This is a genomic window from Leptolyngbya sp. AN02str (genome assembly GCF_050565595.1).
Classification (GTDB): domain Bacteria; phylum Cyanobacteriota; class Cyanobacteriia; order Elainellales; family Elainellaceae; genus Kaiparowitsia.
In genome coordinates this window covers 1-96,952 of record NZ_JBNXVR010000024.1, presented here as the reverse complement: position 1 = coordinate 96,952, position 96,952 = coordinate 1, and the positions used below count along the sequence as shown (strand labels likewise).

Here is a 96,952-nt window from a genome sequence, read left to right as displayed (position 1 = left end):
CCGCAGTCCGGTCAATTGCTTCGCCAACATCCTGTGTGGGCTGATTGCCTATTGCCACCAGCCGAAGAAGCCTGCTCTGAGATTAGATTGGGCTTTGTCTCCTGCGGCTTAACCATAACTGAGGTTAAATTAACGTCAGTTTCGGTTAAGGGTTTTTCTGAAGTTTGCGCGCCGCGCAAACTTCAGAAAAACCCATTTTTGCGTGCGCAACGCGCACGCAAAAATGGGCACTTCAGCTTATCCAAAACTCAGGTTAAATTAAGGCGAAGGGTGCCATCAATCTAATTGGCACTCTTCGCCTTAGTTCAACCTGTTTCCTCTCAACAGCGTGAGGCGGCCTTGGATTAGATACAATCCCGTTCGCCGGTCCCGTAGGTATTGATGGCACCCAGGATACTGTCAATTGCAACACATCGCTTCGCTTCTCCATCAGCAGGAGAGGAAACAATGAAGGTCAGCGGGAGGTTGATATTGGGATTAACCGTACCATCGGGCATGAACTGTACTTGGTTGACTCCCGGTGGGTTTGAAGTGATACCAACCATACCTGGTTGCAATCCATTACTACCTGAATTACCGAGATCACCTTGGTCTACCTGTACCGTTGGAATTCCATTGGGGCTAATCACAATTTGCATCGTAGAGGGTGTGCGATCGCGGATTGCTTTTTCTTGAGCCGATCGCAACCCTTGCAACACTTCATCTCGTACGGCATTGGCTCGGCGAGAGTTGATGAATGTGACAAAACCAGGTCCGATGATGGCAAACAGCACCACCAACAGCATGATGACCGCAATTACCTCTGTCAACGAAAAGCCATCGGTACTTGAAGAGCGTCTTCTTCCTTGGGAGTATTGATAGAGGAAATAGTTGGTAAACAAGGGCTTCATACAAATCACCTAAGTAAAGCACAATTAATTGCGATCAATGCGGTCTAGTACTCCACGGGTTAAGACACGGGTCTCCAAGGTTGTCAAAAAGCTAGAGTCGAAGCCTGCGCCTTCAAATATAGATGGCCGACCGAACGCATCTCCTCGCAAAAATAGCGTTACATCTTGATAAAAACCAGCCCGATAAGGGCGTACACAGGCATAAAAGCCCATCTCGTTTGGTAGGGTTCCGGTCGCGGGTGGAGAAACACTGTACTGGGTCGGCGGTGTGGTTGCCGAGTCAGGTGGACATAGAGCATTTCGGTTGGCTGGGAAATTGATTCCGGCAGCTTGAGCCCCTTCACCGGAGTCTACAAAATCGACCAACACAGCAGTCGTTCCACCTTGGAGACGGCCCGGATCGGCAGGTTGCCACACACTAAAGGGATCGGCGAGACCCGCTCCACCACCTGGAGCCGCAACCGTTGCATCGGCTGGGTTCCGGTAGCCAGGGGTTCTTACCCAGGTTGCGCCATTTTCAGTAAACTCTGGCAACGCATAGCGCACAATGCGCGATCGCCCTTGCCAAATGTCCGTAGGGTTGTCTGTAGTTACGGAGTAAACGACTAAAGCATAGGAGCTGCCCGTAATGCAGCCCACCGCCCGTCCTCCAATGGTTAATCCAGGAGTCGTGCCGCACGCAGCTCTCAAGCCAGCGGGATAACGTTGATGCTTCCAAAATGCCAGCACCGGAACGGCTGTTGGGCCAGAAACCTCTGCTGGCAAGCGCGCTGCTATACCAGGGCACCCTGCCCCACCGTTGAGGCAATCTCCCGTATAGACATATACAGCTTCCCGTAGCTCGGTTGCCATGTAATCCATGGCGTTTTGCATTTCGCGCTGAGTTTCGTTGCGGGCCGATTCTCGCAAATCGACTTGCAGCAACTCAACAACCAAATACAACAACCCCGAAATCACCAGACCCGCTACGATCGCCGCAATCAAAATCTCGGTTAGCGTGAAACCAGCTTGGCTGCTTTTGCGATCGCGCAGAAATCGTTTCAGTACCCTTTTCCGCAGTGATTGGTTCATAGCTCCCCTAGATTAGTTCCCGCTCGAAGCGCCAATTTGGTTGTTTAAGTCTTCTGCACTAAAGTCGCGATCGCTCCAAGATATCCGTGAATTGATCACAGCTAGGGGACGAGTGAACTGTTGCCCTGCGCCCCCAGTTAACTGAATCGACGCTGGATCAACGGGTCTTGGGATCGCTGCCCAGTTCCCGTTGACTAAGCGTGTCCAAACGCGGACTCCCAACCGAAACGTGGAAGGCCGCCGCCGAGTTGGGTCCGTGACCGTATTGATTTCCTGAGCAGGAATCACCCCCGCATCCCGAAACACCTGCATGTAAAAGTCGGCTTGGCAATCTCCGTCAATATCAATCGCCAACGCATTATTCCTCAAACTAGGTGTATGCGTATTGGGATTGTAGGTATTACAGGATGGCGTTACCGATTTCAGCACGTTGGCTAAAGGGCCAGTGGGCGGAATCACATTGCGAGAAAAATTTGCAGCTGCAACGGTTGCAGGCAGATACCGCTGCTCGTGTAACCCGTTCGCAACCTGAACTCGAATGCGATCGATTTCGCCTTGGGCAATTTGTAAGGCCTGCTCAGCGCGGCGATTTTGGGAACGAGTCCCCGTTGAGACAAACAGAGGCGGCAGAATCAACGTAGCCACAATACCGATGACGGCGATCGCCACCAGCGATTCCAACAAACTTACCCCAGCCTCCGAATGAGTTGGTGAGGTTGTCGAGGCACGGCCTGCCTTAAGCCATGCCTGCAACAGAGGAAAGAGCCGTCGAGAAGAACAGAAGAAAGTCATAGTCGGCAAGTCCTCAAGTATTGGGAGTGGGGCAAGTACGACCACCGTAGCCTTGGGCAGGCGGGTCATTAATGATCGCCTCACACAAATTCACAATATAAGGATCGTTTGCAGGAGGCTCATTGTAGAACTCACTGCGGATCCGACGACGAGTAACAAATCGCTGGGCGATCGGACCAGCCGGAGCATACTGTAGGCCCACATCGTAACCCCAACGCCGTAGCGGTGGTGTGTAGTAGGCTTGCTGCTCACCGCTTTGAGGGTTGGCACCCGCTTCCCACGCATCATGTTCAAATGGGCCGGTTGCCTGTTGGCTAAAGCTGAGTTGCAGCAACGAGCCAGAAATATACAACGGCACGTTGGCAGCAGCATCAGGCTGTCCCGCCTTCCACCGTTCCAAAAATCGAGGGAAGTTGTGCAATCCACCATAGGTTTGGTTGGCGCGCGATGGCACAATCCCACTAATGATGATGGAGTTAACCCGCGTATTGGCTCGTCCCAGGTTGAGGTTTCGAGCCGTTGTCAACGTCGCGTATCCCTGGTTGTAGAGATACAGTGACGACGGGCTGGCGACTAGAGGTCTAGGCGTAGTGAACTGCCGTGGAGTAAAGATCCGAGCCCGAATGGGGTTGCCATTGGGTGAGATCAAAATGGGCGAGTCGCCTAGGTCGAAGGGTTGGGCGCTGCCTTCGGCATAGAGCACACTATCAGCAAGATTGGCCCGTGCCCATCGATCCACAGCGGTACCGGCTATCGAGGCCGGAGCAACTGTGGAAGTTTCCGTATTCATCGCCAAATAAGACGTTACCAGGGCATCGTTTCCAGAGGCCGTTGTGTTGCAACCGTATAGGTTCCAGGTGGGTTGAGGAACAAGATTGCTCCGCAAGTTGGTGTTATACACGGTGAGACCATCTTCAATGCTGCCATCGCAGAAGTTTGCCGAGATGATGTGGACACCATCTGCCAACACCTCCGAAGGCCGCCATCTATCCGTTGTAGGACGGGCAAAGTTGGTATTCAAATTCGCCCGCGCCCGCGTATAGAAGTTGCCCCAGTCATCCTGTAGTGCTGTGGTGAACTCCTCTAATAAGTTGCCACCTGCATTCTCGTGGATGTTGAAGTCGCCCTGAATATAGGCTGGGTTGTCGGTAATGAACGATAGACCACGGCCATTGTCTCCGTTGCGACCGAGGAATCGGCCTTGCCGTAGCCGGAAGCCGTTGGGACGACGGTCGGGGTCGGCATAGTAGTCAACGGGCTTGGGCGAAATCCTGTTCGCTGAGTTGAGTGGTGGGTCAACGGAGGCAAAGGCAGATACCGCTCCCGTTTGCATCGAACAGGCTGCGTTTGTTCGCAAATCCTCTTCGTTGCCACAGTTTGCCCACGTATCGCCGCTAGGCCGCACAATGCTCAGTTCCGACAGGGCGTCTTCTCGGAAGGCGTAGATAATGCCACTCCGGGGTAGCCAATAATCTCCGCCGCCACCTGCAACCAAATTGTTTCGCAGCATGCGGAGGTCAATATCGAGCGATCGCACACTCATGGCTTCGCGCCCGTTGTAGAAGGCAGCATCCTTGAAGGCGAGCCGAGCCATTTGCCCCGTCCCTCCTGATGCCGTGCCGTTGCTATCACGAGAACACAGCGTCTGCAAGCAGATCTTGATTAAGTTCTCCTGATTGCTAATTGGCAAGGCAGTAATTGGTGCCGCTGCGTTCACCGAAGCTCTGGGAGTCACGAAGCTGGCTAAATTTTGCCGAGGAGTCAGCAAAATGGTTCCTGGAGGTACGGTTTGATAGGTGATTCCTGCATTGCTTGCCGAAAGATAGACATCTGCCGCGTCAATATCATCTCGCGATAGGCCATTGGCAAGCGGAGTCGCAGTACTGATCGCCGGTGGGGCTGCAGAGTAGAAGGTTTCCCCATGGTTTGCATAGGGGAAGAGATTATACAACACCGGATAGCGAGGCCGTGCCGAACACAGAGCATACAGCGGATTGTTTGCAGCCCGCCAACGAGGACAGTCAAAAGCTGTACTCACGTTGTTCGACATGATGGCTACTGCATCGCTGGCTGTTTCTCCAGCACCCCGGAAACCATACAGGCGATCGCGTGCCACTTGCTGCTTGGTGATGATCATTTGAGCCAGCACAATCAGCTTGTTCAAATCATCCACCGAAACGTTTGCCCCGTTGATTTGGGGGTTTGGCTGGTCGCGTAGGCGCTGCAACAGCCGTACATAAATCTCTGGCTGGCTAGGACTAAACGTTCCTGAATCGTAGGCACCAATTGGGCTTGAGAAGTAGTCCGTGTCAATGGTGGCAGAGGTCGTGTTCGCTCCGTTGGGAAATGCCCGACGGCGACGGTTTTGAGGTTGCTGCCCTAATTCATTTTCGATATCTGGGAAAAAGATCGCGCCTAGCGAAGTATTGTCGCTGCGCAATGCCCGAATGGCTGTCTGCAGGTTAGTCCGCAGAGTTGCATCAACCCCAGGAATCGAGAAGTTGTTCAGGTAGGTGAGGTTGTAGGCCAGCATGCCCAACATACACGACGAAGTATGAAGGGTTGTGCGATCGGCAGGGCTCAGCTGGGCATAGGTGGTACCGCTGCCCAAAAGCTGTAACACCCGACGCAGCATGGAAAAGTCGCCATACATCGCCATGCTGGGATAGGGATGCACTTGGCTATTTGCTGCCTGTACAGGAGGGAAAGACGGTGCTCCACCTTGAGGATCACCTGCTAAATTAGCGAGGTTTGCCAACGCTCTCCGAATGTTCGATGTAGAGCTGTTGTAATCCCCATTGGTGGCCCAAGGCCCAAAAGCAAACTCCCACCCATTGGTTCCCCGACCTCTAAAGAAGTCGAAAAGTACAGGTCGGGTCGCTGTGCCAAAGTTAGACCCAGCAGTAAACGCAGTAGGGCCAAAGCCATAGGCTAAGTTTTGGAACGTAGCACTACGCTCCAGAGTGCCTGGGGTACCGGGGTGCACGGTCGTTGCTAAGCAAGCCGTTGGCAAATCGATTCCAGTAGCCGAGTGATAGACTGCTGTTGCTTGCACTGCCGCCAAATTATCCAGCAGGGTTCGCCGCTGCCGCATTTGGTTGCATCGTGTGTTGTTATTTGTGTTGAGCGTCACTGCCCCATAGGTTTCTGTGCAGGAGTTCCAAGGACGCAGTGGCTCTCGCAGCAATCCGTCATCATCGGTTGCGGCAATGGGGCCACCCCAACCAGCCGGGTCTCCCATTTCCAGCCGCTGACCCACAATCAGTCTCAAACCTTCAATGCGAGCGCGGCGTTCCCAGTACCCATCCAAACCAACACTGCTGGTGTCTCCACCCGTTGGGGGCGCCAAGTCCACCAGTTGAGCGTTGGCGGCTGGAATAGGCGTACCAATACCCGCAGCAGGCACCACGTTATCGGCATTGTATTGAGGCTTTGGCCCCCAACGGTTGTCTGCTCGATACGAGTCATCCACGTATGGAATATCTTCCTGCTGAGTTCGCAGACGACCTTGGGTAACTAAGACACGAGCCTCCCAGTTAGGATCGCGAGCAGCCTGAGCAGCTGCGTCAGTTGCTGGATTAAACCCGCGAGAAATCGAAATTCCTTGAGTTTGTAGAGCGACCGGATCGAGGGCATAGGTGGTGGGAGTGTTTCCACCGGCAGGAGCGATCGAGTCATTGGTTTGGTTGAACTGAGTATCGCCGTTGGCTCCCGTGATCGGGTTGGCACCCGGAACATGGAACACCGACTGCTCATTTCTAAAGGTATCGGTATTCATGGCACCGCCAATGAACTGACCGATAAAAGGAGGGTTGGGAATCGACGTGACACTAATTTCTGATTCGGTGCCCTCATCGGTATAAAGGCAGGAACCGGGAGAGCTGATGAGATAGCTAACGAAGCTACCGTTGCCACCACCACTGATGAGGTTTCCTTCGGTATGCATGGCCCCGTTCCAGTTGAACAGAGGACCAGGGAAGATTTCTAGGTCGTAGCGGAACCAGGCTCCCCACTTGTTGCCTCGGTCAACTCGGCGGTCTTGCTGAAACTCAATTGTGGTAATCGGGCGGTTTGCTGTATATGGCATTACATATACATCGACCTGAAAGTTCTTTCGCAAAATGGCGGTGTTTGCACCGTCGGGAATCCATCCCTCTTGAGGAGATGCAGCACCACCGCCTGATACGGTACAGGCGGGGTCTGTTTGGTTGGCATTGCTAAGCGGGCCATTCCGGACTTTGAGTTCTCCAGCACGGGCAGCTGTTCGTGCGTTGGATGTGTCAGACAGATTGGCCGTGTCGGTTCGTATTGCTAGGGAATAGACGACTGTTGCATCGTTGGTGCCATCCCCATCAGTATCCGCTTCATAGCGCCAAGCGTTGTCCAAGCCGGTGTCACCTGGGAAGGATGGGCCAACATTCACCCGGGTCTCGCCCGAAAAGGTGTAGGGGTCGGTGTTGGTGGCAACGTTGCCTAAAGGATGAGGAGGCACCTGAAGAATGCCACCGCCATCTAGCCCAACGGGTGTGCCTGTTGCGGTGCGGTTGAGCAACATACCCATCAGGTAGTTTTCGCCTGGGACACCCCCTGGCAGTCGAGGATCTTTGGTTTCGTCAAACAGAAACTCAAGCTTGGCCTTGGCCCGGTCAATGGCTGGAGTTGCTGCGTTGTAGACAACCCGCTGCTGGCGCTCGCTAATGGCCTGAGTGGTGCGGGTGTAGGTGCGGTACGCGATGGAGCCCACCGTGAGAAGTACCACCAACACCAGCAGCACTGTTGTGGGCAAGACAAAGCCTGCCCTTGAGAGCGATCGCTGCCGACCAAGAGCCAACAAAGCACGAAGCAACCCAGACACGAAACGCTTTGTTGCGCGCTGGGCTTTTGCAGGTAAACGATTTAAAGAACGAAGTGTGGCTCTGCTTGATTTTCGGGTTGACATAGCTGCCTTCCTGATTGGGATTTGAGTCCTGGGAGACGAAAACCAAAAAATTGAATTAGCAACCAAACGCATTACTGGAAATGCGCCAGGAATGCAGGTCAGTCTAACTCAGAATGTTGCGGTTTTTACCAGGGTTAGCTGGTTGTGTAAACAAAAGACGAAGCTGCCTTCTGTCTTAACAAGTCCAGCACTAGTCAACAACAGGGATTTTATGGAAACACCAAATCTAATAGCGTTCGAGAAAACGTATGATGCATCCACGCTGCCGACTGACGGCACAAACGTGACATCGCATCTCATATTCAGCAAGGCTCCATAGCTTGAGCTTTCGTCGTACGAAAGATATCAGCTAATGAGATTATGGCAAACAAAAAACAAAAGAGCCGGAAAAGGTTTTAGAACTAATCGTGTAAATTGGCACATTCATTTGACGAGATATCTCCGTATGATTGTGGCCACTATTTACCGTAGCTCTCACCTAGCGACACTTTCGCATAGATATCTTACCCAAGTTCTTTTTAGAATCGATCACGTCTACCTAATCATTTTTTTACAATTTCTAGGCTTAGCCCGGGCTGGCTTCATCAAACCTCTATAATGCTGAACCGTGAACAGTAGGATAGGGGTGAAAAGAACACTCTGGCTGGCAAGGCGATCTGCCTCAGCTATAGAGTGCATACCATAGGGCCAGTGTGTCGTCTTTAGCTATATAGGGGAGCGTCTATATATAGAAATGTAGCGATCGCCCCCTGCCGCAACCCGATCTCTGTTGACAAGCGGCTCTAGATCCCCCTAACTCAACTAAATTCTCCTAAATCAATCGGGGATCACCCTCATTTAAACCTTTGGGCGATCGCCCCCTAGATATAACCTAGATACAACAAAGAGCCAACGTGTAAGCACACATTGACCCTCTCTTGAAATATTTAGAGTTAAAGCACGATGGGGATGATGTCAGCAATGCTTCAAGGAGAAACATTATGGCGATCGCCCACAACACGCAAACCAAAATAAATTGCAGGTATTACCGGACAGTATTACCAAATATAGGTCTCGAACTCTTACAGGTTCGAGACCTAGCTAGTAACAACCATGCAGCGGTTTAGTACTTGTTCAGATTGATTCCAGCTTCTTTTGCCATAGCCGACAGGCCACGCTTTTGAAGGGTTTTGATTGCTTTAGCCGACAGCTTCAACGTAACCCAACGCTTGCCTTCGGGCCACCAAACCCGCTTATCCTGAAGATTTGCCTGCTGCAACTTCTTTGTGCGGCGATGCGAGTGAGAAATCGCAAAAGCGTTGTTTGCTTTCTTACCAGTCAGGTCACAAACGCGGGACATAACAGCTCTTTCAATGGATGGACACGAACTATCATCATAGCCAACTTTTGGCCAAAGTGAGTATTAAATCACTCAAAAATGGGTGAAAGATCACTCAACTCACTAAAATGCATCGAAAAACGGAAGCGATCGCCCCCACTAAACCCACTGTTGGGTGGTTCAGCGAGGGCGATCGCATTGGGGAAATTTGCAGCTTAGCCGTGCCGCGTAAGGCGCGTGAGTACCTGATTCGACCGCTCTACAAATGACTTCATGCCATCTGCATCAAAGCCTTTTTGAGCCATTAGGGCCAAATCGTAAATGTGCTGGCACAGCAGGGTTGATAGCTCACCTGATGGCGATTGTCCAGCCTCGGTCACCACGCTGCCTTGGTTCAGACTGACCAAGTTTTGCACCAGGGGATGGGCCGTGTTGACCACTAAGATGTGCTCCTCAGGGAAGGTTGCCGCCTGCTGCTGTAACAGCGCTGTCATTTCGCTGAGACGACGCAAATTTTCGGGCAATAGCACCATCGCCGGGGGCGCAGACTCCGCATGTTCGGCTTTCAGGGCTTCGGTACGAATCGTGACCTTGGGCTTATTCAACGCGCCCTCAAACAGTTCTTTAATTTGTTCGCTACGAGTTTTGTTCGTTGTGGGATCAACAATCTCGTCGGAACTGCTCTTGTCGAGTAGGGTATCGTCGAGTTCCGCATCCACGCGCGAAAACTTCACATCGGAATACTCACGCTCTAAAAAGCTAATGAAGTGGCTGTCGATAAAGGAATCCATAAACAGCACTTCAATGCCTTGGCTCTTGTGCAGCTCAATATAGGTTGCTTGGCTTGCTTCATCGGTGGCGTAGAACACCCGGTTTTCGTGGCGCTCTTTGTTGCGCTCCAGGTACTCCTTGAGTGTGGTGTAGCCCTGGCCGTCTAGCTCATTGGTTTGGGCGGTGCTGGTATCTTGCCACACGTCGCCTTCTGCCGTTTGCACTTCTACCTTGGGCTGATCGGCTTGCAGCTTGGCGCTGGTGCGGAAGATAAGAATGTCTTCCACCTGCTTTTTGAACTTGTCATCGTTCATGGAACCAAACTTGACGAAGGTTCCCAGGTCTTGCCAGCTGGAAATGTAGGCAGCGCGATCGTCGCGGTATAGCTCTTTCAGGCGATCGCCCACTTTTTTGGCAATGTAGTCTGCAATTTTGCGAACCGTGCGATCGTTCTGCAAAAAGCTGCGCGATACATTCAGCGGAATATCGGTACTGTCGATCACGCCTCGTAGCGGCATCAAAAAGCGAGGGATTACTTCTTCGCAGTTATCGCTCACAAAGACCTGATTGCAGAACAGCTTGATTTGCCCCTTGGTCACATCCACATCGGGCTTGAGCTTGGGGAAATAGAGGATACCGTTGACCACAAAAGGATAATCGGTATTGAGATGCACCCACAGCAATGGTTCATCCTGAAACGGATACAGGTAGCGGTAAAACTCCAAGTAGTCCTCTTTGCTGAGACTACTGGGTGTTTCTTTCCAGGGAGCCTTTTGCCGATTGACCTGTTCTCCATCTAAATGGATGGGCACTGGCATGAAGTCGCAATATTTTGTGATCAGCGACTTGATGCGATAAGCCTCCAAATATTCCAGCTCTTCCTCCATCAGGTGGAGGGTGATAGTGGTGCCGCGAGTGGTACGCTCCGAGTCGCTCAGCTCAAATTGGGTAGAGCCGTCACACGACCAGTGAACTGGCTGCGCGCCATCGCGGTAAGACAGGGTATCGATCTCCACCCGAGATGACACCATAAATGAGGAATAAAAGCCGAGACCAAAGTGACCAATAATTTGCTGATCGGTGCTGTTCTTGTACTTTTCAACGAACTCTTCGGCACTTGAAAAGGCAACTTGGTTGATGTATTTCTTCACCTCATCTGCGGTCATGCCAATGCCGTTGTCGGACACAGAGAGGGTTTTGTTGTCTTTATCGATGGCAATTTCGATTAGCGGTTCACCAATCTCTCCAGAAAATTCGCCCGAAAACGACACCATTCGCAGCTTTTGAATGGCATCAACTGCGTTGGAAATTAGCTCGCGTAGAAAGATCTCATGGTCGGAGTACAACCATTTTTTAATGATGGGGAAAATATTCTCGGTGTGGATTGAGATATTGCCCTGTTCAAGAATCGTTGCCATAGTGCTGCTCGGATTGCTTGCAGTAGTGAGGTTGTATGGATAACTTGACTTCGCTCAGAGAATTTGAGCGATCGCTTTCCATTAAATAAATTTCTACTCCATTCTGAAAGATGCGGATAACCCTACCAAGACCCAGAACCTGGAGTTAGAGCAAACCGTCAGGCGATCGCCGCCGTCGTCTGCCAGATTGGACCTTGTCGTGAACGGGCTGGCAGAACAAAAGCACAACAAGACGTTTGCCATGAATAGCGAGCCTTTACAAGCTGATTTTTACACGCAGACAAAGAACCTAGACAAAGAACGCAAGCAAGAAACGTGATTTGGGGTGTCGTTACTAGAATTGCCTGACAAATCGTTGATTTGTTTCCTAAATTTGACCTAATTCCAGGGTGTTGGAGATAGGCTCGAACCAGCAAAATGCCTTCACCAAAGAATTCTTCTTCCTTTGGGAACATCCCCCTTATGAAGGAGTTCCAACTCGGGACTGATTCAGATGAATAAGCAAAGGTCGTATAAAAATAGAGTGACTTTTAAGACATCTAAAACGAAAGCACCAAAACGTGAAACCTCGGGAATTTATATTGAATGAACGGTGATGATTTAGACTCGCATCTACCGTAATCACCGAACTATGATTCCTTTTGATTTTATTTCCTTAGGTTAAGCGCAACGTTCAGTAAACGTTCAATTTGTTAGAGGAGATGAACCAATGATTCGCGGATTTAAAGCACTCATCAAGCATGTTCGTGTGCTAGTTTTGACCGCATTGTGTGCATTGATGGTGTTCTCCAACATGGCTCCAGCTATGGCTTATGGTAGCGATCGCAGCGCTTTGGATGAGGGAGAAGCTCCTATCAATGACATTTATCGCAAGTCGGAAGAAGCTTTGAGGAAAGAGCCCCGTTCGATGAAAGAGCTGCAAAATGAAGCTCAAAAAGGCATCAACGAAGTCCAGGGTGATGCAGATGTGAATCAAATGCAGAGAGACGATAACTCTAAGCAGGCCACGACTGTAAAAGACCGGGTTGAAGATGCTCTCGATAACATTTTTCAGCGTGACTAATCTTGGGCATGGCTTAGCTTCGTGATATACGAGTGAAACATTATCCGTTCGAAGAGCCGTAAAGCTGTCCATAGACTGCCTGTGACTGGAAATGCGGACTAGATTGGAAACCTAACCTTTGGGATTGCATTCTATGCACCAACTTAGTTCGCGTAAGTTTCTCGGCATGGGCAAACCGCTCTCTGGCAATTGGTAATCGTCAGGTTGGCGATCGCAGTCTTAGGCATCTGTCTTTACAAGTGATCGAATTGAAAACAATCGAACGATCGAACGATCGAACGGGTATGGTTTCTTGTTTGTGTGTGATTGAAGGAGAGGTTCCTGAGTTGTTTGCGGCATCGTCGCAACTCAGGAATTTTATTTTGCAAGTTCACAGCAAAATTGCAACGTTAGAGTTGCCGACTTGCCAAGCTTAATGCCCGAAAATATTGAGCTTGTTGTTCGATACGGGTTGCAAGGCGATCGCACACCAGTGTGCACAGTTCAAAAATGAGTTCATCTTCAACGCTGTAATACGCAGAAGTCCCCTTGGTGCGGCGAGTCAAAATGCCAGCTTGGAGCATGACCTTGAGGTGTTTGGACACATTTGCCTGACTAGTTTCGGTTGCTTCTACCAGTTCTTGAACGCATCTTTCTCCACCCCGTAGCACATTCAAGATCCGGAGCCGAGTGGGTTCGCTGAGGACACTGAAATATTCGGCAACCTGTTGAACCACCTCTAAAGGCACAGACTCAGCTGTGTTCATATTCAATCCTGATACGTTGATCCCGGTGTTGATTGACTGAAGATTGTATCAGTAATCTGATACATGGCAGTAAAGTAATAGATTGTTTCTGCATGCTCAAAACATGCAGCTTAAACTTTATCATCCCATTACACGAATCGGTTTGTAAGGCCGGAGTCGTAAATGATTGATTGGCAAGGCTGAACTTAGTCGTACTGACGTGAATGTGCGATCGCCAACGACCCACGATACTGTTGAAAAAACAAACCGCACCCAGCCGAATTGATGCTGCATCGAGATATAGAAATTAAGCAATAAAAAAGCGACCCCTGAGGGATCGCCTATGTCACTTGTAGTTCAAGCACTCATCGAAACAGACTAGTCCTAACGTGTTTTGAAAGGGTGCGTCAATGCAACGATACATGACTTAAGTAAAGAAACATTTCGGTTGGCAATGATTCCAGAAGAATGCCTTGCTATTCGGCGGTTTTACCTCCTTGGTTGTGATGGAGTTATTGTCGAGCAGATTTATATTTGTTTACACAGTTTGTCGCGATCGATGGCCTTCTTTTATGTCATTTGCTACACCTGATAGGCTTAGGGCAACGGCTGAGGATAGGAAACAATGCAGGTAGCACAACGCATAGTATGGCTGCGGCAATCTACCGAACTGGGTGGCTTATCGGATGATGCGCTAACGGCGATCGCCACTGAGCTGATTGAGACGACCGTTCCAGAAAACCGTCGCCTAGTGCTGGAGGAAACGGTGCCTGATGCGGTCTACATTTTGAAATCGGGGCGGATGGAGACCTACCGCACCAGCCCTAATAGCCTGGCAAATGTGCTGAGCCTATTGCCAGGGGCTGTGCTGTATGTACAGGAGCTGCTGCTAGACCAACCTGCAGAACGCACAACGGTTACCCTGAGTGAATGTGAGGTGTGGAAGCTAGAGCGCGATCGCGTCCTTGCTTTGGCAGATCAATACCCCGACATTGGTCGTGCTTTTTCGCGCCAATTGGCAGAAAAGTTAAATGAGGTAACTGCTCAGCTTGCCTTTGAGCAGGAGCGGCAAACGGCGCTGCGTCCCTATCAAGTGCCTCGTGTGAAACGGGGGATTGTGGGCTCAAGTCGCTATGCCATTCGGCTTCGGCAAGAAATTCGCAAAGCCAGCCAAGACCGCAAACCTGTGCTGATTTTTGGGGAGCCGGGCTTGGGCAAAGACAACGCCGCGATGCTGGTTCACTTTGGCAGCGATCGCCGCAAACAGCCCATGATCAAGCTCAACTGCGATATCTTGCAACCCAATGGCGGAGACTTGTTTGGGCGAGTGGGCGGCAAACCAGGGTTGCTAGAGTGGCTTGGCGAAGGCACCCTCCTACTCAACAACATTCAAGATGTGCCCGAAACACTCAAGCCAAAGCTGGTGCATTTGCTAAAAACGGGAGAGTATTTCCCTGTTGCGCGGGAGGGCGAACCGGACCCAACCCCGCGCCAAAGCCAGGCTCGCATCATTCTTGTATCGGAGCGGGTGATGCCCGCGTTTGAGAAAAAGGAGCTGGTAGGTCACGTAATTAAGGTGCCGCCGCTGCGGGTGCGCAAAGGTGACATTGAAACTCAGGTGAATTACTACATCAACCTGTACTGCACAGGCAAGGAGATGCAGCGGCCCCGCATGACGCCAGAAGCTCTGCGCCGATTGCAAAGCTACGATTTTCCTGGCAACTTGACTGAGTTAGAAAATTTGGTGGGCCGTGCCATCATTCAGGCAAATGGCTCCCCCGATCTCACTGAAGAGGTGTTTTGGTCGACGGGTGCCAAAGCAAAGCGGTTTCGCTTCAATTTGCTCAATGGCTATCCCAAGGTGCGGCAGTTTTTGCGGAGTCCCTGGTGGCCCGATCGCATCAATTATGGCTTTACCCTGGTGGCGTTTGCAGTGGTGGTGGGAGTTTTGCTATTTGGCCCCCAAAGCCGCGATCGCAACATTGCGCTCAACCTGTTTTGGGCTTGGTGGTGGCCCATTGTGTTGGGAATTTATCTATTTTTGGGACGCATTTGGTGTGCCGTGTGTCCATTTATGATTTATGGCGAACTCGCGCAAAACATTTCGCTGAAGCTGTTTCCGCGCAAATTGCGATCGTGGTCGCGGCCTGAAGCAGAGCGCGTGGGGGGATGGTTTTTGTTTGGGCTGTTTACCCTCATTTTGCTGTGGGAAGAACTGTGGAATTTGGAAAACACGGCCTATCTTTCTGGCTGCTTGCTGCTGTTGATTACCGCAGGTGCGGTCATTTTTTCGGTGCTGTTTGAGCGACGATTTTGGTGTCGGTATTTATGCCCTATCGGCGGCATGAATGGCCTGTTTGCCAAGCTGTCAATGATTGAGCTGCGGGCTCAGCAGGGCATTTGCTCAGCAACCTGCACCACCTACCAGTGCTACAAAGGCGGCCCCCAAAAAGGCGAAGGCCAGGAAACGAACGGTTGCCCCATCTACTCTCATCCGGCGCAACTGCAAGACAATCGCGACTGTGTGCTGTGTATGACCTGCCTCAAAGCCTGTCCGCACCGCTCGGTTGAGCTGAATCTGCGGCCTCCTGGCATTGAGCTATGGACAACGCACAAAGCCACAGCCTACGAAGTTTGTCTACTTTTCCTGCTGTTTGGAGCGGTGTTTCTGCATCGTTTGCCTGAGGCGTGGGCCTGGTTTGCGGCTCGGTTTCCTGTGGCTTATGGTCAGCTTCCGACTCCGTTTACCAATGATGGGCTTCACTTGGCAGCTTCTGTGGTTGCCTTGTCAATTCCTGGTGCGATCGCCCTGGTGGCCTATGGAGCCATGCGGGGACTGGTGGGGACATCCAAGCCGCGATCGTTTGTGGAGTTGGCCTATGGGTATTTGCCCTTGGTGCTGGCAGGCAATATCGCTCACTATTTACGCCTAGCCTTAACTGAAATGGGGCGAGTGGTGCCAGTTACACTAGCAACCTTTGGTATGAGCGGTGGCGAAACCCTGGTGGCCGTGGCGCATCCGGCGGTAATTGCATTCTTGCAAGCAACGGCGCTCATTGCGGGCTTTTGGCTGAGTGTGGTGCTCACGCAAAAAATCGCGCGCCAATCGCTGTGGAGCTTGCTGCCGCAGCACATGGCGGCGTTTGGCATTGGGGCCATGATGTGGTGCGTGATCGTAGGTAGCTAGAGTTTGGCCAGCGAAGGTTTTGCACGGTCTCGGAAAATCCACGACAAGTTGCAGTGTGGAATACCAAGATGCCCCAATGCACTGCTGCATACTCAAGCGGATAGGGCTGATGCAGTTGGATGATATTGTCTGAGCCAAGCTGACGAAACATCATCTGCAACCTTTTGCATTTTGGATAACGTGCGTAAGTCCTGGCTAAATTGACGTGACGATGGGGCGCGATCGCCATGATGAAAATTTTGGTTATGAATGCAGGCTCAAGTAGCCAAAAAAGTAGCCTGTATGAGCTGCCAATTGACCGTTTACCTAACGAGCCTCTTCGTCCTTTATGGGAAGCTTCGATTGATTGGTCGAAGCAGGATGGCATGGCCGCACTCACGGTGGAGACCGCTTACGGTGCATTGTTTGAAGAGGTCGTGGCTTCTCAGTCGCGATCGCAGGATATGACCCGCCTGCTGGAAACCCTATGGCAGGGCAAGACGACAGTAGTGCGCGATCGCCACGAGATTGCGGTGGTGGGGCATCGGGTTGTGCATGGTGGTGCAACCTATCGCGAGAGCACTTGGGTAACAGATGAGGTGAAGGAGGCGATCGCCCAACTGTCGGCTTTTGCTCCGGTGCACAATCCGGCGAACCTGGCGGGAATTAAGGCGATCGATGCGGTACTGGAGACGGTTCCTCAAGTGGCGGTGTTTGATACGGCTTTTCATGCCACGTTGCCTGCCGCTGCGACGGTGTACCCCATTCCCTACGAGTGGACGGAAAAAGGCATACGGCGGTATGGGTTTCACGGCATTAGTCATTGCTATTGCGCCCACAAAGCAGCGCAGATATTAGGTCAAGATTTGGCTTCGCTGCGGCTGATGATCTGCCATTTGGGCAATGGAGCGTCGCTGTCTGCAGTGCGCGATGGGCAGTGTGTGGATACCACAATGGGCTTTACGCCGTTGGAAGGATTGATGATGGGAACCCGTTCAGGATCGATCGATCCGGGCATTTCTATTCACCTCATGCGGCAACATGGCATATCGGCAGAGGAGCTAGATCAATTGTTGAATAAGCGGTCGGGGTTGTTGGGCGTATCGGGAATATCGGGGGATATGCGGCAAATTGATGCGGCGATCGCCCAGGGGAATGAGCGGGCTCAGCTGGCGTTGGAGGTTTATATTCACAGTTTGCGGCGGCATATGGGGGCGATGCTGCCGAGTTTGGGTGGAGTGGATGCGGTTGTGTTTACGGCGGGAGTTGGCGAACATTCGGCTAACGTTCGTGCAAAAGCCTGTGAGGCGTTCGAGTTTTTGGGCATGGCGATCGATCCAGATAAAAATGCGCGATCGCCACGGGATACCGATATCGCGACTCAGGATTCTCGGGTGCGGGTGTTGGTCATTCACACGCAGGAAGATTGGGCGATCGCGCAGGAATGTTGGCTCCTAATGCAGCAGGGACAGGCCCAGAAACAGGCGTAGTAAACCGATCACAGGCACGGTACGCAGATCCTGGCACCAACGGCCGTTTCCTTAAGCCTTTTTTCCCGATTGCTCTCGTCACTGGCTAGAATTGCAGAGTAAATTAACGTAAAGCACCTTATGGCTGGAAGTCTGGTTCACAGCATGGCATCCACTCCGGCGCAAGACGTTCTTGCTTTGCGGCGTGTGTTTGAGGCGATCGCCCCAGATAGTTGCCCCCACCGCTACAACTTTCATATGCACACCACCTGCTCCGATGGGCGCATGCACCCCGAGCAGCTCGCGGAACAAGCGGTGGGTATTGGCTTAAGCGGGCTGGCGATCACAGACCACCATTCCACTCAGGGGTTTCGTCGCGCTCAGCTGTGGCTCAGTGAATATCGACACAAGCATCGCGCTCAAACGGTGCCGCACCTGTGGGTTGGTATCGAAATTAATGCCAACTTGCTGGGCGAAGAGGTTCACATTCTTGGCTATGCATTCGATCCGGACCATGCCGCCATGCAGCCTTATACTCAACGCCAAACCACAACGGGCGAGCATTACCAGGCCCAAACGGTGATTGCATCCATTCATACAGCCGGTGGCGTGGCGATACTGGCCCACCCGGCGCGCTATCGGCAATCGCCTGCGCTGCTGATTCCGGCTGCCGCCGAGTGCGGCATCAACGGTGTGGAAACCTACTATGCCTACAACAATCCTTCGCCGTGGATGCCAAGCCCTCGCCAAACCCAGGAGGTGTGGCAACTGGGAGAGGCCCATGGGTTGCTGCACACCTGCGGCACCGATACCCACGGCCTGAGCCTGCTGCAACGGCTGTAAAGAGCGTGAATAGAGCTTACTGCGCCCTTTATGCCGCACCTGAAGAGCCCTCAGTAGGTTGGGTTTCGTGACCTCAACCCAACACCTCAACCTATACCTAACTCATTTGCATTGCCCATACTGATGCTATCTACAAACACAAACGCGTAAATCTAGTTCGTTTTATTTGACGCTAACAAAGCGCTCCTGAGCGATCGCCCTCAACCGTTGCACCTCTTCGCGCCGTGAAACCGAGAGCGGCACAGTGGATTTGATGCTGTGGAGCAGGAGTTCCGTGTCGAGCGATCGCCCCTCGTACAGCGCACAGTAGAGAGCGCTAATCACCGCTTGCTCAATTTCCGCTCCGCTAAAGCCGTCGGTGGCGGCAACCAGTGTGGGAAAGTCGAATTGTTGAGGAATTTGGTTGCGCTGTAGCAGGTGGGTTTGTAGGATCACGCCTCGTTCTAGGTGATCGGGAAGGTCAACGAAGAATACTTCGTCGAAGCGACCTTTGCGAAACAGCTCGGGTGGCACCTGAGAGATATCGTTAGCGGTGGCAACCACAAACACATTCTCGGATTTTTCTTGCATCCAGGTGAGAAAGAAACCAAACATGCGCTTGCTGAGTCCGCCGTCGGAGTCGCCGCTGTTGGAGCTAAAGCTTTTCTCGATTTCGTCAATCCACAAAACGGCGGGTGCCATGGATTCTGCAAGGGCAACGGCCTGCCGAAAGTTTTTTTCTGATTCCCCAATGTATTTGTCGTATAGGCGTCCGGCATCTAGCTTGAGCAGGGGCAGCCGCCAACTCTGGGCAATGGTTTTGGCGGCAAGAGATTTACCACAGCCCTGAATCCCCAAAATCAAAATTCCTTTGGGAGGACGCAGGTTATAGGCTTGCGCCTGGGAAGAAAACCCCATACGCGCTTTGTCGAGCCATTGCTTGAGTCCTGCAAAGCCGCTGAGTTTCAATGGCACTTCGCTCGCGGGAAAATAATCTAAAATGCCACTCTCGCGGATAATCTGCGATTTGCGCTTGAGGATGCCGGGCACATCATCGACGGTGAGCTGCGCATCGACAATTGCGGAGTACGCAATGACCTGTCGCGCTTGTTTGAGGGTCATGCCGGCTAGCGCTTGCACGAGGGTATCAATTTCTAGCTCGGATGGCTCGTTTTTGAGGCGGTTGCGGCTGCGAAAGGTGCGAATGACTTCCTGTACCACCTGCCGCAATTCATCTTTGCCGGGTAGTTTTAGGTCGTACACAACGGCATCGTGAGCAATGTCGGGAGGCAGGAGTACAGTGCTACCCGTTAGCACGAGGGCAGACTGGGTTTGGGAAAAGAGTTGCACGACTTCCCGAAATTTGCGGGCAACAGTGGCGTCTTCTAAATGCTGAGCAAAGTCTTTGAGCCAAAAAACGCCTTTGAGATTGGTTTCTTGCAAGTGGTTGAGCAAGGCCAATGGGTCTTCGGTTTTGTCGATAGTTTGTCCTTTTGTGGTGCTTGCAGGGGCTGCTTCGTTGACCCATGGTGCCTGGTTAGACCGCAGCGATCGCACCAATCCCTGAGTAATGCTCCACTCAAACAGCCAGCGCTGCATATCTTGCGTCATCGATTGCAGCAAGGCTTGAACTCGCTCTTCTTCCACGGTTTCCATCACAATCAACGGATGGAAAGACAACACGAGAACTTGCAGCTCACGAATGTGATCAGCCAGAGATGTCGTAGACCAATGCATAAGTTTTGAGAATGAATGGGGGCTTTAGACAAAACTACAGCCGCTTTCATAACATTCCCCAAAAATTACAGACAGGACTTACGCAGTTGAATGATGTTTGGAGCGCTCAGCACTCCAAACATCATTCAATCCCTCGGTTTTTCGGATGACGTGTGTAAGCCCTAACAGATTTGTCCTGTGGATTGACGTGTGTGCAATGCGCATCCAACTCTTATGAGGCGATGGATTGCCGAATCAGCGTGGCAAGCTGTTGGGCACTGTCGGCGATCGCCAATTTGGCAGTCGCCGTTCGCAGTTGGGCCAGTTCTTCTGGGCTGTTTAGCAGGCGCACCACTTCGGCATTGAGTCGCTCGGGGGTGAGGTCGGTCTGTTGGTGCAGGTAGGCGGCTCCAGCATCGGCAAAGACCTGCGCGTTGTAGGTTTGGTGATCTTCTGCCGCAAAGGGATAGGGAATGAGAATGGAAGGAAGCTGGGCGATCGCCAGTTCGGTCAAGGTTCCAGCCCCCGATCGGCTAATGGCCAGAGTTGCCCGCCACAGCAGTGCCGCCATATTGTCAAAAAAAGGCAGCGCCAAGTAGTGGGGATGGGTAAATGACTTGACATCGGGATCGTTGTCGCCAGTCAAATGCACAATCCATGCGCCAGCCTCAATCCAGGTAGGCGCGCACTGCCGCACCAATCGGTTTACGGCCACGGCACCCTGACTGCCCCCCACCACCACAATCACCGGAACATCCTCGGGAATGGGCAAGTTCAACGGCGGCAGGGCTTCAGGATTCGCCAGGAAGGGCGATCTCACTGGAGTTCCCACACAAACCGTTTTAGCCTTTGGCAAATACTTCGCCGCCGCATCAAACCCGAGCGCTACTGTACTGCACCACGGGCTCAACAGCCGAGTTACTTTTCCTGGCAAGGCATTAGATTCGTGCAAGATGGCAGGTAACCCTAGCGATCGCGCCGCAATAATTGCAGGAGCCGCAATGTAGCCCCCGGTGGTAAACACCCCCTGAAACTTTTCCTGTTGCAACAGCCGTCTCACTTGCCAGATAGAGCGGACCAATCGGCTCAAAATTCGCAGCGTTCCCAGACCCAATTTTTGCTGAAAGCCCTCCACTGGGATCGTATGAAGTGGGTATTGACTGGGAACGAGTCGCGTTTCCAACCGATCGGGCACTCCCAACCACTCAATCGCCACATCGCTGAGCGCATCGGCTGTGGCGATCGCCGGAAACAGATGTCCCCCCGTACCGCTAGCTGCAATGAGGAGTTTGGTGTTTGGGGCAATGTCCCGATTCTTTGATTCCGTCACGTTTCACCCTTTCCAGGCTATAGAGACACAACCTTTGGAAACCCGTTGGCACAGCAGCCTGCCGCCACCGTTTCCCAAAAAAGTTGCAACTTTCCTAGAACATTCGCCTCGATCCGTTACCCTAGTAGGGGCTGTGCTCCGTCGTGGTTCACGTTCTTTCAACCTCTTATCCTATGCGTAAAATGCTCCGCCGTATCACCTCAATCTCCCAAAGCCAAGCCAACACACCGACCGTGCGCCGCCGTGCATCGCATCGAATGCTGGCATCTTCGGTATTGGCTGGGCTGATACTGAGCATTGCACCCAGTGTAGTGGCCCAAACTCGCTCCACGCCCACTGCGCCTAGTGTTGCTCCTGCTACCGATGCCCCTGCGGAACTGGTGCGTCTGGTGAATGAACTGGATACCCTGGCCAGCCGCGAAGATAGCCGCAGTCTCATGCGCTTGGTGAGCCGCAATTTCACCCACTCCGATGGGCTAACCTATGACACCCTATCCGAAGCGCTGCAACTCTTTTGGGAGCGCTACGACCAGCTCAACTATCGCACCACCATTACCGCCTGGCAGCAAGAGGGGGACACCTGGACTGCCGAAACGGCGACGCGGGTTACAGGTGTACAAAAAACACGACAGCGCGAATTTCGCCTTAGCTCTACCGTAACCTCGCGCCAAACCTATCAAAACGGGCAACTGCTGAGCCAAGAAATTTTGACCGAAGAAAACCAGGTAACCAGCGGCACCAATGCGCCCAATGTGGCGGTGCAGGCTCCCAGCCAAATTCGCACGGCTGCACCGTATGGGTTTGACGTGATTGTGGATGAGCCTCTGGGCGATCGCCAACTGTTGGGCACTGCGATTGAAGAAGGGGCCGATGTGAATGGCTACCTCAACAACTCCGCAATTATGCTCGATTTGCTCAATGCTGGCGGCTTGTTCAAAACTGGACGCGCCCCAGCTCTACCGAGCGATCGCTGGCTATCGGGCATTATCGTTCGTGAAGACGGAATTACCATGGTGACACGCCGCCTGCGCGCAACCCAATAAGTCCCCCGTTACCGGATGAAGCGTTCACGCACGAAACCGAGTGGAGCGATCGCTCCACTCGGTTTCGTATGGCGTGTGCGGTTTTGTATGGCGATCGCGCTTCTATCTTCCTCTCTCAGTGAAGCCCAAACATCAGGCCAAATACTGGTACACCAGGTCAGCGATCCGTTCTGAGGCATGGCCGTCGCCAAAGGGGTTAATGGCATTGGCCATTGCTCCATAGGCTGCTGGGTCAGCCAGCAGTTGGCTGGCCGCATTTACCACCGTTTCTGGAGCGGTGCCCACCAACTTGGCTGTACCCGCCGTCACCGCTTCAGGACGTTCGGTTGTTTCGCGCAACACCAGCACTGGCTTACCCAGGCTTGGCGCTTCTTCTTGCAAACCACCCGAATCGGTGAGCAACAGGTAACTGCGCTGCATGGCTCCCACCAACTCCGCATAGTCCAACGGCTCTGTTAAAAAGACCCGAGGATGCTGACCCAGGCGATCGCGCAGGGGATCGCGCACTGTTGGGTTGCGGTGCAACGGCAACAGCAGCGCTGTATCGGGAAACTTGTCCAAAATTTGCAAAAAGCTGGTAGCAATGTCTTGTAGTGGCTCGCCCCAGTTTTCGCGACGGTGTACCGTGGCCAACAGTACCCGATACTGGTTCCAGTCCAACCCGGCAATTGGGCAGTCGGGCTGCTTGGCCGCTACCGACAGCAGCGCATCAATCACCGTATTCCCCGTGAGGTGAGTAGCACCCACAACATTGGATGCCTTGAGGTGCGCCATGGCCTGCTCGGTTGGCGCAAAGTTGAGCTGCGCGACTTGAGAGATCAACCGACGGTTTGCCTCTTCGGGATAGGGATTGAAGAGATCATCGGTGCGCAATCCCGCCTCGACGTGCCCAACCGGAATTTGATGGTAGAAGGCGGCGATCGCGGCTGCAAAGGCTGTCGTTGTATCCCCCTGTACCAACACCATTTGCGGCTGTAGCTGCTGGAATAACCCATCCAATCCCTGCAAACTCCGGCAGGTAATATCCGTGAGCGTTTGCTTTGCCTGCATGATGTCCAAGTCATGGTCTGCCGTAATGCCAAACAGATCCATCACCTGCGTCACCATTTCGCGATGCTGCCCAGTCAACACCACCTGCGTTTCAAATCGCGAATCCTGCCGAAATCGCTGAATGACTGGAGCAAGTTTAATGGCCTCGGGACGAGTTCCCAAAATAATGCAAACGCGGAAGGACGACTGAACCATGAATGTTTTGCGTAATCACTCAAAAGGAAAGCGGCTATGCAGCCGCTCATTCATCCTACTGTAGTGCCACACCAGAAACCGCAGCTGTGCCCAAACAGATTGGGCGATCGCCAACTGAGCCCCAACGCGTTCCGCCTCAACCCGTAAACACCTCTGGCATCTAGGAACCCCGGTGGGTTACCCATTGGGGTACTTTGCCGGAAATTTTTCCAGATTTTTGCATAACGCCTCCTCTTACACCCGATAGCTCTTTAGAGGGACACAGGCAAGCAAACCACTCCGGTGACCCCTCCCACGAAACAACCCCCTATTTCTGGAAGTAACAAACCATGGCTATTCTCTCTGGTAACGCCTTCAACAACCTGCTCGACGCCATCAGCTACGGCAACAGCAACGACACCCTCTACGGATATGGCGGCAACGACACCCTCTACGGCTGGAACGGCAACGACAAAATCTACGCTGGCACCGGCAATGACTATGCCTATGGTGAAGCGGGCAACGACTACATCGATGGCTGGTATGGCAACGACTACATCTCAGGTGGTTCTGGCAACGATACCCTGTTGGGCTACTACGGCAACGACACCATCTACGGTGGCAGCGGCACCGACAAAATCTTTGGAGAAGCGGGTAACGATGTGATGCATGGCGGCGGCTATGGCAACAACTCCTACGAGTACGACGAGATGACGGGTGGAGCCGGAGCCGACACGTTTGTGGTGGGCGATGCCTATGGCAACTTCTACAAGGGAGCCGGGTATGCGATTATCAAAGACTTCAACTATGCCGAAGGCGACAAGGTGAAGCTGAACCTGAGCCAGTACGAGGTGAAGGACGTGTCTTACTATGGTGTGGGCAGCAGCGCTTTGGATACGGTGATCTACCACAAGGGCACAACCGATGTGGTGGCGGTCATCCAAGACAAGGCAGGTGCAGCGGTCATTCCCTCCCTCGACTTCGTCTCCGCCTAATGGTTTAGAAGCACCGTGAGTCACTTGAATTGATTGGATAAAGAGGACGGGGTAACCCCGTCCTCTTTCTTGTGGGATGTCAGCTGTGGGGCTTCTGGTGATATAAGCTGCTGAGTTTTAGGCGTAAGTCTTAAGCGTTCTGATGCCTTTAGGAGCGCTGACGTAGAATGAATTCGGCGATCGCCATATCAATCGGCGTCGTCACCTTCAGGTTCGTTTCCTCTCCAGGCACAATCGTGACCGGAAGTTCGCACTGTTCAAACAACATGGCATCATCCGTGACTTCCCAGCCCTGGCGTACCCCCTCGGCATGGCAAACCAGCAGCTTTTGCACATCAAAGCCCTGGGGCGTTTGGGCTGCCCATAGTTGACTGCGATCCGGCGTAGAAGCTACCACATCCGAATGGGGGGCTACCACCTTGATCGTGTCCTTGACGGGAATCGCCGCCACCAGGCCAGGGCAAGTTTGCAGTGCCGCCGTACAGCGATCGAACAGCTCTGGCGTGGCGAGGCACCGCGCGCCATCGTGAATGAGCACCTGTCCGGCTTCGGGTGGCAACCCTTTCAAGCCGTTGTAGACCGACTCTTGCCGGGTTGTTCCACCCGCAATCCAGTGCACGGGCTTTTGCAAATTGAGTCCAGATGCGATCGCCTTGAGATCTGGCCAATCGCTCGGCTGGGCAATGATCCCAATCCACTCAATGGTGGTAGCAGCATCGGCGGCTTTCAGTGTCCAGGCAATGACCGACTGGCCGAGTAATGGCAGCAATAGCTTGTTGCGATCGCTCCCCATTCGCTTACCTGAACCAGCCGCCGGAATCAACAAATGCACAACGTTACCTCGTTCTTGCGCTCAAATGAGATGCGCACCGAGCCGCCTCTCAATGTCCTACCAAACGTCTTATCTGCAATGACCTGTGACGGTCCCCTCCTCCAGCTCAAGGGTATCGCGCACATGCTCTCCATCATGGTAAGCCGCCAGCAGCACCTCACTCGTTTTGCCCCAGGCAATCATCCCTGTGCGGTCAATGCCAATTGCGCCAAAGTCCCGGCGATTGGTCTCCGCCTCGATAAAGGAACGCTCAAAGGCCAAGGGCAGCGACAGGCCATCCGTTACGCGAATCACAATGCGCGGAGCCAAACACTCTTCCAAAATATCTTCGCCAATGCCCGTGCAGCTAATGCCCGCATGGTGGGTGGCGTAGTTTCCGGCAGGAGTGGCGGAATCGCTCACCCGGCCAATTCGCTCAAATCCCTTGCCCCCGGTCGAGGTGCCTGCGGCAATGCGGCCTTCTCCATCCAGAGCCACCACGCCAACGGTGCCACGACCCGCTTCGGTGAGCAATTCTTTTTCGGCTACCACACCCGCCATTTCGCGATGAAAGTTGCCGTGGCGTTCTTGAATCCACTCTTGCAGTCGAATTTCAGTTAACGGATCATGGGGCGGAATCTTGAGTTCGCGCACTAGCTCCGCCGCGCCATAGTCGGACAGGATGCGATCGGGGGAGTCTTGCAGAAACAGGGCGAGGTCGATTGGGTTTTTGATGCGGCCAACATTGATGACCCCGCTGAACTTTTGGTTGGGGCCACTCATCAGCGAGGCACTCATGCGAATTTGCCCATCCGACTGAAGTACTGAACCGGTGCCTGCATTGAACCGGGGATCGTCTTCCAACAGTTGGCAACCGCGCACAACGGCGGTTTCGGCACTGGCCCCAGCCATGAGCAATCCATAGACTTCTTCAATGACGCGGTAGAGCGATCGCCGCACAGCCTCTTCGCCCCCTTTGCCCTTAAGCGAGCTTCCGGCTCCACCATGAATAATCAGCTTTGGCTGAATCTGACCCGGTAGCATAATGTCTGGCTCCTGAAATGTGGAATAAAAGATGGATTCGATGCGCGGTTGCTGCTGACTCGGCCTAGCTTGCAGATAGGCCACCCTGTAACCGCGACAAAAGGCGTGATTCGGTGCGGTTACCCAATCGTGAATGTGGGCTGTGCTGCTGTGTTCTCCAGTAAACACAGCTTCCCATTATCCGATGAAAAGGTAGAGATGAATGAGTGGGCGTGGGTACAAAGCGCACCATGAGCGCCCAAACTCTGGCTTTAGGTATCGGGAGAGCTGGAGCGATCTTGAGCCTGCGATCGCCGTCTTCGACAGCGTTCCGAGCAGTATTTCACTTCGTCCCAACAGTCTGCCCATTTTTTGCGCCAGGTAAACGGGCGATCGCACACTGGGCATTGCTTGGTTGGCAAGTCAGATTTAGAAACATTCCGTGGCATGCGGCGCAAACGATACAGATTAGATCTAGCGGTAGAGACCGCAATCCTCTATTCTGCACTGGCGGATTGGATTTGTGGAGAGGCATGGACGGGGTAAGGCAAATTCGGGTGGTGCTGGTGGAGCCTGCGGGACCGCTGAATGTGGGCTCTGTGGCACGGGTGATGAAAAATATGGGTTTGCAACAGCTGGTGCTGGTGAATCCCCAATGCGATCCGCTAGGGGAGGACGCGCGGCGCATGGCCGTGCATGGACATGATGTGCTGGAAGCAGCCCAAATTGTTCCCTCGCTGGCGATCGCCCTGGCCGATTGCCGTCGGGTGGTGGCGACTACGGGGCGCGATCGCTCCAGCCTGAATCTGCCCCTTGATTCACCTCGAACCGGATTGCCCTGGCTGCTGGCACCGGGCGCTACCACCGGGGCGATTGTCTTTGGTCGCGAGGACAGCGGCCTCACCAACGAAGAGCTAAATTTGGCGCAGCGTTGGGTGCAAATTCCCGTTAGCGATGTCTATCCCTCCATGAATTTGGCCCAGGCGGTTGGCGTGTGCTGCTACGAGCTGCGGTTGGCGTGCATTCCCGTTGCTCCATCCACCTGTGCAACGGTGAGCCCCGTTGACAGTTTGCCAGATTGGAGCCAAGCTGCCGATTTGGCCCCCCGCGAACAGCTTGAAGGCTTCTATTTAGATTTGCAAGATTTGCTGCTGAGTATTGGATACCTATATCCCCACACGGCCAGCCAGCGCATGGAAAAGATTCGCCAACTCTACAACCGGGCTTACCCGACCGAAAATGATGTGGCACTGCTGCGGGGCATGGTGCGGCAAATGCGCTGGGCGGCAAATCAAGCTGAACCTTCGGCCGATCGCCTTCCTGGGGATCGCAACACATAGCAGAGCGATCGCCCTGTCGCATTCCAATAACGCTAGATTTAGTGATCAATCCTTGCAGAATGACATATAACGTTATGAAGCAAATTTCTCTAGATAGACTAGAGTTCTAAGGAATGAACGTTGACCGTGGGTGGATTGAGCTGATTTGGAATACGGACACATCGTGTCGATTCGTGGTATTTGAACAGCATTCGATGAACAGCTTGATGATTCATCCGTTAAATGCGAGGTTGCAGAGCATGGCTCGGCGGGTAGAGAGGTTTGGTGCATTCTTTGTGCAGTGTTGGAGGTGGAGTTAATGTTTGGTTCGGGTAAGCCTTCACGTTCGTCGCGTCGTCGTCGCTCTAGCCGTGCGCGGACGGTTGTGCCGCGCCGCCCAGATGCCACCAGTTCCGCTGAGGCCACTCGCGGTGGCCTGGTTCGCTGGGAGCCGCCCACTGGCAATCCTGATCGCTCCAGCACAGGTCGCCCCAACTTGCCTGCCAATGCCTCTGCTAAGTTGGTGCGTCGTAGCGATCGCACAGTGCGTGACCCCTATGCGCCCAATGCCCGCCTCAATCTGCGCCGAATGGTGAACGATCGCACCAAAGAAGGTAAGTCGCGAGAGGGTGGGTTTCAGGAGCGATCGCGCGAGACAGGTTGGGGAACTCCGCTACGGCGTGAGCCAAGGATGCCCGCTGTTGGCCGGGGGGAATCTCTTCGCCGTCGCCTAAGTTCCGATGCTCCTGGCTCCCTAAGTCGGCCTCGCCCCATTCAAACCATTCCCGTGCAGGCACGACCTGTACGCTCATCGCACCCGCTGGCGCTAGCGTCTGAGTCTACCTCCAACTCGCACTCGCACAAGTCCACCAAGGCCCGCCGTACACGCCGCAAACCCCAGGCTCCTCCCTCACCGCTGTTATACATTACCCGGCTCATTATTTTGGGTGTGGGTGTGGGGGCGATCGCCGGCACGACTCTTTCCATCCTCAATCCCAAAAGCGTGAGCCACTCTGCCGCAGAAGCCTCGGTTGCAGACGCCAGCACCGAACAGTCGTTGATGGGGCAGGGCGGTGGAGCCGACGCCTTAAGCCGTTTGGCCACCGCCAGCATGACCTTGCGCCCTGGCCAACCGCTCTCGGCCATTACGCCCTCGCTCCAATCGCTTGTGGCCCAGGCGACGGGGCTCAATGCGGGTGTCTTTTTAATGGATATCGACGACAACAGCTATGTCGATATCAATGGCTCTGCCGTTTTAGCCGCAGCCAGCACCATCAAAGTCCCCGTTTTGGTGGCCTTTTTGCAAGATGTGGATGCGGGCAAAGTGCGGCTGGATGAAATGCTGACGATGAAGGAAAGCGACCTGGCCGAAGGCTCGGGCGAGTTCCAGTATCTCGCCATGGGTTCGCAGTTTACTGCGCTAGAGGTGGCCACCAAAATGATCACCATTAGCGACAACACCGCCACCAACATGATCATTGATCGGCTGGGTGGCGCAGAGGCGCTTAATCAGCGCTTTCGGGGCTGGGGCTTAATCAACACTGTGATCAAAAATCCCCTGGCGGATTTAGCAGGCACCAACACCACCAGCGCCAAAGATTTGTCGATGCTGCTGGCGTCGGTGAGCCAGGGTGAGCTGCTGTCGCTCAAATCGCGCGATCGCCTACTGGAGATTATGCGCGGCACCGTCACCAACAGCATGATTCCGGCTGGAGTGGGCGAAGAAGCGACGGTTGCCCATAAAACAGGCACCATTAGTGAAATGGTGGGCGATACGGGCGTTGTGGACTTGCCCAATGGCAAGCGCTACGTCATTACTGTGTTGGTGCAGCGGCCTGCTGGCGATGATCGGGGCCAAGAGCTGGTACGGCAAGTCTCGCGTATGGTGTATGGCTTCTTTAGCCAGCCGCAAAGCCTAAACGCACCGGGTTCAGCGTTAACCGCCCCACCCATCGACGCAACTCAGCCCGATAACACTGAGGAAATCCGCTGAACGTCGCGAAGGCTTTGGGCTTCCATCCCAAGGGCCAAAGCCTTCCCAGGAATGGGTGTTAAACCAGCGATTCCAAATCCAGAGCTTGGGCAGCCTCGGCTTCGGCGCGATCGAGCTCATCCAAAATGCCCCATAGATGTTGCAGCATGGGTTCCATGCCAATTTGAGCAACCGCAGACACTTTGAAGATGGGATCGGGGGTGAGTTGGCGAAGCTGTTGAACGATCGCCTCGACTGCATCGGGATCAGAGGTGAGGGCATCGATCTTGTTCAGGCCAATAATTTGGGGGCGATCGCTCAACCCACGCCCATAGGCCGACAGCTCTGCCTGAATCGTTTGAAAAGCGGCAATCGGATCTTCCTGGGTGGCATCAATTAGATGCAGCAGCACCCGAGTTCGCTCAATGTGGCGCAAAAAATCGTGCCCCAGGCCCAACCCCGCATGGGCACCCTCAATCAGTCCAGGAATGTCGGCAAAGACCGTGCCATCTCCTGTGGGTTTGCGAACCACTCCCAGGTTGGGCACCAGCGTGGTAAAGGGATAGTCGGCAATTTTGGGCCGTGCTGCCGACAGCGCTGAAATGAGCGTGGATTTGCCAGCATTGGGCAAGCCGATAATGCCCACCTCAGCCAGTAGCTTCAGCTCCAGGCGCAGCAAACGATTTTCGCCAGGAAGCCCAGGGAGGGCCTTTTCGGGAGCGCGGTTGTGGTTACTGAGGAAGTGACGGTTGCCCAGCCCACCCTTGCCGCCTTTGGCCACCATTAGCGATTGCCCAGCCTCGACCAGATCTCCCAATAGTTCGTTAGTTTCAGCATCGTAAACCATGGTGCCGCAGGGAACTTGAATGTGGCGATCGCTCCCCGAAGCTCCCGTCATATTTTTGGGGCCGCCCCGTTGTCCACTTTCTGCCTTAAAAATGTGAGCGTATTTAAAGTCCAGCAGCGTTTGTAGGTTGGAAGCTGCCACCAGGTAGACAGAACCACCATGGCCCCCATTACCACCCGCTGGGCCACCCGCAGGCACATACTTTTCACGACGAAAGGCTACCATGCCATCGCCACCATCGCCTGCCAATACTTCAACTTCTACCTGGTCAATAAACTGCATGACTGCACACAAAACTTACCTCTTTGATGGTAGGCGATCGCGCAAACGATCGGCGTAGAGAATCCGATCGGGCTTCAGCAAACGTTTGTTTTAAATAGCCGAATCGCCCATTGTTGTGTCGTGCATGCGCAACAATGGGCGATTCTGAGGGTTACTTCAAAAAGATTCTTAACCGAAACTGCCATTAAGCAAGATAAGACTTCGCCCTTTGTGCAAAACCTATCTGCAAAACCTGAAACGTTAAAACTCTAGTTAGGGTAAATTCCGACAGAATTTACCCTAACCAGCAGAATTTAAATAACCCTAGGAACAGGCGCCTAGATTGCTGCCTACACCACCAGATCCCGACTCCGATAACCACCCCAAGGCTGTTGAAGGCGCGTCATATACATACAGCCAGCGGCGACCATCCGATGTGGTTTGGCGCTGTGGTGGATTGCCTGCATACACGCGCGTTCCGCGCACTACTGTGGCGCGGTAGTCGCCATAGGGCGCAGTTCGCACCTGCAATGCATCGGCCAACACTTGATAGCACTGCCCAGGGTTGCTAGTGACAGGCCCCGCATCACAGTTCGTTAGCAGGGTTGCCGAGGGCACCCAGCCTGCAACAGGCTCACGAATTTGGGCTACACCTGGAGCCAGCACACCGCTCAAAACAATGCGGGTGTAAGGCTGAATTTGGCGCAAAGGACGGGTTTGGCGGCTATCCAGCGTAACGTTGAGGACAGAAGCACCGCTGGAACGGCAGGTGTTGACATAGGAGGGCCGCTCCGACACGGGAATATCTCCCGTTTGCTGGGCGACTTCAAAAGATTCTGTTGCAGGGGCGATCGCCGCTTCGGGTGCAAAGTCAGAACTGAGGGCGGGCAGCGCAGGCACCACACCCAGCGCAACAGAAAAGAGGGCACAAAGCTGTTTTTTCATAGGGCTCATTGCTTATCGGTACAACATCAACAACGTTCTGATAGCAGCTCCAGAACTGTCGCGATTGGGCCAACACGTGCCATGTGCCGTGGGCCAAGCTCTAGCCAGGCGGTAACGCATAACAAATTGCCCCAATACAACTTGGGCATCCAATTGGGCATCCAAACTAAGGAGTGATGCTCAAAAATCAGAACGCTCTCGACCGGAATGTAGCACGCGCATCTTTATGAGCAACGTTGATTAAATAATGTTTTCCAGATTTGACGGTGCTTGTTACAGATGGGTTTACACTCACCCAACGGTAGGAAGCTACAGCCGCGACAGATTTTTATGCTTAGGGCTGACTAGTACTCTGCCACGCGGGTTTTGATAGGTTGCGAACCTATCAAAACCGCATAAATCACCATTTTCGGGGTTTTGCAGCCTGTCAAAATACTAGTTTTGTGGGTGGTGTTTGACGGGTAATGAGCAGAATGAACCAACCTGAACTGAGGTTGTCACTGCATTCCCAGAGATTTCTCAATCGAAATCCCGCCTGAATCTCGCCTGAATCCTGCTCGAAGCCACCCCTGTTTGCGGCAGGACTCAAGCACGTGGTGCCCTGTCCTAAATTTTTTGGAGGGTTTGGGGCGTCGCGTCCGAAACACCATCTACCTGTGTGAGCCCCAATACGGAATGGAACGATGAACCGAGCGAAACAGACTGTCGCCATGCTGATTGTGTGTCAGGCTTTGGCTGCTACAAGCATGACCTTGCTCTTTACGGTGGCGGCCCTGGTGGGGCGCGAACTGTCTGCCAATCCGGCTTTGGCGACGCTGCCGCTGGCGCTGCTACAGCTTGCCGTGATGGCGGCAACGATTCCTGCTTCGCTGTTGATGCAGCGAGTGGGGCGATCGCTCGGGTTTGGGGTGGGGACTGTCATTGGGATGGTGGGCGCAGGGTTGGGAGCGATCGCCATTTTTGTCAAAAGCTTTCCGCTATTTTGCTTGGCGACGGTGCTAGTTGGTGTGTTTAACGGATTTTCAGGCTTTTACCGCTTTGCCGCTGCCGATGCTGCCGAAGATTCGTTTCGGGCGCAGGCGATTTCGCTAGTTGTAGCTGGCGGAGTTGTAGCAGCGGTCTTAGGGCCCAATCTGGCCAATGTTTCCAAAGACTGGTTTCCGAATGCGGCGTTTGTCGGCTCCTTTTTGGCGATTGTGGTGCTGCAACTGCTGGCCCTGCCGCTGCTGGCCCTCGTCAAGATTCCTCAACCGTTGCCCAGCGAACAGCAAACCATTGGGCGATCGCTCTCACAAATTTCCCAACAGCCAACCTTTCGCGTGGCGGTATTGGGCAGCATGGTGGGCTATGGGGTGATGGCCTTGCTGATGACGGCAACTCCATTGGCCATGGTGGCGATTGCCCATCCGTTTCACTCTGCTGCTTCGGTCATTCAGTGGCATGTGCTGGGTATGTTTGCCCCATCCTTTTTCACCGGATTTTTGATTGCCCGGTTTGGCGTGCTTACCATTGTGCTGTGCGGCGTATTGCTCAATCTGGCCTGTGTTGGCATTAACTTGGCGGGTACCAGTGTGGAGCATTTTCACATTGCGCTCACGCTGCTGGGGCTTGGTTGGAACTTTATGTTTGTGGGCTCCAGCACGCTGCTCACCGAAACCTACATCCCAACCGAAGAAGCCAAAACCCAGGCAATGCACGACTTTTTGATGATGGGCTTTGTGGCGCTATCAACCTTTTTATCGGGGCAATTGCTGGAGCAATTGGGCTGGGGAGCTGTGAACCTGGCCAGCCTGCCGCTGCTGCTTGCGGTGCTGGTGGCAGTGCTATGGTTAATGCGATCGCGCCTTCGGTCCACCGTGCGATCGCCCCTATCCCGCTCTGCTCGTTGACCTTCCACCTCACCCCGATTCGCTATGCCTCTCGAATTTGCAACCGAAACCCAAGCCCACACCTACGACAAGGTGAAGGACTACCTCAACAAGTCCAACCTGTTTAAGGACACAATGCGCACCGCAGCTGATGAGCCACGCTTTCACCTCACCTATGGCTCGGCCCATGTGGATGTGGAAATTTTGGATTGGGAAGTGCATCCCTGGGAGGAACGGGAACTAACCATCGTGAAGGCATGGAGCTGCGTGACGATAGGCAGCCAGATGTCGGCTGAACTGATGGAGTTTTTGCTAAACGAAAACCATCGCATGCGGTTTGGAGCCTTTCAATTGGGCAAGCAGGGCGAGATCTTTTTTGCTCACAGCGTCTTGGGTGGCGAGAGTATGGACCTGATGGAGCTACAAACCTGCATTTTGTCAGTGGTGACCATTGCCGACACCTACGACGACCTCATTACCCAAAAGTTTGGTGGTCAGCGGGCGTGTGATCGTCCGCTGGACTAAAGGGAATTGAAAGAGTTTATCCAAAACTGATGCTAGTGGATTGCCCGCCCCATGAGTTGGGTACTTTTCTGTTCCAAAATTTGGCTTACTGCCGCTGCCCAGCCTTTGGAATAGGCATAGGGTGCGATCGCCCAGTTTTTGCCCAGCAATCCGGGATGGGGACCGTTTCGACCCGGCACAATAATCGGAACATCCACCGCACCCAGCAATCCCAAATCATTGGGACTGTTGCCTAGGCCAATGGTGGTAACCGCGCCGGAGCTGGAGCCACTTGTGGCATTGGCACGCATATTGGCAGAATAGCGTTCAGTCAAGGCTTTTACGGCTTCTCCTTTGCCCGCTTGTTTCCCAATCAAATGGGAAAAGCGATCGCCCACCACCACACGAAACCCCAACTCTTCCACCGTTGCTTCCAAATGCTCAGGCTCAATATGCCGAGGCGTAATGAACGGTTCGGTAAAGTCGCGTGCCTGGGCGCGCGCCACATCGGCTAAGGGTAGACCTGTCATCTCTTGAATTTCGGCCTCGCTCAGGTCGGCAAACCCGCGTAGCTCGGTTCTTAATGCGTGCGACAACTGCTGCAAGCCCTCGCGGGCTTCGGCGTAGCTGCACCCCAACCGCAGCATGTGGTATTGATCCACCGCTTCCGCGTCGGCCAGTTGAAACCGCTCATCGCTGGCATCTGTAAAAATGCCACTGCCGTTTTCGACAACAAACGGTTCGCTCAGGTCGAGATGCTGGCGCAGCAATTCCACTTCCTGTCGAGTTTTACTGGTTACGGGAATAATGGGGATCTGCTGCTGTTTGAGCACGGTCAGCATCGGCTGTGCCGCTTCAAAACTGTAGTCATCGGCATCTAGCAGCGTGCCGTCTAAGTCGGTAAAAATGATAAACACTTCAATACCTTCTGAGATGGATAGCTAGGATTGTCAACACTTCAGCGCCGCTGAATGACCATCGACATCAACCGCAACATGAACTGCAACCATTTCTCTCTTGCAGTCGTCTTTGGGTTGGACCTGGATTCACCAGAACGATCGCGCCTGCTGGTTGGCAAATGGGTGTTGGCGATCGCTGTGTTGACAATCCCTGACATTGCACCACGATATGGTTCTTCATTTGGTGCGTTTAGACGTTATTGGATAGATTTTTCACCCTTTTGTCTGTAGCGTAGCCAACTATTTTTAACCGTAAATAGAGTCAGCCAGCCAAACAAGCGTGCACCGCGATCGCCCAAATGGGCTGTCCAGTAGACGAACTGGGTTTCGTAGCTGGTTTTGTGCCAGCCGGATACTTTGCCAGTTGATCCAGGTTTGCGATGGGTTCGATTCGGTTGGGTTTGCCTTCGTGCGTTTGATCCATTCAGCAATTTTTTTCAACGCTTTTCCATACTTCACCATGATCCACAACCAGCTCTCTCTCGTAAATCAAGCTAAAGAGGTATTACAACAAAACTGGACAGGCAAAGCCACCAAGCCTGCCCCACGCTTATATCCCCACCAGTGGAGTTGGGATTCGGCCTTTATTGCCATGGGGTATGCGCACTATCACCAAGAGCAAGCCATGCAAGAGCTGCGATCGCTGTTTCGTGGGCAGTGGAGCAACGGGCTGTTGCCCCATATTGTGTTTCGTCCTGGTTTGGTGGGAGCGTACTTTCCGGGTCCCGATTATTGGCAAACAGAGCGATCGCCTCATGCACCCCAAGCCGTCGCCACCTCAGGCATTGTGCAGCCTCCAGTTCATGCCACCGCTGCACTTCATATTTATCGCCACGCGACCGATCCCGCCCAGGCGCGAGCATTTTTGACCGAGCTGTTTCCCAAATTAGTGGCGTGGCACCAGTATCTGTATCGCGACCGCAACCCCGAAGGAAATGGGCTAGTGTATATCCGCCATCCGTGGGAATCGGGACAGGACAATTCGCCCCTGTGGGATGCCGTGATGGAGCGAATCTTGCCTGATCCCAGTGCAATCCCCGCCTATCAACGGGTCGATACTCACGAGGTGAATATCTCCAACCGACCCAGCAATCTGGATTACGATCGCTACGTTTACCTGATGGTAAAGGCGCGGCAGCATGACTACCACGAAACCAACCTGCGAGCCGATTGTCCCTTTATGGTGCAAGATGTGTTGTTCAATACGTTGCTGGTACAGTCCAGCCGCGATTTAGGGGCGATCGCCCAAATTTTGCATCACGACCCTGCACCTTATCTCAGCTGGGCCAACCAAACTGCCAACAGCCTCAACCACAAACTGTGGAACTCCCAACTAGGGCTTTACCAAAACTACGACCTTGTGGCTCAAACCCCCATCGCCGTGAAGGTTGCTGCCGGATTTTTGCCTCTGTATGCTCAAGTTCCTGATGCAACCCAGGCTGCAACGATGCTGGCTGCCATGCACTCCAGCGGATTTCGGTTTAACCAGGGCTGGATGATCCCCACCTGTAGCCGCCACGAAGCTGCGTTTTGCCATGAACGCTACTGGCGCGGCCCGGTGTGGATTAACCTGAACTGGCTACTGTGTCAGGGCTTACGGCACTATGGCTTTGTTCACGAAGCCGCAAATCTCAAAGCGGCATCCATTGAACTGGTGGAGCGGGCAGGCTTTCATGAATACTTTAGCCCGGTGACGGGCGAAGGGCTGGGCTCGGCCAACTTCTCCTGGACAGCGGCTTTGCTGCTTGATTTTCTCATGGAAGAATCGGCGGTTCGTCCACTCCAACGCCGCGCCTAGAGTCATGTCTGTGGGGGGCTGGCTGCGCAGACTTGAGGGTGTGCTTTTGGGACGTGCGAACGGGGCGAAAGCATGACCTTGGGAAGGCTATCTTTGCAGGGATTGGGCCGATTTTGGATGTCCGGTTCTGGATGTATTGTGTGGAATACTTCGAACTTTGACAGCATGGTATGGTTCTAGCGAGCGCTGCCGTTGGCTGTTGCCATGGGCACGCTGACGAGTTCACCTGCTGCTGCAACTACCATGCCCGATTTTCATCTCAACCGTGTCCCGACGTTTACGCTGCTTGAGCACGATGCGATGGATGCCATGGAGAAGCGTCTGTTGCTGGCCTCTGCTCGCATTCCGGTTGGGGTGCTTATTCCAGCGCTGTACACCGATTTGGCCAGTCCAGCCATGGCCAACATCATCAAAGAGTTGGCGCAGATGGAGTTTGTCCAGCAGGTCTACATCAGCCTGGATCGAGCCAATTCTGATGAGTTTCGACAAGCACAACAGATTGTTGCGCCTTTGGGTGAAAAAAATCGGCTGCTGTGGAATGATGCCCCCGGTGTGGAGAGTGTGCTGCGCGAGATTGATGATTTGCTGCCGCTGGGGCCACGGGGCAAAGGACGCGCCGTATGGACGGCGTTGGGATATGCGATCGCCAAGCAGGATGTGGCGGTGCTGGCCTTTCATGATGCCGATATTTTGACGTATGACCGACGCTTTTTGGTGCGGTTGTTGTATACGGTGGTGCAGTTGCGCTACCAGTTTGCCAAGGGGTTTTATGCGCGGTATGGCGATCGCCTGTATGGTCGCGTTGTTCGACTGTTCTACTATCCCTTTGTGCGATCGCTGAAAGAAGTCTTAGGAAATTTAGACTTTTTGGACTACATGGGCGATTTTCGCTATCCCCTATCGGGCGAATTTGCCACCTTTATTAGCAACGCGCAAGAAATGCAGTTCCCGTCTGACTGGGGCATCGAAGTTGGAATTTTATCCGAAATTTATCGTTTGTTTCGGGTGCCGCGGGTGTGCCAGGTTGAGTTGACCCCACGCTACGACCACAAGCACCAGCAGGTTGGTTCCGATAGCCATGTTGGCCTGCAAAAGATGGTGGCCGACATTGCCCGTACTTTTTTTACCCAGCTCTCATCCCAGGGGATTGTCCTGACCAGCGAGTTTGCCCGTACGCTCAAATTTACCTATTTGATTCATGCGCGGCGAGCCGTGGATGTGTATGAGGCGTTTGCTGAAATGCACGATCTGCTTGAACATGATCTGCATCAAGAATTTAGTGCGGTTGAAGCCTTTGCCCGTGCGCTGGATAAGGCGTTTGATGAGTTTAAGCGCTATCCGTTTGGGTCGCCACTCATTCCCGACTGGCAGCGGGTAGAGGTGGGCATTCCTGGAATTATGCAAAAGCTGGTCGATGCGCTGGATAAGCCGTGCTAGCGCTCTGAGGTTTGCGCGTCGCGCAAACCTCAGACAAGCCCATTTTTGCGTGCGCGACGCGCACGCAAAAATGGGCACTTCAGCTTATCCAAAACTCAGGTTCTGACGGGGTGCCCCGCAGCAGATCAAACGCTACAAGGCTTCTAGTAAAAAATAGGTTTCTATATCGCCTTTGCCTTTGACATCAATACAGCCGCGCCGCTCAAACTGGTAGCGTTTGTGCAAGCGTTCGTAGGTGTTAGGGGCGACTTGAATGTAGCCCGGTAGGCACAGCGCCTCCATGCGGCTGGCAATGTTGACGGTGTCGCCCCACAGGTCGTAGCTAAACTTTTTGGTGCCAATGACTCCGGCTCCAACGGGGCCAGTGTTAATGCCAATACGAATTTGCAGGGGGCGATCGCGAAAGGGATATAGGGGCGAGTGGCTCAGCTCGGCGATCGCACGCTGCATGTCCAGCGCCATATTAGCCACAGCTTCAGCGTGGTCGGGTCGGGGTGTGGGCAGCCCACCCACCGCCATGTACGCATCGCCAATGGTCTTGATTTTTTCCAACCCATGGGCTTCTACCAACTGGTCAAAGGTGGAGAAAATTTCGTTCAATAGCTTGACCAAATCTGTAGGAGGCAAATGGGACGCCAATTCGGTAAAGTTGACCAAATCGGCAAACAGCACAGTTACCTCGGCAAAGTTATCGGCAATGGTTTGGGCACCTTGCTTCAGCTGTTCGGCGATCGCCCACGGCAAAATGTTGAGCAACAGCTTTTCCGACTTTTCCTGCTCGTCTTCCAGTCGCTTCAGGTACGCCTGCTCCTGATCTCGCAATCGTTTTTTTTCCAGACAGGCTCCAATGCGCGCCTTCAAGATCGTGGGGTTAAAGGGCTTGAATAGGTAATCTTCTGCCCCAAGCTCAATGCAGCGCACAACGCTGTCAATATCATCCAGCGCGGAAATCATAATGACGGGAATGTGGCGCAAGTCGGGATCTTGCTTAATGTACTCCAGCACCTCATAGCCGTTCATTTCCGGCATCATAATGTCGAGCAGCACTAGGTCAAAGGTGTGCGATCGCATTTTATCGAGAGCATCTTTACCATTGTCAGCCGTTACAATTTGATGCCCCTGGCGCTGCAACCGCCGAGACAATAAATCGCGATTCATCTCGTTGTCATCGACAACTAAAACGGCCCCCTGTTCGTGCATCATGCTGACACCAACTCCATTGGAGAAGATCCAAATCTCAGATGAACCATCCAGGTTGCATCCACTATTAACCATCCACTATTAACAGGGGGTAACCAAACGGATTTTGGCTCACTGCCCATCCCCTAGCAGTGCTTGAATTTTACCCATTAGTCGCAAAAAATCGACGGGTTTGGTGTCATATTCATCGCAGCCTGCCTCTATACATTTTTGCTGATCTCCGGCCATGGCGTGCGCCGTGAGGGCAATCACCGGAATGGATTGGGTATGGGCATCGGCTTTGAGCTGGCGGGTGGCCGACCAGCCATCTAAAACGGGGAGGCTCATATCCATCAAAATCAGGTCAGGTTGCTCGGTCCGGGCCAGGGCAACTCCTTGTGCCCCATCTATGGCTACGACAACTTCGATGCCTCGCCGGATGAGCCGACGCGACAGCATATCGCGGTTCATTTCATTGTCTTCTACCAATAGAATTTTCGGCATCGCGCGCTTGATTGAGCTTGAAAAGAGGATTGAGTTTGAAAAGAGGATGGACGTTGAAGGATGGATTAGTTCGATGAAACGGAACGATCGCCCCTGAGTCGTGGGTTACGCTGGCTGGCCAGCACCAGTTTGTGAATGGTGGTCATCAGCTCAGATTGACTGTAGGCTCCTTTTTGCAAAATGCGCTCAACCCCACCCTGTAGACGAAGCTGTTCATCGGGGGTGATGGATTGGGCCGTAATGATAATGACGGGCAGCGATCGCCACTGGTCATCTTGCTGGAGCGCTTCTACCACCCCAAAGCCATCTAGTTCAGGCATCATCAAATCCAGCAGCATGAGCTCGGGCTGCTGCTGCTGGAGCAACTCCAGCGCAACGCGCCCGTTTTCGGCCTCGATCACCGACCAGCCTTCACGCTCCAGCATGGCGCGCATCATCATGCGAGTAACGGCATCATCCTCTACCAACAGCACCGGGCAGGGAGGGCGATCGCAGCGATAGTTACGCAACACCATCGACAAGCGCGATCGGTCAATGGGTTTAACCAAATAGTCCACTGCACCCAGGGCATAGCCCATCTGCTTGTTGTCCACCATCGTCAGCATAATCACCGGAATATCCAACAATTCCGGGTCTTGCTTAAACAGGGTCAGCGCAGCCCAGCCATCCATCTGGGGCATCATCACATCGAGCGTAATGGCAATCGGATGGAGCGATCGCGCCTTTTGCAACCCCTCCTCGGCGCTCAGTGCTCCTTCCACACGGTAGCCCTCCTTTGACAAGTAGCGTCGCATCAGATCATGCACCGTTGGGTCATCATCCACCACCAGCACCACCGGAGCATCCTCCTCGCCGGGAACTGGTCCACACCGCAATCCCGACGCTTGGCTAGAGGCTTCTTCTGGTGCCAGAGGTACCAGATCGCTCGGCAACGTCATCGTAAAGGTGGTGCCCGTTCCGATCGCACTCGTCACAGCAATGTCGCCATTCATCATGTGGCAAAACCGCTGGGTAATCGCTAGCCCCAGTCCCGTACCGCCATACTTGCGGGTGGTCGAAGCATCGGCCTGGGTAAAGGCTTGAAAGACGCGCTCAATTTGGTCGGCTGACATGCCAATGCCTGTATCCACCACGCGAAACTGGATGAGAGACTCGGGTTGCAATGCCATGGTGGCATCTGGTGTGCGCCGAAACTTGGGTGCAGAATTTTGCACCCGTTCTACAGTCAGGGTGACAGTGCCACGCTCGGTAAACTTGGCCGCATTGCTCAGCAAATTCAGCAGGTTTTGGCGAACTTTGGTCAGGTCGGCGTGCATGCTGCCAATGCTGGCGTCACACTGTACGACAAAAGTGTTGTGGTTTTTGTCCATGGCCGGCTGAATGGTGGACTGTACGCCATAGATCAAGTCCGCCACATCAAAGTCTTCTAGGTACAGGTTCATACGACCTGCCTCGATTTTGGACAGGTCAAGAATATCGTTGATGAGCGCCAACAGGTGCCGTCCCGAAGCATGAATTTTTTGCAGATCGGGCACGAACTCGGGCTGACCCAAGTCTTCTGCTTCTTCTTGCAGCATTTCGCTGTAGCCAATGATGGCATTGAGCGGGGTGCGCAGTTCGTGACTCATGTTGGCCAAAAACTGGCTCTTGGCCCGATTGGCCTTTTCGGCGGTTTCTTTATCGCGCAGCAGTTCATCGGCCCGTTTGCGCTCGGTAATGTCGCGCAAGTATAGGATGATGCCTGATACGGCGGTGTTGTTGAGCAGATTATTCCCCACGGCTTCGAGCACGCACCAGTGGCCATCTCGATGTTGAAACCTCAGCTCGAAGGGGCGTGTCACTCCCGATTGGTGCAACGTTTCGGTAAAGAATTGCTTGGCGGCGGGCAGATCAGCGGGGTGCACCATCGACAGAAACGACGGCATAGAGCGATCGCCCTCTACCGAATGAGCCTGCATCGTCTCGGTGAAATGCGCTGGACTGTAGCCCAGCACAGATTGTAAGGAGGGGCTGCTATAGCGTACAGTGCCGTCACGCGTCAGGATGGCGATAATGTCGGATGCGTTTTCAATGAGGGCACGAAAGTATTCTTCGCGGCGGTGTAGGTCATCTTTGGCTTCATGCAGGCTTTGTTCGCGATCGCGAACCTCTTGGGCCATCCGCAAAAACACACGCGCCAGAGAACCCAGCTCATCGGGGCGTTGGGCTAGGGTTTTGAGCGTTTCGGGGTTAAACCGTTGAGTGCCTAAATCACTGGCGGCGGCGGTTAAGCGATCCACAGATTCAGTTACCCGCTGCGACAGCACCAGCGAGGCCAGCATTCCCATCGCCAAAATTCCGGCAGAGATGGTGGCCACCCGCCGCAGATCGCGAAACGCCGCAGTCCGCAAGCTACTGGTCGATAAGTAAACTAATGTGGCTCCTGTGACTTGGCGATTCTCGTCCAAAATGGGAGCCATCACCTTGAGCAGCTCACCATCTAGCCCGGTCATAATGGTGCCACCACTGATGACTTGCTGAAGCATTTGGCGATCGCGATCGCTCAAACTGGCATTGTTTTCGCTGCTAGAGGTCACGGCTCGCGCCCGGTTTTGCAACGTGCGATCCACAATTCGCACCGCGACCACAGTTCTTCCATCCACCAGTTCATTGGCCAACCGCTGCAAACCAATCTGCTGTTGAAGCCGCCCCAAAATGTTGGCCTCGTGCCCCACTTGCACAATTCGCCGCTTGTCAAGCCCGCTCACCCCCGCGTACTTAAACACACGATCGTCAATTTCGCGTCGTCGCGATTCTTGAATGACGGCCCCTTTCTCTCCTGTTAGCAGCGGCCAAAAGGCACTGGCCTGGGGTTGTTTAGCCGGATCGGGGTCAAACGTAAAGTTTACCGAGCGCAGGTTGCGAATGTAAGCATTGCCGCGCTCATCAGTAATCCAAAATTCGTCGATGGGGGTTGTTTCGGCAACTTGGCGCAGGTGTTCGCTAATTTGCTCTGGGGTGAGGCCTGCTTGCTCGGCGATCGCTACCAAATGGCTCGCCAACATGGCCTGCCCTATCATTTGCTCGCCAATCATATCGTCCACTTCTTCCGGCACGCGATCGGCAAAGCGCGTCATGCGGGCTAAAAACTGGGCCAGTAAAATGCCGTCTTGCTCGGTTTGTGCCAGAATCGACTGCCGCGTTCCCCAGGCTAATACCCCTGTGGTAACGGCCACCGTAGCCGCCAACAGCAACATCACATTGACCAAAATTCGGATGCGAAACTTCATAACACGTTTGGATAAGCCGGAGATACGGGAATGAGATAGGGCAGGTGCTCGTCGAGCGATCGCCTGGAGGTGGGTTCGTGTTGCACAAATTGCACAAATTGTTCGATGCGCCCATTCAGTCGTGAGTGGTCGGTTGGGGTGAGCTCTCGGGTGGCGATCGCCACCACCCTGACCGGACGCAGGCTCTGCCGCCGCACCTGCTCAATGATGTGAAATCCCTCTTTGCTGAGTTGCAGTAAGTCTAGTAGCAGCACCGCTGGAGCCTGACCAGTTGCCTGCTCAGGCCAATCTCCAGAATTCTCAACCTCGATGCAGCGCCAGCCCGCTTGCTGCAACGGCGTGGCCAACCGGTGCCGGGTCACCTCATCGGGATGGTACAGCAGCACCGGTGTATCGGCAGGGTTGGCCAACTGTTCTAGGTGCGCCACCAACCGATGCCCTTGCCCCGGCAACACCAGTTCCATCAGCCCTAAGCCATACCCCGAGGGCGATCGCGCCGAAGACTCTAGCTTCACTGGGGGCATCTTTGTTGCCATCATCACCACGGGAATCGTTTCCAGCGCCCTTTCGGACTTCAGGGTTGACAGCACCGCCCAGCTTTCTAGCGAGGGCATCAGCATGTCCAACACAATCCAGTCGGGGCGTACGTCTCGCGCCAGCCGCAGCCCCTCTTTGCCACCCCAAGCCGTAATCACCCGGTAACCTTGCTGGTTCAGCCGCTCCACCATCCAGTCGCGTACGGCCCGGTCGTCGTCAATCACCAGCACTAGTCCACTCGAACGCGGCTCAGGGTCGCCAGCGGGTTCAGGGGGCAGGCTTTCGGAAGGTGAGGAAGCGGGGTTGGGCAACGTAAGGGGAAGATCCAGCACAAAGGTCGATCCTACCCCTGGCGTACTCTCTACGGTGATGCTGCCGCCCAAAAGCTGAGCGTAGCGATAGCTAATGGCCAGCCCCAGACCCGTGCCGCCATACTTGCGCGTGGTCGAGTCATCCACCTGAGTAAAGGCTTGAAAAATTTGCTCTTGGGCATCGGGGGCCATGCCAATGCCCGTGTCTGCCACGCTGAAGCGAATGCGAGGGGGCTGGAGTTTGCCAGAGTTTGCCGCATCCGTGGGCGATCGCTCCTCCACCGTTTCGTCTACCGTGAAGGTAATGGTGCCCTGCTCGGTAAACTTGGCCGCATTGCTCAACAAATTGGACAAAATTTGCTGTACTTTGCCCAGGTCGGTATGTAGCGGCGGCAACGTTGCCTGGTAGTGAACTTGGAGCGTATTGCCCTTGGCGATCGCACTGGGCTTTACCGACTGCACCACCGCCTCTACCAGATCCGCCACCGCAAACTGCGTGGCCGTTAGCTCTACCCGCCCCGCCTCAAGTTTGGAAATATCCAGAATATCGTTGATCAAACCCAGCAAATGTTGGCCCGATTGGTGAATTTTGTCGAGATCAGGGACCAAGAACTCACACCCCTCTGCCGACACATCCTCCTTCAAAATTTCGCTATAGCCCATGATGGCGTTGAGCGGCGTGCGTAGCTCATGGCTCATATTCGCCAAAAAGATACTTTTGGCCCGGTTTGCGGCTTCGGCAGCGGCTTTTTCGGCCTCTAGCTGACGCAGATAGGCTTGCTCTTGATCGCGCAGCCACTTGCGTTCCAGGCAGGCGGCCACTCTGGCCCGCAGCAGCACTGGGTTCAGCGGCTTGACCAGATAATCCTCGGCACCCAGCTCAATGCAGCGCACCACACCCTCCAGGTCATCGGCTGAGGAAATGACCAGAATCGGCAACTGGGGGAGGTCGGCGTCGGCTCGGATGGCTTCGAGAACCTGATAGCCATTCATTTTGGGCATGATGATGTCCAGCAGCAACAAGTCAAAGGATTGCGCCTTGAGCAGAGCCAGCGCTTCTGGCCCCGACTGTGCCACCGTGACCGAGCCCACAATTTGCCGAATTTGGCGCGAGGCATAGAGCCCCATCGTTGGGTCATCATCCACCACCATGACCGCACCCCAGCCCGGTTCCATTTAAAGCGCCTCCCCGGATTTTTGGCGGTGATGGCGAATGCAGGTCACCACCAGCTCATGCACTTCTCGCAGCAGTTGGTCGCAGTCGTAGGCGTCTTTTTGCAAAATCTGTTCAACGTAGCCGTTGAGGTGCAGCAGGTCGGCGGGGGTGAGATCGAGTGCTGTGACGACCACAATGGGGAGCGATCGCCACTGGGGGTTTTGCCGCAGCAGGGAAATGAACTGAAAGCCGTCCACTTCTGGCATCATCAAATCCAGCAGAATCACATTGGGCTGCTGCTGGGCCACGCGCTCCAGCCCGACTCGACCATTTTCGGCTTCAGCCACGGTCCAACCTTCGCGCTCTAGCATGCGCCGAAACATAATGCGAATGGTGGGATCATCTTCCACCAATAGAACCCGACCAGGGGGAGTATTGCTGTCGGCAGCTGGCTGGTAGTGGCGCAGCACCGCCGTTAGCCGGTGGTAATCGACGGGCTTGGTCAAGTAATCGGATGCACCGAGTGCAAAGCCCTTGTTTTTGGCATCCACAATGGTCATCACCACAACCGGAATATCCGCCAATTCGGGATCGGTCTTAAAGGCTGATAGCACTGACCACCCATCCAGGTTGGGCATCAACACGTCTAGCGTAATCGCATCGGGACGGAGCGATCGCGCCAACTGAAGTCCTTCTTCGCCATCGGCAGCCGTTGTCACTTGAAATCCTTCGCGGGTGAGATAGCGCTGCATTAGCTCTCGCACCGCTGGGTCGTCGTCAATCACCAACACCATGCTGCCCTGGGCGATCGCGCGCAGTTCATCCCGCCATTGCCCATCCGTTCGCTGAGTGCGGGTTGCAGACCCCAATTCCAGCATTGGTTGCTGCATCTCTACATCCACCGGTAGGCAGATGGTAAACGTCGATCCCTGACCCAGTTCACTGGCCACCGTAATGTCGCCTCCCATCATTTGGCAAAAGCGACGGCTAATGGCCAGCCCCAAACCCGTGCCACCATACTTGCGCGTGGTTGAAGCATCGGCCTGGGTAAAGGCTTGAAACACCTTGTGCAACTGTTCATCCGACATGCCAATGCCCGTATCGATGACCTTAAACAGAACAAAGGCAGAATCAGACACCGTAGACGCAGATGGAACCCCAGTTTGTGCCCCGCCCACTGTTTGCCGATGCACCGTCAGGGTGACAGTGCCGCGTTCGGTAAATTTGGCAGCATTGCTCAGCAAATTCAGCAGCGATTGCCGCACCTTGGTGAGATCGGCATGCATCGTGCCAATGGCTGGATCGCACTCCACCCGGAAGGTGTTGCCGTTTTTATCCATGGCGGGCTGAATGGTGGACTGCACCTCGGCAATGAGCTGAGAGACCTTGAAGGTCTCCAGGTACACTTCCATCTTTCCAGCTTCAATTTTGGAAATGTCGAGGATGTCGTTGATCAGGGCGAGCAAATGCTTTCCGGCACCGCGAATTTTTTCCAGATCGGGCACGATGTCGCCATAGCCCAGATCGTCTGCGTCTTCTTGTAGCATTTCGCTGTAGCCAATGATGGCATTGAGCGGGGTACGCAGTTCGTGGCTCATGTTGGCCAAAAATTGGCTTTTGGCATGGTTCGCATCTTCGGCGGCTTCTTTACTCTTGCGCAGCGTTTCCTCGGCCTGCTTGCGATCGCTAATATCCCGCTGTACCGAAATCCAATGGGTGACTTCACCCAGATCATTCGCTAGGGGAATCATTTCAAAATCGAGCCAAAACTCTGAGCCATCTTTGCGATAGCTCACCATCTCGGCCTTGAGCGATTGCTGCCGCAGCAACGCCGACTGAATCCGCAAAATTTCTGTTTTGCTTGTATTGTGTCCCAGCAAAAAGTTGGGAGATTGGCCCACAGCCTCTTCCGAGGTGTAACCCGTCATGCGGCTAAAGGCTGCATTCACATAAACAATGCTGAGCTGATCCGGGTCTTGAGGCTTCACCTCGGTCACCATAACGGCATCGCTGGTATTCACCACCACCGACTCCAGCAATCGCAGGCGCTCTTGCTGATGACGGCGATCGCTCATATCCACAATCACCCCATCCAGGCATACCACCTGCCCATCGGCCCCTACAATCCCCTGGCCCTTGTCGTACACCCACCGCAAACTGCCATCGGCATGGCAAATGCGATATTCCAGCTCATAGGGTCGCTCTTCGGCCAGGGATTGCTCCACCTCACGGGCAACCGCCACCCGGTCTTCTGGGACAATCAGGGCCGCAAACGCCAACGTCGAGTTGCCAATAAAGTCCTGAGCCTCATAGCCCGTAATGGACTGAATTGCATCGCTAATGAACTCCATCGTCCAGGATTCGTCCATCGCACAGCGATACACCGCTCCCGAAATATTGGTCAAGAGCGATCGAAACCTTTCTTCGCGCTCTCGCAAGGCCGCATCGGCTTGCAAGCGTTGGGTAATATCCTGCGCTACACACACCAAACCGCCATCCGCTAGCCCGGTGAGAGACACCTCGGTAACCATGGGGCTGCCACCTTTTCGTTGGCCGATCGCTTCGCCCCGCCAGCGCCCCACCTGGGCAAACTCCGGCATCACCTCCTGCTGAAAGCGGCTGAGTTCGGCATCGGTGTATAGAGTTTGCCAAGTTTTGCCAATTAGCTCATCGGGGCTGTACCCATACATATAGGCATGAGCGCTGTTCATATATACAAATTCGCCCTGAGCATTCAAGAGCGCAATTCCCGTTTCTGAGGCTTCGATCGCTGCAAGCTGGCGTTGCAGCATTTGCTCCGCCGCTTTGCGCTCGGTAATGTCCATGGTGATGCCCGACATTTGCAGCGGCTCGCCTTGCTCATTGCGAATCACATTGCCCTGGCTGGTCACCCAGCGTAAGCTGCCATCTGGCCATAGGATGCGAAACTCTGCATGGTAGGAATCCCCCTCATACAGCGCCCGATTTTGTGCGGCCATCACCGTACTGCGATCGTCGGGATGCACTCGCTGCAAGAATTCCTCATACGACCCTTGAAACACTCCAGGCTCCATGCCAAAGAGGATTTCGGCTTCCTTTGACCAATGCTCTTCGCCCGTGGTGATATTCCAGTCCCAGGCTCCCATCTGTGCAGCTGTTAATGCCAGACGTTGCAGTTCTTCGCTTTGGCGAAATGATGCTTCTGCTTGCTTGGTTTTAATAAACTGGCCAATTTGGGTGCCAAATGCTTGCATGACCTCTTGCAAGTCCACATCGGCATGGTGGCTGGTTAGGCCAAAGAAGCACATCACACCGACCACGGTTTCTTTATCCCAAACGGGGAAGCCCCACACTGCTTGGAGTCCCATTTGCTGCATGAGTTGGCTGCGCAGTCCCACAAGTTCGTTGGCCCCCATGTCCCAGCGGCAGGGGGCTTTGGTTTGCCAAATGTGGCCGGGTAATCCCTTGCCAGGAAGTAGGGGTTGTCGCCATTCGGGTGTGTAGAGCAGGTCGGCTTCCCATTCGGACGTGTGCCACAGCCCTTCCAATTCCAAATGCTCTTTCAGGTCATCAAAAACCCACAGTTCACCGATTTGCCAGTTCATACCCTGGCAGATGGCTTGCAAAATGGCGGGGGTGGCTTGGGGCAGGGTGGTAAAGTCGGCGATCGCTCGGGTGATTGCATACTGAGTTTGCTGGCGTTGTTCAATGCGCCTTTGGGTTCGCGTGTTGTGCCGAAACACCACAATGCCGTAGCTAATGAGTGCCAACACCAACAGCCCAAAAGCTTGCAGCATGTAAGTTTTGTGCGCGATGTTTTGCAAGCGTCGGCGCAATAGTGCATCCAACTCTTGCGAGGCTTGATGCCACAGGGTGCTGCTGGACTGCATAGCGGCGATCGCCGCTTGTTCGTAGGCTCCCAGGTCGTAGGCCGTGGGCTGAATTTGAACGGTTTTGGACTGTTGAATTGCCTGGTTCAACACCGACAAAAAGATCGCGTTGGTATTCTCAGCCTGCCGCAGGGGTTCCTCTAGGTTGACCTTGAGCGTTGGAGAGGTTGTGTGCGATAGGGCCACCCCAATTCCGACCTTGGTGGCTTCCAAGTTGGCCTGGAGCAGCCCCATCCGGCTCAACAAACGGCCCTTTTCATCGGATGACATGGCCTGACGCAGTACCAGTGTCTCGCCCAACTGCCGCACCTGCGCCAGTAAATCATGGTGCTCTGGTAGCTTGAGCAAGACCGAATCCATGAGGTAATAGCTGTCTAAATTGGGATCTAGGATCAGGTGAGAGCGATCGCCCACCAAGGCCACCAGCGATCGCACGTGATCGATAAGTTGGGTGTAGCGCGGCTGCACTTCGTCCAATACATTGGGATCGAATGCATCGGGCTGGGGCGCACGGATAATGTCTTGATTGAGCAATTGCCAGAGTTGATCGATCTTGGCCACCGCAGCGTGAGTCTCCAGGCGATCGCCATAGCGGCGATCCATATCTTGCAACGCGGCCATATCCACCGCCACATGGGCATGGGCCTGCAATACTTCCGCTTGGGTGGCAGTGCGATCGCCCCACCGCTGAGTCATAAGCTTCGCCTGTGGCACATCTTGCAACAACTGCTCAAGCGGCACCAGGTAGGTATTGCCATCGATCTCGGCTTTGGCTACGGATCGCTGCCCATTAATTTCGGTCATGAGCTGGTAAACCACCACCGCAAACGACAATACAAATACCAGCAGCAGCGCAATCAAGTTGAATTGCTCTGTGGTTCGTTTGGGGGCTCCAGCTCTCATAGTGCTTTCAATACTCTTAAATAAAACGAGACTTAAACTGAGATGAGCATGCGTTGACGATCGCACCCATCAACAAGCAGCCTGTTTTGCTCTGAAGGGTGTCTAACCCTAACATCCATATCCTTGGCCCTTGCGCAGTCGCCGTCGTCCGGCCGTTGGGTTCTCTTGCCTTCCGCTGGGCTTGCCCGGTTATGCAAAAGCAATTGCAGCATTGTTACCGCTTTAGCCTACTTGCAGTTTCCCAACACGGCTGGCGTGGGTTTAGCTCTAAGACACGCTTTGCGCGATTCAACCCTTGATGCACCACATACCTCATGCTCATTTGCACAGCTAGGGGCTGCTCTCGTTAAATACGAGTGGCCTATCCAGTTGGTTGCTAGAGTAATCTGAGGCTGATTACAGAATGCCCAAATTCTCCGTATTCTCGACTAAAACATGACTTTTTCTTGACCAAATTTTATGTCTGTCGAGAGTTTGGGATGGGAGATCCGCTGGAAATTGCGGAGATCGCTTGTGTTCGTCAAAACGCTGGTTCAGTAGACCTCCTGCACGAATCGCTGTTTGAAGCCTGCATCGTTGTGTGATGGCTCTGCACCACGATACAGCCAAGAAGTGTATTCAATTTGGGGTGTGCCTAAAATCCAAATCCTGTGGATGGCGACGTTGATGGAGGCCGCGATCGCAGAGCTACAAGCAGAAACCCGTTGTCCTTCCAACGGTAGCGTGGTAACGATAACCCCTGGGCGGTAATCCTTAAACGGTCATCTTTGGACGATTGCCTGTACCGTGCCCAACCCATAATGAGTGCATGAATTGGAGAGTTGTGAATGTGGACATTTCCCGCGACAGACCCCTGGATATGGGGAACGCGTACGTACTTGATGGGCGTACTCAACGTCACTCCCGATAGCTTTAGTGATGGCGGGCGGTTCGATTCACTGGCAGCGGCGATCGCCCAGGCGCATCAACTGGTGGCGGGTGGTGCAGATGTGCTGGATATTGGCGGACAATCTACCCGGCCCAATGCCGAAGATGTGTCCTTAGAGGATGAGCTGAGACGGGTGACTCCGGTCATTCAAGCCATTCGTACGGGCTGGGAAAGCTACCCACCGCTCACGGTTCCCATCTCTGTCGATACGACCAAGGCAGCGGTGGCAGAAGCGGCGATCGCTGCCGGAGCCAACATCATCAACGATATTTCGGGGGCCACTTTTGATAAGGCCATGCTATCCACCGTGGCTCAGCTCAACGCGCCCATTGTGCTCATGCATCTGCGCGGCACCCCAAAAACGATGCAGCAGCTGACTCAATATACCGATTTGGTCGGCGACATCATCACCAGTCTGCACGAACGAGTCGAGGCGGCGATCGCCGCTGGCATTCCGGCCCACTACATTGCGATAGATCCCGGCATTGGCTTTGCCAAAACCGCCACCCAAAACTTGGAGCTGTTGCGATGCTTGCCCCAGTTCAAAACCTTGGGCTGCCCTTTGCTGGTGGGCGTATCGCGCAAAAGCTTTATCGGCCACATCCTCAACCAGCCCGATCCACAGCAGCGCGTATGGGGAACAGCCGCCGCATGCTACGGGGCGATCGCCGGAGGAGCCGACATCCTTCGAGTTCACGATTTGCCTGAAATGTGGGATGTGGCCCGCGTAGCCGATGCGATCGTGCGACAGACTAGCCATCAAGACTAGACCCTGTGCCTGAACAACTCCCCACAACATCAGTGGTTGCACAGATCAGCCATACAACCACTCATGCAGCAGATTTACTGGGTTTATGCGTCAAGTTCGCTAGAGCAATGGGCTAGAGCAGATTAGTTCGACATTTTGCGATCGCCACCGCCCTGACGCCCGCCCGTCCCGGTATTGCCATTGCCCCCTAGGGGAATCGTCGAACCGGTATTAGGATTGGCCGACCCATTACCAATATTTGGCCCTTCAGGAGGCTGATCGATATCCATCAAGTTGGTAATTGCTTCGTTGAGCTGCCCCGGATCCATAAACACAATCTTGGAGTTGGGGCTGTCGCCCAGCTTGTAGTTGGCATCGACATAGCGCTGTGCCACCAAATATTGCAAAATCTCGCGGCTGTTGGTTTGCGACTTTAGCGCTTCGGCGATCAGCCGCATCGACTGTACCGCCCCCTCGGCTTCTTCAATCGAGGCGCGCTTCTTCCCTTCGGCTTCCGAAATGGCCGCTTTTTTCTTACTTTCGGCGGCGCGCTCCAGTTCCATGGCATCCATGACTGTCTTGGCGGGAGTAATGTTTTGCACTTCTACTCGGGTGACCTTGACCCCCCAGCTTGCCGTTGCATCATCCAACTGATGTAGCAGCGATTGGTTGATTTCGTTGCGTGAGGAGAAGGTTTGCGCAAGCTGCATGCGGCCAATTTCCGAGCGCAGCGTTGTTGTAACCAGGTTTTTCAGCGCTTCTTCTACATCTTCTACCGCGTAGTAGGTGCGCTCTAGCTGCAAAATGCGCCAGTACAGTACCGCATCCACCCCGACCGATACGTTATCGCGAGTAATGGCTTCCTGCGGTTCGGTATCAATGACCCGTTCCCGGACAGATTCCTCCAGCACAATCGTGTCTAGAAACGGCACGATGTAGTTGAGGCCGGGGCCAAGCTTTTTGTGAAAGCGACCCAAGCGCTCAACCAATGCCTCGTTTCCCTGGTTAATAATTTTGACAGAACCAACCAGATAGCCCACCGAAAGTAGGGCCAAAACAAACACAATTTCCATCGGGCCAAACCCTTTTCAGCGAATGCCACTGCCAGTGTGGGATTTCACTTCTAATCTATCTCTTCTCGAAGAGTTCTTACGAAAATTCCCGGTTTGACCGATGGCGATCGCTACAGCGCTTGCAAGGCCACGACGAGATGAGCCAGCGTGCGCTCATTCTCTTCGGGTTTGCCAACGGTAATGCGCAGCCCACCGCTAATTTTACGAACCAGGGTTCCCTGCTGTTTTAGCGATTGAAAGACGGCATCCAAAGCCGCTTCGGGCGATCGCCCCGAGGCTGCTACAGCATCGGAAGTCAGCCGCACAAACACCAGATTGGAATCGCTAGGCCATACCCGCAACTGGTGAACTGTCGTGAGCTGTTGGTATAAGCGATCGCGCTCTTGCAAAATGGTGGGAATTACCGTCATCAAGGTTTCGGCTTGGCTAACCGTGAGTAGTGCTGCCGTTTGCGACATGCTGGGCAGGTTGTAAGGCAGGCGAATTTTCTCAAGGGTGGCAGTGAGTTCGGGATGGGCGATCGCATATCCCACCCGGTGCGACGCCAACCGAAACGCCTTGGAGAAGGTACGTAAAACCACCCAATTTGGATGGAGCGGCAACTCCGACAGCAGCGAGGTTTGGCTAAACTCGAAGTAGGCTTCGTCAATAACCACCAGCACCGTATCGGGAATCTGGCGCAGCCATTCAATCTCAGCCTCGGTAAGGGCATTGCCCGTTGGGGAGTTGGGATGCACCACAAACACCACTCGCACCGGAACAGAGGATGAATGGGCGATCGCCTGGTTTGCAGCCGCTAGGTCAATTTGAAACTGCTCGTCGCGGCCTACTGTTACAACGGGTATGCCCAACGTTTTGGCAGTAATGCCGTACATGGAAAATGTGGGCTCTGCTACCAAAATCGAGCCTTCGCCCCCCAGGCACGTGGCAATCAACAACGAGCGAATCAGCTCGTCGGAGCCACTGCTCACCGAAATGTGCTCTGGCTGTACCCAGTCCACCTGGGCTGAATCGTTGGCATAGTGGGCGATCGCCGCTTTCAGGGCTGCATGCCCTCCATCCGGATACCGGTTAGCCTCTAGCTCATGTTGGTAAGCCCAAGCCAGCTTTTGTTTCAGTTCATCAGGCAAATCATAGGGACTTTCGTTCGTATCTAGCCGATCAATCTGGCCTGTGTGCTCGGGTGTGGCAGCATGCCCTTCGGCACCACCAGGGTGCGGCGTATAGGCAACCAACTGCGACAAATCGGCACGAATGAACGAAAGCATAGTCCTAATCCAATTGAGTGGTTCAATCTATTGACCTTGACTCTTATTACGATACGTCGCTTCACTAGCCATCATCCAAAAAAATCCAGATGATTTTTAGTCCTGTACGGACTCGCCCACTCCAGACATGGAGATCAGTATATTCATCGGCTCAATTCCGGCTTTGGCGCTTCAAAAATTGGTCTCTCCGGGCCAGTTGAGCTGTGATTCATTCCTCGTCACAACACAATTGTTCGCATCTGCAAACCCGTGGTTTTTCCTATGGCTCACGCTCTTTCAAAACTTATGCCGGTTGCCCTGTTGATCCTGCTGGCTGGCTGTTCTCCACCCTGGCTAGCGCCATCTCCTAACGAGACTCCAGCCTCCCCTAGCCCATCGGCAGCACCCAATGCACCCCCTCAAGTCCCCACAACCGACGAGCGGGTATTCATTCCGGGCGATCGCTTTGGGCTGGTCACAGGCAGCACCACTCGTCAAGAGTTGGCGACCTTATATGGAGAAGCCAACCTCGAAGATATGGACGTTTCGGTTGGCGAAGGCTTTACGGAGCCTGGAACGCGCGTCAACTTGGGCGACCGTGCCTCATTCTCGATTGTGTGGATGAACGAAAGCCGCACTGCACCGAAGGAAGTTCGAGACATTGGCGCAGATTGGAAAACTCCTGAAAGCATCGGTATGGGCACCTCGTTTAGCGAGTTGCAAAACAAGTTGGGTTCGTTTGAGCTATATGGCTTTGCCTGGGACTATGGCGGCACGATCATGCTGGAAGATACCCAACTCGATGCCTATGAGGGCTTGTTGCTGTTGCGGGTGCACCCCACACAGCAGGCGATCGCAAGTTCCGAAGCCGATTACAAAGCGGTTCTGGGCGATCGCCTGTATCCCTCGACCGATCCCCATTTTTCTGCGCTTAACCCCGTGGTTGACGATGTGGTGATGTATTTCGAAAAGTTAGAAGACGCTGCAACAAACCCAGCCGACGACACAGAGTAGATTTTTGGGGTTCAGTTCGGGTTCCCAATAATCAAACCCCAGAAAAACCCATTTTTGCGTGCGCAATGCGCACGCAAAAATGGGCGCTTCAGCTTATCCATAACTCACGTTCATCAAGGTTTCAGGACTGTCGCAGTTGAATAATTTTGCAGCACTTAGCGCTGCAAAATTATTCAACGCTCTCGTTTTTCGGATGACGTTGCTCATTCCAACGCATGTGGGTTGGAATGAGCAACGTGACATGGAGATAGAGCGATCGCCCAGCGCACGAAAAAAGAGGCAAGAGAATTCCCCTTACCTCCAACGTGGAGCGTATCAGCCAGAAACTGACCTATGGAAACAGCACAAACATCCGCTTGATGAGGATTCAAGCCGCCTATCGAGGAACGTTGAACCCTCGCCAAACACCAACCAAAACTCCCTGAATTTGTACATCTGATGCCGAAGCTTCAATGGGAGCATAGTTGGAGTTTGCAGGCTTGAGGGTAACTTTGCTGCCGCGACGATGAAAATACTTGAGTGTATTGCCTGTGCCGTCTACCCGAGCGGCAACGATGGTGCCATTCTTTAAGCGATCGGGCTCTCGTACCGGACGCATGATGACATAATCTCCATCGGCAATCATGGCTTCGATCATGCTATCGCCATTGACCCGCAACGCATAATCTTGAGGGCGCAGCTGCATTCCAGAAATATCTAAAAAATCAGGAGCATCGGTGACAGGCTCCGTAACGTTACCAGCAAACACTTCGCCTAAGATGGGTAAGCCTTTTTCGGGAGTTTGGAGCAACCGAATTGTGCGCGCCTTGCCCTCAGTCCATTCGATGTAGCCTTTTTCGCGCAAGTGGTTCAGTCGGCTTTGAATAGGAGCAGGAGACTTGAGGGTCATTGCCTTCATCATTTGCCGAATGGAGGGCGAGTGCTGATTTTCACGTATGTAGTCAACCAACCAGTCGTAAAGCTGCTGTTGGACTGCTGTTAAGGGTTCCATAAGAGTACAGTTTTGTATAATTGAGGATACGGCTCCACTTAAGAACATTTGTACCAGATAGTTAGTACGAATGTCTAGGGGGTTTCCAATAAATTTTCAATAAGCTATTTCGATGGGCAGATGGTTTGCTAGAGGACAAACGGGCGATCGCTTCCATCTTCTCCAGATATGCTCAAGTGAACCATCAATGAACGCGCAACAAAAAGCGCACAGGCCACGACCTGTGCGCTTTTGAATTATTTGCCGATAAATGTCATGGTTGCCGACAAAAGGGTAACTGAGCCGTTAGCGCGACTTAGAGAAACCGAGGCCGCGAGTGGGTGAGGCATTGGTCAGGCAGGCTTCGAGCTGCGATCGCAGCGTATCGTGATCCAAGTTTTGCCCAATTAGCACCAACTGGTTCTTGCGGGGGCCTTTCCACTCGCTGTCATCCAACGAAAACCGCTTGCCGCTGAGATGGAAGATATGGCGGCGTGGGCTTTCCTCAAACCACAAAATGCCCTTAGCCCGGAACACACTGGCTGGCAGCTTATTATCCAGAAAATCCTGAAATGCTTTGATGGCAAAGGGGCGATCGCTCTGGAACGACAGCGATGTAAAGCCATCTACTGCCAGGTGATTGGAGTGGTGATGGTGATCGTGGTCGTGATCATGAACACAATGGCCGTGATCATGGTCGCAGGCGGCATGGTCGTGATGCGCGTGGTCATGGTGTGCATGGTGGTCGTGGTCATGATGGTCATGCGCGTGATGGTCATGCGCGTGATCATGGTCATGATCCGCAGACTTGCTCTCCGGCTTGAAGTATTGATCCGACTCGAACAGACCCACGCTCAAAATTAGCGGCAAAGGTACCTGAGAGTTTGTTGTGCGTAGGATGCGAGCGCCCTCTTTCACCTCGCGAATTTTCACTTCCAGTAAATCTAGGTCGGCTTCATCCACCAAGTCCGACTTGTTCAGCAAGATGATGTCGCCATAGGCAATTTGGCTATGGGCAGCTTCACTATTAAACAGATCCAGGCTGTAATTGGCTGCATCGACCAACGTCACAATGGAGTCGAGACGGGTCATGTCGCGCAGTTCGGTGCCCAAAAAGGTGAGCGCCACTGGCAACGGATCGGCCAGGCCCGTGGTTTCAACCACCAGATAATCCACTTTTTCGGGCCGTTCCAAAATGCGGTAAACCGCTTCGATCAAGTCGTTGTTGATGGTGCAGCAGATACAGCCGTTGCTAAGTTCCACCATGCTGTCATCGCCACCTTCCACATTGACGATCAGCTCGTTGTCGATGCCAATTTCGCCAAATTCGTTGACCAATACCGCTGTTTTCAGTCCTTCCTGGTTGCTCAAAATGTGGTTGAGGAGGGTCGTTTTGCCGCTACCCAGAAAGCCAGTAATGATTGTGACTGGAAGTCCTACTTTGGCGTCTTCCATGGTTCCAGGTTGGAGAGTTGATGCTGATGACATGGCGCTATGGTTACGATGTATCGGAAGATAGTCTAGGTGCATGTGAAGACGGCATCAGACCGTTTCTCAATCGCGCACCTTGCTCCTATTATTGCGTATTGACCTGGGTTGTTGACGCAACCTTCAGGTTTGCTACAGACCCAGACTGCGGCAGTACTGTTTCGCAATCGTCGGCAAAAACGATGCAGGTGCGATCGCCCACCTCTTCTTTCGTTCCCATTTCAAATTCCTAACGTTTTGTTACTTATGTCTCTCAGGCTCTACAACACCCTTACCCGTCGCAAAGAACTGTTTGAACCGTTGGATCCGGGGAACGTCAAAATGTACTGCTGCGGCGTGACGGTGTATGACTACTCCCATGTGGGCCATGCGCGCAACTACATTGCCTGGGATGTGGTGCGGCGCTATTTGCAGTGGCGCGGCTACCACGTCACCTATGTGCAAAACTTCACCGATATTGACGACAAAATCATTAAGCGATCGCACGAAGCTAACCTGCCGTGGAACGCCATCACCGAAAAATTCATCGCTGCCTACCTCGAAGATATGGAGCGGCTGAATATATTGCGGGCCGATCAGTACCCCAAAGCAACTGAAGTGGTGCCGCAAATTGTGGCATTCATTCAAGAGCTGATCGATCAGGGGTACGCCTATCCTGCCGAGGGCGATGTGTACTACGCTGTGGAGCGTTTTCCCAGCTATGGCAAGCTGTCGGGCCGCAAACTCGATCAAATGGAGGCCGGAGCCAGTGGCCGAGTGGATGACGAAGCCGCCAAAAAGCGCCACCCCATGGATTTTGCCCTGTGGAAAGCCGCCAAGCCTGGAGAACCCGAGTGGGATTCGCCTTGGGGCAAGGGTCGTCCCGGCTGGCATATTGAGTGCTCGGTGATGGTGCGCGAAGCTTTGGGCACCACCATCGACATCCACACGGGCGGACAGGACTTGATCTTTCCCCATCACGAAAATGAGATCGCCCAATCTGAAGCGGCGCAGCATCAGCCCTTGGCAAACTATTGGCTGCACAATGGCTTTGTGAATATCGACGGCGAAAAGATGTCGAAGTCGCTGAAGAATTTCACCACGATTCGCACCTTTTTAGATTCTGGGATTGAACCTATGGTGCTGCGGCTGTTTGTGCTGCAAGCTCAGTACCGCAAGCCGATTGACTTTACCGACGATGCGATCGCCTCGGCTAAAAGTTCCTGGAATACTTTGCGCGAGGGCTTGGCGTTTGGTTACAAGTTTGGCTCATCGTTGGGCTGGGGCGATGGGGCTGATCTCGCATTTGGTGATCCGGCCAATATGCGCATTGATTTAGAGCAGGAGTCCGTCAAGCAATTTATTGCAGCGATGGATGACGACATCAACACACCGGGCGCACTGCCACCGCTGTTTGAACTTGCCAAAGAGCTACAAAAAGAAGGAAATCGACTGGTCCACGATGGCAAAACCTTGGCGGATGTCGAAACGGTGCGGCAGCAGTGGCAAACGTTGGTAGTGCTATCGGCGGTTCTTGGCTTGCAGGTTTCCTCTGCGGATTTGGTGGAGGATGCCGCCTCGGATGGAGCTGCAAACGGGCTGAGCGATGCCGATGTAGAAGCATTAATTCAGCAGCGGATTGATGCGCGAAAAGCCAAAAATTGGGCCGAGGGCGATCGCATTCGAGATGAACTCAAGTCTCACGGAATTGTGTTGATCGATAAACCAGGTGGCGTTACAGAATGGCACCGAGGCTAAAGCTTGGCTGAGCCATACCCGCTCGTCCTAGGCTAGGTTTCGTGCATATCAAGGACAGGACTTACGCATTTATGTGTGGGTGGGCCACCCACACATAAACACACCAGATTTAGTGGACTTGCGTAAATCCATACATAGGGAATCAGAATTTAATCCTAAGTTATGTATTTTGAGTCACATTGGCTCGGTCTTGTCATAGGCTTAGGAATGAAAAAAGTTAGTGGGCAAAAAGCTGAATTCCAAAGAGTGATGCACAGTCCCCTAACGCTATCTTGTTCAATGAACCATCGCTTTGAACATGCGGCTTGCATTTCTAAGCCCTACTTGGAAACAATGTTTGGATTTGCGCAGTTCAAGTTTTACACTTAACCGCAGAATCGACCCGACGAAATTAACTTTTCACCGCTAACGTTCATTCCTCCACAAGGACAATCCATCGTGAATCAATTTCCTCGCAATCCTAAACTTCGCCCCTCCAGAAGACGATTTTTGCAATACTCGTTTGCTGCGCTGTCGGGTGTTGCTTTGGCAAACTGTCAGCGGCAAACGGGTGGTGCGGGCACGGGGTCCCAGGCGGGCACGGGCGCTTCGCCTGCGGCCAGTGGCGATCCTCTCTACATCTACACGTGGGCCGACTACGCGAGCGAAGACGTGTTTAAACGCTTTACCGAGCGTACAGGTATTGAAGTTGTGGCCGATGTGTACGATGCCAACGAAGTGATGCTGGCCAAAATGCAAGCTGGCGGCGGCAACCAGTACAGCATCTTGTATCCGTCGGATTACATGGTGCAGCAAATGATTGAGCTAGACATGCTCACCGAAGTTGATAAGTCGCAACTGCAAGGCTTAGAAAACTTGAATGAGCGTTGGCAAAACCCGGCTTACGATAGCAACAACACTCACAGCATTCCAGCGAGCTGGGGCACCACTGGCTACATCTACAATTCCGAGTTGGTCGATCCAGGCCCGACTGATTGGAATTTTATTTGGGAAAACCAATCTGCGCTGTCTCGTAAAATTACGCTGCTAGATGACGTGCGCGAAACAATGGGTGCCACGCTTAAATCTCTCGGCTATTCATACAATTCCACCAATCCCCAAGAAATTGAGGAAGCTGCCAACAAGCTTAAGGAAATTAAACCAGCAGTGCGATCGTTTGAGTCGTTTGGCTGGGAAGATCGCCTGATTAGCGGTGACCTGTCGCTGTGTATGACCTACTCCATTGTGGGGAATGCGCTCCCGGTGGATAATCCCGAGTTGGTCTACATCATTCCTGAAAGTGGCAGCTCGGTATGGACGGACACCATGGTTATCCCCAAAACAGCTCCAAATCCTGAGGCCGCCTATGCGTGGATCAATTTTATGATGGAGCCAGAGAATGCAGCGTTTGCGGTGGAGCAACTAAAGTTTGCAACCCCTAACAAGTCTGCGTTTGATCAGCTACCAGCCGAGCTGAAGGAGAATACCAAACTTTTCCCCAGCGAAGAGGTGCTGGCAAAGTGTGAGGGGATTGCTCCAGTGGGAGATGCTCTACAAATGTATGAGGATTATTGGACTGAGATTCGCAGTGCCTAATCTCCAATTCAAAATCATTTGGCGATAGATGGGTGTATTTGGAGTGCGATCGCGCCTTCCTCCCCAACGAAGCAAGCAGCCACCATGAAACCTAAAACCCCAAAAGTCTGTACAGCGAGCGGCACGGACTTTTGGGGTCTGGGTTTCATGGTGTCGAGGTTTGACACTGCGCTGTCGCCATTTCGATGAAGGCAGCACGCCTACGACCAAAACTCTTCTAAGTTCAGGCTGTTAATTTCTTCTTGGATATCTCGAAAGTATCCAGACTGGCTAATTTGAGCAACCTCACAAACGCGCTTTTGCTGATCAATCTCGATCTTCAAATCGGTAATTTGCTGTTTTAAAACCGCTTCGCGGGCTGCTACCTGAATGACCATGTCCTGAAAAACGCGGGCCAACCGACCCAGTTCATCCGATCGCTCGGCAATGGCAGTTAAACAGGTTGGTTGAAATTGGCCTTCTTCAATTGCTGCCGCTGCTGCGGTTACTTTTTCAACCTGCTGTAGATATTGGTGCAACTGCTCATTGTTGTGGCGCAGTTCTGCTTCTGCTTGGTTGCGTTCGGCGATCGCCTGGCCAATTTGCTGCACCATGCCTTCAAATGCCAGCACGACATCGCCCAACTCATCATGCTGGCGTTTGCTAGTGGACTCAAACTGTGGCGATAGATTTCCTTCCCGAAAAGCATGGCCCGCGCGGGTTAAATCCCGACGCAAGCGCAGAATTGGAGTAATTAAATTTGCGCCCAACATCAGCATCATCATGAACGTGACAAACGCGGCAATGATGAGCACTAACCCAAGAATGCGCAATGTGTAAAACAGCATTGCAGGCCGTAGCGCCATGCCCTGATGCCGCAGCACTAGCCAATAGTTGCCCGTTGTCAGCGGCAGTGCCCACGATACATCGTAGCGATCGCCCTGCGGAGCCCGCAAAAAGACTTCGGCTTGCTGGCTCGCCTCGGTAAACGACATGGTTGGAGGTTCACCAAACGTACCAATCGAAGCACCTGCTTCGTCGTACATTGCCCCTCCCAAAATGATGTCGTGCATCATGGCATCTTGAGAGAGTTGGCTGGCATGCTGCAAAAACGCTTTGCCAGTGACGCTGCCGTAGGTGGCCAACAGCCAAGTAACCTTGCCTGTAGACACATCTCGCTGTTGCGTGAGCAAATCTTGCCGATACCGTCCCATTGAAGGAACCATCAACACTGTTGCAATGGTCAGGATGAAGATAAAAATCCAAAACACAATCTTTAGAGACAACCGAGAGCGGCTGAGCCGCACCAGGTCTTTCAAGCGGTTGTTGGGCTTCAACATTGGACCAGTTCCCTAATTCAGTTGGTGGTTCAATTCAGCAAATTCCGGCTGTCGTCTGTATTCGAGATTTGGCTCTATCAGAAGCTGGCATCAGCCGCTGATAACTACCGCTGATAACGATTGACTACCAGCCGTCGATAGCATCGTTGCCAACGATCCATTCTTCCAACACGCGGTCTGAGGATGCTGCATTGAACAGGTGCAAGCCAAAATCTTGAGATAACGCTTGACACACCTGAATGCCCCGAACACTATTTCCTTTGGCATCTAGCGGTGGTGAAAAGGTTCCAATGCCAAGCTTTTCGGGGGCGATCGCCGTAATGCCGCCACCCACACCACTTTTGGCAGGCAGCCCCACGCGGTAAATCCACTCGCCCGAGTAATCATACATGCCGCACGTTAGCATCACGCTAATCACATCTTGCACATAGCGTTGGTCGATCGCTCGTTTGCCAGTAACCGGATTCACACCGCCATTGGCCAGCGTTGCCGCCATCATGGCCAGATCCCGCGCTGTGACCAAGATAGAGCACTGCTGAAAGTACAAATCCAGCATTTCTTCAATGCGATCGCTCACCATGCCAAAGTTCAGCATCAGGTAGGCGATTGCTCGATTGCGGTTTCCAGTTGCCTTTTCCGACAAAAATACCGGCATGTGTACCGTGTGCTCGCGTCCGGTATAGCGTTGAAACATATCCAACACACGCTTAAGCCGCTCGGTGCCGTTTGCCCCTTTGATCAAATCAGCCGTGGCGATCGCACCCGCATTCACCATGGGGTTGTAAGGACGATTCGTTTCTTCATCCAGCACAATGGCATTAAAGGCTTCTCCAGTTGGTTCAACACTCACTTTGCTGTTTACATACTCGCGGCCGTGATCCTCCAGCGCCAGCCCAAATACAAACGCTTTGGAAATGGATTGAATGGTGAAGAGTTTATCGCAATCTCCCACTTCAAACACGCGGCCATCGGTCGTTGCCACACAAATACCAAACCAGTGGGGATCCGCCAACGCCAATTCTGGAATGTAATCAGCAACCTCGCCTCCCATTTCAGAACGATATCGTTCATGCAGCTCATTTAGATAAGTGCGAAATGGAGATGCGATCGTTTGAATAGAATTGGCCAGCGATGACAAATTATTAGTTTCTGTCATGGCAACTATAGTTCTCCCAGAAGACGTTGAGCAACGGCGCGATACTCTTGGCTGAGCGGGTGATCGGGAAATTTCAAACAAAAAACGCCTTCACTAGCCAATCGCACAATGTCGGACGATAGAGAAAACATGCCAGCAACAGGAACGCCATAGGTCGTTTCTACGTTTTCGCGCAATGCGTCAAAACTCAAATCTGGCAATATTTTGTTAACCACAAACATGACATCGCGAACGTTGAGCTGACGAGCGACATCAAGCGCAACTGCTGTTCCCTGATAATCTTGCTTATCGGGTCGCAAAATGAGTAACAACACATGGCAAATTGCGATTGTCAAAAAAGTCTCTTTTGATAGCCCTGGATGGGTATCAATCAGTAAATAATCCAGATCTAATCGCTTCACTAATTGACGAAATCCATCATTCAACAGCTTAACGTCGTAGCCATCTTTCAAGATTCGTGCGATGTCATCAGCCCTTACGCTGGAGGGCACTAAATAAAGCTGCCCGTTGGATAAATTGAGGATGTTGCTAACGTCATATACAGCATCTTCAATCAAACATTCTCCCCATAAATAGCTGTTGAGCGTTTTGCTAATATCCATGGGCTCAAGCCCCAAAATGTTATGAATTCCAGGAGATGGAACATCGGTATCGACAACCCCGACTCGATACCCTTGAAGGGCGATCGCCGCTGCTAAATTTGCAGTTAAGTTTGATTTTCCTGTTCCGCCTCGATAGGAGTGAATTGAAATGACTTTTGGCATGGGGCATCACCAGATAGAAAACAGGTGTGAGTTGTATTGCCTTCTTTTTGCACGAATGCCACCGCTCTGATGTATTGAAGGCTTTATCCAAAACTGATAAACCAACCGAAGAATGGCAACGACCGTATCTAAAACAGCCAAAAATACACGGTCGTATTCATTCTGTAGAAGCAGAATAAAGACCAAAGCTGAATGTTGGCTGAGAAATTGCTGATAGTTTCTGAATAGGTGTGAATTTGGATAATTGTGAGTTTGATAATTGGCTTATCGCAAATTTTTGTAACGCGAAACCTTGCCCTGTTACGCCCTTGGCTATTTGAAAAGCCCAATCCTCTGAACGCATAGGCGATGAGAATTGGGCTGAAAAGTGATTAGTATTGAGATGATGACTAGAACTGGCTAGAGCGATCGCCGTTCAATCGTATCGGTTAAGCGCGTGACTGCATCTGTCAACGCTTGGTTGGACTCTACAATGGGATCGGGCGGCGTTTCCACCTCTTCAACCCGACGCAAGCGATTAAACGCTTTGATGAATAGAAACAAAATGAAGGCAATGATCAAAAAGTTGATCGTTGCGGAGATGAGTGGACCTACGGCTAACCCACCCACGCGAATATCATCAAAGCTCAAGTCTGCTGGAATGAAGGACTCAGTAATTAAAGCAACGAGAGCATCAACAATTCGACCAAAAGCAGCACCAATAATGACCCCAACCGCCAAATCGACGACGCTTCCTTTTAGGGCAAATTCTCTAAACTCACCGAAAAAGCCTCGAGTAGAACGAACTCCGCGGGCCATAGTTTCATCCTCACAATCAGATAATTGAATGAGTAGGGCTAATGTAAATCGTGTGATATCCAGCAATTGCTGAGAGTGGCTTGTTTGGGGAGACGTCCCAAATCAGCAGCGTAAACGCCACAGTTTGTGGTGTTCCAGCATATCGTAAAGGATCATAAAGAAATTTTCAGCTTTGACAAATATCTTGATGGGATTTACGCAGGCCGTCCAAAACATAGGGATTTTGCCCTGAGAACAGCTCTGTCATCTACATCGGTTCTAAACCTACCAATAAAAAAATAGGCCCACATCGCCGAAGCGATCGCAGACCTAATAGAACATCACAAATGAAGTGTTGAAATCTTGGTTACCAGCTTGAGATCACCCAACTTGAGGCAATCTGGACTCAAGCTTAGCGATTGGGCTGAGGAGTCATCCGCAGGTAGGGCTTAATTTCCGTCACACCTTTGGGAAACTTCTGCTTCGCTTCTTCGGTAGAGATAGAAGGAACGACCACGACATCTTCACCATCTTTCCAATCTACGGGAGTGGCAACGCCATAGTTGTCGGTCAGTTGCAACGAATCAATTACCCGCAGAATTTCGTAAAAGTTACGGCCGGTGCTCGGTGGATAGGTGATGGTTAGACGCAGCTTCTTCTGCGGATCGATGATGAAAACACTACGAACGGTGAGCTTGGCATTAGCATTGGGATGAATCATGCCATACAAGTCAGAAACTTTCTTGTCGGCATCAGCCAAGATGGGATAGTCTACCGTGGTGTTTTGGGTTTCGTTAATGTCGCAAATCCAACCAGCATGGGAATCGGCATCATCCACGCTTAGGGCGATCACTTTTACGCCACGCTTTTCGAACTCAGGGCGCAGTTTCGACACGCTACCGAGCTCGGTGGTGCAAACCGGAGTGTAGTCGGCAGGGTGAGAGAAAAGAACAACCCAGCTATCTCCGGCCCAATCGTAGAAGTTAATTTCGCCTTCGGAAGATTGTTGCGTAAAGTTGGGTACGGTATCACCAAGTTGAAGTGTCATAGAGAAAATCCTAGTCTAAGAAATTACGTTTCTTGGCTGTTTCTTCGTATTGTCTCACATAGGCCACTATTCCGAGCGGAGAGGCGAGGTTTGTTTACCCAAATTTAATTTTTGTAGGATTACACACTTCATTCAAAAAATCATTCAACTGCGTAAGTCCTGTTTTCTTTGGATGCGATCGCAGATTCAGGTTTGCTTGGGCCAATGCTGGCTGATCAATTTTTACCAGGCCACCATGCAAAGGTGGTTAAACAGTCTAATTATCCATCCATGTGCCAAGCGCTATGGGTGAGTTTGCAGAAACAGCCGGGTGTCTCAACGTTTAAGCGTATGTGCTGGTTGCGCTTTTAGTTGCGCTTTTAGTTGCACTTTTAAGAGATATACCGGACTTGATTTAAGATTGGGCAATGGTTTGGGGAAGGTTTTCTCCAAACTGCTTTATACCCTTTCGGTAGACAGGGAGGAGCGGCGATGTTTGCCAAGGGCGATCGCCAACGAGCCACCCACCACCAGCACCGCACCCAATACTCCAAGCCCCGTCAATCGTTCGGGCTCAATCCACTGAGGAAAGAACGGCAGAGCCCCATAGACCGAACTCATGGTAAACAATGGCGTGAGAGACAACACCGCACTCACCCGCGAGGCATCCCAATGGGCTAGTGCTTCGGCAAAAGCCCCATAGGCCACCAGCGTATTTAACGCGCTGAAGATGAGCATGGTCCACTCAATGCCGCTCATGCGAAGCAACTGCCCCGGATTTGCTACGGGCGTAAACAAAATAGCGCTGCCACCATAAATCATCAGCATGATTTGGGCTGAGGTGAGATGAAGGAGTAGCTGCTTTTGGGCGAGAGCATACACGGCCCAGGCGATCGCCGCCAGCACCACCATTCCTGTTCCTACCAAATACGTTTGCGAAGCGCCCAAAAGCTGCTTGAGCTGATCGTTAAAAAAGAGGGATAGCCCCGCGATGAGCACCGCTAATCCCGCCCACTGTAACTGCGTGTAGCGCTCCTTAAAAATCCATAGGGCTCCTATACCCATGCATACCGGAGCTAGTTGGATGATCACCTGTGAGTTGGTCGGCGATGTGAAGTCCAACCCTATGGAAAAAAGCCAGTAGTTGGCTGCCAAAAATAGAGTGGCGATCGCCACCAAACCAATGCCACCGCGCCGAACTTGTACCCAGGTGGGCAATTGCCGCCGATAGCCCAAGTACAGCCCTAATAAGCAAAACGCAACCAAAAACCGAAACCAAATCACCGTGTAAATGCCCGTAGCCTGGAAGCTAATTTTGAGGGCGATCGGCAAAACGCCCCATAGCAGTGCGGTGGCGATCGCCAGCGTAAACCCTAGCTGCCACCGTCCAGAACTTTGATGTAGCTCCATAACGCAATTAATACTCCAAGCCTTGTCGATGTCGCTTACCTATCGGCCATTTGAGGTCGTGGGATAGGTGTGGCGCTGACCCAGCCAACGATGGTTAAACTTGATGCGAACCAATCTTTGGCGTGCGTCTCAAAGGTTTAGCCTACGGGGTGAGTACGCGATCGCACTTCCTCCAACAGATTGAATCCTTTTGAATCCTTGAGGGAAAAATCCACGTTTCTGCCACAGGCTCTGGCTGTGCTGCACAGTGCCCGTCCTTCGCAGATTCACCCGGTCGAGTTCAACAAAATGCAACATTTTTTGCCACTTTTGCGGCAAGGTTGGTCTAATGAGGAGAAGCGCGATCGAACGGGTCTAGGCTTGAGCTTCAACCCGTTTCGCCAACCTGTTTTGCCAATGCATGTCGCAACCACTTTCGGGAACGAGCCTGAGCGATCGCCAATTTGCTAGACCCATGCTGTGGGCAACCTACGCACTGCGAGGGTTCCGCTCCTAGCTCTGGTTTGATTAGCATATCTATGCCTTCTACCCTTCATCTCCAGTGGCAATGGATACTTTTTTTGAACTCTTTTTTGGTGGGCTGCGTTGGCTCATCCATGGCATACAACCCCTGCTTGTGCCTATCTGCTTTGTGGCAGCGTGGGGCATTGTTGGCATCACCGCATGGAACCTGTGGGCCTCTATTCGTGATGGAGTGCAAAGGGCTCAGCAAATGCATCGCGTGCCCTGTTCCGAATGTCGCTTTTTCACAGGCGACTATCATTTAAAGTGTACGGTTCATCCCGACATGGCTTTGTCTGAAGAGGCGATCGATTGTCCCGATTATGAACCGTTGGGGAGTTTGGTCAGATTGTCCCGCACTCCTTAGTTCTACCCTCTTCGTTGTGATCACAATCCATGAAAGTGGTTTTGATTGGGCTCATTCGCAGCTATCGTGTGCTGATTTCGCCCCTGTTTCCTCCTGTGTGTCGATTTCAGCCAACCTGCTCGCAATACGCCATCGAGGCGATCGCCCGTTTTGGCAGCATAAAAGGAACCTGGCTCGCCATGCGTCGTATTGCGCGGTGTCATCCTCTGCATCCCGGTGGATACGACCCAGTCCCCGAAAAACTGCATGTTCACCCCTGCACCAACCCAACCGATCCCGATCATCCTTCCGATGAGCCCTAATTCACCATGCCATTGGTAATGCTCGGAAGAATCATAGTCTTGCACCCATCTTCAACAGCCCACGATTGCTTCAGCCTAATAAGGCTTGCATGGTTGCTCTGAAAGCACCAACCAAAAACAAGCCCCTGATTTCATCTACCCGCAGGGCAGACAAATCAAGAGCCAGATTTTTCTTCCAAAAAGTCGATTTTAGACGCTCAGTTTATCTCCCCAGTTCATCTCCATTGTGGAGAGCCCTTTCGAATGCTAGCTAACGTCAGTTCGGGTTAAGGGCTTTTTCCAACGGTCACGCAACGCGTGACCGTTGGAAAAAGCCCAGTTTTGTGTGCCTTGCGCACAAAACTGGGCTTTCTAGCTTGTCCAGAATTCACGTTAGTTACTATCTTCAGCGACAAACTTGGTAGGACGTGGATTGTCGCGATCGTCCTCATCTTCTGGGTCACCCACCATGTTGGGGCTGATGAGGGTAATGTCAAACTCGTCGGGTGGAACCGTTTGAATGGCATCCCGCTTGAGCAGATAGTAAACGGCCCAAACCTGAGGCCCAAACACAACCTTGTCTTGATCTTGCAGATCGTGAGCCTGAAGTTTGCGCCCATTAATCAGCAATCCATTGGCGCTGGGCTTCCCTTTTAGGTTGCCATCTACGATGCGGTAGTAATAGCTGCCATCTTCATTGGGCAACTGCACCAAGGTGGCATGTCGACGAGACACAAACTGAGACACCAGACGAATATCGCACTTGGGGTCTCTACCAATCGAATAGACAGGACTGTCGAGGGTGTACTCTCGACGTCCTTTGTTGTCTTCAACAATGAGTAGGTGGTGGTGACGAGATTCCGTCATTCGGCAATCAACCGCGCGTTACAAATGTGAATGAGGACTTCGACAAACTGATGCACTCGCGTAAGCAGAGTTTCATCAAACTTAGTGCATGGCCTGAATAACCTAACGAATTCTAGCTGATCTTGTCGAATGATTCGCAAAAAACTCTAGAACGATAGCATCAGTCGCACGATGGATTTTCTCTAATTGATCGCACGCTGTGGGTGTATCAACTGGAAAGCATCCTCGTTTACTATTCCCCACTTAGCCGGATTTTGCGCAGCAGCAGCGAATTTGTTACGACACTCACTGAACTCATGGCCATGAGGCCCCCTGCGACCGATGGGTTGAGGATGATTCCAAGGCTGGGCAGTAGCAGCCCTGCGGCAATCGGAATGCCCAAGATGTTGTAGGACATGGCCCAAAGCAGGTTTTGGCGAATTTTGTTGAAGGTGGCACGACTGAGCTGAATCGCGTTGACTACATCGTTGAGGCGATCGCCCATCAGCACAATATCGGAGGCTTCCATGGCGGCATCGGTGCCGGAGTGTAGGGCCAAGCTGACATCAGCTTGAGCCAGGGCGGGGGCATCGTTGATCCCATCACCGACCATGGCAACTCGATAGCCCTGATTTTGCAGTTGGGCAATGGCCTCAACTTTACCAGCCGGACTCATACCTGCCTGGAATCGGTCTGCGGCAAGCCCTAAGGTATTGGCTATGGCGGTGACGGTTTCGGGGCGATCGCCCGACAGTAAACGCACCTGTAGCCCCATCGCTTCCAAGGCTTGCACAGTTGCGATGGCATCAGAGCGCAGCACATCCATCGCGGCTAATATGCCCACTAATTGGGAGTTTGCCGCCATAAACACAACTGTTTTTCCGTGAGCGGCGATCGTATTTGCCTGGTTTTGCGCATCGGCTGACATTGCGACCTGCTGCTGCTCCATCCAATCTGCCGTTCCCAGCGCGATCGGTTGACCGTCAACCTCGGCCGAAACGCCAAAGCCAGCTTCGGTATGAAACTGCTGGGTAGACAGCAGGGGAAGCGATCGCTGTTGGGCCGCTTCTTGAATGGCGACAGCTAGGGGATGCTGGGTGCCACTCTCAACACTGGCGGCCAGTTGCAATAGGGTGTCTGTTGTAAACGCTGGCTGCAAGGGAACCACATCTGTAATGGTGGGATGCCCCGCCGTGAGGGTGCCTGTTTTATCGAAAACAACGGTGTGAAGCTGGTGCACGGTTTCCAAAACATCGCCACCCCGAATGAGGAGGCCATGCTCGGCTCCTAGGCTAGAGCCCACCAGCAGCGCAGTCGGGGTGGCTAAGCCCAGCGCACAAGGACACGCAATCACCAAAGTGGCGATCGCCAGCTTGAGCGACAGCACAAAGGGGTGCGGCAACGCAGGGGAAATGTCCGACATGGGCAGTGCAGAGGTCATGGCCTCCATGCCAGGTTGCACGATGCCAGGTTGCATCATGCCATGGGCGTGACCCATTGCCAAAATGCCGTGGCTGGCGATCGCATCGTGCCACAGGGGAATGCCCACAAAGTACCAAAACAAAAAGGTGAAGCTGGCGATCGCCATGACTCCATACGTAAAGTAGCCTGCCACCACATCGGCCAAGCGCTGAATCGGGGCTTTGCGAGTTTGCGCCGTTTCGACTAAGGAGATGATGTGAGCCAGCGTGGTATCGGCTCCGGTGCGCGTGGCCTTGAGGGCGATTGCCCCTGTTTGGTTTAGTGTTCCTGCTGACACGCGATCGCCCGGTTGCTTGAGTACCGGAGCCGACTCGCCTGTGAGCATTGCCTCGTCTACAGTGGTTTGACCGTCCACCACTTCGCCATCAACCGGAATTTTTTCGCCCGGCAGCACGCGCAACCACTCGCCCACGCGCACCCGGCTGACCGGAATTTCCACCCCAGCCTGTTCTGCCGAGGGAACCGCAATCAGCCTGGCCAGGGTGGGCTGTAGCGCAACCAACGATTGCAGTGACGATACGGCCTTGCTCCGCGCCTGCTGCTCTAAGGTGCGCCCCAGCAAAATAAAGCTCATCAGCATGACGGGCTCATCAAAAAAGCACTCCCATCCCAGGCTGGGCAGCGCAAGCGCCACCACACTGGTTAGATACGCGGTGAGCGTGCCCAAGCTCACCAGTGTATTCATGTTGGGCATGCCACGGAGTAGGCCACGCCATCCGTCCACAAGGATGTTGCGGCCAGGAAACAGCAGGGTGAGAGTCGCCAGCACGCCGTGTACCCAAATGTTGCTCAGCCCTGGCAAGTTCACCCCAAAGTAGCTGAGGTGGCCGATCGCCGAAAAAATGAGGAGCGTAAGGGCGATCGCCAACTGTTTGCGTCGTTCTTTTGCTTCTTGCTGCTGTCGCTCAGCGAGGTCAATTCGCCGCGTTTCGGTATCAGCTTCTTGCCCCGCAACCCATCGTAGTTGAGAGGGAAACCCAACCTCGGTCAACGCCTCGGCCAAGGTTTGAGGGTTGGCGATCGCAGCATCGTACTCCACCAAAGCCGCTTCCGTTACCAGGTTGACCGTTGCAGTGGCAACCCCCGGTTGTTTCAAGAGTTGGCTTTCAACAGCCCTCACACATCCGGCACACTTCATGCCACCAACATCAAAGGTTGCGGTTGTGGATAGGGCAGCAGACTCATCAGTCGGCTGGGCATTAGAAGCAGAATCAAGAGCTTGGGAACTGAGCTGCATAGGCGGCGCACAAGGATGTCATCTTTCATTGTGACAAGTCTATCGCCCGATTTCGCGTTCTTCGGCTCGTTTCTGCAAAAAGCGGGATGTTCCGGGTAGGCGACCCGCCCAATAAAGGTAGACCAGATAGGCGCTGGCTCCTACTTGTACGGGCAGCAGCACCAGCAAACTTTTGAGCACAAAGTGTGAGTCCAGGCTAGAAAATGAGCCAGCATACACCGCACTCACCAGCGCGATCGCCACAACTACATAAGCACGCTTCACTTTCATGGCTCTCCCACACAACTGGTTTCCAGTTTAGACGGGCGATCGCACAAAAAAACCATCGGTTTCGATGAACCGATGGCGCATTCTAACGTTCTTCATTTCAATTTCGGCAATTTGTTCGCTTCATGAATTAGCCATCGAATCAGAAGGCTAAACCATCGAATCGCTCACAGCTTCGTCGGCCATCCCATTCGACGACAAACCCACAATATCTTCGTAGGCAGCGGCGATCGCACAGGTTGTTAGGGGTGCTGTTACCAACATTCCTATGCCTACCAATAGGGCACCAACCATGTTAATGAGGAACAAAACGATCAAAAAGCCAAAAAAGCCAAACCAGCGCTTACTAATGAGTTTGCGACTGGTTTCCATAGCCTCCCAAAAATCAAATCGGCGATCGACCACAAATGGAATTGCAAACAGATATGAAACCGCCAAGTAAAGACCTGGAATGATCAGCAATGCAAATCCAATTCCGATCAAAATTCCAGTCAACAAATTGACCAAGAATAGGGGGAGAAAATTATTAAACCCTCGAAAGAAGTCACTAAAGCTAGAAGCTCGTTGCTTAATCGTCTTAAACGCAACAAGATAAAGACCGCCATAAATGGGGCCGGTGATGACGATACTGGCTAGGCTGCTAAGGCCACGCAAGCGTTCGGGTAGCAGGTTAAGCGCTGCAAAAAATACAAACAGTAATAGCGTAATTCCAATGTAAATTCCAAGATTTTGCTTGAGAATTTCCCATCCCCGACGGAGATACTTACCAATATCAACGGTGTAACCGCTCGCAATTAAATCTTCAATATTTCTGGAGCCGGAGTACATTGCTTCACTCCTAAATGTTACAAATGCTACTTGGGTGCCTGCATTTTACTTCAGCTTTTCCTGACTGGATAAAAAAGTAATGATCTCTCAACTTTCTTGATGATTAGCATTGATGTGCTTTGGGGAGGAGCCTGAATGTTAGAGGTTCGCTGGCTCTTGGTTTCGCAACAAGGCTCGATCTGCATCTAGATGTCTATGGACTTACGCAAGTCCACTAAATCTGGTGTGTTTATGCTGTGGGTTGGGTGCGTCGCACCCAACCCACAGCACCAATGCGTAAGTCCTGTGTCTAATGGATGTTGGATGTTGTTGGGCGACCAATTCGCTTTAGAATCGAGATTCTGGCGATCGCTCTAGCCTGCACATATTCACGCGAAAGGATTGAGGTTGTTAAACGATGGATGTAATTCCTGCTATTGACTTGCTGGGTGGGCGCTGTGTGCGCCTGTACCAGGGGGACTATGATCAATCCCAGGTTTTTGATGAAAATCCAGTGGCGGTAGCGCAGCAGTTTGTCGAGCAGGGGGCAACACGGCTGCACTTGGTTGATTTGGATGGCGCAAAGGCTGGGCGACCTGTCAATCAGGCAGTGATTGAGGCAATTGTGCAAACGGTCGGAGTTCCCGTAGAACTGGGCGGCGGATTGCGCGATCGCCAAAGTGTCGCCGACGTGCTGAGTTTAGGTATCCGCTGGGCGATTTTAGGGACAGTCGCGGTGGAAAATCCGGAGTTGGTGGCAGAGTTGTGTCAGGAGTTTCCGGGGCAAATCATTGTGGGCATTGACGCGCGTAATGGCAAAGTAGCGACGCGGGGCTGGTTGGAAACCTCGGAGGTAGAGGCGATCGCCTTGGCTCAGCAAATGGAGCAATTGGGCGTAGCGGCAATTATTTACACCGATATTCAGCGAGACGGAACCTTGCAAGGCCCAAACCAGCAAGCGCTGCGAGAATTAGCCGAGGCGATTTCGGTTCCGGTTATTGCTTCCGGTGGCGTGAGCTCGACTCGCGATTTGCTCAACCTGCTGGTGTTAGAACCTACAGGGGTGACTGGGGCAATTGTAGGAAAAGCCCTATACACAGGCGACTTATCGCTCAAGGAAGCAATTCGCGCCGTTGGACAGGGACGCTGGCAAGATATTCCTCCTGACTTTGGTTCGTCTACCTTGGCTTGATCAACACCCGTTCTGCTTTTGATGCACGGATGGGGAATGACAGGCTTTGTGAATTACCTGGGCGATTGCGCTAGGGCAAGAACGAAAAGGGGAGAATGATGCGATCGCATCATTCTCCCCTTTTGTTGACTAAATGTTCGTTGACTTGATGCGGTGTTCAGCTACTAAGCGCTGATCGTTGTTGCAGGCTTAAAATTCATATCGCGTGCAGCAACCATGCCATCCACCAAGCGATCCATCTCTTCACGAGTGTGCAGGGCATTCACCGTAATCCGCAAACGAGGCTTAGCGATGAACCAAATGGGCGATACCCACAGGCCGTAATCGTGCATTAGGATACGAGCAAACAACTTAGGATTCATCTCAGCGGGCAGCACCACGGGCACCACGTTGGTTTCCCCAATGGGCATGAAGTCGCTTTCGGCCAAGCGATCGCGCAAGTATCGAGTATTCGCCTGCAAACGCTCCACCAATTCAGGATGAGCCTGCACTTGACGCAGCGACTCCAGCGCCGCTGCCGTCAACGGGGGAGCCAGCGAACAAGTTCCAATCGACGTGGGTGACACATTCAACAAAGGCTTGAGTTCCGCAACAGGGCTGCTAATGGCTGCACCGACCGAGGCCCCAAACTTGGAGAAGGTAGACATGATTAGCGGAATCACACCCCGATCAAGCGCGTACTGAGGAGTAATCCCAAAATGCTCATAAATGCCACGTCCCGTCGCTCCCAACGCACCTGTGGCGTGGGCTTCGTCCATCACCAGCACGCTGTCGGGGTATTTGGACAAAATATCAATCATCTCAGGCAGAGGTGCAATGTCCCCATCCATGGAAAACACCGCATCGGACACCACCATGATGCGATCCTCAGGCTTGGCATAGCGCTTTAGCTTGCGTGCCATATCTTCCATGTCGCAGTGGCGATAGGCCCGCACCCGCACCCGAGGGCTGTAGCCAAACATTTTGCCAGAGCGAGTACCCGCATGGGCAAGCGCCGACACAATACAGCCATGGTTCAACACATCCGTCAGAATCAACGTTTCGCGATTATGTTGAAATCCAGGAACTGGAATCGCCAAATGGCAGAAGGCATCCATTAATGCCTGCATTGCCATCCACGCGTTCAAAAAGAGCTGAGTATGGGGAAGATGCTTAAACTTCGACACCTCTTCCTCAAGCTGGCGGTGCAGATCAATCCGGCCACTCAGCACTGAAGTAGAGCTGTTCGATGTCCCGAATTGAATAATCGAGTCGATCGCCGCCTGTTTTACCGCAGGATTTTGCACTAGACCAAGAACATCATTTGTGCAAAAGGTTAGCAGTTGATGACGCTTCCCTGTTTCTGCCTCTTCCACTTCAACGCGGTTTCCATCTTTGCTATGACAGATGTACTCGTCGGGGTCGAGCCCGCTCTCATACCAGCGCTGAACGTATTCTTTAACGACTTGCACAGTAAACTCCCCTCACCATAAGTTATCAACTACCTTTCCACCTCTGGCTAATCGACAATCATCCCAGGAAATGCCGTTCTAGCCCGACAATCTGCCCGATTCGGCTTTGGCACATGCCTAAAATAAGGCCATTTGCCACCTGTGCAGATCGTCAATCAGATTTTAAGAAGAGGCATCATAAGTTCAATTGTGACATTGAATGAATTGCTTCAAGATTACAGGCTGTGGTGCAAGAGCGTCTGCCTAAATGTGCCAGAGAATGACCCGGATCATCTAGTGGTGCTGTTCCACTTCTGCCTGGGGTGTGAAATTGTCCACCAAGCTTCATTGCGTGCTCTTCAATTGTCCACTGCATATCCAAGAGACGGGCCAGATACAGGAGTGGTCAATTCATCGTTCTGCACTAGATGACTCTTGGATTGAGATGATTGTTGCATAAATTGTTCGTATTGGCGGACAACTAAACGCTGTAGCGCGATGATGGCTGGATTAATTTCTACATAGCGACGCGATGAATTTTGCGCGTAATTCCGTTGCTCACTTTCCATCATCTCTACGTCCTGCATGAGGAATTTCATGAAGAACCGTTCGCGCACAAATCGCATGAGTGGTTCACGAATTGGATTGATGAGCCAGTTGGGCAGCGGCAATCGCAAAAACAACATGGAGAAGGAGCGAGTTTCTGCAGGGCCAACGGGTAAACGCATCAGGTACAGAGACGAGACACCTTCCATCGCGCTGTGGTAATGAGGATATTGGTAGTGAATATCCACAATACGAGTCGTGACGCCACCATCGTTGCTAAGACCGAGTACTTTAGTAATCCACCCTTTGTAGTACACGCGATAGCGCGCCCGTACATGATCGGCTGAGTCTTCAAGTTTGAGTAGCTCGGGGTCGTACCATCCCTGTAGGTTCTCATGCAAGAAGCCGTGGAAGACATCCATGGTGTTTTCGTTGCAGATGGAAAAGTGCGCCTGGAAGTGCCCGGTGATGGGAATGATGAAGCAGCTGGGGTCGTCGTATTCTGGCACGCTGGGCAGAGGACGACTATCGGCTAAGGCTGGGTCACCTGGAAACACCCACACGATGCCGTAGCGCTCTTGGGTGGGGTAGGTGCGGGCAGTGGCTGCGGGCAGTTTTTGGCCAGCGGGCAAATAGGGAATGCTGGCGCATTTACCATCGGTTGAGAACTCCCACCCGTGGTAGGGGCACACGAGGCAGCTATCTTTGACTTTGCCCTTGTGGAGTTCAACTCCTTTGTGGGGACAGGCATTTGCCATGGCGTGAACATGGCCTTGCTTATCGCGGTAGAGGGCGATCGCCTGCTGCCATACCACAACGGGAATGACCTGTTCGGGTTTGAGATCGTTGGCCCAGGAGACGGGATACCAGTGGTTGGGGTTGATGCCAACCTCACGCACCCGGTTTTGCACCGTTTGTCCTTTTAAATCTGTTGACAGTTCCATAGTGTGCTGTTTGCCTAGTAACGTTTCGCAAATGGCTGGTTGGCTATCACCAACTTGCCGAGCTATCGCGCTTAATGCGCAATGGGTGTTGGAATTGATTTGAATATCCTTGCTGAGCAAGGGGTTTCCAAAACATACGGGTCGGAATTGACCTGGTGCTCGCTACAGCAATAGAAGATGATGTGGGGCGATCGCAATTTGTTGACCCATCCTGCTTTTGTTCTTGAATGAGGAAAACATCATAGGAATGCAAAGTTTTGTTGCTTTGTCTCTATTGTGTTGACCATACCGCAAGCAGTGGTGTGTTGTGGCATACGAGAGTTTATAAAATGCCGGAAATCTAACGATTGGGTTTCTCCTTAGCAGGAAAGCCCAAACTCATGAGCGATGGTGGTGAGCATACCTTTACTTCAACAAATCCTCAAAGTGCTTTTCCCAATTTGCCTGATTGCGGCGGGCTACCTGCACCACGGGCGACAGCGAAATGGCGATCGCCACCAGACCGTTGACCAACGACAGCGGAAACCTGAGAGGTCGAGCAATATCAAGAAATAGCACGACGCGATATCCATCTGTGTCGTTCCATACCTCGTGCTCAAAGGTGTCGTCAAAAATCAGGCTTTTGCCTTCTTCCCAATGGGCGTATTGGTCATCAACCCGAATGCGGCATTTTTCTTTGGGTTCTGGCACCTTAAGGCCCAAGTGGTAGCGAATCAGGCCCTTGTGTTTGCCGCGATGGGCAGGAATATGCTTCCCCGGTGCCAAAATCGAAAAAAACGCAACCTTGAGACCAGGAATTTGCTTGAGCAGTTTGACCGTTTCGGGACAGCGATCGCAGTTCTTTTGCGCTTTAAACCCAAATGCCCAGAAGAAATAGGTCTTCCACAGGTTGTCGCCAGCAATACGCTGCTGCCGTGGCGAAATGTCGTGAAAGTTGGGCAATGCATCCACGTTTTCCATCACGTCATCCAACTCTTCGCGAATGACCTTCCAGTTGGCTTCCAGCGTTTTTGCCCAAGGAAACTGCTCGGTAGAGAAAAACACCGAATCGCCCACCAGGGAATATTCCGGTACCATGCTCTCTAGCTTTTTGGCGACCGACAATAGCAAAGCCTTCATGCCCACCCTCATTCAAACTCACCACAGACATTCCAGCGTAGCGGCAAAGGCCGCGAATTGGGTAATGCCGAGGTGACAGATGCCACTCTGGCCCAGAGAATTCCGGAAAAGCTAAAGTATTGAAGGCTTAAATCCACCAGTTTGTTCATTTCATCCAAGATCTAACGTGTGGGCACTGCCCACCCTACTTTATTTCTCTCCTTTACCCCTAACTCCTAGCCCCTCCCTTACTCCCTATTCCCCACTCCCTTCTCCCTCCCTATGTTCCTCTACCTCTCTAAGCTTCTTCCCCTCTTCATTTACCCGCTGGGATTAGCCTGTGTGCTGCTGGTGTTGGCCATGCTTAGCTTGTGGTGGAAGCGACCGGGGTGGACTGCGGGATGTATTGCGCTGGCGCTGGCGCTGTTGCTGTTGGGTGGCAATGGCTGGGTCGCAACTCGGCTCACGCGATCGTTGGAATGGCAGAATTTGCCCCCAGAGAACTTGCCAACGGCAGAGGCGATTGTGGTGCTGGGTGGAGCAACCAAGCCCAAAATTCCGCCGCGCCCATGGGTGGATGTGATGGAGTCGGGCGATCGCATTTTGCATGGGGCGCGCCTGTATCAACAGGGCAAAGCGCCGCTGGTAATTATGAGTGGCGGACGCATTTACTGGAAGGGGGGTGGCCCACCAGAGTCGTCGGATATGGCGGAGTTGGCCATGGCCTTGGGCGTTCCGCGATCGGTCATTCTGGAAGACACAACGTCTCTCAACACCTATGAGAATGCGGTGAATGTAAAAGCAATCTTGGAGCAACAGGGAATTAACCGGGTGCTGTTGGTGACTTCGGCGATGCATATGCCGCGATCGCTCAAGATTTTTCAAAAGCAAGGAATCGAGGCAATTCCAGCTCCAACCGATTTTTTGGTCGCCCAGCAGGACTTAGAAGAAGTCGGCAATTCGCTAGAGGCTGTGCTGCTGAACCTGCTGCCCGATGCCGATCGCATGCAGCAAACCTCGCGCGCGCTAAAAGAGTATATCGGCTTAGTAATTTATCGTCTCCGGGGATGGTTGTAACATGGGCATCAAAGGCTGTTATTGATGCGATCGCGTACGACAGGTTTCCCCGGCCTGCTGGTTAGGCAGGCAAACTGTCAGGCCGATTCGCATCTCGCCTTATTGCTCTTCTAGCCTTGCAACCCCATGCGCGACTGGCTGTTTCATCGGTACATTGTTCCGCTACCACCTCCCGAAGCCGAGGAGGTGTTTGGCACCTATCAAATTTCCTACGAGTTTCATCGCGAGGTTGACCATCGCGAAGCTTTAGACGACTATTGCCGCTGGTACGAACGCATTGCCGAACAGCATCGGCAAGAGCTACAGGCCATGCAGCAAGACATCAATATTTTGGGCTGGTTTTATCGCTAATCACGCCTACACCTCGTACCCAAAGCAAAGGGAACCTGTACCGTGTACAGATTCCCTTTGCTAAAAACCACAACTCGGCGATCGCATCTCCTTCCCCTCGCATGATTACGGGAACTTGGAAGAGGGCGATCGCCCCTTCAAGACGCTGCGATTCGTGCGATTAGTACAGATCTGATTCAACCTGGCTGAGTGGCACAAAGCACTCTTGTGGCAGCAAGATGGGTTTGCCCGCAAAAATGAGCTTACCTCGATGGGTAAAGCGATCGATTGCAACGCCAATGGGCCGCTGCACCAAGTCGGGATGCACTTCGTAGTAGGTGCGATAAATGTTGCGTGCCGCTTGCAGCAAGGCTGGATCTAGCAGAGCGGAAAAATCGATCTGCTCAGGGCGAGCGTTGACACGGGTATCGACCTGGGGTTTGTAAGCAGTTTGCTGTGACGTATACACCGTCTACTCCAAATGTGCGTGCTAGGGGAAACAGCGGGAACTCGCTGGGCGATGTTTTGCCGTTGTGCCCTACAGGATAGCGAAAAACAGCAGAACTGAACGCATTAATTACCGGATGTTGCGGAACAAGCTGGCGATCGCCAGTTCTGCATGGGTCGGGTTAGGCTGCAAGCGCTTTGAGCAACGCGTCGCCCATGGCCTTGCAACCCACAGCCGTGCATCCTTCCGACCAAATATCGCCCGTGCGGTAGCCCTGATCCAGCACTTTGAGAACCGCCTGTTCGATGCGATCGCTGGCTTCGGGTTCATTTAAGCCATAGCGCAACATCATGGCCGCACTGAGCACCTGAGCCAGGGGATTGGCCTTGTCCTGTCCGGCAATATCGGGAGCAGACCCGTGAACAGGTTCAAAGACGCCAGGGCCAGATGCGCCCAAACTGGCCGATGGCAACATGCCAATGCTGCCAGTCAGCATCGCCGCCGCATCCGACAAAATATCGCCAAATAGGTTACCTGTCACAATTGTGTCGAACTGCTTGGGATTGCGCACCAGCTGCATCGCCGCGTTGTCCACATACATGTGGGTTAACTCCACATCAGGATAGTCTGCCGAGAGCTGAATCATGCGATCGCGCCACAGTTGCGATACCTCCAGCACATTGGCCTTATCCACCGAGCACAGCCGCTTGTTGCGCTTTTGGGCTGTTTCAAATGCGACGCGGCCAATTCGGTCAATTTCTGACTCGGAGTAGACCATGGTGTTCACGCCGCGCTTCTCGCCTGACTCTGTTGCAAAAATGCCCTTGGGCTGGCCAAAGTAAATGCCACCCGTTAGCTCGCGCACCACCATAATATCCACCCCGTCTACCACCTCACGCTTGAGGCTGGAGGCATCAATCAACTGGGGCAAAATTTGGGCAGGCCGCAGGTTCGCAAACAGCTCCAGTCCAGCCCGCAATCCCAGCAAGCCCCGCTCCGGGCGAATGTCGTTGGGCAGGCTATCCCACTTGTAGCCGCCGATCGCCGCGAGCAATACGGCATCGCTAGCCTTGCACGTTGCCAAGGTTTCGTCTGGTAGGGGGCCGCCCGTTGCATCGATCGCCGCACCACCAATGAGCGCCTCGGTTAGCTCAAACGTTAGGCCGAACTGCTGCCCAACAGCCTCTAAAACGTTCACGGCCACCGCCATAATTTCGGGGCCAATGCCATCGCCGGGCAACAATGTGATGCGGTACTGCTTTGTCATGGGTGATTTGGGATCAAACGGATGAGTTTCAAACTGAGGGCCAGCCAAAAAGTGTCGCTCAAAGGCGATCGCGGCACCCTACAGCGATCAAGCATTGTATAACGTGCCGGGGGCATCAGCCGCATTCCCGTGTGGAAGAGTCACAACTCTAGTCCGCTTATACGCCCATGCCCTGCAAAAACTGTACGCGAGGAATTAACGGATCTTGAACAATGCCCACACCATCAAAGCCCCAGCGCTTGAGTAACTGCCCCACCTGGTTGCTGGTCACAGACTCTACCGCAAACCGATCGGCCACATCGGCTCCGTGGGTGTTGAGGTAGCTCAGCGCTTCGGCATGGTCGTGAAACAACAGCACAAATCCGGGAGGTGGTGCCTCTTGGGGAGAGGGTGGGCGATCGCCCACTCTTGGGCGCGCCACCAAATATTGGCCATCTTGCCGAGTCCGCAGTAGGTAGTAAATTTGCGACAGCATAGACATCTCACGCAACGATCAAAACATGGTTGGCCGTTAGCCCAGGCAGGTTATTGATTTGGGCAAAGCCTCCACCGCCATCTTCTTGTTGGGCAAAGCCAGCTGCGGTGCCGTTGGGGTTGTAGTATAAACGTCCCTTGCTGGGCACATACACAATAGGAGCCGCACGGAGTTGGGCAGAATCCTCATCTGGGGCGATCGCAAACTTGCCCAAGGGTAGCATTCCGTTGGGCATTGCCGCCAATGCGGTAAAAGTTGCCTTGCTCAGTCGAATTTGGTCACGGGCAAGCCCCACACCCCCTACATCAAAAAACACAATGGTGTCGACTTCCAGTTGCGATCGATCAAATGGCTTACCCAGTTTAAACAAATAGCTGTCCGAGCCAGGACCGCCATTGAGCAAATCCTCCCCTCGTCCACCCCACAGCAAATCATGCCCCGTGCCACCAATCAGGCGATCGTCATCGCTTCTATCTTCATCCTCGGTGGCTGGGTCAAGCGTTCCGCCAATCAACATATCGTTGCCCACCCCGCCAAACAAGCCATCTCTGCCCAGTGCTCCCACCACCAGATCATGTCCGCCCTCTCCATATAGCGAATCGCGATCTTCTTCGCCGCGTAGGGTATCGTTGCCCAGCCCACCGTACAGAGTGTCGTTGTCCTCGCCACCAATTAGCAGGTCATGGCCAGAACCCCCGTACAGAATGTTGTCTCCATCGCCGCCAAATAGCGCATCATTGCCGTCTTCTCCATACAGCTCGTCATTCGCAAAACCACCGTAGAGAGAGTCGTCGCCTGACCCGCCGTAGAGATAGTCCGAACTAGGGCCACCGTAAATAGTGTCGTTGCCACTGCCGCCCAGCAACAAATCAAAGTCGTCATAAAAATCTTCGTTGACGACTCCGCCAATAATCAGGTCATCGCCAGGGCCACCATCAATATAGTCACCACTCAGGCCACCCCAGAAGGTATCATTCCCGGCCAAACCAAACATCATGTTGGCCAAATCGTTGCCAGTTAAACTATCGTTTCCAATCGTTCCAGTTAAAACGGTCACGCATCGCTCCCCATGAGGTGGTTAAACAGGAGGGTGAAAAGGCTTGGCCATCGTGCGAAGAGGGCGGATAGGCTAGGACGTGCTGTCAAGCTGGCTGGAGGAGTTAAATTTCTCCTACGCTTGGTACAGGAAAAACCAACTTTATGCAACAGACCCTAACAGACCCTAGATATCGCGGCGCGATCGGCCAACCTTCCTGGGCAATTGCAAGAGATTTGTTCTAGAAGATTAAGCGATGAAAAATAAATGGTCGAAAAGCTCGAATTCTAGTGAAGATAGATAGAGAGATTGTATCTCCTCCGTTTTTTCAGCGAAATCATGATTGAGTGCTTAGAAACGGATATTTACTCTTGATCCGGTTGACGGTTTATGACGTTGAAATATGCCTACTTCCCAGGCTGTGTTGCTCAGGGAGCCTGCCGCGAGTTGCATCAATCCACGCAGGCATTGACGCAGGCGTTGGGCATTGAGCTGCTGGAATTGAAGAAAGCGTCGTGCTGCGGTTCGGGCACGTTTAAGGAAGAGTCGCAGTTATTGGAAGATACGGTCAATGCGCGCAACATTGCATTGGCGGAGTCGTTGAAACTGCCGTTGCTCACCCATTGCAGTACGTGCCAGGGCGTGATTGGCCATGTGGATGAGCGGCTCAAGGCGGCTCAGCAAACGGATCCGGCCTATCTTGAGCAGGTGAATGGATTGCTAAAGCAGGAGGGTTGCTCGCCCTACCAGGGGTCGAGCCGGGTGACCCATTTGCTATGGGCGCTGGTGGGCGACTTTGGGCTGGAAAATTTGGCTGCTCAGGTGACGAAAAAGCTGAGCGGGCTCAAGTGTGCCTCATTCTACGGCTGCTATTTGCTGCGGGTGCAGGATCAACTGCCGTTTGATGACCCGTATAACCCTCAGTCGATGGAGAATGTGTTTCGAGCAGTGGGTGCCACTCCGGTGATGTATCGGGGGCGGACGCAGTGCTGTGGCTGGCCGCTGTCGAGCTATGCAACGGAATCGTCATTTCGTATGGCGGGTGGGCATATTCAGGAGGCGATCGCATCTGGAGCTGATTGCATCGTAACTCCGTGTCCGCTGTGTCATCTCAATTTGGATTCACGCCAGCCAGAGGTGGAACAAGTAATTGGGCGATCGCTGGGGCTGCCAGTACTGCATTTGCCCCAGTTGGTAGCGCTAGCGCTGGGAATATCGCCAAAAGAGTTAGGGCTCGATCGGCATGTGGTATCGACCCGCCCAGTCCTGGAGAAGTTGGGTTTACTTGCCGGAACTCGTTAGCGTGAGTTTTGGATCAGCTAGAAAGTCCATTTTGGGTATGCGCGATGCGCATACCCAAAATGGACTTTTCTAAGATTCGCGCTGACGTTATCGTGTCCCTTCCTCTAGTCCCTAACCCCTAATTCCTAGCCCCTTCCTTCACTCCCCACTCTCTTTCTCCCTCTATCCCCTGTGCGATCGCCTGAATGGTCGAAATTGGCACTTGGGCGAAGTACTGTTGGCGAAATTGGGCCTCACGAACGGATTGGAAAAATTGCTCGATGGCGTGGGTGGCGGTGTCGCTGGGGGATGTCGGTTGGCCGGTGATGGCGATCGCGTCTTCAGTTTGTACGATAGTGAAGCCAAGGTGTTGCAGGCTGTCGAGCCCCCTTTGTAGGGAGTGATCGCCAATTCCAAGCAGGGTTTGGAGCTGCGCTTGAGTTGCCGTTTTGTGGGTGCGGCTCAGGTGTTTGGCCATGCCAACGAGTTGAGTCCACAGGTCTACGGGGGATGGCGTTTTGGGAGGCAAGTAGGCGATCGCCAAAGGCTTATGTTCCTGTTGGGCGCGGCGTAGCCAGCGTTGGAGCTCGTTCCAACTGCTGGGGCACTGGGTCAACACGAGCGCGTCCTGTTCATGAGCAGGACGGTGGGTGCGCCAGTCCAAAATCCAATCCACGCTGGCGCTGGTGGCAACTTGGGGGGTTGTGGGCCGAACGGCGAGTAAACGAATTTCGTAGTGCGGAAATTTGCCCCTAGCTTCGTTGCGGTAGCTGTTAAAGTCCAGTTCGGCGATCGCATCACAGTATCCCGTGGGCAACTCATCGCGATAGTGGCCCCACCATACCCCTGGGAATGTGGCTCCGGTTTCGTCTTCAATTTGAAATTCGGTTTTGATATAGCGAACCTTGGCGTTGCTGGCATCGCGCAGGTTGGCATTCCAGCCGCGGGTAAACCGACAGTTTTGAATCAGCAGTTTGGGGGTGGGGTTGCCCATGCCGCAGGGTTCCAGCAGCTTTAATTCGTGAAACAGGGCTTCGCCCAAGTCTGCAACGGTAACGGTGAGGTCGGCTTGGAGGATAGGGCCAACGGATTGACCCAGCGTGACTTGCTGTTCACGCAGTTGGCGGTTCAGGGCTTCGGTAAACAGCGGCAAGTTATCCATGGGCAAGCTCAGCCCTGCGGCAAAGGGATGGCCACCAAACCGATGCAGCAAGTGGGACTGAGCCTGCACCAGTTGATACAGGTCAATGTTGTTGAGCGATCGCGCCGAGCCACGGGCCATTGGGGGTTCGGCCTCATCAATAGCCAGCAAAATGGTGGGGCGGCCATACTCTTGTGCCACCTGCCCAGCCACCAAGCCCAGCACCCCAGGTTCCCACTGCTCATCGGCCAGCACAATCACGCTCGTGGTTGCCAGGTCAACTGAGGACAGCCGAGCGGTCACCTGCTCAAACAAATCGCGCTGGAGGGCCTTGCGGCGGGTGTTGGCTAGTTCGGTTTCTAGGGCTAATTCGTTACAGCGCTCAATGTCGCGACTGGTCAACAATTCCACGCCAAAATGGGCATCGCCATGGATGCGGCTAATTGCGTTGATGCGGGGGCCAACGCCAAAGGAAATATCGGTGGGGCGATCGCCACTTCTACGGCATAGCTCCAGCAAACGGGCCACTCCAGGCCGAGGCGGCGGTTGCTCGGTCAGGTTTTTCTGAAGCGCTTCGATGCCCCGCTGAGCCAGGTAGCGGCAGTCGCCCTTCAGTTCAACCAAGTCGGCAATGAGGCCGATCGCCACCAGATCCAACAGGGTTTCCAACGGTTGCGCCGGAATGTCGGGCAAAGCGGCATACAGCGCTTCTACCAGCTTGTAGGCGACAGCCACACCAGACAGGCTTGCTAGAGGGTGTTCTGCCGGAAGCGATCGCGGGTTGATGAGGGCGGTAACCGGGGGGCGATCGCGCAGCAAAGTATGGTGATCGGTCACGATCACATCAATGCCAACCTCCTGAGCAAACCGCAGCTCATCTACATTGGTGCTGCCCGTATCGCAGGTCACAATCAGGCGATATCCCTGCTGCTGTAAAGCTGCGATGCCTGCTCGGTTGAGCCCGTGGGATTCCGTGAGCCGATTGGGAATCACATAGGTTAAGCGCTGATACGGCGGAAAAAATTGACCCAACCCGTCCCATAGCACGGCTGTCGCGGTAATGCCGTCGGCATCGAAGTCACCCCAAATGGCGATCGCTTCCTGCTGGTGATAGGCCTGAACAAGACGGGCGATCGCCCGCTCCATTTCTTCCCCAAAGGCAAATGGGCTCGTTGACTCGTACTTGGCAGGCTCTACAAATTGTGCTAAAGCCGCTACCTCGCGAATTCCCCTCTGCCACAACAGCGTTGCCGCCCAGTGCCCATCTGACTTGGGGGTATAGTGACGAACCTCCACCACAAATGCTTCGGGAATATCGCGCCCTATCACTAGCCGAGGCAGAACTTGCCATTGTACCGACTCAGACACCCATGCACCTCATCGCGATCGCCCAATCAACATTGCTCAATCAACAGCGACAGACCTATGCTTGCAACCCCTACCACAGACAGAATTCAAAATTGCAACCTCAAGATTGCAAAACATGAGTCAGCCACAAGCACCGTTCAACCCATGCTCAGACCTACCACAACTCAGTAGACCCTGCATGAACCGTTGCGCGGCGGAGTCGCATAATGATCCATGCTTCAAACAGACATTCTGTGCAAGAGGTCGAGTGCGTCGCTAAAGATGACCGATAATACACTCGTGCTTAATGTCTTTGAAATTTTAGCGAACCCTGCCCCATCTAATCACCCAATGGCTCCGACAATTCAGAATCTACGGCCATGGTTATTTGGGGAATGCGCGCGGTGGCGTGGATGGGATGACGCGTCACCGCCAGTTCTTGATGACCATTGTGCGAATTACTATTTCCCAAGGGTTCTAGCTCAGGCAGCGATCGCTTCACAGGTAGTCGCACCGTAAAAGTTGTACCCTTTCCTTCCTGGCTTTCAAACGTGATTGAACCACCATGCTCGGCCACACATTGACGCACAATCGCCAAACCCAGCCCCGTACCACGAATGGCATTCACATTGCTGGCTCGGTGGAATAGCTCAAACAAACGTGGCTGATCCTCAGTCGGAATGCCAATTCCCTCATCCTGAATTTCAAACGTGACCAAACGCTCATCACAGGCCAACGTAAACTTGACTGTGCTGCCCGAGGGCGAGTACTTAAACGCGTTGGATAGCAAGTTAGTCAAAATTGAGCGCAGCAGCTTGGGGTCAAAGTAAGCTTCGCTGCAATTGCCAGTATGGGTAAAGGCCAATCGGTGCGTATGCCCAATGCCCATCCGCACTTCTTCCACCACATCCTTACAGAATGGCTTTAGCTCCAGCAGGGTCGGGCTGAAATCGAGCTTGCAAGCTTCGGCCTTGCCAATCATCAACACATCTTCAATGAGTTGATTCATGTTTTCTACGGCAATGCGGCTCCGTTGAAAATAATGTTGGCGCTTCTCTTCAGTTGCAAGGTGGCCATATCGATCGAGCAATTCCAATGAAGTGCGAATCACCGTTAGTGGGGTGCGAAGCTCGTGCGACACCATGGAAATAAAGCGCGACTTTAGCTCGTTCAGCTCACGCTCTTCTTCTAGAGCTAAGCGCATTTCGTCTTCGGCGCGTTTGCCCTCGCGAATGATTTGTTCTCGAATGCGAATGTTTTCGACCATGCCCAAAAACACCTTGGACAGGGTGTTCATTTCATCAGGAAAACGAGTGCCGCCAAATGAGGAAGATTGCTCCAGACGGTAATCGCCCACGGCAATTTGTTCGGCAAAGCGGGTGAGTTCTCGCAGGTGGCGGGTCAAAATGCCCGACAAAATATAAATCAGCCCAAAAAAGATAATGTAGGTAAGGATACAGGCCAGCAATACACGCCCCCGAATGGCGTTTTGCAGCTGCCGCACATAGCCAGCATCAATATCCAATCCCAGAACCGCCACAACTTGACCGTTGCGATCTTTTAATGGGGCAAAGGCCGAAATCCACGTGCCCCATTTATCGGAGTAAATGGACGATTCAAACAGGCCGCCATTCGTCAGCACGCGCCGAGCGGCAATGCCTGCATTATCAGGTTCCAAAAAACGGGCGGCTTTTGACGGGTTGTAAACTGACCACAAATCCACAAGATAGATAATCTCTAGCTCACCGGGTTCTGCGGCAGGTGCCCCAATCCGGCGATTGGTGTCTGATGTGCCAATTGCGTAGGAATAAATCCAGGCACGGGGTTCAATATTGTGGACAGTCTCGAACCAGGCCAGGATGCGAAGATAGCGCGGATCATCTGAGAAGCCATCGGCATTCGGTTGCCCCTCGGCATAGAGGGCCATGAGCTCGTCTACGTTGACTCCGGCGATCGCCCCCATCAGCGTAGCGCGCATGTCAGACTTAAGGCGGGCTAACACCTTGTCTGTCGTGAATTCGTAAAACCAGTAGAAAACACCAGCAAACACCAAGCTAAAGACAACGCTAAATCCCACCAGAAGTTTGACACGTAAACTCACTGGCTTGCTCCAGCGCTTAGATAACACTGGCAAGAACCGACGCTTATTCGAAAACCACTTATTCAATATCACCTTAAGGGTGCATCAGTAGATGAGTCAGGATAAGTAGATGCGTTGATTAGACACCCTGTAATAGCAATGCTGGCAACTGGCACGGATACATCAACAGCGATACGCGAATCTTAGCTCAGGATCGATAATCAGTATCTTGTTACCTAAGTTGCCCTAACAACACAAAAACGTACCAGGGTTAAGACCCCTTATTCTTCTTATACGCTTTTGGCTTGGCTTGATCCGCACAAACCTAGCATAGCGCTAAGCACCGAACTGTAGGTGTGGTTCTCTTCATTGGCACTGAAATTTCGGCTTGTTCACACAGGCTAAATGTTCTGGTGGGTTCATTTTGCACTAATTTCACAACATCCAGGTTTTTGGAGGTGATGGATAACCTGCTATAGACCTTCTGCGTGAATTGTTGGTGGGAGCTGTGGTGCAACAAATTAGGCTTCACACAGCCATTTGGGAGGCGATTCTCTGCGATCGCAGGAGTCGTGTGCATTGATGCTGGCGGGACTATAGTCATTTGCCCCCAACGACCCATTTTCGGACGAGAACACCAGCCGCAACCCCTAATAGGGTAATGAGCCAAAAGGTATAAAACGAGCTGCGCTCCAATCCGCTCGCAATATTCATGCCGAAAATACAGGAGATGGCTGTGAGTGGAAAGAACACAGCCGCCAGAATATTGAGTCGGTGGGAAGATTGAACGGCCTCCAGGCTGAGCCGCGTTTGCTCTTCGGCGCGTTGGGCGATGCGGTATTCCAGCGCATTTTTCGTGTTTTCGTGCAGTAGGACCAGGCTGCGGTCGATTTCGTAGGCCCAGTCGCGTAAGTCGATGAGGTCGCGATCACCTGGAATGGCATCTCGAGCAACCTGTAAGGTGTTGTGGATGTTTTGAGCTGCGAGATGGAGTGGGGCAATTGCCTCCAGCACATCAAAGTAATCTTCGGCTTCTTGTGCCTGTTCGTAGCGATCGCGCAGGTGTTCCTCGGCCTGGTTATAAGCTTCTAAATGTTTTATCAAGGGCTGCAATCCTTTGCTGCCGCCGCTGTGTTCCCATATGCCATCTGGCTTGCGCCAAAACAAAACACCCTGTCGAGTGCGATCGCCCGCTTGTGGAGCTTGGTGCAATACCAGGAGCAAATGGCCGTCTGCGACCATGGCCCTCTGCTTGCCAAGGCTACGTTGTCCAAAGCGGCTTTTAATCGTATCTGGCAGTTTCCACGAAGCTGGCAGTTTCATAGACGTTCCATCTGCTGCAAATCAAAACGTTGGACAAAGCCTTTACCCAGCCAATATAGCGATCGCCACAGCAATCTCACCACGTTCTTTTCGCAACATTGCCTGGGACTTCTGCACTTCGTCCACAACAGCCGTATGTTCTGCCTGGCCCTGCATTGCGTTGAAGTGCCACTGCACTGCCCCCGTGCTGGATAACCTGTGCCCTTACGCCGCCTTGCCAGAGTTCACGTTATTGTAGGTATGGGACTTACGCACTTCATCCGAAAAAAACGGGAATTGAATGATGTTTGGAGCGCTCAGCGCTCCAAACATCATTCAACTGCGTAAGTCTTGAGGTAGATAGAAAAAGAAAAAGCCTGACCCCATAAGCCCCCAAGGTCAGGCAATTTACCTGTAAGGACGCTTTCAAATCAGAAAAGCTGACGACTCAATTGCCCCCTTAGTCCTTCAGCTCTTCTGTTTGCGTTCTCCAGAAGTAGTTCCATTGTGCAGGCTGATGAGGGTAGACACGTCGAGACTTACACGGAAGTTTCGATGCTACTGTAAAAAACTTGCGTAGATTTACTCTCCTCTTACCGGAGTATTTCAACCGCATCATTTCAGTCATACCGACCCCCAAGGGGGCTTACTTCAAGATCCGCAGCTATGCTTGTTCCTATTACGCGCATCACGTTCGACGAACTCATCCCTCGAGTAGCCACCAGCGATCAGTACCGCTATGAATGGGGGAAACCAAAGGATTTTTTGCGTCGGCTCCTTATTTCAGTGGTTGGCATTTTGGTGGCTTTGGTGTTGCGGAGCTTGCTTCCAAAAGGCTTTGAAATTGTTGAGTTTTTGATTGGTATTGTAGCAGGGCTGTATTGGCTATGGGGGCCGGTGTATTGGGCCAGCTTGCGCAATGGTAAGCTACGGCGGTTTCAATATGCGGGATTTTGGCAGGGCGAGGTGCTGGATGCCTACCCCACCGAGGAGCTGATTGGCACCGAAGAAACGGTCAATAAGCAAGGAGAACTCGTCATCATCGAAAATCGAGAGCGGCGGCTTAACCTAACGGTGGGTGACGAAACCGGGTATGAAACTCAGGTACAGGTGCCGCTCAAGCGCGAACATCGGGCTATTCGCCCTGGTGATTTGGCGGAAATGTTGGTGGTGTCTAATCGGCCTGACCTGAGCCGAATTGCCGAAACGTCAGATATTTACCTGATCGATAGCGATCAATGGATCAGCGACTATCCGTATCTTCAACGCAACGCGTTTTTGAATGTGAGCGATCGCATTCGTGGGCAGCTCGCTCAGCAACAACGACCTCAGCCCCGTCCTCAACCTCCTAAGCGACAGCGATCGCCCCGCAGTTAAAGACTCCATGCCGCTTGCACACGACTGATGCAAGCCCGCAAAGTTGAACATTTGACCTTGCGAGTACCTGGATGCATTCCACGCACCAGGTCGTTGTCTAAATTCCTTGCTTAACCTAGCTCATGCCATTGCTCTCTTTGCCATAGGCTTGCCAAGCCAAATCTACCAATCCATTGACAATTGCTGCCGCCACCACGGCACTACCCTTACGCCCTTCAACCCGAATATTGGGAATGAGAGAATCGGTCAGGCGGGCGATCGCCACATCTGTTCCCACAAATCCGGCGGGTGTTCCAACCACCAAGGCCGGACGAATCTCTTCTGTTTCAATTAGCTCTACCAGCGCGGTGAGAGCGGTTTGTTCCTGCCCAATGATAAAAATAGCCTCTGGGTAGCGTCGCGCTAAGGTTTGAATTCCCCAAGCTACGCGTGTTTTTTCCCGCTGAGGCCGGGTAAGCGCATCCATGCTGCAATAAACCGGATTCGCAAATGTATTTTGAATGATGGGAGTGATGCCAACCTGCACCATTGGAACATCCACCACAATCGTGCTACGCGCGGCCAGGGCTGCTGCCCCTGACTGTAGCGACAGCTCCGAGAAACGGATTAGCGACTTGTAGTCAAAGTCAGCAGTTGCATAAATAACCCGACGCACAATTTCATATTCAGCTGGAGAGAAGGTATGTTCTCCAATTTCCTGGTCGATGATTTGCAGACTTTGAGCGTCTGAGACATGCCACTCCATAAGAAAACCTAGATGATTTAACCTCTGCAGCCGATTTGTTGCTATCGACCTTCAATACTGGCACATTTCAAACCAAATAAATCGAGAAGCGCGACTTATCGAAAATTCTGACGGGCTGAATCGCGCCCACTTGTGCACCTATGCCTGAAAAAAAGAAGGTCTTGGGCAACTTGCTCAAAACCTTCTCAATTCTTAAAGTTTTTTGCTTTGCTCAGCCAAAATAACCTTTAACGCCAAGAAATATGGAGGTGGCGATCGCCACCTGTTTTTTCCTAAGCCTTGGGTTCAGATGTGGCTGAAGCCGTAAACATGGGGGCCAAGTAAGCCACCAATGCACCCATGGCGAAACCTGCAATGTTGCGCACCAGCGGTAACCAATCCGAGGTACGAGTCACCACTGGGCCAATGCCGAAAGCGATGAACAAAATGCCCCACAATGGCGAGAAAATAAGCGCCCACTGCCATGCAAACACTTGTCCGGGTTGGCGTGGCTGAGCTGCAAACCCACAAACCACCCCGCCAATCAACGAGGTAATTAAGGTCAAAATCCATTGCTCGCGTGGCAAGCCAGGAACCACATTGCAACCCCCTTGGCGCAAACAGGTTTCGATGGAACCTAATGCTTCAATGATGGAGGAGTCTTCGCCGCGATCGCGCACAAAAAACTGGTTGCCATACCGGGTTTGCAGCTCAATCCAAAAGGTGCGCGGCATCAGCTCATACAGCGCATCGCCAACGCTAAAGTTGAGTAAATTACCACCGCGTGGGTCGGCTACAAGCAACACGCTGCGATCGTCCAAATTCCAAAAATCTTTGACCGCACGACCGGGAGTGCGATCGAACTGAGTGAGCACTCGCAGCCTCCATCCCGTTTCTTGTTCAAACTCTCCAAGATGGTGATCCAGCTGCTCTTGCTGAACAGAGGTGAGTGAATCTGCCAGATCAATCACATTGGTGGGACTGTCGGGAAGCAGGTCGGGATTGTCGTAGGCGTGAGCCAAATTGGGGGCGATCGCCCAATTCACTATAGCCAGCGTGCAGGCAATCAACCAAATGACAGACTTGTTCGCAAGAGATCGCAGCATGAATGTGACCTGAGCAACCTTAGAAACTTATATTACCGGAGCTTTGAAAGCTTAAGGAATGAAACTAAACGTTAACATTTCTTTACTTCACTCTAATACAAATCTCACTCGATATCTACATTGTGCTCAACTTACGGCTGTGATGCTGTAAATCAACTCACTTGGTATGGTGCTGAGCGTGGTGAGGTGAATCAGGGGCTTGCTTGCGGTTTGAGCGGAGTTTTGTTTTGAAGGGTGAACTGCATGAATGATTGGGCGGCTGAGTCGCCCAATCATTCATGCAGGAGGTTTAGGGTTTGTGGAATTGGGTCAGTGTTGAAGATTCCCAAAATGCTCAAGGCTTTTCAGGTACTCGACCAACGTTGTCCTAACTAAGCCTTTTCCAAGCTCTGAGAGCCAAATCCCTGCAATTGAGCGATCGCCCGTTACAACTGGTCTCGATTTTCTCGGATGTTACCTGATTGGAGAACGATAAGCCTATCCGTTTGCGCGATCGTTCCCCTGTGCTTGAGGATCGACCGAAGCGCCTTGCTGGCCTTGCAAACCTTCATCGTCTTCGTACCAGGCTTCGTATACCGGAGAAGCCTGTTGCGCCGACTCGAAAGCTGACGAACGCCTAGGTGGTTTGGCCGTGTAATCCTCCCCATCAAACCAGCCTGCGTTCGTGTCGTCTTCTAGCTCATCGTTCAACCCATCTAGCTCGGCAGGATACGATGTGCTAGCAGGCAAGCGATCGGCTGAAGAGCGCTGCATACTCACAGGGCGAGGTGGCGGTGATGGTTGAGTTAATGTTTGCCAAGCAGCCCGCACACCCACAAACAGGCTGCGGGTTACGCCTTGTGCTTTTTTGGCCCGTTGTCGAACCGAGCTTAAACTTTCATCCACCTGTCGCACAACACGGCCTGCATCTTCTACGCTTTGGCTGACATCGTCAGTTAGCTCGGTAATTTCGAGACCCGTTAGCCGAATGGCTTCTAGAGTTGGCGGTAGGTCACGGCTCAATGTGTCAAACAGCTTTTCGGCGCTGCGGGCAGCCCGAGACAATTCTCGAAATGCGGGTAACGCCGCCACCAAGACAGCGGTTAATGATACGGCGACCAGCAGTATGGATAATCCCAACCAAAATAGGGGGTCTAACACAACCTTGTCTTAGCGCAAACAGAACATGAACTATGGATGCTTGAGGTTAAGCATCGTGCGGAGTGGAGCGGGTTTCAGCATTGGAATGAACTTCGCTACTTGCCACGGTTTGCCGATCGCGCTGGCTGGCTTCTACTCCGGCGGCGATCGCTTCCTTTAGCCGCAGCAACGTCCCATCCCAGTTCCGCAGTGCTGATCCCGATAGCTGATCGGCCTTCATTTGTACTGTCGTTGACAAATCCTCAGCTAGTTCTGGCAGTGCCTCTGCCGATTTTTTCAGGATTTTTCGGGTTTCACGGCCTGAACGAGGAGCCATCAACAGCCCTGTCACCAGCCCTGCTGCCGCGCCCAACACCAGCCCAACTGCAAACGCTCCGCCCGAACCCGATTGCTTCTCTGCCATGCGCTCACTCCGCTCTCTATCAATATCTCAACTTAAATAATTCGATTCAGCGCTCCATTCAGAGGCTTAGCGCTATTCAGCAAATGATGCACAATCTTGTGTCTGCGCGTTTTCCAACCCGGCTAGCAAAATGACACATCGGCTAGCGAGGTTTTGCATTCTTCATGCTGTGATTCTTGCATACAATTGCTACAAGCCTTACTGAGTCCAGGTTTTTAACCATAAAATCGCAGCGACTTAAGCTTAACATTTGACGTTCTCAATTGCGGTACTTTGACGATGGGTACCAGCCGGTCTCGGTATGGGATGCTCATGGGCATTTTTTATGGGATGTCTAGTTTTAGACATCCCATAAATGCTAAGTAAGCAGATATTTCAACGATCGCAATACACCGACTGAGTTAGCGCTTACAGCAAATCAGTATTCACTAGGGCCGAAAATTGATGGAGCCAAGCAAATACCAAGGCAAGCATTTGAGCACCTGGCAAGTAATACGCCTTTACCAAGCTGGAGAGCGAAATTTTCGCGGAGCGGTGCTGCGAGGATGCAACTTTCGAGAGCAAAAACTAGCGGGTGCAGATTTTAGTGGGGCAGATATTCGCAGCACGCAGTTCGTTGATGCTGACTTGCAAGGAGTGAACTTTAGCCATGCCAAAGCTGGATTGCAGTGGCGGTGGGTTGTAGTACAGTTTATTTTCGTGCTACTACTGGCAGCTTTTGTCGGCTATGTACAAGCATTTTCTGGCTTTGCAACAATGAGTACGGTTAGGGCTGGCCTTTTGGTTACAGAGGGTGAGCCCAACATATTGAACGCTCCAAGCTCAGGAATTGCTGCCGGGATCACTGTAATTGCAGCTATTGGAAGTTTTGGATGGGCGATCGCTCGTCAAGGCTTTCGCTTAAAGGCGTTCAGAAGCATTGCTGTTGTTGGTTGCATCATTATTGGCTTCGCTATTGCCATTTTTGCCGTGATGTTTCTCTCTGCTGCTATGGGCATTACCGGTATTGGTGCGATCCTTTATGTGCTTGCTGGTCCTGTGGCAGTGAATGCCGTGATAGCTGCTGTGATGGCTGGTGCTTTATGTGCCAGTACTGCTACTGGGTTCGCGATTATCTTTGCTGCGCGTAGCACGGCTACTGGTGCGATCGCTGTCACTGCTGCAATTCTTGCAACATTCGTCGGTGCGATTATGTGTGGAAGTGCTCTTGCGCCTTCTCTATCGGCTGTCATAGCTGTGAGTAACACTCCCATCCAGAGCAACTCCATATTTGTGGTTGGTGCAATTGTCAGTATGGGCCTTAACTTAATGTTCTTAATTTATGTTGAGCCTCATGTTCGAGAGAGGCAGGCCAAGCTTGAGCCACTTCGTAACTTGGGTCTCACGTTCGCTACATTTGGGGGCACCCGGTTTAGTGGAGCCAACCTGAGCGGAGCGACCTTCAGTCATGCCTGTCTCAACTATTCCAACTATTCCAACTCCTTGCACCAATTCACCCAGCTTACGAATGTTCGTTGGCACCGTGCTCAAGGGTTAAATCATGCTTACTTACACACTTCAATTCTTCAAGATCCCCGCGTTTGTAAGCTGCTCACGACCCTCAATGGAATTGATCATGACCTCAGCAATGCAAATCTGAGTGGTGCGAACTTGGCTGGGGCACAGCTTCACCGAACTCTGTTGCGACATACCAATCTTAGTGGGGCAAACCTACAATCTGCTGAACTCCAAAATGCTGTTCTCACTGAAGCCAACTGCGCAGCTGCCAACTTTACCAATGCTCACCTTACCGGAGCCTGCATTGAAGCCTGGAAAATAGACAGCACAACAGTTCTTAACCGACATTCCGCAGGTTGCTCTGGGAATTAAAGGGAGTGGGGATAAGCTGAGGGAGACGAGTTAGGATCGCCCCCTTGCAGATCGAGAACTTGGACCACTTGGGACTGATTGCGGGTGTTATTGA

Annotated in this window: 78 protein-coding genes and 1 pseudogene; 26 read left to right on the top strand and 53 right to left on the bottom strand. The window is 52.9% G+C overall.

The window, feature by feature from the left end:
• Positions 1–112 (top strand): annotated as a pseudogene (locus tag ACQ4M4_RS17960) (IS982 family transposase); the annotation flags it as partial.
• Positions 113–344: 232 nt separating this feature from the next.
• On the opposite strand, the gene ACQ4M4_RS17955 reads toward ACQ4M4_RS17960, so the two are convergent.
• The 6 genes from ACQ4M4_RS17955 to htpG form a co-directional block, all read right to left on the bottom strand.
• Positions 345–890, bottom strand: a complete 546-nt coding sequence (locus ACQ4M4_RS17955) for a GspH/FimT family pseudopilin (protein WP_430685822.1) — start codon at positions 888–890, stop codon at positions 345–347.
• 24 nt (positions 891–914) lie between these two features.
• Complete coding sequence (locus tag ACQ4M4_RS17950) at positions 915–1,961, bottom strand: prepilin-type N-terminal cleavage/methylation domain-containing protein (RefSeq protein ID WP_430685821.1); 1,047 nt, start codon at positions 1,959–1,961, stop codon at positions 915–917.
• Between the two features lie 12 nt (positions 1,962–1,973).
• Positions 1,974–2,753, bottom strand: coding sequence for a type II secretion system protein (locus ACQ4M4_RS17945; RefSeq protein ID WP_430685820.1), 780 nt, complete (start codon positions 2,751–2,753; stop codon positions 1,974–1,976).
• 13 nt (positions 2,754–2,766) lie between these two features.
• Positions 2,767–7,692, bottom strand: a complete 4,926-nt coding sequence (gene hpsA, locus ACQ4M4_RS17940; protein WP_430685819.1) for a hormogonium polysaccharide biosynthesis protein HpsA — start codon at positions 7,690–7,692, stop codon at positions 2,767–2,769.
• Between the two features lie 1,102 nt (positions 7,693–8,794).
• Positions 8,795–9,031, bottom strand: coding sequence for a 50S ribosomal protein L28 (rpmB, locus tag ACQ4M4_RS17935; RefSeq protein WP_430685818.1), 237 nt, complete (start codon positions 9,029–9,031; stop codon positions 8,795–8,797).
• 194 nt (positions 9,032–9,225) lie between these two features.
• The gene (gene htpG / locus ACQ4M4_RS17930; protein WP_430685817.1) at positions 9,226–11,199 is read right to left on the bottom strand and encodes a molecular chaperone HtpG; all 1,974 of its coding nucleotides are present in this window, start codon (positions 11,197–11,199) and stop codon (positions 9,226–9,228) included.
• 709 nt (positions 11,200–11,908) lie between these two features.
• Between htpG and ACQ4M4_RS17925 the strand changes: the two genes are divergently transcribed.
• Positions 11,909–12,262, top strand: a complete 354-nt coding sequence (locus ACQ4M4_RS17925) for a hypothetical protein (RefSeq protein ID WP_430685816.1) — start codon at positions 11,909–11,911, stop codon at positions 12,260–12,262.
• A gap of 389 nt (positions 12,263–12,651) precedes the next feature.
• Here the strand turns inward: ACQ4M4_RS17925 and ACQ4M4_RS17920 are convergent, their stop codons facing one another.
• The gene (locus ACQ4M4_RS17920; RefSeq protein ID WP_430685815.1) at positions 12,652–13,008 is read right to left on the bottom strand and encodes an ArsR/SmtB family transcription factor; all 357 of its coding nucleotides are present in this window, start codon (positions 13,006–13,008) and stop codon (positions 12,652–12,654) included.
• Between the two features lie 604 nt (positions 13,009–13,612).
• Between ACQ4M4_RS17920 and ACQ4M4_RS17915 the strand changes: the two genes are divergently transcribed.
• The 3 genes from ACQ4M4_RS17915 (at position 13,613) to ACQ4M4_RS17905 (ending at position 18,465) form a co-directional block, all read left to right on the top strand.
• The gene (locus ACQ4M4_RS17915) at positions 13,613–16,174 is read left to right on the top strand and encodes a sigma 54-interacting transcriptional regulator (protein ID WP_430685814.1); all 2,562 of its coding nucleotides are present in this window, start codon (positions 13,613–13,615) and stop codon (positions 16,172–16,174) included.
• 227 nt (positions 16,175–16,401) lie between these two features.
• Positions 16,402–17,643 (top strand): acetate/propionate family kinase, encoded by a 1,242-nt coding sequence (locus ACQ4M4_RS17910; protein ID WP_430685813.1) that lies wholly within the window; start codon positions 16,402–16,404, stop codon positions 17,641–17,643.
• A 120-nt stretch (positions 17,644–17,763) separates the two neighbouring features.
• On the top strand, positions 17,764–18,465 hold the full coding sequence (locus tag ACQ4M4_RS17905; RefSeq protein WP_430685812.1) for a PHP domain-containing protein: 702 nt from the start codon (positions 17,764–17,766) through the stop codon (positions 18,463–18,465).
• A gap of 162 nt (positions 18,466–18,627) precedes the next feature.
• Here ACQ4M4_RS17905 and ACQ4M4_RS17900 read toward each other — a convergent pair whose 3' ends face one another.
• Positions 18,628–20,181 (bottom strand): AAA family ATPase, encoded by a 1,554-nt coding sequence (locus ACQ4M4_RS17900; RefSeq protein WP_430685811.1) that lies wholly within the window; start codon positions 20,179–20,181, stop codon positions 18,628–18,630.
• A gap of 211 nt (positions 20,182–20,392) precedes the next feature.
• Positions 20,393–21,490, bottom strand: coding sequence for an undecaprenyldiphospho-muramoylpentapeptide beta-N-acetylglucosaminyltransferase (murG, locus tag ACQ4M4_RS17895; protein ID WP_430685810.1), 1,098 nt, complete (start codon positions 21,488–21,490; stop codon positions 20,393–20,395).
• Positions 21,491–21,663: 173 nt separating this feature from the next.
• Between murG and ACQ4M4_RS17890 the strand changes: the two genes are divergently transcribed.
• Positions 21,664–22,533, top strand: coding sequence for a nuclear transport factor 2 family protein (locus ACQ4M4_RS17890; protein WP_430685809.1), 870 nt, complete (start codon positions 21,664–21,666; stop codon positions 22,531–22,533).
• A gap of 132 nt (positions 22,534–22,665) precedes the next feature.
• Here the strand turns inward: ACQ4M4_RS17890 and wecB are convergent, their stop codons facing one another.
• Positions 22,666–23,778, bottom strand: a complete 1,113-nt coding sequence (wecB, locus tag ACQ4M4_RS17885; protein ID WP_430685808.1) for a non-hydrolyzing UDP-N-acetylglucosamine 2-epimerase — start codon at positions 23,776–23,778, stop codon at positions 22,666–22,668.
• A 2-nt stretch (positions 23,779–23,780) separates the two neighbouring features.
• Here wecB and ACQ4M4_RS17880 point away from each other — a divergent pair, with 2 nt between their 5' ends.
• Entirely contained in the window at positions 23,781–23,942 is a 162-nt protein-coding gene (locus tag ACQ4M4_RS17880) for a hypothetical protein (protein ID WP_430685807.1), read from the top strand.
• Between the two features lie 165 nt (positions 23,943–24,107).
• The gene (locus ACQ4M4_RS17875; protein ID WP_430682423.1) at positions 24,108–24,752 is read left to right on the top strand and encodes a calcium-binding protein; all 645 of its coding nucleotides are present in this window, start codon (positions 24,108–24,110) and stop codon (positions 24,750–24,752) included.
• Between the two features lie 148 nt (positions 24,753–24,900).
• On the opposite strand, the gene ispD is transcribed toward ACQ4M4_RS17875, so the two are convergent.
• The 3 genes from ispD to ACQ4M4_RS17860 form a co-directional block, all read right to left on the bottom strand.
• Positions 24,901–25,584 (bottom strand): 2-C-methyl-D-erythritol 4-phosphate cytidylyltransferase, encoded by a 684-nt coding sequence (gene ispD / locus ACQ4M4_RS17870; RefSeq protein WP_430685806.1) that lies wholly within the window; start codon positions 25,582–25,584, stop codon positions 24,901–24,903.
• Between the two features lie 69 nt (positions 25,585–25,653).
• Positions 25,654–26,775 (bottom strand): isoaspartyl peptidase/L-asparaginase, encoded by a 1,122-nt coding sequence (locus ACQ4M4_RS17865; protein ID WP_430685805.1) that lies wholly within the window; start codon positions 26,773–26,775, stop codon positions 25,654–25,656.
• Positions 26,776–26,858: 83 nt separating this feature from the next.
• Entirely contained in the window at positions 26,859–27,035 is a 177-nt protein-coding gene (locus ACQ4M4_RS17860) for a DUF2256 domain-containing protein (protein WP_430685804.1), read from the bottom strand.
• Positions 27,036–27,119: 84 nt separating this feature from the next.
• Here ACQ4M4_RS17860 and ACQ4M4_RS17855 point away from each other — a divergent pair, with 84 nt between their 5' ends.
• Both ACQ4M4_RS17855 and ACQ4M4_RS17850 read left to right on the top strand, forming a co-directional pair.
• Entirely contained in the window at positions 27,120–27,926 is an 807-nt protein-coding gene (locus ACQ4M4_RS17855; RefSeq protein ID WP_430685803.1) for an RNA methyltransferase, read from the top strand.
• Positions 27,927–28,224: 298 nt separating this feature from the next.
• Positions 28,225–29,898: a serine hydrolase gene (locus ACQ4M4_RS17850; RefSeq protein ID WP_430685823.1), complete on the top strand. Its 1,674-nt coding sequence runs from the start codon at positions 28,225–28,227 to the stop codon at positions 29,896–29,898.
• Between the two features lie 58 nt (positions 29,899–29,956).
• On the opposite strand, the gene obgE is transcribed toward ACQ4M4_RS17850, so the two are convergent.
• Complete coding sequence (gene obgE / locus ACQ4M4_RS17845; protein WP_430685802.1) at positions 29,957–31,006, bottom strand: GTPase ObgE; 1,050 nt, start codon at positions 31,004–31,006, stop codon at positions 29,957–29,959.
• Between the two features lie 303 nt (positions 31,007–31,309).
• The gene (locus ACQ4M4_RS17840) at positions 31,310–31,930 is read right to left on the bottom strand and encodes a hypothetical protein (protein WP_430685801.1); all 621 of its coding nucleotides are present in this window, start codon (positions 31,928–31,930) and stop codon (positions 31,310–31,312) included.
• Positions 31,931–32,613: 683 nt separating this feature from the next.
• On the opposite strand from ACQ4M4_RS17840, the gene ACQ4M4_RS17835 reads away from it, so the two are divergent.
• Positions 32,614–33,819, top strand: coding sequence for an MFS transporter (locus ACQ4M4_RS17835; RefSeq protein WP_430685800.1), 1,206 nt, complete (start codon positions 32,614–32,616; stop codon positions 33,817–33,819).
• A gap of 24 nt (positions 33,820–33,843) precedes the next feature.
• Positions 33,844–34,323, top strand: coding sequence for a T3SS (YopN, CesT) and YbjN peptide-binding chaperone 1 (locus ACQ4M4_RS17830; protein ID WP_430685799.1), 480 nt, complete (start codon positions 33,844–33,846; stop codon positions 34,321–34,323).
• Positions 34,324–34,355: 32 nt separating this feature from the next.
• On the opposite strand, the gene ACQ4M4_RS17825 is transcribed toward ACQ4M4_RS17830, so the two are convergent.
• The 3 genes from ACQ4M4_RS17825 to ACQ4M4_RS17815 form a co-directional block, all read right to left on the bottom strand.
• Entirely contained in the window at positions 34,356–35,219 is an 864-nt protein-coding gene (locus ACQ4M4_RS17825) for an HAD-IIB family hydrolase (protein WP_430685798.1), read from the bottom strand.
• Between the two features lie 41 nt (positions 35,220–35,260).
• Complete coding sequence (locus ACQ4M4_RS17820; protein ID WP_430685797.1) at positions 35,261–35,419, bottom strand: hypothetical protein; 159 nt, start codon at positions 35,417–35,419, stop codon at positions 35,261–35,263.
• A 104-nt stretch (positions 35,420–35,523) separates the two neighbouring features.
• Entirely contained in the window at positions 35,524–35,685 is a 162-nt protein-coding gene (locus tag ACQ4M4_RS17815) for a hypothetical protein (RefSeq protein WP_430685796.1), read from the bottom strand.
• Positions 35,686–35,721: 36 nt separating this feature from the next.
• Between ACQ4M4_RS17815 and ACQ4M4_RS17810 the strand changes: the two genes are divergently transcribed.
• Positions 35,722–37,059 carry an amylo-alpha-1,6-glucosidase gene (locus ACQ4M4_RS17810; RefSeq protein ID WP_430685795.1) on the top strand — a complete coding sequence of 446 codons (1,338 nt, stop codon included), beginning with the start codon at positions 35,722–35,724 and terminating at the stop codon, positions 37,057–37,059.
• Positions 37,060–37,302: 243 nt separating this feature from the next.
• Positions 37,303–38,496, top strand: coding sequence for a hypothetical protein (locus ACQ4M4_RS17805; protein WP_430685794.1), 1,194 nt, complete (start codon positions 37,303–37,305; stop codon positions 38,494–38,496).
• A 132-nt stretch (positions 38,497–38,628) separates the two neighbouring features.
• Here ACQ4M4_RS17805 and ACQ4M4_RS17800 read toward each other — a convergent pair whose 3' ends face one another.
• The 5 genes from ACQ4M4_RS17800 to ACQ4M4_RS17780 all read right to left on the bottom strand — a co-directional run bounded on the left by ACQ4M4_RS17800 (position 38,629) and on the right by ACQ4M4_RS17780 (position 50,224).
• Positions 38,629–39,699 carry an adenylate/guanylate cyclase domain-containing protein gene (locus ACQ4M4_RS17800; RefSeq protein ID WP_430685793.1) on the bottom strand — a complete coding sequence of 357 codons (1,071 nt, stop codon included), beginning with the start codon at positions 39,697–39,699 and terminating at the stop codon, positions 38,629–38,631.
• A gap of 108 nt (positions 39,700–39,807) precedes the next feature.
• On the bottom strand, positions 39,808–40,179 hold the full coding sequence (locus tag ACQ4M4_RS17795) for a response regulator (RefSeq protein ID WP_430685792.1): 372 nt from the start codon (positions 40,177–40,179) through the stop codon (positions 39,808–39,810).
• Positions 40,180–40,244: 65 nt separating this feature from the next.
• The gene (locus ACQ4M4_RS17790) at positions 40,245–43,448 is read right to left on the bottom strand and encodes a response regulator (protein ID WP_430685791.1); all 3,204 of its coding nucleotides are present in this window, start codon (positions 43,446–43,448) and stop codon (positions 40,245–40,247) included.
• Positions 43,445–45,472 (bottom strand): response regulator, encoded by a 2,028-nt coding sequence (locus ACQ4M4_RS17785; RefSeq protein ID WP_430685790.1) that lies wholly within the window; start codon positions 45,470–45,472, stop codon positions 43,445–43,447. The genes ACQ4M4_RS17790 and ACQ4M4_RS17785 overlap by 4 nt, the downstream gene beginning before the upstream one ends.
• Positions 45,473–50,224 (bottom strand): PAS domain S-box protein, encoded by a 4,752-nt coding sequence (locus ACQ4M4_RS17780; RefSeq protein ID WP_430685789.1) that lies wholly within the window; start codon positions 50,222–50,224, stop codon positions 45,473–45,475.
• Positions 50,225–51,051: 827 nt separating this feature from the next.
• Between ACQ4M4_RS17780 and folP the strand changes: the two genes are divergently transcribed.
• Positions 51,052–51,921: a dihydropteroate synthase gene (gene folP, locus ACQ4M4_RS17775; protein ID WP_430685788.1), complete on the top strand. Its 870-nt coding sequence runs from the start codon at positions 51,052–51,054 to the stop codon at positions 51,919–51,921.
• Between the two features lie 122 nt (positions 51,922–52,043).
• Here folP and ACQ4M4_RS17770 read toward each other — a convergent pair whose 3' ends face one another.
• Both ACQ4M4_RS17770 and ACQ4M4_RS17765 read right to left on the bottom strand, forming a co-directional pair.
• The gene (locus tag ACQ4M4_RS17770) at positions 52,044–52,973 is read right to left on the bottom strand and encodes an SPFH domain-containing protein (protein ID WP_430685787.1); all 930 of its coding nucleotides are present in this window, start codon (positions 52,971–52,973) and stop codon (positions 52,044–52,046) included.
• Between the two features lie 110 nt (positions 52,974–53,083).
• Positions 53,084–54,241: a histidinol-phosphate transaminase gene (locus ACQ4M4_RS17765; protein ID WP_430685786.1), complete on the bottom strand. Its 1,158-nt coding sequence runs from the start codon at positions 54,239–54,241 to the stop codon at positions 53,084–53,086.
• Between the two features lie 261 nt (positions 54,242–54,502).
• Between ACQ4M4_RS17765 and ACQ4M4_RS17760 the strand changes: the two genes are divergently transcribed.
• Complete coding sequence (locus ACQ4M4_RS17760) at positions 54,503–55,234, top strand: hypothetical protein (protein ID WP_430685785.1); 732 nt, start codon at positions 54,503–54,505, stop codon at positions 55,232–55,234.
• Between the two features lie 376 nt (positions 55,235–55,610).
• Here ACQ4M4_RS17760 and lexA read toward each other — a convergent pair whose 3' ends face one another.
• The 3 genes from lexA to ACQ4M4_RS17745 form a co-directional block, all read right to left on the bottom strand.
• Entirely contained in the window at positions 55,611–56,225 is a 615-nt protein-coding gene (lexA, locus tag ACQ4M4_RS17755; protein WP_430685784.1) for a transcriptional repressor LexA, read from the bottom strand.
• A 285-nt stretch (positions 56,226–56,510) separates the two neighbouring features.
• Entirely contained in the window at positions 56,511–57,692 is a 1,182-nt protein-coding gene (locus ACQ4M4_RS17750) for a CobW family GTP-binding protein (protein WP_430685783.1), read from the bottom strand.
• An 88-nt stretch (positions 57,693–57,780) separates the two neighbouring features.
• Positions 57,781–57,912 carry a hypothetical protein gene (locus ACQ4M4_RS17745; RefSeq protein ID WP_430685782.1) on the bottom strand — a complete coding sequence of 44 codons (132 nt, stop codon included), beginning with the start codon at positions 57,910–57,912 and terminating at the stop codon, positions 57,781–57,783.
• A gap of 26 nt (positions 57,913–57,938) precedes the next feature.
• On the opposite strand from ACQ4M4_RS17745, the gene cysS reads away from it, so the two are divergent.
• On the top strand, positions 57,939–59,429 hold the full coding sequence (gene cysS, locus ACQ4M4_RS17740; protein WP_430685781.1) for a cysteine--tRNA ligase: 1,491 nt from the start codon (positions 57,939–57,941) through the stop codon (positions 59,427–59,429).
• 438 nt (positions 59,430–59,867) lie between these two features.
• Complete coding sequence (locus ACQ4M4_RS17735) at positions 59,868–61,004, top strand: ABC transporter substrate-binding protein (protein ID WP_430685780.1); 1,137 nt, start codon at positions 59,868–59,870, stop codon at positions 61,002–61,004.
• A 200-nt stretch (positions 61,005–61,204) separates the two neighbouring features.
• On the opposite strand, the gene ACQ4M4_RS17730 is transcribed toward ACQ4M4_RS17735, so the two are convergent.
• From ACQ4M4_RS17730 to ACQ4M4_RS17705, 6 genes are all read right to left on the bottom strand, one after another.
• Entirely contained in the window at positions 61,205–62,323 is a 1,119-nt protein-coding gene (locus tag ACQ4M4_RS17730) for a HAMP domain-containing protein (protein WP_430685779.1), read from the bottom strand.
• Positions 62,324–62,447: 124 nt separating this feature from the next.
• Entirely contained in the window at positions 62,448–63,479 is a 1,032-nt protein-coding gene (gene glsA, locus ACQ4M4_RS17725; protein ID WP_430685778.1) for a glutaminase A, read from the bottom strand.
• 5 nt (positions 63,480–63,484) lie between these two features.
• On the bottom strand, positions 63,485–64,243 hold the full coding sequence (locus ACQ4M4_RS17720; RefSeq protein ID WP_430685777.1) for a MinD/ParA family ATP-binding protein: 759 nt from the start codon (positions 64,241–64,243) through the stop codon (positions 63,485–63,487).
• Positions 64,244–64,642: 399 nt separating this feature from the next.
• Entirely contained in the window at positions 64,643–65,041 is a 399-nt protein-coding gene (gene mscL / locus ACQ4M4_RS17715; RefSeq protein ID WP_430685776.1) for a large conductance mechanosensitive channel protein MscL, read from the bottom strand.
• A 391-nt stretch (positions 65,042–65,432) separates the two neighbouring features.
• Positions 65,433–66,068, bottom strand: coding sequence for a peroxiredoxin (locus ACQ4M4_RS17710; RefSeq protein ID WP_430685775.1), 636 nt, complete (start codon positions 66,066–66,068; stop codon positions 65,433–65,435).
• Between the two features lie 438 nt (positions 66,069–66,506).
• Positions 66,507–67,457, bottom strand: coding sequence for a DMT family transporter (locus ACQ4M4_RS17705; protein ID WP_430685774.1), 951 nt, complete (start codon positions 67,455–67,457; stop codon positions 66,507–66,509).
• A gap of 547 nt (positions 67,458–68,004) precedes the next feature.
• On the opposite strand from ACQ4M4_RS17705, the gene ACQ4M4_RS17700 reads away from it, so the two are divergent.
• Both ACQ4M4_RS17700 and yidD read left to right on the top strand, forming a co-directional pair.
• On the top strand, positions 68,005–68,325 hold the full coding sequence (locus tag ACQ4M4_RS17700) for a hypothetical protein (RefSeq protein WP_430685773.1): 321 nt from the start codon (positions 68,005–68,007) through the stop codon (positions 68,323–68,325).
• Positions 68,326–68,354: 29 nt separating this feature from the next.
• The gene (gene yidD / locus ACQ4M4_RS17695; protein WP_430685772.1) at positions 68,355–68,627 is read left to right on the top strand and encodes a membrane protein insertion efficiency factor YidD; all 273 of its coding nucleotides are present in this window, start codon (positions 68,355–68,357) and stop codon (positions 68,625–68,627) included.
• 372 nt (positions 68,628–68,999) lie between these two features.
• On the opposite strand, the gene ACQ4M4_RS17690 is transcribed toward yidD, so the two are convergent.
• The 4 genes from ACQ4M4_RS17690 to ACQ4M4_RS17675 all read right to left on the bottom strand — a co-directional run bounded on the left by ACQ4M4_RS17690 (position 69,000) and on the right by ACQ4M4_RS17675 (position 73,266).
• Entirely contained in the window at positions 69,000–69,473 is a 474-nt protein-coding gene (locus tag ACQ4M4_RS17690; protein ID WP_430685771.1) for an FHA domain-containing protein, read from the bottom strand.
• Positions 69,474–69,705: 232 nt separating this feature from the next.
• Positions 69,706–72,171: a heavy metal translocating P-type ATPase gene (locus ACQ4M4_RS17685; RefSeq protein WP_430685770.1), complete on the bottom strand. Its 2,466-nt coding sequence runs from the start codon at positions 72,169–72,171 to the stop codon at positions 69,706–69,708.
• 39 nt (positions 72,172–72,210) lie between these two features.
• A complete protein-coding gene (locus ACQ4M4_RS17680; protein ID WP_430685769.1) occupies positions 72,211–72,441 on the bottom strand; it encodes a hypothetical protein in 231 nt (76 codons plus the stop codon).
• Positions 72,442–72,588: 147 nt separating this feature from the next.
• On the bottom strand, positions 72,589–73,266 hold the full coding sequence (locus ACQ4M4_RS17675) for a hypothetical protein (RefSeq protein WP_430685768.1): 678 nt from the start codon (positions 73,264–73,266) through the stop codon (positions 72,589–72,591).
• Positions 73,267–73,663: 397 nt separating this feature from the next.
• Here ACQ4M4_RS17675 and hisA point away from each other — a divergent pair, with 397 nt between their 5' ends.
• Positions 73,664–74,437 (top strand): 1-(5-phosphoribosyl)-5-[(5-phosphoribosylamino)methylideneamino]imidazole-4-carboxamide isomerase, encoded by a 774-nt coding sequence (gene hisA, locus ACQ4M4_RS17670; RefSeq protein WP_430685767.1) that lies wholly within the window; start codon positions 73,664–73,666, stop codon positions 74,435–74,437.
• Between the two features lie 164 nt (positions 74,438–74,601).
• On the opposite strand, the gene ACQ4M4_RS17665 is transcribed toward hisA, so the two are convergent.
• From ACQ4M4_RS17665 to ACQ4M4_RS17655, 3 genes are all read right to left on the bottom strand, one after another.
• Complete coding sequence (locus tag ACQ4M4_RS17665; protein ID WP_430685766.1) at positions 74,602–75,888, bottom strand: aminotransferase class I/II-fold pyridoxal phosphate-dependent enzyme; 1,287 nt, start codon at positions 75,886–75,888, stop codon at positions 74,602–74,604.
• A gap of 338 nt (positions 75,889–76,226) precedes the next feature.
• Positions 76,227–77,357, bottom strand: a complete 1,131-nt coding sequence (locus ACQ4M4_RS17660) for a Rieske 2Fe-2S domain-containing protein (RefSeq protein ID WP_430685765.1) — start codon at positions 77,355–77,357, stop codon at positions 76,227–76,229.
• Between the two features lie 405 nt (positions 77,358–77,762).
• Positions 77,763–78,476, bottom strand: coding sequence for an aspartyl/asparaginyl beta-hydroxylase domain-containing protein (locus ACQ4M4_RS17655; protein WP_430685764.1), 714 nt, complete (start codon positions 78,474–78,476; stop codon positions 77,763–77,765).
• A 261-nt stretch (positions 78,477–78,737) separates the two neighbouring features.
• On the opposite strand from ACQ4M4_RS17655, the gene ACQ4M4_RS17650 reads away from it, so the two are divergent.
• A complete protein-coding gene (locus tag ACQ4M4_RS17650; RefSeq protein WP_430685763.1) occupies positions 78,738–79,532 on the top strand; it encodes a YdcF family protein in 795 nt (264 codons plus the stop codon).
• A gap of 126 nt (positions 79,533–79,658) precedes the next feature.
• Complete coding sequence (locus ACQ4M4_RS17645; RefSeq protein WP_430685762.1) at positions 79,659–79,883, top strand: hypothetical protein; 225 nt, start codon at positions 79,659–79,661, stop codon at positions 79,881–79,883.
• A 160-nt stretch (positions 79,884–80,043) separates the two neighbouring features.
• Here ACQ4M4_RS17645 and ACQ4M4_RS17640 read toward each other — a convergent pair whose 3' ends face one another.
• The 4 genes from ACQ4M4_RS17640 to ACQ4M4_RS17625 all read right to left on the bottom strand — a co-directional run bounded on the left by ACQ4M4_RS17640 (position 80,044) and on the right by ACQ4M4_RS17625 (position 83,109).
• On the bottom strand, positions 80,044–80,331 hold the full coding sequence (locus tag ACQ4M4_RS17640; protein WP_430685761.1) for a hypothetical protein: 288 nt from the start codon (positions 80,329–80,331) through the stop codon (positions 80,044–80,046).
• A 160-nt stretch (positions 80,332–80,491) separates the two neighbouring features.
• Positions 80,492–81,577 carry a 3-isopropylmalate dehydrogenase gene (gene leuB / locus ACQ4M4_RS17635; RefSeq protein ID WP_430685760.1) on the bottom strand — a complete coding sequence of 362 codons (1,086 nt, stop codon included), beginning with the start codon at positions 81,575–81,577 and terminating at the stop codon, positions 80,492–80,494.
• Positions 81,578–81,734: 157 nt separating this feature from the next.
• A complete protein-coding gene (locus ACQ4M4_RS17630; protein WP_430685759.1) occupies positions 81,735–82,052 on the bottom strand; it encodes a hypothetical protein in 318 nt (105 codons plus the stop codon).
• A 7-nt stretch (positions 82,053–82,059) separates the two neighbouring features.
• The gene (locus tag ACQ4M4_RS17625) at positions 82,060–83,109 is read right to left on the bottom strand and encodes a calcium-binding protein (protein WP_430685758.1); all 1,050 of its coding nucleotides are present in this window, start codon (positions 83,107–83,109) and stop codon (positions 82,060–82,062) included.
• 369 nt (positions 83,110–83,478) lie between these two features.
• On the opposite strand from ACQ4M4_RS17625, the gene ACQ4M4_RS17620 reads away from it, so the two are divergent.
• On the top strand, positions 83,479–84,390 hold the full coding sequence (locus ACQ4M4_RS17620) for a CoB--CoM heterodisulfide reductase iron-sulfur subunit B family protein (RefSeq protein WP_430685757.1): 912 nt from the start codon (positions 83,479–83,481) through the stop codon (positions 84,388–84,390).
• A 118-nt stretch (positions 84,391–84,508) separates the two neighbouring features.
• Here ACQ4M4_RS17620 and recJ read toward each other — a convergent pair whose 3' ends face one another.
• The 4 genes from recJ to ACQ4M4_RS17600 all read right to left on the bottom strand — a co-directional run bounded on the left by recJ (position 84,509) and on the right by ACQ4M4_RS17600 (position 90,437).
• Positions 84,509–86,878, bottom strand: a complete 2,370-nt coding sequence (gene recJ, locus ACQ4M4_RS17615; RefSeq protein ID WP_430685756.1) for a single-stranded-DNA-specific exonuclease RecJ — start codon at positions 86,876–86,878, stop codon at positions 84,509–84,511.
• 319 nt (positions 86,879–87,197) lie between these two features.
• Positions 87,198–88,958, bottom strand: a complete 1,761-nt coding sequence (locus ACQ4M4_RS17610; protein ID WP_430685755.1) for a HAMP domain-containing sensor histidine kinase — start codon at positions 88,956–88,958, stop codon at positions 87,198–87,200.
• A gap of 579 nt (positions 88,959–89,537) precedes the next feature.
• On the bottom strand, positions 89,538–90,260 hold the full coding sequence (locus ACQ4M4_RS17605) for a hypothetical protein (protein WP_430685754.1): 723 nt from the start codon (positions 90,258–90,260) through the stop codon (positions 89,538–89,540).
• Between the two features lie 42 nt (positions 90,261–90,302).
• Positions 90,303–90,437: a hypothetical protein gene (locus tag ACQ4M4_RS17600; protein ID WP_430685753.1), complete on the bottom strand. Its 135-nt coding sequence runs from the start codon at positions 90,435–90,437 to the stop codon at positions 90,303–90,305.
• A gap of 468 nt (positions 90,438–90,905) precedes the next feature.
• Between ACQ4M4_RS17600 and ACQ4M4_RS17595 the strand changes: the two genes are divergently transcribed.
• Positions 90,906–91,616, top strand: coding sequence for a phosphate ABC transporter permease (locus ACQ4M4_RS17595; protein ID WP_430685752.1), 711 nt, complete (start codon positions 90,906–90,908; stop codon positions 91,614–91,616).
• 115 nt (positions 91,617–91,731) lie between these two features.
• Here the strand turns inward: ACQ4M4_RS17595 and ACQ4M4_RS17590 are convergent, their stop codons facing one another.
• The 4 genes from ACQ4M4_RS17590 to ACQ4M4_RS17575 form a co-directional block, all read right to left on the bottom strand.
• A complete protein-coding gene (locus ACQ4M4_RS17590) occupies positions 91,732–92,361 on the bottom strand; it encodes a precorrin-8X methylmutase (protein ID WP_430685751.1) in 630 nt (209 codons plus the stop codon).
• A 272-nt stretch (positions 92,362–92,633) separates the two neighbouring features.
• Positions 92,634–93,446, bottom strand: a complete 813-nt coding sequence (locus tag ACQ4M4_RS17585) for a TPM domain-containing protein (RefSeq protein ID WP_430685750.1) — start codon at positions 93,444–93,446, stop codon at positions 92,634–92,636.
• 477 nt (positions 93,447–93,923) lie between these two features.
• Positions 93,924–94,586, bottom strand: a complete 663-nt coding sequence (locus ACQ4M4_RS17580; protein WP_430685749.1) for a DUF948 domain-containing protein — start codon at positions 94,584–94,586, stop codon at positions 93,924–93,926.
• A gap of 46 nt (positions 94,587–94,632) precedes the next feature.
• Positions 94,633–94,989, bottom strand: a complete 357-nt coding sequence (locus tag ACQ4M4_RS17575) for a YtxH domain-containing protein (RefSeq protein ID WP_430685748.1) — start codon at positions 94,987–94,989, stop codon at positions 94,633–94,635.
• A 444-nt stretch (positions 94,990–95,433) separates the two neighbouring features.
• Between ACQ4M4_RS17575 and ACQ4M4_RS17570 the strand changes: the two genes are divergently transcribed.
• Positions 95,434–96,858, top strand: a complete 1,425-nt coding sequence (locus tag ACQ4M4_RS17570) for a pentapeptide repeat-containing protein (protein ID WP_430685747.1) — start codon at positions 95,434–95,436, stop codon at positions 96,856–96,858.
• Positions 96,859–96,952: the final 94 nt, after the last annotated feature.

Excerpts from the sequence above, each read along its gene's own strand:
- ACQ4M4_RS17905 (WP_430685812.1), top strand. The coding sequence starts at position 17,764 with ATGGCTGGAAGTCTGGTTCACAGCATGGCATCCACTCCGGCGCAAGAC.
- ACQ4M4_RS17705 (WP_430685774.1), bottom strand. The coding sequence starts at position 67,457 with ATGGAGCTACATCAAAGTTCTGGACGGTGGCAGCTAGGGTTTACGCTG.
- yidD (WP_430685772.1), top strand. The coding sequence starts at position 68,355 with ATGAAAGTGGTTTTGATTGGGCTCATTCGCAGCTATCGTGTGCTGATT.
- ACQ4M4_RS17770 (WP_430685787.1), bottom strand. The coding sequence starts at position 52,973 with ATGGAAATTGTGTTTGTTTTGGCCCTACTTTCGGTGGGCTATCTGGTT.
- ACQ4M4_RS17620 (WP_430685757.1), top strand. The coding sequence starts at position 83,479 with ATGACGTTGAAATATGCCTACTTCCCAGGCTGTGTTGCTCAGGGAGCC.
- rpmB (WP_430685818.1), bottom strand. The coding sequence starts at position 9,031 with ATGTCCCGCGTTTGTGACCTGACTGGTAAGAAAGCAAACAACGCTTTT.
- ACQ4M4_RS17860 (WP_430685804.1), bottom strand. The coding sequence starts at position 27,035 with ATGCCACGGAATGTTTCTAAATCTGACTTGCCAACCAAGCAATGCCCA.
- ACQ4M4_RS17805 (WP_430685794.1), top strand. The coding sequence starts at position 37,303 with ATGCCCGATTTTCATCTCAACCGTGTCCCGACGTTTACGCTGCTTGAG.
- ACQ4M4_RS17855 (WP_430685803.1), top strand. The coding sequence starts at position 27,120 with ATGGACGGGGTAAGGCAAATTCGGGTGGTGCTGGTGGAGCCTGCGGGA.
- obgE (WP_430685802.1), bottom strand. The coding sequence starts at position 31,006 with ATGCAGTTTATTGACCAGGTAGAAGTTGAAGTATTGGCAGGCGATGGT.
- folP (WP_430685788.1), top strand. The coding sequence starts at position 51,052 with ATGTGGACATTTCCCGCGACAGACCCCTGGATATGGGGAACGCGTACG.
- ACQ4M4_RS17955 (WP_430685822.1), bottom strand. The coding sequence starts at position 890 with ATGAAGCCCTTGTTTACCAACTATTTCCTCTATCAATACTCCCAAGGA.
- ACQ4M4_RS17890 (WP_430685809.1), top strand. The coding sequence starts at position 21,664 with ATGCGTAAAATGCTCCGCCGTATCACCTCAATCTCCCAAAGCCAAGCC.
- ACQ4M4_RS17590 (WP_430685751.1), bottom strand. The coding sequence starts at position 92,361 with ATGGAGTGGCATGTCTCAGACGCTCAAAGTCTGCAAATCATCGACCAG.
- ACQ4M4_RS17685 (WP_430685770.1), bottom strand. The coding sequence starts at position 72,171 with ATGCAGCTCAGTTCCCAAGCTCTTGATTCTGCTTCTAATGCCCAGCCG.
- mscL (WP_430685776.1), bottom strand. The coding sequence starts at position 65,041 with ATGGCCCGCGGAGTTCGTTCTACTCGAGGCTTTTTCGGTGAGTTTAGA.
- ACQ4M4_RS17765 (WP_430685786.1), bottom strand. The coding sequence starts at position 54,241 with ATGCTTTCGTTCATTCGTGCCGATTTGTCGCAGTTGGTTGCCTATACG.
- ACQ4M4_RS17700 (WP_430685773.1), top strand. The coding sequence starts at position 68,005 with ATGGATACTTTTTTTGAACTCTTTTTTGGTGGGCTGCGTTGGCTCATC.
- ACQ4M4_RS17585 (WP_430685750.1), bottom strand. The coding sequence starts at position 93,446 with ATGCTGCGATCTCTTGCGAACAAGTCTGTCATTTGGTTGATTGCCTGC.
- ACQ4M4_RS17605 (WP_430685754.1), bottom strand. The coding sequence starts at position 90,260 with ATGAAACTGCCAGCTTCGTGGAAACTGCCAGATACGATTAAAAGCCGC.
- ACQ4M4_RS17675 (WP_430685768.1), bottom strand. The coding sequence starts at position 73,266 with ATGTACTCCGGCTCCAGAAATATTGAAGATTTAATTGCGAGCGGTTAC.
- ACQ4M4_RS17650 (WP_430685763.1), top strand. The coding sequence starts at position 78,738 with ATGTTCCTCTACCTCTCTAAGCTTCTTCCCCTCTTCATTTACCCGCTG.
- ACQ4M4_RS17810 (WP_430685795.1), top strand. The coding sequence starts at position 35,722 with ATGATCCACAACCAGCTCTCTCTCGTAAATCAAGCTAAAGAGGTATTA.
- ACQ4M4_RS17750 (WP_430685783.1), bottom strand. The coding sequence starts at position 57,692 with ATGTCATCAGCATCAACTCTCCAACCTGGAACCATGGAAGACGCCAAA.
- ACQ4M4_RS17680 (WP_430685769.1), bottom strand. The coding sequence starts at position 72,441 with ATGAAAGTGAAGCGTGCTTATGTAGTTGTGGCGATCGCGCTGGTGAGT.
- lexA (WP_430685784.1), bottom strand. The coding sequence starts at position 56,225 with ATGGAACCCTTAACAGCAGTCCAACAGCAGCTTTACGACTGGTTGGTT.
- hisA (WP_430685767.1), top strand. The coding sequence starts at position 73,664 with ATGGATGTAATTCCTGCTATTGACTTGCTGGGTGGGCGCTGTGTGCGC.
- ACQ4M4_RS17900 (WP_430685811.1), bottom strand. The coding sequence starts at position 20,181 with ATGCATTGGTCTACGACATCTCTGGCTGATCACATTCGTGAGCTGCAA.
- ACQ4M4_RS17790 (WP_430685791.1), bottom strand. The coding sequence starts at position 43,448 with ATGAAGTTTCGCATCCGAATTTTGGTCAATGTGATGTTGCTGTTGGCG.
- ACQ4M4_RS17630 (WP_430685759.1), bottom strand. The coding sequence starts at position 82,052 with ATGCTGTCGCAAATTTACTACCTACTGCGGACTCGGCAAGATGGCCAA.
- ACQ4M4_RS17800 (WP_430685793.1), bottom strand. The coding sequence starts at position 39,699 with ATGATGCACGAACAGGGGGCCGTTTTAGTTGTCGATGACAACGAGATG.
- ACQ4M4_RS17880 (WP_430685807.1), top strand. The coding sequence starts at position 23,781 with ATGTTTTGCGTAATCACTCAAAAGGAAAGCGGCTATGCAGCCGCTCAT.
- htpG (WP_430685817.1), bottom strand. The coding sequence starts at position 11,199 with ATGGCAACGATTCTTGAACAGGGCAATATCTCAATCCACACCGAGAAT.
- ACQ4M4_RS17795 (WP_430685792.1), bottom strand. The coding sequence starts at position 40,179 with ATGCCGAAAATTCTATTGGTAGAAGACAATGAAATGAACCGCGATATG.
- ACQ4M4_RS17785 (WP_430685790.1), bottom strand. The coding sequence starts at position 45,472 with ATGGAACCGGGCTGGGGTGCGGTCATGGTGGTGGATGATGACCCAACG.
- ACQ4M4_RS17660 (WP_430685765.1), bottom strand. The coding sequence starts at position 77,357 with ATGGAACTGTCAACAGATTTAAAAGGACAAACGGTGCAAAACCGGGTG.
- ACQ4M4_RS17815 (WP_430685796.1), bottom strand. The coding sequence starts at position 35,685 with ATGGATCAAACGCACGAAGGCAAACCCAACCGAATCGAACCCATCGCA.
- cysS (WP_430685781.1), top strand. The coding sequence starts at position 57,939 with ATGTCTCTCAGGCTCTACAACACCCTTACCCGTCGCAAAGAACTGTTT.
- ACQ4M4_RS17920 (WP_430685815.1), bottom strand. The coding sequence starts at position 13,008 with ATGAACACAGCTGAGTCTGTGCCTTTAGAGGTGGTTCAACAGGTTGCC.
- ACQ4M4_RS17835 (WP_430685800.1), top strand. The coding sequence starts at position 32,614 with ATGAACCGAGCGAAACAGACTGTCGCCATGCTGATTGTGTGTCAGGCT.
- ACQ4M4_RS17745 (WP_430685782.1), bottom strand. The coding sequence starts at position 57,912 with ATGGGAACGAAAGAAGAGGTGGGCGATCGCACCTGCATCGTTTTTGCC.
- ACQ4M4_RS17655 (WP_430685764.1), bottom strand. The coding sequence starts at position 78,476 with ATGAAGGCTTTGCTATTGTCGGTCGCCAAAAAGCTAGAGAGCATGGTA.
- ACQ4M4_RS17840 (WP_430685801.1), bottom strand. The coding sequence starts at position 31,930 with ATGAAAAAACAGCTTTGTGCCCTCTTTTCTGTTGCGCTGGGTGTGGTG.
- ACQ4M4_RS17575 (WP_430685748.1), bottom strand. The coding sequence starts at position 94,989 with ATGGCAGAGAAGCAATCGGGTTCGGGCGGAGCGTTTGCAGTTGGGCTG.
- ACQ4M4_RS17690 (WP_430685771.1), bottom strand. The coding sequence starts at position 69,473 with ATGACGGAATCTCGTCACCACCACCTACTCATTGTTGAAGACAACAAA.
- ACQ4M4_RS17720 (WP_430685777.1), bottom strand. The coding sequence starts at position 64,243 with ATGCCAAAAGTCATTTCAATTCACTCCTATCGAGGCGGAACAGGAAAA.
- glsA (WP_430685778.1), bottom strand. The coding sequence starts at position 63,479 with ATGACAGAAACTAATAATTTGTCATCGCTGGCCAATTCTATTCAAACG.
- ACQ4M4_RS17645 (WP_430685762.1), top strand. The coding sequence starts at position 79,659 with ATGCGCGACTGGCTGTTTCATCGGTACATTGTTCCGCTACCACCTCCC.
- ACQ4M4_RS17570 (WP_430685747.1), top strand. The coding sequence starts at position 95,434 with ATGGAGCCAAGCAAATACCAAGGCAAGCATTTGAGCACCTGGCAAGTA.
- ACQ4M4_RS17910 (WP_430685813.1), top strand. The coding sequence starts at position 16,402 with ATGATGAAAATTTTGGTTATGAATGCAGGCTCAAGTAGCCAAAAAAGT.
- wecB (WP_430685808.1), bottom strand. The coding sequence starts at position 23,778 with ATGGTTCAGTCGTCCTTCCGCGTTTGCATTATTTTGGGAACTCGTCCC.
- ACQ4M4_RS17875 (WP_430682423.1), top strand. The coding sequence starts at position 24,108 with ATGGCTATTCTCTCTGGTAACGCCTTCAACAACCTGCTCGACGCCATC.
- ACQ4M4_RS17915 (WP_430685814.1), top strand. The coding sequence starts at position 13,613 with ATGCAGGTAGCACAACGCATAGTATGGCTGCGGCAATCTACCGAACTG.
- ACQ4M4_RS17850 (WP_430685823.1), top strand. The coding sequence starts at position 28,225 with ATGTTTGGTTCGGGTAAGCCTTCACGTTCGTCGCGTCGTCGTCGCTCT.
- hpsA (WP_430685819.1), bottom strand. The coding sequence starts at position 7,692 with ATGTCAACCCGAAAATCAAGCAGAGCCACACTTCGTTCTTTAAATCGT.
- ACQ4M4_RS17780 (WP_430685789.1), bottom strand. The coding sequence starts at position 50,224 with ATGAGAGCTGGAGCCCCCAAACGAACCACAGAGCAATTCAACTTGATT.
- ACQ4M4_RS17950 (WP_430685821.1), bottom strand. The coding sequence starts at position 1,961 with ATGAACCAATCACTGCGGAAAAGGGTACTGAAACGATTTCTGCGCGAT.
- ACQ4M4_RS17820 (WP_430685797.1), bottom strand. The coding sequence starts at position 35,419 with ATGTCAGGGATTGTCAACACAGCGATCGCCAACACCCATTTGCCAACC.
- ACQ4M4_RS17830 (WP_430685799.1), top strand. The coding sequence starts at position 33,844 with ATGCCTCTCGAATTTGCAACCGAAACCCAAGCCCACACCTACGACAAG.
- ACQ4M4_RS17730 (WP_430685779.1), bottom strand. The coding sequence starts at position 62,323 with ATGTTGAAGCCCAACAACCGCTTGAAAGACCTGGTGCGGCTCAGCCGC.
- ACQ4M4_RS17595 (WP_430685752.1), top strand. The coding sequence starts at position 90,906 with ATGCTTGTTCCTATTACGCGCATCACGTTCGACGAACTCATCCCTCGA.
- ACQ4M4_RS17945 (WP_430685820.1), bottom strand. The coding sequence starts at position 2,753 with ATGACTTTCTTCTGTTCTTCTCGACGGCTCTTTCCTCTGTTGCAGGCA.
- leuB (WP_430685760.1), bottom strand. The coding sequence starts at position 81,577 with ATGACAAAGCAGTACCGCATCACATTGTTGCCCGGCGATGGCATTGGC.
- ACQ4M4_RS17710 (WP_430685775.1), bottom strand. The coding sequence starts at position 66,068 with ATGACACTTCAACTTGGTGATACCGTACCCAACTTTACGCAACAATCT.
- ACQ4M4_RS17925 (WP_430685816.1), top strand. The coding sequence starts at position 11,909 with ATGATTCGCGGATTTAAAGCACTCATCAAGCATGTTCGTGTGCTAGTT.
- ACQ4M4_RS17760 (WP_430685785.1), top strand. The coding sequence starts at position 54,503 with ATGGCTCACGCTCTTTCAAAACTTATGCCGGTTGCCCTGTTGATCCTG.